Origin of the sequence: Sinorhizobium psoraleae (assembly GCF_013283645.1) — a bacterium.
In the GTDB taxonomy this organism is placed as follows: domain Bacteria; phylum Pseudomonadota; class Alphaproteobacteria; order Rhizobiales; family Rhizobiaceae; genus Sinorhizobium; species Sinorhizobium psoraleae.
In genome coordinates, this window is the sequence record NZ_JABEKV010000001.1 from 1,541,948 (window position 1) to 1,644,145 (window position 102,198).

Annotated in this window: 116 protein-coding genes and 2 pseudogenes (1 of these 118 running past the window's edge); 75 read left to right on the plus strand and 43 right to left on the minus strand. The window is 61.0% G+C overall.

The genetic code is table 11. The features are described from left to right. From ILFOPFJJ_RS07100 to ILFOPFJJ_RS07120, 5 genes are all read right to left on the minus strand, one after another. Positions 1-339, minus strand: the 5' portion of a protein-coding gene (locus tag ILFOPFJJ_RS07100) for a DUF6841 family protein (protein WP_173509820.1). 93 nt of this gene lie to the left of the window's left edge; only the first 339 of its 432 coding nucleotides appear in the window; the start codon lies at positions 337-339; its stop codon lies off the left edge, out of view. Between the two features lie 76 nt (positions 340-415). Next, positions 416-811, minus strand: coding sequence for a VOC family protein (locus tag ILFOPFJJ_RS07105; RefSeq protein ID WP_173509821.1), 396 nt, complete (start codon positions 809-811; stop codon positions 416-418). Positions 812-831: 20 nt separating this feature from the next. After that, positions 832-2,376, minus strand: coding sequence for an MBL fold metallo-hydrolase (locus ILFOPFJJ_RS07110; protein WP_173509822.1), 1,545 nt, complete (start codon positions 2,374-2,376; stop codon positions 832-834). 54 nt (positions 2,377-2,430) lie between these two features. Next, positions 2,431-4,566, minus strand: a complete 2,136-nt coding sequence (locus ILFOPFJJ_RS07115) for a gluzincin family metallopeptidase (protein WP_173509823.1) — start codon at positions 4,564-4,566, stop codon at positions 2,431-2,433. Between the two features lie 239 nt (positions 4,567-4,805). Continuing rightward, positions 4,806-6,881: an ATP-binding protein gene (locus ILFOPFJJ_RS07120; protein ID WP_173509824.1), complete on the minus strand. Its 2,076-nt coding sequence runs from the start codon at positions 6,879-6,881 to the stop codon at positions 4,806-4,808. Between the two features lie 320 nt (positions 6,882-7,201). On the opposite strand from ILFOPFJJ_RS07120, the gene ILFOPFJJ_RS07125 reads away from it, so the two are divergent. Both ILFOPFJJ_RS07125 and ilvN read left to right on the plus strand, forming a co-directional pair. Next, a complete protein-coding gene (locus ILFOPFJJ_RS07125; RefSeq protein WP_173509825.1) occupies positions 7,202-8,980 on the plus strand; it encodes an acetolactate synthase 3 large subunit in 1,779 nt (592 codons plus the stop codon). A gap of 22 nt (positions 8,981-9,002) precedes the next feature. Next, positions 9,003-9,575, plus strand: a complete 573-nt coding sequence (ilvN, locus tag ILFOPFJJ_RS07130; protein WP_173509826.1) for an acetolactate synthase small subunit — start codon at positions 9,003-9,005, stop codon at positions 9,573-9,575. Between the two features lie 164 nt (positions 9,576-9,739). Here the strand turns inward: ilvN and ILFOPFJJ_RS07135 are convergent, their stop codons facing one another. Continuing rightward, positions 9,740-10,585 (minus strand): aldo/keto reductase, encoded by an 846-nt coding sequence (locus ILFOPFJJ_RS07135; RefSeq protein WP_173509827.1) that lies wholly within the window; start codon positions 10,583-10,585, stop codon positions 9,740-9,742. A 177-nt stretch (positions 10,586-10,762) separates the two neighbouring features. Continuing rightward, on the minus strand, positions 10,763-11,026 hold the full coding sequence (locus tag ILFOPFJJ_RS07140) for a BON domain-containing protein (protein WP_173509828.1): 264 nt from the start codon (positions 11,024-11,026) through the stop codon (positions 10,763-10,765). Between the two features lie 559 nt (positions 11,027-11,585). Here ILFOPFJJ_RS07140 and ILFOPFJJ_RS07145 point away from each other — a divergent pair. From ILFOPFJJ_RS07145 to ILFOPFJJ_RS07155, 3 genes are all read left to right on the plus strand, one after another. Next, positions 11,586-11,858 (plus strand): hypothetical protein, encoded by a 273-nt coding sequence (locus ILFOPFJJ_RS07145; protein WP_173509829.1) that lies wholly within the window; start codon positions 11,586-11,588, stop codon positions 11,856-11,858. Between the two features lie 218 nt (positions 11,859-12,076). Continuing rightward, positions 12,077-12,286, plus strand: coding sequence for a cold-shock protein (locus tag ILFOPFJJ_RS07150; protein ID WP_173509830.1), 210 nt, complete (start codon positions 12,077-12,079; stop codon positions 12,284-12,286). A gap of 157 nt (positions 12,287-12,443) precedes the next feature. Next, the gene (locus ILFOPFJJ_RS07155) at positions 12,444-12,674 is read left to right on the plus strand and encodes a hypothetical protein (protein ID WP_173509831.1); all 231 of its coding nucleotides are present in this window, start codon (positions 12,444-12,446) and stop codon (positions 12,672-12,674) included. A 26-nt stretch (positions 12,675-12,700) separates the two neighbouring features. On the opposite strand, the gene ILFOPFJJ_RS07160 is transcribed toward ILFOPFJJ_RS07155, so the two are convergent. After that, positions 12,701-13,429: a class I SAM-dependent methyltransferase gene (locus ILFOPFJJ_RS07160; protein ID WP_173509832.1), complete on the minus strand. Its 729-nt coding sequence runs from the start codon at positions 13,427-13,429 to the stop codon at positions 12,701-12,703. A 374-nt stretch (positions 13,430-13,803) separates the two neighbouring features. Here ILFOPFJJ_RS07160 and ILFOPFJJ_RS07165 point away from each other — a divergent pair, with 374 nt between their 5' ends. After that, positions 13,804-14,397 carry a LysE family translocator gene (locus ILFOPFJJ_RS07165; protein WP_173509833.1) on the plus strand — a complete coding sequence of 198 codons (594 nt, stop codon included), beginning with the start codon at positions 13,804-13,806 and terminating at the stop codon, positions 14,395-14,397. Here the strand turns inward: ILFOPFJJ_RS07165 and ILFOPFJJ_RS07170 are convergent. Together ILFOPFJJ_RS07170 and ILFOPFJJ_RS07175 are read right to left on the minus strand one after the other, a co-directional pair. Beyond that, positions 14,389-14,868 carry a DUF2269 family protein gene (locus ILFOPFJJ_RS07170; protein ID WP_173509834.1) on the minus strand — a complete coding sequence of 160 codons (480 nt, stop codon included), beginning with the start codon at positions 14,866-14,868 and terminating at the stop codon, positions 14,389-14,391. The two genes, ILFOPFJJ_RS07165 and ILFOPFJJ_RS07170, sit on opposite strands and share 9 nt — an antisense overlap. Continuing rightward, on the minus strand, positions 14,868-16,151 hold the full coding sequence (locus tag ILFOPFJJ_RS07175) for an SDR family oxidoreductase (RefSeq protein ID WP_173509835.1): 1,284 nt from the start codon (positions 16,149-16,151) through the stop codon (positions 14,868-14,870). The genes ILFOPFJJ_RS07170 and ILFOPFJJ_RS07175 overlap by 1 nt, the downstream gene beginning before the upstream one ends. Before the next feature lie 206 nt (positions 16,152-16,357). On the opposite strand from ILFOPFJJ_RS07175, the gene ILFOPFJJ_RS07180 reads away from it, so the two are divergent. The 4 genes from ILFOPFJJ_RS07180 (at position 16,358) to ILFOPFJJ_RS07195 (ending at position 18,719) form a co-directional block, all read left to right on the plus strand. Further along, positions 16,358-16,909 carry a GNAT family N-acetyltransferase gene (locus ILFOPFJJ_RS07180; protein ID WP_173509836.1) on the plus strand — a complete coding sequence of 184 codons (552 nt, stop codon included), beginning with the start codon at positions 16,358-16,360 and terminating at the stop codon, positions 16,907-16,909. Positions 16,910-17,012: 103 nt separating this feature from the next. Further along, the gene (nthA, locus tag ILFOPFJJ_RS07185) at positions 17,013-17,657 is read left to right on the plus strand and encodes a nitrile hydratase subunit alpha (RefSeq protein ID WP_173509837.1); all 645 of its coding nucleotides are present in this window, start codon (positions 17,013-17,015) and stop codon (positions 17,655-17,657) included. Continuing rightward, a complete protein-coding gene (nthB, locus tag ILFOPFJJ_RS07190) occupies positions 17,654-18,313 on the plus strand; it encodes a nitrile hydratase subunit beta (protein WP_173509838.1) in 660 nt (219 codons plus the stop codon). Before nthA ends, nthB begins: the two co-directional genes overlap by 4 nt. A gap of 61 nt (positions 18,314-18,374) precedes the next feature. Further along, positions 18,375-18,719 (plus strand): nitrile hydratase accessory protein, encoded by a 345-nt coding sequence (locus ILFOPFJJ_RS07195; RefSeq protein WP_246299549.1) that lies wholly within the window; start codon positions 18,375-18,377, stop codon positions 18,717-18,719. A gap of 69 nt (positions 18,720-18,788) precedes the next feature. Here the strand turns inward: ILFOPFJJ_RS07195 and ILFOPFJJ_RS07200 are convergent, their stop codons facing one another. The 4 genes from ILFOPFJJ_RS07200 to ILFOPFJJ_RS07215 all read right to left on the minus strand — a co-directional run bounded on the left by ILFOPFJJ_RS07200 (position 18,789) and on the right by ILFOPFJJ_RS07215 (position 21,826). Further along, positions 18,789-19,601: an anti-sigma factor family protein gene (locus tag ILFOPFJJ_RS07200; protein ID WP_173509840.1), complete on the minus strand. Its 813-nt coding sequence runs from the start codon at positions 19,599-19,601 to the stop codon at positions 18,789-18,791. After that, positions 19,598-20,152: an RNA polymerase sigma factor gene (locus ILFOPFJJ_RS07205; protein WP_173509841.1), complete on the minus strand. Its 555-nt coding sequence runs from the start codon at positions 20,150-20,152 to the stop codon at positions 19,598-19,600. Before ILFOPFJJ_RS07205 ends, ILFOPFJJ_RS07200 begins: the two co-directional genes overlap by 4 nt. Next, positions 20,136-20,510, minus strand: a complete 375-nt coding sequence (locus ILFOPFJJ_RS07210) for a COG4315 family predicted lipoprotein (RefSeq protein WP_173509842.1) — start codon at positions 20,508-20,510, stop codon at positions 20,136-20,138. Before ILFOPFJJ_RS07210 ends, ILFOPFJJ_RS07205 begins: the two co-directional genes overlap by 17 nt. Positions 20,511-20,737: 227 nt before the next feature. Then, the gene (locus ILFOPFJJ_RS07215; RefSeq protein ID WP_173509843.1) at positions 20,738-21,826 is read right to left on the minus strand and encodes an AbrB family protein; all 1,089 of its coding nucleotides are present in this window, start codon (positions 21,824-21,826) and stop codon (positions 20,738-20,740) included. 319 nt (positions 21,827-22,145) lie between these two features. Between ILFOPFJJ_RS07215 and ILFOPFJJ_RS07220 the strand changes: the two genes are divergently transcribed. The 7 genes and pseudogenes from ILFOPFJJ_RS07220 (at position 22,146) to ILFOPFJJ_RS07250 (ending at position 30,789) form a co-directional block, all read left to right on the plus strand. Further along, positions 22,146-23,273: an ATP-dependent DNA helicase gene (locus ILFOPFJJ_RS07220; RefSeq protein WP_173509844.1), complete on the plus strand. Its 1,128-nt coding sequence runs from the start codon at positions 22,146-22,148 to the stop codon at positions 23,271-23,273. A gap of 106 nt (positions 23,274-23,379) precedes the next feature. Continuing rightward, positions 23,380-23,523 (plus strand): annotated as a pseudogene (locus ILFOPFJJ_RS07225) (pyridoxamine 5'-phosphate oxidase family protein); the annotation flags it as partial. A 216-nt stretch (positions 23,524-23,739) separates the two neighbouring features. Further along, positions 23,740-26,835, plus strand: a complete 3,096-nt coding sequence (locus ILFOPFJJ_RS07230; protein WP_173509845.1) for an ATP-binding protein — start codon at positions 23,740-23,742, stop codon at positions 26,833-26,835. After that, positions 26,825-28,057, plus strand: a complete 1,233-nt coding sequence (locus ILFOPFJJ_RS07235) for a YcaO-like family protein (protein ID WP_376741385.1) — start codon at positions 26,825-26,827, stop codon at positions 28,055-28,057. The genes ILFOPFJJ_RS07230 and ILFOPFJJ_RS07235 overlap by 11 nt, the downstream gene beginning before the upstream one ends. A gap of 8 nt (positions 28,058-28,065) precedes the next feature. Further along, on the plus strand, positions 28,066-28,827 hold the full coding sequence (locus tag ILFOPFJJ_RS07240) for a TfuA-like protein (RefSeq protein WP_173509847.1): 762 nt from the start codon (positions 28,066-28,068) through the stop codon (positions 28,825-28,827). Between the two features lie 35 nt (positions 28,828-28,862). Continuing rightward, complete coding sequence (locus ILFOPFJJ_RS07245; protein WP_173509848.1) at positions 28,863-30,047, plus strand: gluzincin family metallopeptidase; 1,185 nt, start codon at positions 28,863-28,865, stop codon at positions 30,045-30,047. A 19-nt stretch (positions 30,048-30,066) separates the two neighbouring features. Further along, a complete protein-coding gene (locus ILFOPFJJ_RS07250) occupies positions 30,067-30,789 on the plus strand; it encodes a hypothetical protein (protein ID WP_173509849.1) in 723 nt (240 codons plus the stop codon). Between the two features lie 76 nt (positions 30,790-30,865). Here ILFOPFJJ_RS07250 and ILFOPFJJ_RS07255 read toward each other — a convergent pair whose 3' ends face one another. From ILFOPFJJ_RS07255 to ILFOPFJJ_RS07265, 3 genes are all read right to left on the minus strand, one after another. Beyond that, positions 30,866-32,485: a methyl-accepting chemotaxis protein gene (locus ILFOPFJJ_RS07255; protein ID WP_173509850.1), complete on the minus strand. Its 1,620-nt coding sequence runs from the start codon at positions 32,483-32,485 to the stop codon at positions 30,866-30,868. Then, positions 32,482-32,832 (minus strand): hypothetical protein, encoded by a 351-nt coding sequence (locus ILFOPFJJ_RS07260; protein ID WP_173509851.1) that lies wholly within the window; start codon positions 32,830-32,832, stop codon positions 32,482-32,484. Before ILFOPFJJ_RS07260 ends, ILFOPFJJ_RS07255 begins: the two co-directional genes overlap by 4 nt. Positions 32,833-33,244: 412 nt before the next feature. Then, complete coding sequence (locus tag ILFOPFJJ_RS07265) at positions 33,245-33,583, minus strand: hypothetical protein (RefSeq protein WP_246299551.1); 339 nt, start codon at positions 33,581-33,583, stop codon at positions 33,245-33,247. 216 nt (positions 33,584-33,799) lie between these two features. Between ILFOPFJJ_RS07265 and ILFOPFJJ_RS07275 the strand changes: the two genes are divergently transcribed. Further along, positions 33,800-35,491, plus strand: coding sequence for a winged helix-turn-helix domain-containing protein (locus tag ILFOPFJJ_RS07275; RefSeq protein ID WP_210267322.1), 1,692 nt, complete (start codon positions 33,800-33,802; stop codon positions 35,489-35,491). 179 nt (positions 35,492-35,670) lie between these two features. On the opposite strand, the gene ILFOPFJJ_RS07280 is transcribed toward ILFOPFJJ_RS07275, so the two are convergent. The 4 genes from ILFOPFJJ_RS07280 to ILFOPFJJ_RS07295 all read right to left on the minus strand — a co-directional run bounded on the left by ILFOPFJJ_RS07280 (position 35,671) and on the right by ILFOPFJJ_RS07295 (position 38,825). Beyond that, complete coding sequence (locus ILFOPFJJ_RS07280) at positions 35,671-36,024, minus strand: EF-hand domain-containing protein (protein ID WP_173510180.1); 354 nt, start codon at positions 36,022-36,024, stop codon at positions 35,671-35,673. A 17-nt stretch (positions 36,025-36,041) separates the two neighbouring features. Further along, positions 36,042-36,284, minus strand: a complete 243-nt coding sequence (locus ILFOPFJJ_RS07285) for a glycine zipper 2TM domain-containing protein (protein ID WP_173509852.1) — start codon at positions 36,282-36,284, stop codon at positions 36,042-36,044. Positions 36,285-36,579: 295 nt separating this feature from the next. Further along, positions 36,580-37,254 carry a MerR family transcriptional regulator gene (locus tag ILFOPFJJ_RS07290; RefSeq protein ID WP_173509853.1) on the minus strand — a complete coding sequence of 225 codons (675 nt, stop codon included), beginning with the start codon at positions 37,252-37,254 and terminating at the stop codon, positions 36,580-36,582. A 455-nt stretch (positions 37,255-37,709) separates the two neighbouring features. Further along, a complete protein-coding gene (locus tag ILFOPFJJ_RS07295; protein WP_173509854.1) occupies positions 37,710-38,825 on the minus strand; it encodes a hypothetical protein in 1,116 nt (371 codons plus the stop codon). A gap of 415 nt (positions 38,826-39,240) precedes the next feature. Between ILFOPFJJ_RS07295 and ILFOPFJJ_RS07300 the strand changes: the two genes are divergently transcribed. The 31 genes from ILFOPFJJ_RS07300 to ILFOPFJJ_RS07450 all read left to right on the plus strand — a co-directional run bounded on the left by ILFOPFJJ_RS07300 (position 39,241) and on the right by ILFOPFJJ_RS07450 (position 66,448). Then, complete coding sequence (locus ILFOPFJJ_RS07300) at positions 39,241-40,419, plus strand: tyrosine-type recombinase/integrase (RefSeq protein WP_173509855.1); 1,179 nt, start codon at positions 39,241-39,243, stop codon at positions 40,417-40,419. Then, positions 40,419-40,835: a hypothetical protein gene (locus tag ILFOPFJJ_RS07305; protein ID WP_173509856.1), complete on the plus strand. Its 417-nt coding sequence runs from the start codon at positions 40,419-40,421 to the stop codon at positions 40,833-40,835. Before ILFOPFJJ_RS07300 ends, ILFOPFJJ_RS07305 begins: the two co-directional genes overlap by 1 nt. Before the next feature lie 118 nt (positions 40,836-40,953). Further along, positions 40,954-41,127 (plus strand): helix-turn-helix transcriptional regulator, encoded by a 174-nt coding sequence (locus tag ILFOPFJJ_RS07310; RefSeq protein ID WP_282438582.1) that lies wholly within the window; start codon positions 40,954-40,956, stop codon positions 41,125-41,127. Further along, positions 41,124-41,321, plus strand: a complete 198-nt coding sequence (locus ILFOPFJJ_RS07315; protein ID WP_173509858.1) for a hypothetical protein — start codon at positions 41,124-41,126, stop codon at positions 41,319-41,321. Before ILFOPFJJ_RS07310 ends, ILFOPFJJ_RS07315 begins: the two co-directional genes overlap by 4 nt. A 244-nt stretch (positions 41,322-41,565) precedes the next feature. Beyond that, a complete protein-coding gene (locus tag ILFOPFJJ_RS07320; protein WP_173509859.1) occupies positions 41,566-41,847 on the plus strand; it encodes a hypothetical protein in 282 nt (93 codons plus the stop codon). A 256-nt stretch (positions 41,848-42,103) separates the two neighbouring features. Further along, entirely contained in the window at positions 42,104-44,461 is a 2,358-nt protein-coding gene (locus ILFOPFJJ_RS07325; protein ID WP_173509860.1) for a DNA-primase RepB domain-containing protein, read from the plus strand. Positions 44,462-44,695: 234 nt separating this feature from the next. Next, positions 44,696-45,001 (plus strand): hypothetical protein, encoded by a 306-nt coding sequence (locus ILFOPFJJ_RS07330; RefSeq protein WP_173509861.1) that lies wholly within the window; start codon positions 44,696-44,698, stop codon positions 44,999-45,001. Further along, positions 44,998-45,408: a hypothetical protein gene (locus ILFOPFJJ_RS07335; protein ID WP_173509862.1), complete on the plus strand. Its 411-nt coding sequence runs from the start codon at positions 44,998-45,000 to the stop codon at positions 45,406-45,408. The genes ILFOPFJJ_RS07330 and ILFOPFJJ_RS07335 overlap by 4 nt, the downstream gene beginning before the upstream one ends. Then, positions 45,405-45,635: a hypothetical protein gene (locus ILFOPFJJ_RS07340; RefSeq protein WP_173509863.1), complete on the plus strand. Its 231-nt coding sequence runs from the start codon at positions 45,405-45,407 to the stop codon at positions 45,633-45,635. The genes ILFOPFJJ_RS07335 and ILFOPFJJ_RS07340 overlap by 4 nt, the downstream gene beginning before the upstream one ends. Before the next feature lie 2 nt (positions 45,636-45,637). Next, positions 45,638-46,813: a hypothetical protein gene (locus tag ILFOPFJJ_RS07345; protein ID WP_173509864.1), complete on the plus strand. Its 1,176-nt coding sequence runs from the start codon at positions 45,638-45,640 to the stop codon at positions 46,811-46,813. A gap of 367 nt (positions 46,814-47,180) precedes the next feature. After that, positions 47,181-47,396 (plus strand): HNH endonuclease, encoded by a 216-nt coding sequence (locus ILFOPFJJ_RS07350; protein WP_312032689.1) that lies wholly within the window; start codon positions 47,181-47,183, stop codon positions 47,394-47,396. A 109-nt stretch (positions 47,397-47,505) separates the two neighbouring features. Continuing rightward, positions 47,506-47,892 carry a hypothetical protein gene (locus ILFOPFJJ_RS07355; RefSeq protein ID WP_173509865.1) on the plus strand — a complete coding sequence of 129 codons (387 nt, stop codon included), beginning with the start codon at positions 47,506-47,508 and terminating at the stop codon, positions 47,890-47,892. After that, the gene (locus ILFOPFJJ_RS07360) at positions 47,858-49,756 is read left to right on the plus strand and encodes a terminase large subunit (protein ID WP_173509866.1); all 1,899 of its coding nucleotides are present in this window, start codon (positions 47,858-47,860) and stop codon (positions 49,754-49,756) included. Before ILFOPFJJ_RS07355 ends, ILFOPFJJ_RS07360 begins: the two co-directional genes overlap by 35 nt. A 92-nt stretch (positions 49,757-49,848) precedes the next feature. Continuing rightward, the gene (locus ILFOPFJJ_RS07365; protein WP_173509867.1) at positions 49,849-51,021 is read left to right on the plus strand and encodes a phage portal protein; all 1,173 of its coding nucleotides are present in this window, start codon (positions 49,849-49,851) and stop codon (positions 51,019-51,021) included. Beyond that, entirely contained in the window at positions 51,018-51,653 is a 636-nt protein-coding gene (locus ILFOPFJJ_RS07370) for an HK97 family phage prohead protease (RefSeq protein ID WP_173509868.1), read from the plus strand. The genes ILFOPFJJ_RS07365 and ILFOPFJJ_RS07370 overlap by 4 nt, the downstream gene beginning before the upstream one ends. A gap of 63 nt (positions 51,654-51,716) precedes the next feature. Then, positions 51,717-52,955 (plus strand): phage major capsid protein, encoded by a 1,239-nt coding sequence (locus tag ILFOPFJJ_RS07375; protein ID WP_173509869.1) that lies wholly within the window; start codon positions 51,717-51,719, stop codon positions 52,953-52,955. A 33-nt stretch (positions 52,956-52,988) separates the two neighbouring features. Continuing rightward, positions 52,989-53,165, plus strand: a complete 177-nt coding sequence (locus tag ILFOPFJJ_RS07380) for a hypothetical protein (protein ID WP_173509870.1) — start codon at positions 52,989-52,991, stop codon at positions 53,163-53,165. Beyond that, a complete protein-coding gene (locus tag ILFOPFJJ_RS07385) occupies positions 53,162-53,734 on the plus strand; it encodes a head-tail connector protein (RefSeq protein ID WP_173509871.1) in 573 nt (190 codons plus the stop codon). Before ILFOPFJJ_RS07380 ends, ILFOPFJJ_RS07385 begins: the two co-directional genes overlap by 4 nt. 15 nt (positions 53,735-53,749) lie before the next feature. Further along, on the plus strand, positions 53,750-54,160 hold the full coding sequence (locus ILFOPFJJ_RS07390; RefSeq protein WP_173509872.1) for a hypothetical protein: 411 nt from the start codon (positions 53,750-53,752) through the stop codon (positions 54,158-54,160). Next, on the plus strand, positions 54,160-54,501 hold the full coding sequence (locus ILFOPFJJ_RS07395; protein ID WP_173509873.1) for a phage head closure protein: 342 nt from the start codon (positions 54,160-54,162) through the stop codon (positions 54,499-54,501). Before ILFOPFJJ_RS07390 ends, ILFOPFJJ_RS07395 begins: the two co-directional genes overlap by 1 nt. Beyond that, positions 54,501-54,959, plus strand: a complete 459-nt coding sequence (locus ILFOPFJJ_RS07400) for an HK97-gp10 family putative phage morphogenesis protein (protein WP_173509874.1) — start codon at positions 54,501-54,503, stop codon at positions 54,957-54,959. The genes ILFOPFJJ_RS07395 and ILFOPFJJ_RS07400 overlap by 1 nt, the downstream gene beginning before the upstream one ends. Then, the gene (locus tag ILFOPFJJ_RS07405; RefSeq protein WP_173509875.1) at positions 54,960-55,391 is read left to right on the plus strand and encodes a DUF3168 domain-containing protein; all 432 of its coding nucleotides are present in this window, start codon (positions 54,960-54,962) and stop codon (positions 55,389-55,391) included. It begins immediately after the preceding gene. Positions 55,392-55,621: 230 nt separating this feature from the next. Beyond that, a complete protein-coding gene (locus ILFOPFJJ_RS07410; RefSeq protein ID WP_173509876.1) occupies positions 55,622-56,074 on the plus strand; it encodes a phage tail tube protein in 453 nt (150 codons plus the stop codon). A gap of 6 nt (positions 56,075-56,080) precedes the next feature. Beyond that, complete coding sequence (locus ILFOPFJJ_RS07415; protein WP_173509877.1) at positions 56,081-56,428, plus strand: gene transfer agent family protein; 348 nt, start codon at positions 56,081-56,083, stop codon at positions 56,426-56,428. A 282-nt stretch (positions 56,429-56,710) separates the two neighbouring features. Then, positions 56,711-59,350 carry a tape measure protein gene (locus tag ILFOPFJJ_RS07420; RefSeq protein ID WP_173509878.1) on the plus strand — a complete coding sequence of 880 codons (2,640 nt, stop codon included), beginning with the start codon at positions 56,711-56,713 and terminating at the stop codon, positions 59,348-59,350. Beyond that, a complete protein-coding gene (locus tag ILFOPFJJ_RS07425; protein WP_173509879.1) occupies positions 59,350-60,057 on the plus strand; it encodes a hypothetical protein in 708 nt (235 codons plus the stop codon). Before ILFOPFJJ_RS07420 ends, ILFOPFJJ_RS07425 begins: the two co-directional genes overlap by 1 nt. Before the next feature lie 61 nt (positions 60,058-60,118). Further along, on the plus strand, positions 60,119-60,691 hold the full coding sequence (locus tag ILFOPFJJ_RS07430; protein WP_173509880.1) for a hypothetical protein: 573 nt from the start codon (positions 60,119-60,121) through the stop codon (positions 60,689-60,691). Next, entirely contained in the window at positions 60,676-61,101 is a 426-nt protein-coding gene (locus ILFOPFJJ_RS36440) for a DUF6950 family protein (protein ID WP_173509881.1), read from the plus strand. The genes ILFOPFJJ_RS07430 and ILFOPFJJ_RS36440 overlap by 16 nt, the downstream gene beginning before the upstream one ends. Before the next feature lie 172 nt (positions 61,102-61,273). Then, complete coding sequence (locus tag ILFOPFJJ_RS07440; RefSeq protein WP_312032681.1) at positions 61,274-63,226, plus strand: phage tail protein; 1,953 nt, start codon at positions 61,274-61,276, stop codon at positions 63,224-63,226. Between the two features lie 85 nt (positions 63,227-63,311). Next, positions 63,312-66,179 carry a hypothetical protein gene (locus tag ILFOPFJJ_RS07445; protein WP_173509883.1) on the plus strand — a complete coding sequence of 956 codons (2,868 nt, stop codon included), beginning with the start codon at positions 63,312-63,314 and terminating at the stop codon, positions 66,177-66,179. A 50-nt stretch (positions 66,180-66,229) separates the two neighbouring features. Next, a complete protein-coding gene (locus ILFOPFJJ_RS07450; protein ID WP_173509884.1) occupies positions 66,230-66,448 on the plus strand; it encodes a hypothetical protein in 219 nt (72 codons plus the stop codon). A gap of 3 nt (positions 66,449-66,451) precedes the next feature. Here ILFOPFJJ_RS07450 and ILFOPFJJ_RS07455 read toward each other — a convergent pair whose 3' ends face one another. Next, positions 66,452-66,997, minus strand: a complete 546-nt coding sequence (locus tag ILFOPFJJ_RS07455) for a hypothetical protein (protein ID WP_173509885.1) — start codon at positions 66,995-66,997, stop codon at positions 66,452-66,454. 105 nt (positions 66,998-67,102) lie between these two features. Beyond that, the gene (locus ILFOPFJJ_RS07460) at positions 67,103-67,327 is read right to left on the minus strand and encodes a hypothetical protein (protein ID WP_173509886.1); all 225 of its coding nucleotides are present in this window, start codon (positions 67,325-67,327) and stop codon (positions 67,103-67,105) included. 377 nt (positions 67,328-67,704) lie between these two features. Here ILFOPFJJ_RS07460 and ILFOPFJJ_RS07465 point away from each other — a divergent pair, with 377 nt between their 5' ends. Further along, on the plus strand, positions 67,705-69,015 hold the full coding sequence (locus ILFOPFJJ_RS07465) for a calcium-binding protein (RefSeq protein WP_246299486.1): 1,311 nt from the start codon (positions 67,705-67,707) through the stop codon (positions 69,013-69,015). 45 nt (positions 69,016-69,060) lie between these two features. On the opposite strand, the pseudogene ILFOPFJJ_RS34940 reads toward ILFOPFJJ_RS07465, so the two are convergent. Both ILFOPFJJ_RS34940 and ILFOPFJJ_RS07470 read right to left on the minus strand, forming a co-directional pair. Then, positions 69,061-69,268, minus strand: a pseudogene (locus tag ILFOPFJJ_RS34940) (hypothetical protein). Beyond that, entirely contained in the window at positions 69,265-69,435 is a 171-nt protein-coding gene (locus ILFOPFJJ_RS07470; RefSeq protein ID WP_173509887.1) for a hypothetical protein, read from the minus strand. Before ILFOPFJJ_RS07470 ends, ILFOPFJJ_RS34940 begins: the two are co-directional and overlap by 4 nt. 204 nt (positions 69,436-69,639) lie before the next feature. Here ILFOPFJJ_RS07470 and ILFOPFJJ_RS07475 point away from each other — a divergent pair, with 204 nt between their 5' ends. The 5 genes from ILFOPFJJ_RS07475 to ILFOPFJJ_RS07495 all read left to right on the plus strand — a co-directional run bounded on the left by ILFOPFJJ_RS07475 (position 69,640) and on the right by ILFOPFJJ_RS07495 (position 73,484). Beyond that, on the plus strand, positions 69,640-70,566 hold the full coding sequence (locus ILFOPFJJ_RS07475) for a glycoside hydrolase family protein (RefSeq protein WP_173509888.1): 927 nt from the start codon (positions 69,640-69,642) through the stop codon (positions 70,564-70,566). 306 nt (positions 70,567-70,872) lie between these two features. Next, the gene (locus tag ILFOPFJJ_RS07480; protein ID WP_173509889.1) at positions 70,873-71,259 is read left to right on the plus strand and encodes a hypothetical protein; all 387 of its coding nucleotides are present in this window, start codon (positions 70,873-70,875) and stop codon (positions 71,257-71,259) included. Further along, positions 71,256-71,555, plus strand: coding sequence for a hypothetical protein (locus tag ILFOPFJJ_RS07485; protein ID WP_173509890.1), 300 nt, complete (start codon positions 71,256-71,258; stop codon positions 71,553-71,555). The genes ILFOPFJJ_RS07480 and ILFOPFJJ_RS07485 overlap by 4 nt, the downstream gene beginning before the upstream one ends. A 358-nt stretch (positions 71,556-71,913) precedes the next feature. Further along, complete coding sequence (locus ILFOPFJJ_RS07490) at positions 71,914-73,224, plus strand: HEPN domain-containing protein (protein WP_173509891.1); 1,311 nt, start codon at positions 71,914-71,916, stop codon at positions 73,222-73,224. 29 nt (positions 73,225-73,253) lie between these two features. Then, positions 73,254-73,484, plus strand: coding sequence for an ATP dependent DNA ligase (locus tag ILFOPFJJ_RS07495; protein ID WP_282438566.1), 231 nt, complete (start codon positions 73,254-73,256; stop codon positions 73,482-73,484). Here the strand turns inward: ILFOPFJJ_RS07495 and ILFOPFJJ_RS07500 are convergent. The 8 genes from ILFOPFJJ_RS07500 to ILFOPFJJ_RS07535 form a co-directional block, all read right to left on the minus strand. After that, positions 73,470-74,333 carry a hypothetical protein gene (locus ILFOPFJJ_RS07500; protein WP_173509893.1) on the minus strand — a complete coding sequence of 288 codons (864 nt, stop codon included), beginning with the start codon at positions 74,331-74,333 and terminating at the stop codon, positions 73,470-73,472. The genes ILFOPFJJ_RS07495 and ILFOPFJJ_RS07500 overlap by 15 nt on opposite strands. A 389-nt stretch (positions 74,334-74,722) precedes the next feature. Further along, on the minus strand, positions 74,723-75,076 hold the full coding sequence (locus tag ILFOPFJJ_RS07505; RefSeq protein ID WP_210267323.1) for a hypothetical protein: 354 nt from the start codon (positions 75,074-75,076) through the stop codon (positions 74,723-74,725). A 95-nt stretch (positions 75,077-75,171) separates the two neighbouring features. Further along, positions 75,172-75,675 carry a helix-turn-helix transcriptional regulator gene (locus ILFOPFJJ_RS07510; RefSeq protein ID WP_173508539.1) on the minus strand — a complete coding sequence of 168 codons (504 nt, stop codon included), beginning with the start codon at positions 75,673-75,675 and terminating at the stop codon, positions 75,172-75,174. Then, positions 75,668-75,967 (minus strand): hypothetical protein, encoded by a 300-nt coding sequence (locus ILFOPFJJ_RS07515; RefSeq protein ID WP_173509895.1) that lies wholly within the window; start codon positions 75,965-75,967, stop codon positions 75,668-75,670. The genes ILFOPFJJ_RS07510 and ILFOPFJJ_RS07515 overlap by 8 nt, the downstream gene beginning before the upstream one ends. After that, complete coding sequence (locus ILFOPFJJ_RS07520; protein WP_173509896.1) at positions 75,964-76,251, minus strand: helix-turn-helix domain-containing protein; 288 nt, start codon at positions 76,249-76,251, stop codon at positions 75,964-75,966. Before ILFOPFJJ_RS07520 ends, ILFOPFJJ_RS07515 begins: the two co-directional genes overlap by 4 nt. 146 nt (positions 76,252-76,397) lie before the next feature. Beyond that, positions 76,398-76,661 (minus strand): hypothetical protein, encoded by a 264-nt coding sequence (locus tag ILFOPFJJ_RS07525; protein ID WP_173509897.1) that lies wholly within the window; start codon positions 76,659-76,661, stop codon positions 76,398-76,400. A 71-nt stretch (positions 76,662-76,732) separates the two neighbouring features. Continuing rightward, on the minus strand, positions 76,733-77,338 hold the full coding sequence (locus ILFOPFJJ_RS07530) for a BRCT domain-containing protein (RefSeq protein WP_173509898.1): 606 nt from the start codon (positions 77,336-77,338) through the stop codon (positions 76,733-76,735). A gap of 56 nt (positions 77,339-77,394) precedes the next feature. Beyond that, positions 77,395-77,658, minus strand: a complete 264-nt coding sequence (locus tag ILFOPFJJ_RS07535) for a helix-turn-helix domain-containing protein (protein ID WP_173509899.1) — start codon at positions 77,656-77,658, stop codon at positions 77,395-77,397. A gap of 82 nt (positions 77,659-77,740) precedes the next feature. Between ILFOPFJJ_RS07535 and ILFOPFJJ_RS07540 the strand changes: the two genes are divergently transcribed. Beyond that, positions 77,741-78,214 (plus strand): hypothetical protein, encoded by a 474-nt coding sequence (locus ILFOPFJJ_RS07540; RefSeq protein WP_173509900.1) that lies wholly within the window; start codon positions 77,741-77,743, stop codon positions 78,212-78,214. Positions 78,215-78,239: 25 nt separating this feature from the next. After that, positions 78,240-78,509 carry an HNH endonuclease gene (locus tag ILFOPFJJ_RS07545; protein ID WP_173509901.1) on the plus strand — a complete coding sequence of 90 codons (270 nt, stop codon included), beginning with the start codon at positions 78,240-78,242 and terminating at the stop codon, positions 78,507-78,509. Between the two features lie 157 nt (positions 78,510-78,666). Here the strand turns inward: ILFOPFJJ_RS07545 and ILFOPFJJ_RS07550 are convergent, their stop codons facing one another. Then, a complete protein-coding gene (locus ILFOPFJJ_RS07550) occupies positions 78,667-79,224 on the minus strand; it encodes a hypothetical protein (protein WP_173509902.1) in 558 nt (185 codons plus the stop codon). A gap of 272 nt (positions 79,225-79,496) precedes the next feature. Here ILFOPFJJ_RS07550 and ILFOPFJJ_RS07555 point away from each other — a divergent pair, with 272 nt between their 5' ends. Beyond that, the gene (locus tag ILFOPFJJ_RS07555; RefSeq protein WP_173509903.1) at positions 79,497-79,811 is read left to right on the plus strand and encodes a sunset domain-containing protein; all 315 of its coding nucleotides are present in this window, start codon (positions 79,497-79,499) and stop codon (positions 79,809-79,811) included. Beyond that, positions 79,790-80,134: a hypothetical protein gene (locus tag ILFOPFJJ_RS07560; RefSeq protein ID WP_173509904.1), complete on the plus strand. Its 345-nt coding sequence runs from the start codon at positions 79,790-79,792 to the stop codon at positions 80,132-80,134. Before ILFOPFJJ_RS07555 ends, ILFOPFJJ_RS07560 begins: the two co-directional genes overlap by 22 nt. Positions 80,135-80,342: 208 nt before the next feature. Here ILFOPFJJ_RS07560 and ILFOPFJJ_RS07565 read toward each other — a convergent pair whose 3' ends face one another. Then, positions 80,343-81,047: a DUF899 family protein gene (locus ILFOPFJJ_RS07565; RefSeq protein WP_173509905.1), complete on the minus strand. Its 705-nt coding sequence runs from the start codon at positions 81,045-81,047 to the stop codon at positions 80,343-80,345. Positions 81,048-81,257: 210 nt separating this feature from the next. Between ILFOPFJJ_RS07565 and ILFOPFJJ_RS07570 the strand changes: the two genes are divergently transcribed. From ILFOPFJJ_RS07570 to ILFOPFJJ_RS34945, 4 genes are all read left to right on the plus strand, one after another. Then, on the plus strand, positions 81,258-82,010 hold the full coding sequence (locus tag ILFOPFJJ_RS07570) for a pyridoxine 5'-phosphate synthase (protein ID WP_173509906.1): 753 nt from the start codon (positions 81,258-81,260) through the stop codon (positions 82,008-82,010). Between the two features lie 87 nt (positions 82,011-82,097). After that, entirely contained in the window at positions 82,098-83,495 is a 1,398-nt protein-coding gene (locus tag ILFOPFJJ_RS07575; RefSeq protein ID WP_173509907.1) for an aminotransferase-like domain-containing protein, read from the plus strand. A gap of 201 nt (positions 83,496-83,696) precedes the next feature. After that, complete coding sequence (locus tag ILFOPFJJ_RS07580) at positions 83,697-84,113, plus strand: DUF983 domain-containing protein (protein WP_173509908.1); 417 nt, start codon at positions 83,697-83,699, stop codon at positions 84,111-84,113. Positions 84,114-84,179: 66 nt separating this feature from the next. Then, complete coding sequence (locus ILFOPFJJ_RS34945; protein WP_246299488.1) at positions 84,180-84,383, plus strand: GDCCVxC domain-containing (seleno)protein; 204 nt, start codon at positions 84,180-84,182, stop codon at positions 84,381-84,383. A 27-nt stretch (positions 84,384-84,410) separates the two neighbouring features. On the opposite strand, the gene ILFOPFJJ_RS07585 is transcribed toward ILFOPFJJ_RS34945, so the two are convergent. Both ILFOPFJJ_RS07585 and ILFOPFJJ_RS07590 read right to left on the minus strand, forming a co-directional pair. Further along, entirely contained in the window at positions 84,411-85,049 is a 639-nt protein-coding gene (locus tag ILFOPFJJ_RS07585) for an NrsF family protein (protein WP_173509909.1), read from the minus strand. Position 85,050: 1 nt separating this feature from the next. Then, positions 85,051-85,584 (minus strand): sigma-70 family RNA polymerase sigma factor, encoded by a 534-nt coding sequence (locus ILFOPFJJ_RS07590; protein WP_173509910.1) that lies wholly within the window; start codon positions 85,582-85,584, stop codon positions 85,051-85,053. A gap of 254 nt (positions 85,585-85,838) precedes the next feature. Between ILFOPFJJ_RS07590 and ILFOPFJJ_RS07595 the strand changes: the two genes are divergently transcribed. From ILFOPFJJ_RS07595 to ILFOPFJJ_RS07610, 4 genes are read left to right on the plus strand one after another with little or no spacing between them, the layout of a single operon-like run. After that, on the plus strand, positions 85,839-86,162 hold the full coding sequence (locus ILFOPFJJ_RS07595; protein ID WP_173509911.1) for a BufA1 family periplasmic bufferin-type metallophore: 324 nt from the start codon (positions 85,839-85,841) through the stop codon (positions 86,160-86,162). Positions 86,163-86,213: 51 nt separating this feature from the next. Then, complete coding sequence (bufB, locus tag ILFOPFJJ_RS07600) at positions 86,214-87,143, plus strand: MNIO family bufferin maturase (protein ID WP_173509912.1); 930 nt, start codon at positions 86,214-86,216, stop codon at positions 87,141-87,143. Then, a complete protein-coding gene (locus tag ILFOPFJJ_RS07605) occupies positions 87,130-87,930 on the plus strand; it encodes an HvfC/BufC N-terminal domain-containing protein (protein ID WP_173509913.1) in 801 nt (266 codons plus the stop codon). The genes bufB and ILFOPFJJ_RS07605 overlap by 14 nt, the downstream gene beginning before the upstream one ends. A gap of 4 nt (positions 87,931-87,934) precedes the next feature. Continuing rightward, the gene (locus ILFOPFJJ_RS07610) at positions 87,935-88,447 is read left to right on the plus strand and encodes a DoxX family protein (protein ID WP_376741386.1); all 513 of its coding nucleotides are present in this window, start codon (positions 87,935-87,937) and stop codon (positions 88,445-88,447) included. Positions 88,448-88,664: 217 nt separating this feature from the next. Here ILFOPFJJ_RS07610 and ILFOPFJJ_RS07615 read toward each other — a convergent pair whose 3' ends face one another. Both ILFOPFJJ_RS07615 and ILFOPFJJ_RS07620 read right to left on the minus strand, forming a co-directional pair. Continuing rightward, positions 88,665-89,276: a 2-hydroxychromene-2-carboxylate isomerase gene (locus tag ILFOPFJJ_RS07615; protein ID WP_173509914.1), complete on the minus strand. Its 612-nt coding sequence runs from the start codon at positions 89,274-89,276 to the stop codon at positions 88,665-88,667. Positions 89,277-89,446: 170 nt separating this feature from the next. Further along, positions 89,447-90,334 (minus strand): SDR family oxidoreductase, encoded by an 888-nt coding sequence (locus ILFOPFJJ_RS07620; protein WP_173509915.1) that lies wholly within the window; start codon positions 90,332-90,334, stop codon positions 89,447-89,449. A 150-nt stretch (positions 90,335-90,484) separates the two neighbouring features. Here ILFOPFJJ_RS07620 and ILFOPFJJ_RS07625 point away from each other — a divergent pair, with 150 nt between their 5' ends. Next, positions 90,485-90,889 (plus strand): winged helix-turn-helix transcriptional regulator, encoded by a 405-nt coding sequence (locus ILFOPFJJ_RS07625; protein ID WP_173509916.1) that lies wholly within the window; start codon positions 90,485-90,487, stop codon positions 90,887-90,889. A gap of 387 nt (positions 90,890-91,276) precedes the next feature. Here the strand turns inward: ILFOPFJJ_RS07625 and ILFOPFJJ_RS07630 are convergent, their stop codons facing one another. Further along, positions 91,277-91,996 (minus strand): aspartate/glutamate racemase family protein, encoded by a 720-nt coding sequence (locus tag ILFOPFJJ_RS07630; RefSeq protein WP_173509917.1) that lies wholly within the window; start codon positions 91,994-91,996, stop codon positions 91,277-91,279. A gap of 225 nt (positions 91,997-92,221) precedes the next feature. Between ILFOPFJJ_RS07630 and ILFOPFJJ_RS07635 the strand changes: the two genes are divergently transcribed. From ILFOPFJJ_RS07635 to ILFOPFJJ_RS07650, 4 genes are all read left to right on the plus strand, one after another. Next, positions 92,222-92,686 carry an Lrp/AsnC ligand binding domain-containing protein gene (locus ILFOPFJJ_RS07635; protein ID WP_173509918.1) on the plus strand — a complete coding sequence of 155 codons (465 nt, stop codon included), beginning with the start codon at positions 92,222-92,224 and terminating at the stop codon, positions 92,684-92,686. 193 nt (positions 92,687-92,879) lie between these two features. Beyond that, positions 92,880-93,545 (plus strand): SOS response-associated peptidase, encoded by a 666-nt coding sequence (locus ILFOPFJJ_RS07640; protein WP_173509919.1) that lies wholly within the window; start codon positions 92,880-92,882, stop codon positions 93,543-93,545. 105 nt (positions 93,546-93,650) lie between these two features. Continuing rightward, positions 93,651-94,919 carry an NAD(P)/FAD-dependent oxidoreductase gene (locus ILFOPFJJ_RS07645; protein WP_173510184.1) on the plus strand — a complete coding sequence of 423 codons (1,269 nt, stop codon included), beginning with the start codon at positions 93,651-93,653 and terminating at the stop codon, positions 94,917-94,919. A gap of 123 nt (positions 94,920-95,042) precedes the next feature. Next, complete coding sequence (locus tag ILFOPFJJ_RS07650; protein ID WP_173509920.1) at positions 95,043-95,927, plus strand: aminoglycoside phosphotransferase family protein; 885 nt, start codon at positions 95,043-95,045, stop codon at positions 95,925-95,927. A gap of 7 nt (positions 95,928-95,934) precedes the next feature. Here the strand turns inward: ILFOPFJJ_RS07650 and ILFOPFJJ_RS07655 are convergent, their stop codons facing one another. Continuing rightward, on the minus strand, positions 95,935-96,690 hold the full coding sequence (locus ILFOPFJJ_RS07655; RefSeq protein ID WP_173509921.1) for a thermonuclease family protein: 756 nt from the start codon (positions 96,688-96,690) through the stop codon (positions 95,935-95,937). Between the two features lie 318 nt (positions 96,691-97,008). Between ILFOPFJJ_RS07655 and ILFOPFJJ_RS36190 the strand changes: the two genes are divergently transcribed. Beyond that, positions 97,009-97,713 carry a hypothetical protein gene (locus ILFOPFJJ_RS36190; RefSeq protein ID WP_173509922.1) on the plus strand — a complete coding sequence of 235 codons (705 nt, stop codon included), beginning with the start codon at positions 97,009-97,011 and terminating at the stop codon, positions 97,711-97,713. Positions 97,714-98,089: 376 nt separating this feature from the next. After that, entirely contained in the window at positions 98,090-98,647 is a 558-nt protein-coding gene (locus tag ILFOPFJJ_RS07665; protein WP_173509923.1) for a transglutaminase-like cysteine peptidase, read from the plus strand. Between the two features lie 178 nt (positions 98,648-98,825). On the opposite strand, the gene ILFOPFJJ_RS07670 is transcribed toward ILFOPFJJ_RS07665, so the two are convergent. Beyond that, positions 98,826-99,269 carry a TIGR02594 family protein gene (locus ILFOPFJJ_RS07670; RefSeq protein ID WP_173509924.1) on the minus strand — a complete coding sequence of 148 codons (444 nt, stop codon included), beginning with the start codon at positions 99,267-99,269 and terminating at the stop codon, positions 98,826-98,828. A 515-nt stretch (positions 99,270-99,784) separates the two neighbouring features. On the opposite strand from ILFOPFJJ_RS07670, the gene ILFOPFJJ_RS07675 reads away from it, so the two are divergent. Continuing rightward, the gene (locus ILFOPFJJ_RS07675; protein WP_173509925.1) at positions 99,785-100,762 is read left to right on the plus strand and encodes a hypothetical protein; all 978 of its coding nucleotides are present in this window, start codon (positions 99,785-99,787) and stop codon (positions 100,760-100,762) included. Positions 100,763-101,077: 315 nt separating this feature from the next. On the opposite strand, the gene ILFOPFJJ_RS07680 is transcribed toward ILFOPFJJ_RS07675, so the two are convergent. Further along, a partial coding sequence (locus ILFOPFJJ_RS07680; protein ID WP_173509926.1) for an ABC transporter permease occupies positions 101,078-102,198 on the minus strand: 1,121 nt, incomplete at its 5' end.

The following is a 102,198-nucleotide window of genomic DNA, read 5'->3' on the forward strand; positions in this document are numbered from 1 at the left end:
GTGGACCTCGAAATCGATGGTGACGTCCGGCCTGCTCTTCATATCGTAGGTGGAGCGCCAATCGATCCTGACGAGGAAGTGCTGATTGTCGATCGGCGTGATCGTGGTCTTGCGGATCTTCAATGCCTTGGTGCCGATCGCGCGATAGCGGGCATAGCCCTGTGCCATCGATACCTTCAGGCTCTCGTCGTTCTTGCCCGCCAGAACGCCTGCAGGCGAGGCGGCAATGAACTCGGAGGCGAAAGCGAAGGTCGTCTCGCCGACATCCATTTCGTCGGCAAGCACCCGATTGGCCATGGTTTCGTATCGCGCGAAGAAGCGCCGGAGGGTCTCTTCCATCGTCCTGGTCCTGAATTTCTTCTAATAGGCTGGATGAGAACGCTCTGCCGTGCCGCGCGGTTCCTGTAACCAGCGCCTACGGCAGGTTCAACTGCCAGGAGACGCCATATCGGTCGTTGATCCAGGTGAATTGACGACTGAAGCCGTAATTGGCGCGCGGCATCAGCACCCCACCACCTTCCGCAAGCGCCGAAGCAAGATGTTCGAGTTCGTCCTCGCTGTCGCAGTCGACGAACAGCGAGAAGGCTGGCGTAAAACCGAATTCATGTTTCACCGGACTGTCGATGCACATGATGGTTTCACCGGCGATCGACAGTTCCGCCTGCATGATCGAACCCTCCGGGCCAACCTCACCCGGTCCGTAGCGATTGATGCTTACGATCTTCGCGCCGGAGAACAGCGACAGATAGAGGTTCATCGCTGCCTCGGCTTCGCCCTGGAACATCAGGAAAGGTTTCACGCTTCTGACCATGACGGTTCTCCGAATATTGCTCACGCCGGGCTGTCGGCCACGGTATATTCAAAGAAGAGGTCGGTCTCGACCCGTTCGAATTTCTGCCACTCTGCGGTGCTGACGTCAGACGGTTTTGCGACCCGGTCGAGATCGCTGCGGAAGACGCGGCCGCGGGCCTTCTGCTTCAGCCTGTCCTCTATGAAGCCGAGCGGATGTTCCCACGGCCTGTCCTTGTGCGCCGCCCAGGCCGTATTGGCCGGGATCATCGCCACGAATTCGTCCTGGAAGGCCTCGCTTGCCAGCCAGGAAAGGTTGGCATAATCCGCCGCCGCGCTGCCGTCGAGCGTCGCATTGTGGCTGCCGTGATGGCCGACCTTGTAGAGCACCGTGCGACCGAGAAGGTCGCGCGCGGTCACGGTTCTGCCATCGGCCGTCCATTTCAGCGGCGCCCAGGAGATCCAGTTGCCGCGCTGGGCGTCGCCGGTGAAGAGCAGCACCTTGCCGGTCCCCCGGAGCTCGATGGCGATGACCAGGCTGGTGTTGTTCACCTCGTCATTCAATCTGAGGGCCAGCGTTTCCGCGCTCTCGAGCCAGTCATTGTCGATCTGCCTCCAGCCGGTAGGGCCGCTCTTGCCCTTCGCGCCATAGTGGTCGACAAAGAACGCCTTCAGGAACTTGTCGCGGCTCCGTTCAACGTCCCTGCGGGAAATGCCGAAGCGCGGATCGAAAGAGCGCCTGGCGCTTTCCGAGTCGCCCTCGACCGTAGCCGCGAGGAGGCTCAGTGTCGGGCCGTCGGCCGACAGCCTGAACTCTTCCTCGCCCTGCGGCTCCAGCGAAAGCAGCAGTTCGACATCGCGCGGCGGTCCAAGCGCGTAGACGCGCACGCCCTCGACGCCCGGCAACTCGTAGGGGTCATGGTCCGGCCGCAGGAAAACAGGATCACCGGCGATCCGTCCGCGCAGGTATTTGATGGCGCGCTTATTGGTGATCCCCTCGATGGCGAGCGCTCCCTGCCTTCGGGCCGAGAGGGCGGGGTGGCGACGCCTGATCTCTTTCAGCCGTTCGCGAAGTTCGTCGGCCGCATCTTCTCCCGTCTCGAAGGAGAGGAGATCGCGCAGCATCGTACGGTTCGGCGAATGGACGTCGAAGCCCGCGCGATCAAGGCGCTCGTCGGCGCCCATCAGAGCGAGCAACGTATCGTGGAAACGTTCCCGCAGGCTGTTGGCAAACGGATCATCATCGTCCTCGGTCCAGGCAAGCCAGAGTTCGCCGATCTCGATCGCGTCGAAGCACGGTTTTCTTGTCGCGGGGTCTTTCGCCGCGAAGCCGTTGACGTGGTCCATGTGCTCGTGGGTTACCAGCACCAGATCCAGGCGATTGCCAGTGGCTTCGGCGATATCGGCGATCACCTTGTCGATCGTCTGTTCGGGCTTGACCTCGGAATTCGTCCACAGGCCGCAGTCGATCAGCATGTAGAAGGGACTTCCGTCTGCCTTTGGCGTCGCCAGAAGAAAGCAGTCGCCATGGCCCTGCCGATACATGCGTGCCGTGACGCCGGACGCGGGTGCCTGCATTCTGGGCATCGGTTCCTCCTCGAATGCGTTGACGGACGGCAGGCCGCTCAATTCTCTCGTCGGCTAGCTCCGCTGTCGGTGGAGATGAGCGAAAATCTCCGGTCGGACAGGCTTGCTCCCGCCGGCGGTGAAGGCGTTTTCCCGGCTCCGCGCCTGTCTGGTGAGATATGCGCGCATTCGTTCGAGCTCTGCATCGTCGCAAATGTCGCCGGGTGTGCGGATGACCCGCCGGATCTCGAAGGTTTCGGCATCGATGAGTAGCGTGCAGCCACGGCGAAAATAGAAATCGTAAGGGCCTTTCGGCGGCTTGCCCTTGTCCGCCGCCTCCTGCATCTTCGGGTCGAGGTAGCCGTGGCGGGTCTGCGTCAGCTCGACGACATATTCGCGCTCGATCTGGTCGCGATTGCCGCGGCGTGCGGCCATGCGAACGCTGTGCACCTCGATTGCAGGGCCAGCGACGATCTTGCTGCGCCTGACGGTCGCCGGAGCGTCGGCATCCGTCCTGATGCGGATGATGTCGCGAAGCGGCGCGTTCTTGGCTTCCGTGATGAGCCCCCAGAACAGCCGCCCGTAGAGGTCGCGCGCCAGCCATTCGACCTTGCGGTCTGCCTCGAGCCCGAGCTCCAGTAGGTTGCGGCTGAGAATTTCCCGGAGCGACGATTTCGGCCGCTTGGCGGTCTCCGGCAGGCGGTTGCCCATCGCCTTGTTCAGCTCCTCGAAGATTTCCCGTGCGGTGCGGTCCAGACCGTCCAGGAATTTCTGGCCCTCGCTGTCGGTGAAGTCGCCGCGGGTTTTGAGCTCATCGATCATTTCGAGCGGGCGCGAAAGCAGATAGGCGACCTCGCCCTTGAGGTCGGTCAAACGGGAGAACGCGGCTTTGTAGTCGGCGGCCGCTTCGCCCATCGTCGGCCAGAGCAGCGTCTGGACCGAGACGATCGGCATGTCGCGCGGAACGATGCCCCAGGCGATGAAGGCCTCCATCACCGCGACGCGATAATTGTGCTCGTCCTCGGGAAAGAGATCGTGGTCGGCGGTGATGATCGCGCGCAGGTAGTCGCCGAACGTAACGTCGACCGGTGGGCAGTAATCGAGCGCGCGAATGCACATCTGCAGGATGTGCCGGGCCGATTTCGATGCTTCGCGCGCCAGCCGGTTGACGAGGTCGGGATGCAGCGCGCCTGCCGGCAGGATTCCCGTGCCGCTCGACGCGATGCGCAGCAGGTCGGATATGCGCGCGCGGTAGATCGACAGGAATGCCCGGAACACGGCAGCCACCAGGATGGCGCCGCGGTCATGCACTTCCTCCGTCTCGCGCAAAAGCCTCGGATCGGGCTCGTGCGCCCGCCAGACGCCGTCCTTCCAGCCGCCGAGCGCGTCGCGCAGCGCCGTTCCGCGGCCGAGCACCTGACCGAACTCCTGGGCGAGCTGGCCAAGCAGGTTCTGGCTTTCGAGGTCGCCATGCGTGCGGGCGATCTGATCCTTCAACACGTCCGCATAGGAGAAATGCTGGAAGATCGCGACGATATCGGCGAAGGCCTCGTGCAGCGCGAGCACGTCCGGATTGGTCGCCTCGCTGAAGCGGGGATGCATGCCGTCGAGCAGCGCGTGCGACGTTTCATGGGCGATGATGTCGTGGGAGAGGCAGGTGAATATAATGGTGCCGGCGGGTGCTCCCGATTGGCCTTCACCGGCTGCGAAATAGCCGAAGAGCAGGGCCTTCTTCTCGGGGCTGTAATAGGCGTTGGCGTCGCGCAGCGCATGCGGATAGATGCGCAGCCGCTGGACATATTGCGGATTGATCCACCGGCCCTTCTCGTCCCGGTCGCGCGCCGCCCAGAGTGCGACCCGGCCGAGTGCGCTTTCGAAATTGGCGATGGTGTTCATCGCCACCGCATAGGTCATCTGCTGGTGGAATTGAGGGTTCCATTCCGCCGGTCGCAGGCCATTGTCGGCAAGCAGGCCGGGATCGTGCAGGTTGACCGGTGCGTAAACCAGATCGAGCGACGGATCGAAGTCGATCACCTCGATATATTCCCCGACGGGCCCGACGAACGGCATGCCGGGATCGAGCTTGTCCATCTCCCAGGGGATCGAAACGATCACCTCGTTGAGCGGCAGCGTTTCGTGTCGCCGCCCCATGCTCGGGTCGAAGGCGAAGATCCGGAGCTTGCGCGGAGGCATGGTCGACAAAACGGACATTTACTCCTCCCGGGAATTGCCGCCGCTATCTGCTGCCCAGTCGATGCATTCCTTGAAGTTCCGCCGCCTCGATATTGCAACAGAAAGGATTCGTCCGCGTGACAGGAATGTCAACTCACGATTGCAAGACCGGGCCGGCGGGTTTTCCGGAGTCGTTGACGGACGCGGTGGCTGTGCTCGTCGACGAGCACAGGAATAGGTTCACCCCTTCCAGCCCTTCGCAGCCGCGTTCGCGCAGCCTATTTGCGGATAAGACTGCCGAGAGGACGTTTGAGCAGGCTTTCGCGCAGCGAACCCTCGCGGCGAGGCTCGGTTGGCGGGTGCGCGGGGCGCGGATCCGGAGCATGCGACCTGCCGTCTGCTTCCTTCTCGCCGGAAAGGAGCTGCTCGCGGATCTGATTGAAACGCTCGAGTTGTGGATTGACCGGCTCCGGGCGCGGAAGCATGTCCGGCCGGTAGGGCTCGAACGTTGCCTCATTCCAGGGTTCCGCCTCGGATGGCAGGTCGGCGCCGTGGGTGGCCGCCTGACTTGGCTCATCATCCTCAAGGATCGGAGCCTTGCTCTGCGCCGCCATATAGCTCTGCTGGAAGCTCGAAATGTCAGGCCCCGATACTGCCCGCATCCGGCTGACGATCGACCGCAGGTCGACGCTCGGGAACGTGTCCTCGTCGACCTTGTCGGTGATCCCGTGGGCGCGCGGCAGGCGCCGGTCGTCGACACGGGTGAAGCGCATGCGCATCGGCACGGCGACCGCCTCGCCAAACGCGATGGCCTCGCCGTTGCCGATCGACGAAATGAAGCTGGTCGTGGAGATCGAAGAATTCGAAATCGCCGAGCGGATGATCTCCTGGTCGCGATCGTTGGCAAGCCGCATGGCGAAGACGGTGGAGCACTGCGACAGGATCGTCGGATCGAGCTCGCCGGGTCGCTGCGTGATGATGCCGAGCGACACACCGTATTTGCGGCCTTCCTTGGCGATCCGCGCGATCGCCTGGCGGGTCGGCAGGAAGCCGAGGGAGGGGTCGGCGGGCACGTAGCGGTGCGCCTCTTCGCACACGACCAGCATGTGCACGCCGCCATCGCTCCACAGGCCGATTTCGAAGGCCATGCGGCAGAGCACCGAGGCGACCGAATTGACGACTTCCGACGGAATGCCGGCGAGTTCGAAGGTGGCGATCGGCCGGCCTTCGCCGGGAATGCGGAAAATCTTGGCGATCGTGTCCTGGATCGTGTCGGTGATCGTGTTCGACGAGAACATGAAATGGTAGCGCGGGTCGTTGATCGCCGAAACGATCTTGGTCTTGAGCGAGCGCAGGTGCGGCTTGTCCGTGCGGCCTTCCAGCCGGCCGATGCGCTCGTCGATCATCGCCAGAAGATCGGCGATGCGATAGGGCACCGGCGTGTCGGCGGTGATCGAGCTCTTCTCGTTCTGGCGGCGCATCAGCCCGGATTCGCCGCCCTTGAAGGCCTTCTTCGCCTCCGGAATGACGTCGCGCAGGATATCGAGCTCTTCCGCCACCGGCGGCCGCCCGCGAAAGACGACCTCGGCGAATTCTTCCAGCCGGAAAAACCAGAAGGGGAGGTCCAGCGTATCCGTGTCGATGACGACCGCATGTTCCGGAAAGGCCGCGGCAAACTCGTTGTGCGGGTCGAGGATCAGCACGCGCAGCTTCGGATCGGCGGCGATCGCCTTGTTCAAGAGCAGCGTGACGGCGGTCGATTTGCCGACGCCGGTCGTTCCGACGATGGCGAAGTGCTTGGCGAGCATCGACGGCACATGGATCGTGGCGTCGAGACTTTCATCCTGGGTCAGCTTGCCGATGACGCAACTGTCCGCCTGGCTGGACTCGTAGATGCGAGCGAGGTCGGTGGCGCGGATGCGGTGGGCGATCGCGCCGAGATAGGGATATTGGCTGATGCCTGTCGAGAACGACTCGCGTCCGTCCGGACCGATGTGGACCTCGCCCATCAGTTCGACCTCGATGCGGAAGGTGTTGTTCGCCTGCTCGCCCCATTCGCTGGCGACGGTCTGCATGGCATAGACGAGCGCGACGACGCGGTTCGCGCCGACGGAAATGGAAATCAGGCGGCCGACCGACCAGAGCTCCGTCAGCGAGGTTTCGCCGCTTTCAGCGACCGCAGCGATCGTTGCGCGCGAGCCGCTGCAGGCAACGACCCGACCGAGGAAACGGTTGCCCGGCTTCAAGCCGTCACGACGATCCTCTGCTCCCGCAGGATTCGAGGAATGGAGTTCACTGTCGAGCAAAGCTGCACCTCGCGCGAATGGCGCCAAATCTGGCCGAACGGAAACCATCTCCACTTTTCCAGATCACGCTCCAGGGTAACAACCGCGGTTTAACAAGTCGTTTCGCTGAATTGCGCGGGGATGTCCCGTTTGATCCGGTCCGAATGCCGTCCAAAGCCCGTTGACGGGCAGGGCTTTTCTGTTTATCAAATCGCCCCATGAAAAATTTCGCGGTTATTCTTGTGGTGGGACGGCGCATGGGCAGGATGGTGTAACCATCCGGCAGTAGCCACCCATGCGCTGAACGAGGCTCCTGAAGGGGCCTTTTTTTATGCCCTGAGAAACGCTAATCACACCCCCAAACCTTGAAAAGGGACGGAAGCAGGCCAATGAGCGGAACAGAAAACCAGATGACAGGCGCGGAGATTGTTCTCCAGGCTCTGAAGGACAATGGCGTCAAGCATATCTTCGGCTATCCCGGCGGCGCCGTGCTTCCCATCTATGACGAGATCTTCCAGCAGGAAGAGATCGAGCATATTCTCGTTCGCCACGAGCAGGGCGCCGGCCACATGGCCGAGGGCTATGCCCGCTCCACCGGCAAGGTCGGCGTCATGCTGGTCACATCCGGTCCCGGCGCGACCAATGCGGTCACGCCGCTGCAGGATGCGCTGATGGATTCGATCCCGCTCGTCTGCATCTCCGGCCAGGTTCCGACCCCGCTGATCGGCTCGGACGCCTTCCAGGAATGCGACACGGTCGGCATCACGCGGCCCTGCACCAAGCACAACTGGCTGGTCAAGGATGTCAATGACCTCGCCCGCATCATCCACGAGGCCTTCCGCGTCGCGCAGTCCGGCCGCCCGGGCCCGGTCGTCGTCGATATTCCGAAGGACGTCCAGTTCGCGACCGGCACCTACACGCCGCCTTCCGCCGTTCCGACGCAGAAGAGCTACCAGCCGAAGATGCAGGGCGACCTGAAGAAGATCGAGGAAGCGGTCGAGCTGATGAAGAACGCCCGCCGGCCGGTCATCTATTCCGGCGGCGGGGTCATCAATTCCGGCCCGCAGGCGTCGCATTTCCTGCGTGAGCTGGTCGAGCTCACCGGTTTTCCGGTCACATCGACGCTGATGGGCCTCGGCGCCTATCCGGCGTCCGGCAAGAACTGGCTCGGCATGCTCGGCATGCACGGCACCTACGAAGCCAACATGGCTATGCACGACTGTGACGTCATGGTCTGCATCGGCGCGCGCTTCGACGACCGCATCACCGGCCGCCTCAACGCGTTTTCGCCGAACTCGAAGAAGATCCACATCGACATCGACCCGTCCTCGATCAACAAGAACGTCCGCGTCGACGTTCCGATCCTCGGCGATGTCGCAACCGTTCTCGAGGACATGGTCCGCCTGTGGCGCGCCGCGTCGAAGACCGTCGACAAGGCGCGGCTCGAAGACTGGTGGGCCGGAATCGCCAAGTGGCGGGCGCGCAATTCGCTGGCCTATACGCCGAACGACGACGTCATCATGCCGCAATATGCGATCCAGCGGCTCTACGAGCTCAGCAAGGACCGCGATACCTACATCACCACCGAAGTCGGCCAGCACCAGATGTGGGCGGCGCAGTTCTTCGGCTTCGAGCAACCGAACCGCTGGATGACGTCGGGCGGCCTCGGCACCATGGGCTACGGCTTCCCGGCGGCCATCGGCGTCCAGGTCGCGCATCCGGAAAGCCTCGTCATTGACATTGCCGGCGACGCCTCGATCCAGATGTGCATCCAGGAAATGGCCTGCGCGGTGCAGTACGGGTTGCCGGTCAAGATCTTCATCCTCAACAACCAGTACATGGGGATGGTCCGGCAGTGGCAGCAGCTGCTGCACGGCAACCGTCTGTCGCACTCTTACACGGAGGCGATGCCGGACTTCGTCAAACTCGCCGAAGCGTATGGCGGCGTGGGCATCCGTTGCGAGAAGCCCGGCGAGCTGGACGAGGCAATCCGCCGGATGATCGACACGCCGGCGCCGGTCATCTTCGACTGCCGCGTCGCCAACCTCGCCAACTGCTTCCCGATGATCCCGTCGGGCAAGGCGCACAACGAAATGCTGTTGCCCGACGAGGCGACGGACGAGGCGGTCGCCAATGCGATCGACGCCAAGGGCCGCCAGCTCGTCTGATGAAAAGGTAGGAAAGAACAAAATGAGTGCACATCTTCAGCCGACGGGCTCTGCCTATTTCATCGCCAAGGAGACGGAGCTTGCGGAAACGCACACGCTCTCCGTTCTGGTCGACAACGAGCCCGGCGTGCTCGCCCGCGTCATCGGTCTCTTTTCCGGCCGCGGCTACAACATCGAGAGCCTGACGGTATCCGAGACCGAACACGAGGCGCATCTGTCGCGCATCACCATCGTTACCCGCGGCACGCCGCATGTGCTGGAGCAGATCAAGCACCAGCTTGAACGGCTCGTGCCTGTGCACCGGGTCGTGGACCTCACGGTTCGCGCCGCCGACCTCGGCCACGACCGGCCGATCGAGCGGGAACTGGCGCTGGTCAAGGTGCACGGCTCGGGCGAGCACCGGGTGGAGGCCCTGAGACTGGCGGATGCGTTCCGTGCATCGGTCATCGACGCCAATATCGAGCATTTCGTCTTCGAGATCACCGGCAAGCCGTCGAAGATCGAGCAGTTCATCGCCATCATGAAGCCGCTCGGCCTGATCGAGGTCTGCCGCACCGGCATCGCCGCGATGAACCGCGGTCCGCAGGGGATGTGATGGCTGCCTGAAAGTGGCGTCGCTGAATAGCAATTGCCCCTCACCCTAACCCTCTCCCCGCAGGCGGGGAGAGGGGACTTCGGGCGGCGCGGCATATCCCTTCTCCCGCAAGCGGGGAGAAGGTCGCGGCAGCGGGATGAGGGGCCCGAGACTGCAGTCTCTCCTCAAATAACCTCCAGCCGCATCTTCCTCCTCGGCGGCGGAAAGAGTTCATCGAGCTCGGCCAGCTCTTCCGCCGTGAAGTGAATATCCATCGCGTCGCGGTTTTCGCGGGCGCGCTCGGCCGAACCGGTCTTCGGGATCGAGATGACGCCCGGGCGGCTTTTGAGGAAGGCGAGCGCCACCTGCGCCGGCGTCGCCTGATGCGCCTTGGCGATGTGGATCAGGTCGGCGTTGTGAAGCAGCCGGCCCTCGTCGAGCGGCGAATAGGCCATCACCGGCACGCCGCGATCGCGGCACCAGGGCAGGAGGTCGTATTCGATGCCGCGGCGGGCGAGGTTGTAGAGCACCTGGTTGGCGGCGACATTCCTGCCGTTCGGCACGCTTTCCAGTTCCTCCATATCGTCGATGTCGAAATTCGAAACGCCCCAGGCGGCGATCTTGCCGCCCGCCTTCAGCGTCTCGAAGGCAGCAACGGTTTCGGCGAGCGGATAGACACCGCGCCAATGCAGGAGATAGAGATCGATCCGGTCGGTGCCGAGATATTTTAGGCTGCGTTCGCAGGCGGCGATGGTGCCCGAACGGCTCGCATTGGAGGGCAGCACCTTGCTGACGAGAAAAACCTCGTCGCGCCGGCCCTTGATCGCCTCGCCGACGATGCGCTCCGCGCCGCCGTCGCCGTACATCTCGGCCGTGTCGATCAGCGTCATGCCGAGGTCGATGCCGGCTTGCAGGCTGCGGATTTCCGCCGCCGCCTTTATGTGGTTCTCGCCCATGCGCCAGGTGCCCTGGCCAAGCACAGGAACCTTGCGGCCATCGGGAAAGCTCGTTGTCGGGATCGGATCGTGCATCGGAAATCGCCTTGAAGATTGGTTCGACACTCCAAGATTAAAATTCGGTGCAGGAATGTCCATAAGCCGCCGACTCTGCCTCGTTCACGGCGGCCGCACCGCCTGACGATCCAGGCGGTAAAGCGGGCTTCTTCCAACGGTGCGTCCCGCAGGCGAAAGCCGTGTGCTTCTTTTGCCCTAATCCAGCGAAAGCTCGTTGCGGACGGTTCTCACGCCACTCACCGAGCAAGCGATGTCGATCGCGGTGGCAATCTCCCTGCGGGTGTGAACCCAACCTGCGAGGGTAACTTCGGCGCCGTCGGCCGTGACGAAGACATAGCTCGCGTCGAGCGCGCCCGTCGATGACAGTGCTTGGGTGACGGCGGTCTCAATGTCGGGTTCTTCCGATCTTTTCTTCGTTTTCTTCGGAAATACATGGAAGATGTTGGACGTGTCGCTCATGAGGTAACTCCCGTGACGCTTCCGGAATGAAACAGGCCTGTGGGAATGGCAGCGTCGGTGCGCTGTCAGGTGCAGACGAGTATGATGACAAATGTCATCGCAGCCGCGAAACAAATGGCGTCGGATCTCGCCCAGCCGGCCAAAAAGGCGTTCAGAGGAGACATCGACCGCATAGCATCCTCGCGGCCTGCATCGCCTCGCGCAGCAGACCGACAGGCGTCGGCCGACCTTCGATGATGTGGCGGCCAACGCGAAGCAAAATCATCGCACAATCTGTGATAATCTTGTCTTCGGCTGAAAATCATACGCGCGATCACGAAATGCGCAATGAAAAACGGAATAGTCAGAAAGCACGCGAGGCTTAAATGTTTATAAAATATTGTATTTCACGGCACATTTATTTGGCATATTTCGATAGGCTGAAATAGGATATTATCTTCGACATCAGGTTCGCGCGGCAAACGGAAATGCCAGACCTTGCCGTTGAAAACGCCGCCCCAGGGATCGTATCCGCATGCGGCGCGACCATCGTCGTCACTGGCCCGTCGGGAGATGCCGAATGAAATCCGTGCTGGACTCCTTCATTGCTGATCTGGAAGTGGCCGCTCGGGATATCGGGACATTGACGATGGAGCGCAAGGAGAACCTGCTGCACCGAGCCGCCGCGGCGCTCCGGTCAGGGGATCTGGTCCCTGTGGGAGGCCGAACGTCCGGAAGGCTCCCGTGGAAGCTGATGCAGCTTCGACGAATGGGCGGGAATGCCAGCAACCGGCTGATTGCGTTCAATCTCCGTCGTGCCGCCGCCTGGCTTCGACATCAGGAGGAGGAATGAATATGCGGATCGGCAGCGGTAACTTCTGCCAAAGGAAAAAATAAAACCGCGGCCTTGCAAGGGACACAATTGTAATCTACATAAATGAAATCGATATTGATCGACGAGATTTGTTTCTGCGCTGCGGCGCTTCGTCACGAAGATCCTGACAAAATCGGTTTCAATACATCGCGGAAACGCGGTGTTGTTTGTCCATGAGCGATTGAAAGGATATCAACGTGGCTTCTGGAACAGTAAAGTGGTTCAACAGCACCAAGGGCTTTGGGTTCATCCAGCCGGATGATGGCGCTTCCGACGTGTTCGTACACATTTCGGCCGTCGAGCGTGCCGGCCTGTCCACGCTCAAGGACGGTCAGAAGGTGAGCTTCGAGCTCGCCCAGGATCGCCGCACGGGCAAGACGTCCGCGGAAAACCTGCGCGCCCTTTGAGTGTGTGCTTGCGATTGTGCTCTATGATCGCGCTCCATGAAATTGTCATCTCCCGGTCTTTGACCACGGATGTACTGGCACTGGCCGGTTGAGATGATGAAGAGGAAGGTCGGGTTCGCCCGGCCTTTTTTATTGCCTTCGGAAAGGAGGAACATTGATGAAGGAAAGCCAGACCAACAGCGTGTTCAAACCGGCCAAGAAAAACCCGTCCGACCGCGCCGATCAGGCTACGATCGCCTCGCGCGCCATCGTCGAGCAGGAAGCGGCCGCCCGGCACAAGAAGACGGCCCGCCTCAAGCAACTGCGACTGGAAAGGGAAGCCGAAGAGGCGGCGGCAAATCCTGTTGCCCCGACCAAAGAAAAGCGAAAAGCGCAAAAACGCAAATAGGTAGCGCGAAAAGAATCTCTGCCGCTTCAACGCTGGGCGGCGACGAGAAGCATCATCGGCCGGTCGGCCTCTTCCGCGAGATCGGGATTGGCGGCGATCTGCTCGGGCGTCGGCCTCCACTCCTCGACATGGCGGATCGAGAAGCCGGCTTTGATCAGCGTGTTCAAAGTGGTGCCGATGGTGCGGTGGTATTTGACGACTCCCTTGGCCAGCCAGTCGGTAACGCGCTCCCCTTCGACCGAATAGCGGTCGAGCGGCCAGATCCTGCGGCCGTCCGCGTCACTGGACCAGCCCGGATTGGTCGGTGCCATGTAGATCGGATGCTCGATCGTGAAGACGAATTGCGAGCCGGGCAGGAGGCTTGCATGGATGGTTCGCACGAGCCGGTCGAAATTCTCGATGTAATGGAAGGCGAGCGAGCTGTAGGCGAAATCGAAGCTCGCTTCGGGCAGCACAAGATGATCGAGATCTGCAATCCGGTAGTCGATTGCGGCGTCGTCCGTATCCTTTCGCGCCCGCGCGATCATGTTTTCTGAAAGATCCAATCCCAGCACATGGGCCGCGCCGCTTTCGCGCGCCCAACGCGCAAACCAACCGAAACCGCAGCCGAGATCGACCACGCGCAAGCCACTCAGGTCCGGCAGCGCGGCCCGAATCGCCGGCCATTCGGCGGCGCCGTCGAGACCGTGCACGGACCGTGCGAGCTGGCTGTAGCCCGCGAAAAATTCCGGTTTGTCGTAGATATTTTGTGCCATTTACGTCTCCACCGATCGCAGATGGACGGGGCGCGTCGTACCCCGAAATAGAGCCCCGTCCGTTGCCGGCGAGGCTGCGAGTTACGCGTGGCGCGCAATGAGTCGCGCCACCTCGCGTCGCGCCTACGTTTGGCGCCAACTTCCACGAGGCCGGGGCCTTGTCAAGGCGGCCGTTGTCGGCGGGACCCTCCCGCCGACAACGGTCATCAAATCCGGTTTGTCACCATGACAAGAATTGGCTGGTCTCCGACTTTGCGACAGGTAGATTGACGCAAACTACGCTGGGCCTGATTCCGGCTTGGGCGGATTGCCACAACGAATCAGCAATATAGGGCGCGTCGCCGCGGCGGCGCCGCGCTTGCAGGAGGAGATGCATGCAATCGGATACGCTGCTGGCGCTGTTCCTGTTTGCCTTCACGACGTCGATCACGCCGGGTCCGAACAACATGATGCTGTTCGCTTCGGGCGTGAATTTCGGCTTCGTGCGCACCATTCCGCATATGCTCGGCATCGGCGGCGGTTTCTTCGTGCTTCTCATCGCCGTCGGGCTCGGGCTTGGTGCGCTGCTGCACTCGGTGCCGCTCATCTACACCACGCTGAAATTTGCCGGCGGCGCCTATCTCGTCTGGATCGCCTGGAAGATCGGTACCTCGCGTTCGCTCGGCGAGGGCAAGGCGAGTGCCAGGCCGATGACCTTCCTGCAGGCGGCCGCCTTCCAATGGGTCAATCCGAAGGCCTGGGTGATGGCAGTCTCTGCCATGGCCACCTATACCAGCAGCGACAGCTATCTTCTGAGCGTACTCGTCGTCGGCCTCGTTTTTGCGCTCGTCAACGTGCCGAGCGTTTCGACCTGGGCGGGCTTCGGCTCGGCGCTGCGGCAGTGGCTCTCCGAACCGTCGCGGCTCAAATGGTTCAACATCACCATGGCCGTGCTGCTCGTCGTCAGCCTCTGGCCGATGCTAAAATAGGGTGATGTCGGGCTTCGTCAGCATCAGCCAGAAAATCGCAATCACCGAAGAAAAGGCGGGAAACCCGCAGGCGAACCAGATGCGATAGAGCCTATCGAAGTCCGCCGGCAGGGGCGTATCCTCGGCGACCGCCCGCTTTGCCAGATCCCGCAGCCGGAACTGGATCCAGACGACCGGCAGCCAGAAGAGGCCGGTGAGGACGTAAAGTGCAAACGACAGGACGAGCCAACCCTCCTCATACGGCCAGCCAATCATCCGTGCCAGAATGTATCCGGTAAGCGGCTGCAGGAAGGTGGCGGTCGCGGTGAAGACCGTATCCGCGATGACGACGATGCCGGCGACATGGGCGATGATGCGGGGATCGCGTGTGCGTTCGGCCATGACCATGAAAAAGGCGATGCCGATGCCGGTGCCGAAGAGAACCGTGGCGCCGAGCACATGGAGGAGGCGGAGGAGGTCTTCGAAAGCCATCAGCGTTCGTCCAGAATGGCAAGCGCCGCGAGCGTCAGCAAGATCGACGGCAGAACCTTGACGAGAGGGCCGAGCGGATCGAGCCAGAGCGCCGGTTCGGCAAGCGTCGCAGCATGGAGATAGGCGAGCGTCAGCGAAAGCATGCCGAAAAGCGCGCGCCGTGCCCAGGGGCGAACGAGAACCGCAAGCCCGAGCGCGATGTCCGCGAGACTGGTCGCAATGGTCGCCGCGGTTGCGATGGGCCCCGGCAGGAAGGCCGCGAAATGGCTCGTTGCCGCGTCGAAGACGAAGAAAGGCACGAGGCCGGAGAGCAGCCAGAAGAGCGCAAGGGTCGCGACGATCAGCGGCTTCAGCAGATAAAGGCGCGCGAACCAGAGATCCTGGACGCCCGATGGGGCGGCGGCCAGCGTGTCGGCGGCGCATGACAGGCGTGGCCCGAAATCGTGCGACGGTCCGCTCCCGATGCCGCCGGACATAACCGTCATCGCGGTGGAGCGGAGCGGCGAGCGCCAGCCGAGCCTGCCTGCCAGATCCGCGAGCCAGGCTATCGGTCGCGCCATGGCGGGTGAGAGCGCAATCGTCGGAGCGGGAGCGAGGCCGAGCCAGCGGCGATGAACGAGAACGAGTTCCTTCAACGTCAGGCTTTCGCCGCAAGCCAGCGCAAGGTCGGATCCCGCCGGCAGGCGGCCGGCGACAGCCGCGCTGACAGCGTCGACGACATCGTCGAGTGCAACGGTTGCGACCGAGCTTTCGGCATGGATGAGCGGGATCGCGAAAGGCAGGGCGGAAAGGGCCCGCAGCAGCGCGGACCCGCCGTGGGCGTTGCGGCCGATGACCAACGCAGGGCGCAGGATGACAAAGGGCAGGCCGCTTGCAGCAAGTGCCGTGTCTGCCGTCCGCTTGGTCGCCAGAAAGGCGAGATCGCCACCGGCGCCCGCGGTTTCCGCCGAAATCTGCACGACAAGCCGAAGGCGGGCATTACGCCCGGCCTCGTAAAGCGCCAGCATCGCCTTTTCCTGGGTGGCGACGAGATCGTCCGAAAGGCCATCCTGCAGCGCGCCGGCGCAATTGACGAGCACGTCCTGGCCTTCCAGCACGCCCTGCCAATTTCCGCTCGCCGTCATCTCGGCAAGGTCGGCCTTGATCCAGCGAAGCCCGGGCATCTTCGGCGCGGCGCGCGAAGGATCGCGGCCGAGCCCGGTCACCCGGTGGCCGTCATCGACGAGCTTTCTGGCGATAGCGGAGCCGATAAAGCCGGTCGCGCCAAGAATCAGGATGTTCATAGCGGGACCTTAGCCGAAACCGGTAGGCGCGAAAGTGCCGCTTGCAACCTTACCGTTAACGTCCATGTGCGAATTGGCGCTTGCGAAACGAAACTGCCCCAGTGATCGTCAGCGACTGGCGGTTGTCCTTGTCAAGGATATTCTCGTCAGGTGCTCGCGACTCTTTTTGAGCCATGCCAGTCAGAAAGCAACGAATGAGGAGATGAATGGTGCCACCCATTCTCGAAGGACCGAACATCAGGCTCCGGCCGCCTTGTGAAGCGGATATCGAGGCCCGCCTTCTTTTAGGGAGCGATCCGGCGATCGCCGAAATGTTCGGGGTCAGCAGAGAAGACGTGCGGCCGATAACGAGAGAAAGAGCGGCAGCCTGGGTCCGGAATTTGGGTGAGCACCCGCGTGCCTGGATCATTGAGATTCAGGGGATGTGCGCTGGTGAGATCAGGTTGGACCGCGTCGACCAGCATGATCGGCGCGCCTCGATGGCCATCGGAATATACGACAGCGCCTTGCTCGGGCGTGGGTTTGGCAGCGAGGCCATCGACCTTCTTCTAAGGCATGCCTTTGGTCCGCTGGGGCTTCATCGAATCGGAATACGTGTGCTCAGCTACAACGAACGGGCGATCAGGGCGTATGAAAAGTCCGGCTTTGTTGTGGAGGGGAGGGAGCGCGAGGCCGCCCTCGTCAACGGGGCATGGCACGACGACGTGATGATGGGCTTGCTCGACCATGAATTCCTCGGCAAGACTCCCACGGAGTGATTTTTGCCGTGACGACTTTCGGTGCCGATCCGCTCAGAAATCGATTCCGATTCCTGCCCTAATACTTTAAAAAGAACAGCGTTTCCGGCAGAGGAGAGGCGGAATGTCAGAGCACCATCATGGTCATGGCCACGGTCACGATCATCACCAGCACGACAACCATTTCACCGACATGGAAGCGCGGGTAAAAGCGCTCGAAACGGTGCTGACGGAAAAAGGGCTGATCGACCCGGCCGCGATCGATGCGATCGTCGAGACCTACGAGACGAAGGTTGGGCCGAGAAACGGTGCGCGCGTCGTAGCCAGGGCCTGGAGCGATCCGGAGTTTGCCGATTGGCTGAAGCGCGACGCGACGGCGGCGATCGCGAGCCTCGGCTTTACCGGCCGGCAGGGCGAGCACATGCGCGCCGTGTTCAACACGCCCGGCACGCACAATCTCGTCGTTTGCACGCTCTGCTCCTGCTATCCCTGGAGCGTGCTCGGCTTGCCGCCGGTATGGTACAAGGCGCCGCCTTATCGTTCGCGTGCGGTCATCGATCCGCGCGGCGTGCTGGCGGAATTCGGGCTCGAACTCTCGGCGGAGAAGAAGATCCGCGTCTGGGACTCGACGGCGGAACTGCGCTACCTCGTCGTGCCCGAACGACCGGACGGAACAGAAGGCTTCAGCGAGGAGGAACTGGCCGACTTGGTGACGCGGGACTCGATGATCGGCACAGGGGTTGCGCTTTCGCCGGAGGCCGCGCGATGAACGGGCCGCACGACCTCGGTGGCCAGCACGGCCTTGGGCCGATCGCGCCCGAAAAGGACGAGCCCTGTTTCCATGCGGAATGGGAGAAACGGGCGCTCGGTGTGACGCTCTCCTGCGGCGCTTTCGGCGCCTGGACGATCGACGAGAGCCGGCATGCGCGCGAAAGCCTGCCGCCGGCGACCTATCTTGCGGCGAGCTATTACGAGATCTGGACCCGTGCGCTGGAGACCTTGCTCAAGCGCCACGGCTTCGTGACGCAGGCCGAGCTCGATGCCGGCCATATACTCGAGGTGGGGACGGAGCCGAAGAGGGTATTAAAGGCCGAGATGGTAGAGGGCGTGCTCGCCAGGGGCGGCCCCTGCGACAGGCCGGTCGCGACGCCGCCGCTTTTCTTCGCCGGCGAGAGGGTGCGCACCAAGAATTTCAATCCCGAAACCCACACGCGCCTGCCGCGCTATGCCCGCGCCAAGGTCGGTGTGGTGGAGGCGGTACAGGGCAGCTTCGTCTTCCCGGATGACAATGCCCATGGCAAGGGCGAGAACCCGCAATGGGTCTATACGGTCGTGTTCGACGGCGGCGAGATCTGGGGCGAGGGGGCGGACCCGACGCTGACGGTCTCGATCGATGCCTGGGAGAGTTATCTTGAGCGGGTATAAGACCACCTCGTCGGAAGAGGATGCGGACGGCAAACCGGCGTCCGCTTTTCCTCGTTCGCCGCTGCTCGCCTCGGCCGAACTGCCGAAGTCGGCGGACGGCGATCCGGTCTTTGCCGAACCCTGGCAGGCGACCGTTTTCGCCATGACCGTCCGGCTGCACGAGCAGGGCGTGTTTTCCTGGGGCGAGTGGGCGGAAACGCTCTCGGCCGAGCTCTACAAGCCCGGTCGCAAGGCCGACGCGAGTGACTATTACGATTGCTGGGTCGCCGCGCTTTCCCGCCTGGTAACGGAGCTCTCCATCGCTTCCGGGCGTGAACTCGAAGCGCTCACCCGAAGCTGGCAGCGCGCGGCCGAAGCTACGCCGCACGGCAAGCCAATCGTCGTCGAGAACGATCCGCTGAGGTGAACGTGCCGACGCCGGTGAGGTGTCCTTGCCGTCATCCGGCCGCCCGGCAGTGCCGCCACGATGCTCTTCTTACGACGCCGATGAGCCCTCGAATTGCCGATAGCATTCGTCGGCGACCTTCTGCAAAAGGTCGCGCGGCACTTCGCCGGTGACGGCGTAGCCGATCGTGCCGTCGATCCAGTAGAAGGTCTCGACCCCGCCCTGGCTCGCAATACGGAAGCTCGTTTCGCGGTTGTCGGTGTTGCGGCCGAGAAGGACGGTCAGCCGCTGGCCGGTGCCGTCCTCATACATCAGCATCGCGCCCGCCTTGCCGTTGACCGGAACCAGCCGACCGCCGACGAGCGAGAAGCCGAGCGCGGAGAGATCGGGAATCCTCAGCTCGTAATCGAGCCGCTTGCCGAGCCAGGTGGAGAGATGCGCCTGCTCGTCGGCGCCGACCTCAACCGGATGGCGCACCTCGCTCGCATAGATGAGGAAGGCCGACTGCGCCTGCCGCGGCAGCGTATCCGGGCCTTGAGCGATCTCAAGCGGCCGGTCGGGGGCGATGATCGCGGGCGCATAGAGGCCGGTGAGCGCGCCGGCGGCAAAGATCAGGATACCGGCGGCGAGGCGGCCAAGGACATGAAGGCGGGATGTCGCTCCCGTCCTGGCCCTTGCCCGGCCCGTAGCCAAAAGAGAGCGGTCGCGTTCGTCGCTGCGGGCATAGCTGGCGAAATGCGATTTCAGCGCTGCGGCCTGCGCCTGCCATTGACGCACTTCCTCCGCGCGGGCCGGATGCTTTTCGAGCCATGCCTCGATGCGCTTGCGCTCCGGCTGGCTCAGGTGGCCATCGACATAGGCGTGCAGCTCGTCTTCGGAGACAGTGTTGAATTCGTCCGTCATTTCGGTCTCCGCAGGGCAATCACATTGTCGTCCTTCATCGCTTCGGCAAGCTGGCGGCGGGCTCGCGACAGGCGCGACATCACCGTGCCGATCGGGATCGCCATCATGTCCGCCACGTCCTGGTACCGGTAGCCTTCGATCACCACCAGCATCAGCACCGAGCGGTTTTCCGCCGAAAGCCCGTCGAGCGCGCGTTCGAGGCGCAGCTTCTCCAGCGGGTCGGCGTTGTCTGCCTCGGAGGCGAGACCGAGTTCGTCATCGAGCTCCACTTCCGGATGCTGCACCCAATGCCTGTGCCGATTGCGGTAGAGATTGGTCATGATCGTGAAGGCCCAGGCGCGCAGGTTCACCCCCCGCCATTGCGCGCGCCGCGCCAGAACCTTCTCGACGCAGTCCTGCAGCAGGTCCTCGCCGTCCGGATCGGACCGGGTGAGGCTGCGCGAATAGCGCCGGAGAGCCGGCATCAAGGCAAGGATATTTTCTTCGAATGGGTCGGGGACGGAAGGTTCCGTCCCCATGCTCCCCTCCTGACCGTCACGGCCGTGCGACATCCCATTCGCCCTTCACGCCGTCACCGGTAATGTCACCCATCTTCTTGTCCTTCACCCAGAAATAAAGTGGCATCCCGTCCTTCGCCCACTGCTTGGTGCCGTCCTTGCGCTCGACGATCGAATAGGCGCCTTCGGCCGTCGCATTGCCTTCCACCATGAAAGGCGGCCAATTCTTGGCGCAGGCATCATAGCAGTTGGAGACGCCCTTCTGGTCGTCTCTGTATGTATAGAGCGTCATGCCGTTCGCTGCGGCCAGCACATTGCCCTTTTCGGATTCGACGGACTTGACCGGCGGCGCGGCAAAGGCGGAAGCGCTTGCAGCAACGCAAATGGCGATGGCTAATGGAAACGTTCTCATGGGAGCTTTCCTTCCTCGATAGTTTTCTTCGGCGGGGGCGAGGGTTTCATCGTCCCGCTCCCGCCGAAATGGAACCGCGTTTCTGGCCGGTTCGCAGGTGAGACACGGAGGGTGGCGGATTTATTCCCTCGGCGCTCGTGATGGTTGCGGTGAGGTTACCCAGGGGGCATGACTGACGCCCCGTGGGGGAACTCTTCGTCTGTCTGGCGAGGCAATACGCGTGCAGCTTAAGCCCGGTCGGCGACGAAGCGGGCGAGCGTCGGACCGAGCAGGGTGATGATCAGCACCCGCACTGTCTGCAGTGCCATGACGAAGGAGACGTCGACATTGCTCGACGTGGCGATGACGGCGATCGAATCGAGGCCGCCGGGACTGGTGGCGAGGTAGGCCGTCAGCGGATCGATGCCAGCGGCAACGATCAAGAGAACCGCCAGCAATCCGGAAAAAGTCATCAGCACCAGGATGGAAATGACCGTCGGAAGCAGCGCGCGGCGGGCATGTGTCAGGATCGGGCGGGTGAAGCCGAGGCCGATGTTCCACCCCAGCATGATGGAGCAAAGCGCCAGCAGCCATTGCGGCAGCTCGGTCGTCAGCGTGCCGGTGATGTTGAGAACGGAGCCGATGGCGAAGGGCACGAGGAAGGTGCCGGCCGGCACGCGCAGGAACTTGCCGAGAAAGCCACCGGCAATCCCGACGGCCAGCGTTGCCAGAAAGGGGAGGCCGGCAATCGGCGCAAACCAGTCGGTCGCCGTCTGTACCTCGGCTCCGGTGACCCACATGTGCGCGACCAGGGTCGCGGCGCTGGCCACGAAGACGACGCGCAGATATTGCATGAAGGCGACAAGCCTTGCATCGGCACCATAGGCATCCGCCATGAGGAGCATCGTCGAGGCGGCCCCGGCCGAAGAGCCCCAGATCGCGGTCGTGCCCGGCAGGATGCGCATCTTCGTCATGGTCCAGCCGCAAAGCGTGCTGACGCCGATGACGGAGAGAACGACGGCGAGGAAGAGGGGCCAGTTGCCGGAAAATGCGACCAGCAGGTCTGGCCGCATCGAGCCGGCGATCATCATCGCCAGGATGAACTGGACGCAGAAGTAAAACTGGCGGGGCAGGCGGATCGTGCCGCCATTCACGCCGACGAGCGCGGCGGCGAGCATAGGGCCTATCAGCAGGCCGGCCGGAAGGCCGATCGTCTCGAGGACCGCCGCGAAGACGAGCGAGACGGGCACGAGCACGCACCACTGCAGCATAGGCGGCAGGCGTCCGATCCCTGCATTTTCCGGCGGGGAGGGGATTGCGGGGTGTTCCGGTCTCAAGGGCCTTCTCCGGGTGTTCTCCGGCGAGTGCGGCGGACGAACGACATGGCGGCGCGGGATGTGCAACGGTTGGTAGCGCATAACCGGAAAGTCGGAAACCGATTTTCGGAAAAAGCGTATGCGCGATTTCAATGACGCCGCCACTTCCGCACCGCGTTGGAGGCAGCGCAGGGTAGAAGCTTTTGCGACCGGGGTTCAAGGTGTGTGGCAAGAAAGTGCTACAGCCCGAGTGGTGCTTTTTCCCGAAACCGCCTTACAGAGGCCGGTGATCGAGAATTCCGCACTTGCACACGGCCCCCGAATCCTGACACTGCGGGCCATGCAGTTCGCTCCGCAACAGGATGAGGCCCTGAAGGCCGTTTCGCGCTGGCTGAAGGAAGGGCGTTCGCCGCTCTTCCGGCTGTTCGGCTACGCCGGAACCGGCAAGACCACGCTCGCCCGCCATTTCGCCGAGCATGTGGACGGCGAGGTGCTGTTCGCCGCCTTCACCGGCAAGGCCGCGCAGGTGTTGCGCTCCAAGGGCGCGGCCAATGCCAAGACCATCCATTCGCTGATCTACCGGCCGCGCGGCGAGGAGGAGGTGGAGGACGAGGAAACCGGCAAGACCTCGATCGCGCCGATGTTCTCGATCAACCGGCAGAGCCCGGTGGCCAAGGCGGCGCTGATCATCGTCGATGAATGCTCGATGGTCGACGAGGCGCTCGGCAAGGACCTGATGAGCTTCGGCACGCCGATTCTCGTTCTCGGCGATCCGGGACAGTTGCCGCCGGTTTCGGGCGGCGGCTACTTCACCAATCAGGAACCGGATTACCTGCTGACGGATATCCACCGCCAGGCGCGCGACAATCCGATCATCCAGCTGGCCATGCAGGTGCGCGAGGGCAGCGAGATCATGCATGGCGACTACGGCACCGCGCAGGTGATCGGGCGCGGGCAGGTGACGCAGGAACTGGTGCTCGAGGCCGACCAGGTGCTCGTCGGCACCAACCGGACGCGGCGGCGCTACAACCAGCGGCTCCGCGAGCTGAAAGGCTTCACCAGCGAATATCCGCAATCCGGCGACAAGCTCGTCTGCCTTCGGAACGATCCGGCCAAGGGGCTGCTCAACGGATCGCTCTGGCAGGTGATGAGCTCCTCGAAGGAAACGGTGAAGCCGGGCATCAACCTGATGATCCGCCCGGAAGACGACGACATGGATCGCGGCGCGGCGAAGATCAAGCTCCTGAAGGCAGCCTTCGAGGACGTCGAGGGAGAAATCCCCTGGTCCACCCGCAAGCGCTACGACGAGTTCGACTACGGCTACGCGCTGACGGTGCACAAGGCGCAGGGCTCGCAGTGGAACAATGTCGTGCTCTTCGACGAGAGCTTTGCCTTTCGCGACACGCGCGAACGCTGGCTCTACACGGCGATCACCCGCGCGGCGGAACGGTTGACGATCGTTCGGTGATGCCTTCGCAAGCCTCGACCGCTCTTCAGTCCCGCCCTCAGGCGGGGCGCGGCGAAATCGCGGAATGTGTGCAGCTTTAAAGGCGCGCCGGTTGCGCCGTCTCCGCTGGGATTCGAATTGCCTTCAGCACATTCCCCAGCGCTTCGGGGCCGCCGACGTCGCGGCCGCACTTGCCGAGCGCAACCGGCGGATCGAGATGCTGGACGCGGAAATCGAGCGGCGCAGGACGCAACGCGCGACGGTTGATTGACTTTCCACCGCCGACGATCAGTATTTGCTTATGTTATAGCTTCCACGAGCGAATCTGGAAGAGAGCAGCCTCTGCGTTTGAGCAGACGCGGCTCTGCTGTCCGGGATTGCCTCGGTCGGAATCGACACATGGACGAGATCATGCAGCAATTCAGGGCATTGCAGCGACCGTAGCGCGACTGGGCAGTTGCGCTACGGCAGGGGGCGGGAGTGGTGCATGCTTCGCGAGAGCCGGATCAACACACCACGGCAATCGACCAAGCGCTCACGGCGCGGTTCACCCGCGCAGGACAGCGAGCGGCGCATCGTGACCGCGCTTTGCTACGATCTCGTCGGCTCGACCAACCTGATGCAACGCATGGACATCGAAGACTACCAGGAACTGATGACCGCGTTCCAGGTGGCGGCGAGGCGGTCGATCGCTTCCCATTCGGGCATCATCCAGCACGAGGCGGGCGACGGCGGGGTGGCGCTGTTTCCGATCGAGCTCGACGCGAAGGACGCGGCTTCGCTCGCCATCCGCGCCGGGCTGGACATCATCGACGGCTGCAGGCGTGTCGGCCGGGAGGCGGGACGCGACGATCTGCACGTTCGGGTCGGTGTCGCGACTTCGATCGCGCTCGTCAACGAGGCAAAGATGGAGAATTGGACGCAGGAGCCCGTCACCGGCGCGGCGCTGGCGATGGCGACCCGCCTGGAAGGCATCGCGGTGCCGGACAGCGTCCTGGTCTCCGAGGACACGCGCAATCTGGCGGGCCGGTCGCACGCCTTCGTGTTCCAGGGCAGCAAGGTGCTCAAGGGATTCTCCGAGCCCGAGAAGGTTTGGCGCGCGTTCGGACACAAGATCGAGGTCAATCGTTTTTACGCCTATGGAAGGCTCGGCGGCCCGTTCATCGGGCGCGAAAGCGAGTTGGCTGCGATCACCAGCGTCTGGAATGGCGTGCTTGCCGGGCAGGGCGAGGTGGTGCTGATCGAGGGGGAGGCGGGCATCGGGAAGTCCCGGCTGTTGCGGGAGGTCCGCCGAAAAACGCGCGACCGGCGGTCCAAACTGTTTTTCTTCCAGTGCCTGCCCGGCGGATTCCGCTCGACGCTGCATCCGCTGCGAAACAGTCTTCCCGGCGGCATCTCGGAAGCCGGCGGGCAATTGACGGCCGCAGCCGTGGCGAACCTCTTCGCACGGAACGGAATTTACGACGCGGAAGCCACCGATGTCTTCGCCTATTTGCTCGGAGCGCAGGGAGGAAACGGACTTCTGTCCGGCAGCGATCCGAAGGCGATCCGCGGAAAGGCGCATCGGGCCGTGTTCCGCGCGCTGCAGGCGGCTTGCCGGAACGGGCCGGTCGTCGTGATAGTCGAGGACGTGCACTGGATCGATCCCACCTCGCAGGACCTGCTGGCGGAAGCCGCGCAGGCCGTTCACGAGCTCCCGATCCTTCTCGTCATCACCTCGCGCCCGCGGCCTCACCCGGCGGGATCTCGGCTGGCTGGCGGCCAGGCCCATTGGCTCGACGCGGCAAATCCGACGCGACTTTCCCTTCATGCGCTCGATCGCGACGAAACGCGGCTGGCGATCGAGGCGAGATGGCCTGAGCACAGGCTCTCCATGCTTCCCGAGCTCTTCGACGTGACGGAAAGAATATCGGGCGGCGTTCCGCTCTTCATCGAGGAGATCTGCCAATGGGTGTCGGAAAACGTCGGCACCGACACGATGAACCTCTCGGAAAGCGTCAAGCCCAGCCACGTCTCGGCCTTCGAGGGAATCCTCGACGCGCGCCTCCAGCATCTGGGTCCCGCCCGGGACGTCGCGCGAGCGGGGGCAATCGCCGGCACCCAGTTCACGCTGCCGCTGCTGCGCGCGCTCTTGCCGGATTTCAGCAAGAAGTCGCTGGCGAGTGCGGCAGATAGGCTCTGCGAGACGGGATTTCTGATGCGGATGAGAGCGCCGGGGCGCGTCGCCTACGGGTTCCGGCATGTGCTGATCCAGGAGACGATCTACAACGGGCTGTTGCGCAAACAGCGGCAGACATTGCATCGCCGCCTTTTCGGCGCCGTCAGCCAGGAGCGTCATCTCGCCGCCTGGATCGACACCGGCGAACTCGCGGAGCACGCCGAACGGGCGGGGCTGCTCTCAAACGCCGTCGAACTCTTCATCGCAGCGGGAAAAGAAAGCTCGAGCCGGTCGGCGATGATCGAGGCGCGCCAATATCTCGAACATGCGCTGGCGCTTTGCGAGCGACTCGGCGCGGGGCACGCCGTCGAGCCGCTGCAGCTTTCGGCGCTGATCGCGCTTGGCCCGATCCTCACCGGACTGGTGGGCTTGAATTCGCCGCCCGCCCGCAAGCTCTATGAGGACGGTGTGGAGATTGCCCGCCGGCAACCGATGGAAGACCAATACAAGTGGTTCCCCATCTATTGGGGCTGGTGGCTTACGGGAGCCGATTTTCGCGTCATGCATGATCGCGCCTTGCAGGTGCGGATGATGTTGGCCGAGACGGAAGATCCGGAAATCCGGCTGCAGATCAACCATTGTATCTGGGCGATCGATTTCAATCTTGGTCACCATCGCGAAACGCAGGCTGCGATCGAGGCGGGTCTCGCGCTCTACGACGAACAGTCGGCGAAAACAGGCCGAACGCTCTACGGAGGTCACGACGCCAAGGTTTGCGGTCTCGGGCAACTGGCGCTTTCGCTGTGGTTGACCGGCCAGTCGAAGTCATCGGATGCGGCGCTTTCGAAGATGATAACCTTTGTGGACCGTATCGCACATACGCCAAGCAAGGCGCACTCGCTTGATACTGAAGCGGTTTCGGCCTTCTACCGCGACGATTTCGAGCGCCTCATCGATATTTCAGGACGGATGGCGGATTTTGCGAGGAAGCACGAGATGCAATCCCTGACCGGCTTGTCGCTTCTTTTCGAAGGCTGGGCACGTGCGCATCTCGAGAATCTGGCCAGCGGCCACAGGACGTTTCAAAGCGGGCTCTCGCTCCTGAAGCAACTCGGTGCTGTGATAGACCTGCCGATCTACCTCTATATGCATGCGACCATGCTGGGTCTTGCGCAGAAATACGAGGCGGCGATCGACGTCGCGAACGAAGCGATCGAAAAAGCCAAGGAAACCCATCACGCCTATTGGCTCGCCGAACTTTACCGATGCCGCGCCGTCCTTCATGCACGGAACAATGCGACCAAGGATGTTGTCGTTGCGGATTTGCGGTCGGCCCTGGAAATTGCTGAACGCCAGGGGGCGACGGCCCTTCTCAGGCGGGCGCAGCGCTCGATGCGGGAGCTTGGCGTTGCCATTGAGCGTTGAACACGAACCCACGCAGGTGAGGGACCGAGCGCTCTCCGGCGCGGCGCTTTCAGGATTTCGGGACGCGATCCGTTCCGGTCTGAGAAATCCTTTCTCCGCGCCTACAGGGCCAGAAGAAGCGGAACTGTGCCTTCGGACGATTCTACCGCTCTGTCGCCGAGTGCGGATAACGCGGGTGGCGGATTTGACCGGGCTCGACCGCATCGGCCTGCCGGTCGTACAGGCGGTTCGGCCGGCTGCGCTCTCGGAAGTCACGTCGCTCGGGCGCGGCCTTTCCATAGCGGAGGCCGCGGTCGGGGCGATCATGGAATCGCTCGAGCGGTTCTACGCCGAATCGATCGCGCCGGACCGCGTTTTCCTCGCCACCGCCGACGATCTCGGACTGGTGGCGGGCCTGTTTGAAAATCTCCTGGCACCCGGAGTTGAGCCGACCTGGCGGAAAAGGGAAATCCCCTGGATCGTCGGGACAGACCTCGCCACGGGAGGCCTGCAGCCAATACCGTTCGAACTTGTCCACGCCTGCTATACCGAACCGCCGCCTGCCGGCGATGGCCTGTTCACACGCACGACGACCGGTCTTGCCTGTCACATGTCAGCCTATGGTGCATTCCTGCACGGACTGTTCGAGTGTATCGAGCGTGACGCAATCGCGCGCGCCTTCGCCACGCACGGCTTCTTCGACAGGATGCGGATCGCTCCCTCAGGGCTCAGTGAAAAAGTCGATCACATCCTGTCAGTTGCCGCGGAGTGGGGGGTATCGTTCGGGCTGTGGTTGGCTCCCTCACCAACCGGTGTTCCCGTCGTCTGGTGCCAGTCGATCGAAACCGGCCCTGGCGAACCGATCCTGGCGCTGCCGACCGAGGGCTATGCGGCTGGCCCAAGCGTCGCGGCCGCGGCCTTGAGCGCAATGCTGGAAGCCTTGTCGGCACGCGCCGGCGCCATATCGGGCGCGCGCGACGACCAGACCCGAGGGCATTACCGAAGAAGCACGGACGCAGTCGTTTCTGAGGCGCGTCAGTTCATTCTCGATGGCGGTTCCGCAATGAGACATGTTTCGGACGAGGCACCCGTGCCTGCCGATCTCTCTTCGCTGCTGGAGAGGACGCTGGCGGCAGGGCTCGGACCCGTGCTGGCCGTGCCTGTCGGCTCGGACAATGAAACGGGCGTTGAATGCGTAAGGGCCATTCTTCCGGGGGCAACGCCCTTTTCCATTCTGCGGTAACGACGCCGATGAATGAGAACCAAGGTCCAATCCTGGTGTTTCTTGGCCCGACGCTCAGGCTCACGGAAGCGGAGGCGGTGCTCGATGCCATCTATCTGAGACCCGTGGCGCAGGGGGATATTCTGCTTGCCGCCCATGCATTTCGTCCGCGTGCGATGGTTCTGATCGACGGACAGTTCGAGGACAGGCCGGCCGTCCGGCACAAGGAGATCCTGTGGGCAATGGCGCAGGGAATCGTGATCATCGGCGCCGCCAGCATGGGAGCGCTCAGGGCGGCGGAACTCGGCGATTTCGGCATGATCGGCATCGGCCTGGTTTACCGGTGGTATCGGCGCTGGTGGCTGGCGCCCGATGATGCTGTTGCCGTTCATTCAGGCCCCGCAGAGCTTGGCTTTCCACCGCTGACGGACTCGCTCGTCGATCTTCAGCGAACGTTGTCGCGCCTCATGCGCCGCAATTTAATCGGCGCCGGCGAGCGCGACCGGCTCACAACAATCGCGCGAAAGATGAACTTTCGGGGCCGCTCCCTCGACACGGTCCTGCGGGCCGCCGGGTGGCAGGATGACGAAGTGAAAAAGCTGCGAAGCGAAATCGTGGGACAGAAGAAGCGCGACGCGCTCCTTGCGCTGCAGCGCGCTCCGGGCCTTGCTACGCAGCGCGCGGAGGCGCGCGGTCCCGCTGATTGGGTTGCGACGAACACCTTCATCCGCGATCTGGAGGCTGGTGGCATTGACTCAAATTTAGCAAACACTTATAAATTGAATCCGTAATTGCCGGATTTTCCATCGAGGGGGGCAATTGTGCTATGCGTCTGCTTGGGGACGATGCCCTCGAATCGGCAAATGCGCGCCTTGGTACGCGCTTCTGGATATTTCCTCAGCCGCCCTTCATTCCCGGATATGAGCAGCCGGACCGCGTGTGGCTTTCGATACCGCGCGACGAAATCGGCGAGGGGCCGAGCGACCCGACCATGTATGTGGTCGATCCGCTCCTTGACAAGCACCCGTACGCCTCCAATCAACTCCCGCCGTTTGATGGTGCCAGGCGTCCTCCGCCAAGCCCCGGTCCGGACCGCCACTTCGACAATATGCGACCTGACTCGAGAGCATTTCTTGGCGTACACGCCTATGCCTGCGTGCATTTCGTTCTCGACATCTGGCAGAGCTATCTGGGGCACCCGATCCGATGGTTCTTCAGCCAGACCTTTCCGAGGCTTGAGATCGTCGCCTTCGTAAACTGGGACAACGCACAGGCGGGCTACGGTTTCCTGGAACTAGGGTGTTCCGATATCGGTGGCATAAGGCGGCCTTACGCGTTGAATTTCGACGCGATCGCCCATGAGGTCGGCCACCTCATCCTGCTTTCAGAGACAGGAATCCCGACAGCCCCGACACAGGGGGACGACTTCTTTCCATTCTCGGAAGCTTTTTCGGACGCGGTGTCGCTGATCTCGTTCCTGCATTTCGACTCCGCCATCGACCGGCTGCTGCGGCGAACGAGAGGCAATCTGCTGCTTTACAATGAACTCAACCGCTTTGCGGAAACGAGCCCGGAGACGCAGATCCGCCTCGCCACCAATTTCCGCCGCGTGTCCGAGACGACGCAGAACGTGCATGACCGAGCACTTCCGTTCGTCGGCGCCATCTTCGACACCATCGTCGAACTTTATCATCGGGAGCTCGTTGCGCGCGACTGCGCCGACATACGGCTCGTGGATATCGATATACGAGACCTGGCGCAGGATGACTTCGACCGGTTCCGCCAGATGACCGAGGATGCCTTCCAGATCAAACCGATGATCTTCAGATTGGCGCTGACCGCTGCCCGCGATGCCGTTGGCCAGGCTATCGCGGTCGCGCTGTGGTCACTCGATCCGAACACGCTGCGGCTCGATCAGGCGGCATACGCCGTGATTGCCGCTGCTCAGGGTCCGGCGGCTGGCCTGCTGGAGTCGAATTTTGCATGGCGTGAGATCATCAATCGAAGATAGAGCTCGGAAGGAGAGGAACATGAGTGATTGTTGTGGAAATCCAAGCTTGTTCACTGACCGGCACGAAATAACGGGACGCAGGGATCCGTACAATCCCGGAGAAATAAGGCTCTACGGAAGGCCCGGTAATATCTTTAAAAAGTCACAAGATTCAAATGAGGATAATGAGTATTACAAGGAAAAAATGGAAGAACTTCTGAGGGGAAATCCGAAAATTTCACCAGAAAACTATGGCGACATTATTGAAGCAATGGGAATTATGATTAATGAGGTTATTAAGAAGCCGGGTATCATTGCTGCAGAAAACGTCATAATTGCGGTAAAAACATCCCAATATTTCCATTATATATCAGTTGATACCGGGGTGAGCGGTGGCTTTGAGAGTGTTGGGGTAATTTACGGCTATGCCTATGAAGGGCATTGCTACAAACTGCCGAAGCCGCAGATCATGATTCTGCCAGTCTCCCCGCACAAGATCGTCGCAGCGAAATGTAAGTGCGAACGCGAAGACGAAGACGAGCATGAGCGTGAACATGATTGCAACTGCGGATGCGAGTGTGGATATAGCGCGAAGCTTGGCTATGTCGTTTGGTCAGTCGACAAGCTCGAACGGGCGGTGGCTCTCGACGTTCGCTCCGATGACCTCAAGACCCTGGTGCTCGACGAGAATATGCCCGGCAATCGCTCACCATTGGCTTACGCGCAGTCAATGGCTCTAGCGCCGCAGCGGCATCGCGATTGATTGAAATGCAGTTTTGCACCGCGCTGCAGATGGGTTCATGGCGATCCCGACAAAGCATTGCCGGGATCGCCAAGCGTTAGGCGACCTTCTGGAGCCCGGAGACGCGGTGCGCCGCCGCGGTGTTCCGTGCCGTATCCCCCAGTTGGAAATGCGCGATCAGTTCGCGAAGCTGGGCCGCCGCGTCGGCGAGCGCTGCGCCTGAGGCGGTCGCCTCCTCGACCATGGCGGCGTTCCGCTGGGTAACCTGGTCCATCTGGGTGACGGCGGCGTTGACGCCGACGAGCTCCGAGGACTGTTCGCGCGCGGAGAGCGCGATTGCATCCATGTGCTCGTTGACGGTCGCGATATAGGTTTCGATCGCGCTCAGCGTCGCACCGGTCTCGCTGACCAGCTTGACCCCGTTCTGGACCTCGGCGCTTGAATTGCGGATGAGTTCCTTGATCTCCTTGGCAGCCTGGGCGGAGCGCTGCGCCAGTTCGCGCACTTCCTGCGCGACGACGGCAAATCCCTTGCCCGCTTCGCCGGCCCGCGCGGCCTCCACGCCGGCATTCAAGGCCAGCAGATTGGTCTGGAAGGCGATGTCGTCGATCACGCCGATAATGCTGGAAATCTGTGTCGACGATTGTTCGATCCGGCCCATTGCATCGACGGCTTCGGAGACGATCCTGCCGGACTGCAAGGCGCTGGTATTGGCCTGCGCCGCGACGACGCGAGCTTCCTCCGCCCGCTTGGACGCGTGGGTGACGTTGGCGGTGATCTGGCCGAGGGCGGCTGCGGTCTCCTCCAGCGACGCGGCCTGCCGCTCGGTGCGCGTCGAGAGTTCGCCGGAGCTCCGGCTGATATCGCGCGAGTTGCCATCAATGGCGCCGGCAGCCCGCGCCACGCCTTTCAAGGTCGCACTGAGTTGCGAGACCGCGCCGTTCAGGTCGTGGCGAAGCGCCTCGAAATCCGGCGCGAAAGGCTGGGTGAGCTGGAAGGCAAGATCGCCCGCTGCCAGCCGGCGAAGGCCGGCGGCAAGTCCGGACGTGGCCTCTTGCAGACGCATGCGCGCGGCCTCTTCCGCTTCCGCCGTGAGACGAACCCGCTCGGCTTCGGCCTGGAGGTCGGCCGCTCTCGCTCGCTCAGCCATCTCGGCGTTTTGACGATGGGCTTCTTCGGCTTCGTGCGTCGCCTTTTCCGCCGAAACCAACGCGGAAACCAGTGAGAAGACCATCGCGATAAGAACCGCGCTTTCCAGCGTCAGGATGACCGCGTGGAGCAACACGCGCGAAAAATCCGAGCTTTGCGGGAAAACCGCGAAAGGCGAGACAAAATAGAGCAGCAGATGATGAACGCTGACGAGCGCCGCATAGCCGACGATCGCGCGCCAGTCGATCCAGGCGGCGCAGATCGCGAGGCTGGCGAAGAAATACATGTGCATGTCGATCTGCAGCGGCGAGCCGGAAAAGGCAAAAACAAGAAGGGCAACCGTGGCCGCGTGGGCCATTGCAGTGACGATCCGGGTCGTCGGCCCCGTCCTGTCGCGGATCCAGCCGATGGTTGCCGACGCCACGATGACGATGGCGGCGCCGACGGCGAGGCGGTCGAAGCCGTCCGCGCGCATCGCGGTCGTGAGGGCGATCAGTGCGACATTGATCCAAAGAAGCGCGACGATCCCCGGCGACACCTTCTGGCGAATTTTTTCGAGAGCGCTCATTTCAAACCTTCCTGCGAGCAGGCCATCGAGAGGCCAGCATTGAGAACAAGCAGTGCGCCGGCATGCAGCAGCTTCGCCGGGAAATCTTCGGAATCGGCATGCGCCAGTGAAAGCCACGGCAGCCCTCCGCTGGCGACGAAGGAGCCGCCGGCAGCGGCGATCACCGACATGGCTTTTTGCGGCGGCTCGTTCGGGTGCGTAACGACAAGCACAAGGGGGCCGCGGGGCATCGCCCAGACGGAAAGGACAAGAAGAACAAAAAGCAGGAAATGAATGCAAAGCGCTGCTTTATTGACCGGACGTTCCCCGCGCCGCCCGGTATCATCGTGACTCAGGCGCGTTGCCATGAGAGTATTTTTCCGTTTTCCTCAAGAGGCTTGCGCCCGTGATGAAGCGTCTTCCTCGTCCCCCGATCTGCACAACCAGAGTTTGCTAAAAATATTGATTTAACGTTAAACGGATAAAGGTGAGCGCAAGTTGTTTCCGGCGTGTTGCCAGTCATCTTGAGAGATGGTTCTTCGCGCTGGGTTCGCTCTACATGGATAAAGCTATCACGATCGCGCGTATTGAGGGGGGGCGACGTGAGGCGGGCTCAATTGGAACAGTAACGGACTGCTTTCGGGGCCACATTCCTTGCGCGCAGGCAGACGACCGGGAACGCCTCTGGACCGAGACACCCGACCCTTGGCTGCATGCGTCTTGTCGCTGTGCCAATCCTTTTACGAGGACTTCGAGGGTTTCCTTCGCAGGGCAGTGCCTTCAAACACCATCAGGCGGCGCAAAGAAGCAGTTCATGTGCTCCTCCGTGGGATGAAGGCAAATGTGAAAGTCGTTGTCGCCCGATGGAATTTCGTCCCCGTAGGGGATCAGGAAGCGCTGCTTTTTCGTCACCAGGTGGTGGTCGCCTGGATGGAGTACCACCGAAAATCCATGTCGGCCTTTGCTGACATCTCTACCCGGAATGGCCTGGCAGTCACCGGTCGCATGATCGCCCTTGCAGCATGCCGGCGGATAGGTCCAGTCGCTGCCGGTCGGATGCGCTTCGACATGAGTGAGGAGACCAAGAAAGGCTCCGGCTGCGAACAAGGCAGAAGGCATTGTTGGCGTTTGGATCATCTGAGTCCCTCGATCCGGACTGATGTGCTGGATCAATCAATCTGCGTCGACTGCGCGGATAAAGTAACGAAGGGGTGCCGATCAATTGCCGAAATTATCCCGAAGCGCCACATCGGGCGGCATTTCAGGCAGCCCAAGTGTTTGCTAATATTTCGGCGCGGCGTTTCCAAGAATTACCCGGCGGAGGGAGGGCGCGGCATGGATGTCCGGTTACCCGATGCATTCACATTCAACGGCGTAACCGCGGATTTTCGCGTGGGGTTGTTGCATGATGGTCAGGGTCGCGACGTGATGTTGCGGCCGCAGGCTTTCGCCGTCCTGACATATCTCGCCGACCATGCCGGACGGGTCGTGACCAAAGACGAACTGATCGAAGCGGTGTGGGGTCGTGTCGCGGTGACCGACGATAGCCTCGTGCAATGTATCGCCGACATTCGCAGGGCTTTCGGCGACAACGCGCACGCAGTCATCCGTACAGTGCCGAAACGGGGCTATATGCTGTCGGTGTCGCAGGCCGAGGCCGCTGGGGTTCCGCCGAAACGGTGGAGGTGGAAGGCGGCCGTTGCTGCGATTTGCTTGGCGATGATCGCTGCTGTTGCAGGCTGGCCGCTCCTCAGGCCCGATCGCTATGACGCGCAGCGCAGCCGTGTACCGTCGGTCGCCGTCTTGCCATTCAATAGCATCGGCGACGAAGCCGCCCAGCGCCTTGCCGATGGACTCACCGAGGACATCATCACCGATCTGGCGCGCTTTCCCGAATACGCCGTCATCGGCAGCAACTCGACCGCCATCTACAAAGGGAAAGCCGTCGATCCGCGGGAAGTCGCAGCTGCATTGCATGTTGGCTATGTCATCGAAGGCTCGATCCAGCGGGAGGCAGGTCGAACCCGCATTGCCGCACGCCTGATCGACGCGGCCAGCGGCGAGGACATCTGGTCCAATCGGTGGGATCAGCCGGACAGGGATATCTTCGCCGTCCAGAACGAAATCGCCGAACAAATTGCAAACCGCCTCGGAGGCGGCGCGGGGCTCATACAAGAGGCGGGGCGGAACGCCGCCCGCCGCAAGCCGCCGGAAAATCTATCCGCATACGAGCTCTACCTGCTAGGTACGGAGAAGCTGGAACTCTTCACCAAATCCGACGTGGAAGAAGCCATCCGGCTCCTCACGCGCGCCGTTGAAATCGATCCCGGGCTGGCGCGCGCCTGGGCGGAGCTCTTCCACTCCTATTGCGTATGGCGGAGCTTTGGCGCCGACTGGGACACGGCAACGCGCAAGGCCGACGAAGCCGCAGAAATGGCGGTCCGACTAGACCCCGGCGACCCCGAAGCGCACGCGGTTCTAGGGATGAGTCTGGGAGGGAGAGGCGACTTTGTGCGCGCGAAGGCTGAATTCGACACTGCACTTCGCCTGGCGCCGGGGGCGGCGGAAATCCTGATTTTCTATATCGGCTTAGCATCGACGCTTGGCGAAGCCGAGCGCGGCGCTGAACTGATCGAACAGGCGATAAGACTCGATCCGAACTACCCGATGTGGGCCTCGGGCCCGTTTGCCTATGCCTATTTCATGGCAGGCCGTTACGAAGACAGCCTCCGCATGCTCGACCGTGTGACGACCGCCAACTACAACCGCGACAAATGGGTCTTCAAGGCGGGATCTCTAGCCGCTCTCGGGCGAACCGCCGAGGCGAAGTCCTGGGTCGAGCAGGCGCTGAAGGTCTTTCCAGACCTCAACGCCGAGCTGATGAACAACGATCCGGGCTACAACGAGGCCGAACATCGGCGCCTTGTGGAGACAATGCGGCTGGCGGGCTTTCCGCTTTGCCTTACAAAGGAGCAACTGGACAAATTCGAAAAGCCGCGGCGCCTGCCTGAATGCCAGAAGTCGTGAGGCGGGTAGCGCTACAGCGCCGCGCGTCTTGTCAGACGCACAAAGAACGCTATAGCACCTTGAATCGCTGCATGTTTTCCTTAAAGCGGCTTCGTCAAGGAAGCATGCAGCAGGCGCGCAACCGCCGATAGCGTTGGCTGATCGGGCTCACGTGCTCGCTGGATGCGCCGGCATGTCTTCTACTGAAGATTACCGTCGCCGCTGCGGTCGGCTGTCTTGAAGTCGGCCATGACCCGGTTCAGGAACTCGTTTTGGCTGAGCCTGCCGTCGCGGTTGGCGTCAGTAGCGGCAAACTGCTGCGTGTTCAGAACCTGCGCCACTTCTTCGGAGCGCAGGCTGCCGTCCTTGTTCTTGTCCAGACTCGTGAAGGCCGACGTCATGAAGGCCTGGTATTCGGATTGGTCGACCGCGCCATTCCTGTCACGGTCGAGCCGATCCATCTGGCCCTGATTCATAGCCGCCGGTTGATTTTGCGCCCCGGCCGTAATGGCCGTAGAGAATGCGAATGCCGTCAGCAGGACTAGTCTTTTCATCATCTCGACCCTTCGCATCAATAGCAGGTCAAGGCATTGCCGCCCGCAGCACCCAGCGCAGCGCCGCTGCCAACAGCCCAGAGCTGACCGGTTCCCGAACCGATCGCCGCGCCGGCAAAGCCGCCAACGACCGCGCCGCCGACCGTGCCGGCGATACAACCGAACTCGCCAGCGCGTCCGGTCGATCCTGTCGTCGCAGATTGGCAGCCGGACAGGGCGAGGCCGCCTGCGAGAATGAGAATTGTCGTGAGCTTGCTCATTTTTTCCTCCAAGTATATCCGGCCGAATTCAATAAAGATCGGCGGACACGCCATTTACTGGCGCCGGATGGAAATAAGCTTCTGAATAGGGCTCTCGAATTTCGAGAGGCTCTTCTGCTCTATCAGAAGCATATCGCTGACAAGACATGCAGTCCGCGGATAAAGACGTACACGGCTGTGGGCAAAATACTACTGCTGCGCAGGGGCGATGACAACTGCGCGGGGCCGCTCTGCTCGTCAAATATTGCGACAGGCCGTATCGGTCTGTGGTCGGCGTTATCGTTTCGTTCGATCTCTATTCCGACGCGATCACTCCGGCGAGAACCGCCTTGGCGACAGCCTGGAAGCGATTGTGGGCGCCGAATTTGCGGATGATCCCGGATTCAAGCGTGAGCGCCGCGGTCAGGTCCATGTCCATCAGCCGGGCGATGCGCGAAGCCGAATAACCTTCGGCCATGAAGCCCAGGCAGTCGGACTCGATCGGCGACAGGTGCACATGCTCCGCTGCCGTCGGATCGTCTTCGCCCTCCACCGATCTCGCTTCGAGCAACTCGGCGATCTTCTGCATCTGGCGGCGCAGGATCGATTGCTGGGCGGCGAGCTCGCGGCGACGCGCCTGCAGGGCAGCGTCGAACAGTTCGTCGGCCCGCTCCTGGTTTTCCGCCCGGTCGAGTGCCGCCATCAGTTCCTGGATCGCGGCGATCGGCATGTCGATTTCCCGGCAGGCGTTGATCACCGCCATGCGGCGGATATGGTCCTCGCCATAGACGCGCATCGGCCCCATGCGCGCGGCGGTCAGCAAGCCTTTTTCTTCGTAGAAATGCAACGTCCGGTGCGTCACCCCGAAAACCTCCGCCATCTCGGCGATGGCGAGCCGGTCGTCCGGGCCACGGTATGGAACGGGCAGTTGCGGCAGGAAGCCGACAGGATCGTCCTTGGCGCCCGCCTGTTTCCAGGAATCTTGCGGCATGTCCAATGTCCCCCACTCGAGCGTCCGGAAGGCGTTGCAACCCGCCGACCAAGACCTTCTCCTCCAGCCAAGCGTCCGGCCGGTCGCCGACCTCGACACCTGCTGCTCGTGGGACACATCCGCGCAAGGCGCGGTTACTGCTGACCAATGTGCATGCCTGCGACCAAAACCCAGGACGCCGCAGGTCCGACTAGCTGGAACCCCGTTACGCGTTCGCCGAACGCGCGGTGCTCCAGTGAGCAACCCGGCATGAAATCCAACGCACGCACACACGGTAAGTGCGAATCACGCAAATGAACAGTCTTAATATTGCAGGGAAAAATGCGCTTTCACGCGTCGCACCAGCAGAGCCAAAAGCGTCGCGTGTGCAGCCGGACGCGCAGAGGGGTGCTCTAGAACTTCGAATGTAGAGCATCTTTTCTGCTTTCAGTGATACCACCTGACAGCGGAATGCCTTAGTGGCCGATAATCTTGAGCGGGCTGTTGGCGGAAATGATGAAGAACGGCTCGTCGCCCTTGAGCGGACCGAGCTTCTGCTGGCAGTCCCAGGCCTTCTGGAAGCTGTCGCGCGTGAGCAGCCGGCGGTAGCGCGCCGTCGCGGTCATGCATTCCATGAGCGTGCTCTGGACCTTCTCCGCGGCGGTGTGGGCGTAGATCTCGCCGTCGAGCGCGAAGAGCTTTGCGGCAAGCGAGGTGCTCTCGTAGAGAATGTCCGGCTCGCTCGCCAGCCGTTCCGCGGTGATGAAATCGTGCCGCAGCGGGATGCCTTCGCCGTCATGCGAGAGCGTGATGCGGATGCCCGCTGCAGGCGCGTCGTACCAGGTGAGATTGATCGAGAAGGCCAGAGCCTGATTGCTGGAGGCTGGCGCGCCTTCGCCCTCGACCGCGCTCGCCCTGGCAAGCGTTTTGTGGCGAAGTGCGGCCTCGCGCAGCGCCTTTGCGAAATGTCTGGTGCCCTTGTGTTCGGGGCCGGTTACGCCGACGCGGACGGACGGCAAGCCGCGGATGGCGGCCATCGGCCCGTCGACGAGCTTGGCCTCCGCGTCGATGTCCAGCGTCATCTCGGGGGAGGGCAGGGGCGCGAAGAGCAGAAGCGGCAGGACGCTCAGCACCGCCCAGGGAGAAGAAAATGGCGCCGGCTGCCAGGGAGCGCGGCGTCCGGACGAGGGTTGGCGGGTGCTCTTTTCCTGCCGGACCGAAACCGCGACCGTCTCGGCAGCGGCGCCGTGCATGCGGCGGTACTCCGGGACATAGGTTCCCTTCGGAATGGTGATCTGCCACTTTTCGTCGGCGCCGTCGGTGTCGTAGAAGGTCTTGAGCAGCTTGCGCAACTTGCCGGCATGGACGCGGACAAGCGGGTCGCCGTCTGCATCGAAGGTCTGATCGCGGCCGAAGACGTCGACGCCGATCGAATATCCCTTTAGTTGCGCGCCTTCGCCGATCATTTCCTTCTCGACGACATAGGCAAGGAAAGCGCGCAGCCTTTCGCTTCGCCGAAAGCCGCGGCTGTCGAGGATCCGGCGCAGCGCCAGCCGAATCGTCTCGTCGCAGGGCCTTTCGGCTGGCGTCATCGATGTTGCTCCAAGGGATGCGGCGGAATGCCGGGACAGAGATCGCCGGGAAAAAACAACTTAAATCTGATTCGGAGCTTAAGCCCAAAAATGGCGGTTGTCAGGTTCGATGGCGATAAGTCGCACTTTTCTTAAATGCGACTCACTTGCGTGCTGCGGGAGCGGCAGGTCGCACGCCCGCGCCCGTCCCGAGAGCGCGGCTCACGATCTTGAACGCAATGCCTGGGCGCGCGGAATGCGCGGCTCCGCATTCACCCGCCGTTGCGGTAGTCGAGCTCCGGATACAACTACTTGAAATAGTTGACTTTATTGCACACTGGAACTTGATTTTCCTAACGATACTCCCAATATGGCTGCATGTGTTGTCACTACTGACTTTGCTATGCAGCGACTAGAATTGGGAGAACCGTTAGGAATGGCCAGGAACCTGCTTACCGCCTTGGAGATCAAGACGAGCACGAAGGCTAAGTTGCGCGACGGCGAAGGATTGTGGCTGCATACAGGCAAGGCCGGCACACGCTATTGGGTGTTCATATACATCCGCCACGGCAGGCGTCGCGAAATGGGTCTCGGCTCTTACGGGACAGGCACCGGCCATGTGTCGCTCGCCGCAGCACGCGTCAAGGCAGATGAGGTCCGAACGATCCTAGGTCGCGGAGGCGACCCATTCAAGGACATGGCCGAGCGTCAGGCGAGGATCAAGCCGAAGACCTTTGGCGAGGTCGCCGACGAGTATATAGAAGCGATGACGCCGAAGTGGACAGGCGCAAAAACGGTAGTCGGCTGGAAGCAATTTGCCCGCGAATTCGCCAAGCCGATCCGCAAGGTGCCGGTAGCCGAGGTGTCAACAGACGACGTGCTGCGGGTGCTTAAACCGCTCTGGCACGAAAAGCCTGCGGCGGCAGAAAAGACGCTGACGCGCGTCCGGCTCGTGCTCGACGCTGCCAAGGCGCGAAAGCTGCGTGACGGCGACAATCCTGCCCAGTGGAAGGGCCTGCTCGACAAGCTCCTAGCACCACAGGACGCATTGAATCGCGGACATCATGCCGCAATGCCATATGCCGACGTTCCGGCCTTCATGACGAAGTTGCGCGCGGTTGACGCTATGGGCGCACTGGCGCTGGAATTCACCATCTTGACGGCCGTTCGAACCAGCGAAACGAGGCTGGCCACGTGGTCGGAATTCGATCTGGACGCGAAGGTCTGGACGATCCCGGCGAAGCGCATGGGGAAGGGGAAGCGTCAGCATCGCGTGCCGCTCTGCGACCGTGCCGTCGAGATCGTGCGGGAGATGCAGGAAAAAAGCCTCAACGACTATGTATTTCCCGGCATCAAGGCGAAGAAGCCGATATCCCACCAGACAATGGATTACGCGCTCAAGGCAGTTGTCGAGGGCTACACCGTCCACGGTATGCGCTCGACTTTCCGCGATTGGGCGGCAGAGGAAACCGACCATCAGAGCGAGATCGCCGAGGCTGCATTGGCGCACGTGGTTGGCGATGAAACCGAACGCGCCTATCGGCGTGGCGACGTGCTGGCGAAGCGAAGGGCGCTCATGGCCGATTGGGCTGCGTATTGCTTGGGCGGTGTGTGATGGCGAAGATCGGCCACATTTACTGCCCGAAGACCGCGGACCTTCGCGCCAAGATGCACGACGGCCGCGATCTTGAGGCATTGCGCGAGACACGAGCGCTGCTGCGGGAGGGTTTCGCCTCGCGCCCGTTCCTGAGGTTCGTGGCCGACCTTCTTGCGCCAAAGCCTAAGGATCGAGGGCAGCCGAAACGGCCGCCTGCGCGGTGGCTGGATATCGGGGAACGCTATGATCAGGTTTACGGCGACAAGCGCGAGCGGGAGCACGACCCCACGAAGTTGTCTCACCAAGAGGCGCTGGCCGCACTGGCCAAGGAATTCGGCGTGCACGAAAATACGATAGCGCGGGCGGTAAAAATCTACAAAGCTGCCCGAGACGAGCACGGCGAGTTGGTAGGGGAAGCCCTCACCACAAAGTAATCCGATTATCTCGTTGTGACTTTCCAGGGGTAAACGCCTAGTTAGTTGTCACCTTCAACAAAGACACAGAGGTGATAACATGCAACACAGCAACGACAACACGCCGCGCCTTATCTCGATGAATGAGGCGTGCCGGATGACTTCACTTTCACGAACAGCAATCAACGCAAAGCGCGCGGCCGGGACTTTCCCCAAGGCAGTTTCGCTCGGTGGTCCCAAGCGCTTTGCTTTCGTCGCGAGCGAGGTCGCCGAATGGATCGATGCGCGCATCACTGGGAGGGCTGCAGCATGACCGAGAAAATCGTGGAGCTCTGGAATGAGCTTGGCGTGCTAATCAAGGGTGCTCGCCTATTGTCCGAAGAAGTGGCGGCTAGAAGTGCCGTGTGCTCACCGCAAGAAGACTTGGCAGACACAGTTGAAGACGCAGCAGTAGTTATGGATAGGCTGCGCCCGCTCCTGATGGGAGCCCTTGCATGCGCGAAATAACGAACGCCGGAACTCCGGCCATCCCTTGACGCTCCGCGACGTTCGCCGGTTATTTACTACCAATCACACATTTCCGCCAACCAACTGACCGGCCGCGCGCCGGAGAGGAGGATCCTTGCGCCCTGAAATCACCACTAGCGATGCTGTCACTTTCTGCGTAACGGCACCCACTCGCCAGGTCGAGCGAGTTGCCGAGGCTGCCCAGCAGCGTCTCAAGCAATCGGCCGAATGGAGAGCATGGAGAGTGTTCGCCGTCGACATCAAGGAAGAATCCGACGAGCTCGTCCGGATCAACGTTTTCGCCGACCCGGCCGATGGACGCCCAAGCCAGACGATCCAAGTGTTCTCGTTCTTGGTGAGCGCGGACGGGAAGCGCCGTTCGCCGCGATTTGAAGCATTCCTCGTCGCCTGCGGCATCCGCGAACGCTGCGACGACACGCGCGAGATCGAAGGTCGGTACTTCGCCACGCGAAACGGTGGTCGCGGCGCCGACGACTTTGGGTCGCTCGCGCTGGCGATTGGGTGAACCGTGAGGATCCTCGACATCAAACCTGCTGCCAATCCGGGTGGCGGGCAGGTGAGGCTCATCGCGAATTTCGATCTCGAACTGAACGATAGTGTTCGGATGTATGACCTCAAACTAATGGAGACCTTCGACGGCAGGCGTTTGGTCTACGCCCCGAACGGTAACGGCGGAAGGCGCCTTGCGACATTCTCACCTGCACTGGCCACAGTGATCACGCAAGCAGCAATAGCGAAACTCAGGGGGCACGTTACGGCCGATGGCACCACTTCCCAAAATTAAAACTCCACCCGTCGCCGCATTCGATGAAGCGGCCATCCGCGCGCACTGCGCGATGCTGCATTCACTTGCTGACGGAATCAACGGCGTCCTAGTCTCCTCCGTGTTCTTCGCGAATACAACGGGTGGCGCTGACGTCGACGGAGCAGTGTCCCATCATGCGATCGGCGATGTAGATGGCACCGTCGAGGCGATAATGGCGCATGCGTCGACGGCCGGCGCCAATTGCTACATTGGCCTCCAAGTAATGCGACGCGGTCTCGGGCGAGGCAAGCGTGGCACCGAAGCCGATATCGTAGCTGTGCTTGGCCTCGTTGCCGACATGGATAGCGATAAGCGTATGTCGGGTTCTCTGCCCTTGGACGCCAATCTGGTCTTGGAAACATCGCCAGGCAATCAACAGCCCTTCATTCTATTCGACCGTCCAATTCCGCCAGCCGAAGCAAAGCCACTTGCCGCTGCATTGAAGCGCGCAACCGGAAGCGACCACGGCACGGCGGACATCGCTCACGTCTGGCGAATACCCGGCTGCCTCAACTGGCCAAACAAAAAGAAACTTGAGCGCGGCCGTTCCATCGAACCGGTAACGGTCATCGTGCAGGATCATTGGGACGGCACGCTGACGTCCGTCGAGGAACTTCGCGGGGCATTGGAGCCTTGGTCTGGGCCTGCGGCGGCGGCAGCGAGCGTCACGCTTGGTGAACTTCCGTCGGTCAATGGGATTGCTGTCACCGAAAATGCCAGCGTGCTTCTCGCCGCCTGTGATGTTGGTGACCGCTCGGAGCACGCCGCCCGCGTCGTAGAGCAACTTGCCTTCGACGGTTATACCGCTGAGCAGGCGGCCTCTCTCTTCTTATCTTCGGAGGGCGACTGGTTTCACCGCTACACAACGGAACAGCGGGCACAGAAGGATTTCGCGCGGCTGTGGGGTAAATTCGGCGTGCCGTTGATTGAGGAGCGCGAGGCTCAAGCGGAGAGGGGCAAGCAGTTCGCGGCAGCGATGCTATCTAAAAGGTCGGTTCCCGCGCCCGCAAACGACAACATCAAGCCGAATCTTTCCGACACGCCCAATATGCACCCGAGCCCCTTCACGCCTGAAGCAGCTGGCGGGCTGCTGGCCGAGATTGCCACGTGGGTCAACAGTACGGCAATCGTGCCGGTGCCGGAGCTATCACTGGCCGCTGCCATTGCACTCCTCGGCGGGTGCTTCGGTAAGAAGGCGATCGGCCCAACGAATGCCGGTGTGAATATCTATTTTTGTACCCTTCTGGCGACGGCCGGCGGCAAGGGTCACCCACCGAAGGCAATCCGCGCGCTGGGCGATCTCTGCGGGGCGCAAGGGGCGGTCAGCAACGGCGACCCGACCAGTTATGCCGCCATTGAACGGATGCTGCGGAAGAGCATCTCGACCGTGGCTGTTCTCGATGAGTTCGGGATCCTGCTCCAGGACATCAACGGCCGGAATCAAAACTCCGCGTCGGCGTCCATCCGTAAGATGCTGCTGGCCATTTTTGATCAATCAAACTCCGTGTTCGACGGTCGCATATACGCCAGCAGCGAAACCAAAAAAGACGACGGGCCGTTGATTGGGCCTGCACTTACAGTGCTGGCTATGACGACGCCGTCGACGTTGTACGCGGGCCTGAGCGCCGCATCGGTGTCCGACGGCTTCATCAATAGGTTCGTATTTGTCACCGGGTCACGCGATGAGGACGGGGTACGCGTTCCCAGCCTAGATGTTGACTTGAAGCCACCCGCAAGCCTCGTGGCCGCCCTGCATCGCGCCATTACACAGTTCCCGAAGCCGCCGGCCGGTGCGACTAAGGCCAAGATACCTTTCGAGGGCGGAGAGCATGGAGAGGCCTACAAGCGTTGGGGCGAGATATTTCTGTGGCAGCACCGGCGCGGGTGGGATGAAGTGTACAACGACATCAATGGCCGCGCCGCCGAGAACACCGTTCGCCTTGCCGCGATCAGGGCTATCGGTAGAGATGCCGGCAAACCATCGATCTCGCTCGATGACGTCGAATGGGCATGGGCGGTCGTCTACCGCTCAATCGAACTGATAGCCAGTGGCGTGTCCCGCCACATGTCATCCAGCCCCGCTGAGGCGCTTCGCAAATGCATAGTCGAGATCCTGCGCGAGGCTCCCGACCACACGATAGCTTACTCGGCTTTGCTGCGAAGGAAGGGCGTCCGTGGAAGTGATCTGCGCGAAGTCGACGGTGCGCTCCAGTACCTAATTGAGAGCGACGAAATCCGCATTCTGGGAAAGCCTAAGCCGGGTGCAGGAAGCAAATTCCAATTGCTGGATTTGGCAACAGAAACGGCAACGTAGCAACGGCGTCCCACCCCAATATCACAATCGTGGCAACGGTTGCAGTCCGTTGCCACGCTACAGCAACGAGAAAACATATATATATCAATGATATATATAAAAAATATCTCTCCATTGCCATATTGCCAAGATGGTTTTCACTCCGATTTTTGGTCCCTTTATCTGGGTGCCAAAAGCATGTTGGCAACGTGGCAACGTGGCAATGGCCAACTCATCCAACCCAAGGAGGACAGCATGACCGCATCAGCATTCGCAGAAAAACACAACCTCTGCGCCGTCCCAGCGGACGTCGCTCGAATCAAACGTCAACTTCGGGATTTCTACAGTGCCGTCGAGAAGATTGACCGACCTGGCCATCATTACATCCAACTGCACAATGGTGACGCTGTTCGCGCTGCTCTTGCACGCCAGGGCGATCTGTGGGGAGGCTTCGGCGCTGGAATCGCCTTGGCGGAGATGCCCGCAAATTGGCCGACCAAATATCGGGCCAGTGTCAGCTATCATCTGGCGCCATTGCTGGAGGAGGTTGTCAACTCGTGACCGTCTTTGAGCGCCACCTGAAAAACATTCCCCACCTCGTCGAACAAGAGCGGGACGTCGATCGATATCTCCGAGCATTATCCTCGATGGTCGATGCGCTCGACGCCGAGGCCGACGGTGCATGCGACGTCGACACCGCACTAGAAGCCGCCAGGGAGGCCATCCGATTCATCGCGGACGATGCTTTTCGTCGCGGCTTCGAGGCCTGCCACGAAAATGTCGTTACTCCACTAAGGGAGAGCACAATCCCCCGCGTAGCAGCCATAAGCGAAATGCGCCGGCACGGTGAGCGGGTTCGCCAGACAATCGTCGCGAAGTTCGAAGAAGCGCCAGGCGTGCCCAACCAGCTCACCGTCGACATCGATGAGGTGGAGTTGCCGAAGCCCACTTTGAGGATCCAGCAATGAACTGGTCGCCCAAAGAACTCCGGCTCACGAAGGCGCAGGCCGACTTCCTCAGGACCGGCGAGAGTAGCGCGCACCGGCGAGTCAACGAGCGAACCCAGCTTATATTGGAAGCCAGAAAAATGTTCGGGCCGTGGAAGCAAAACGACGACCTGACATACAGCCTGCCGCTTTCGGCAAAAGGGCAAGCGGTCTTGTCACGCTACCAAAATCGGAAAACGAGGGGATAATCATGGAACGCACCACCGCCGAACATCGTGCAGCTGTTGACGCCTGGCGCGCCACAGCGCCCAAGGATGACAGCGACATTTTCGAAAAGCCGCGAAAGTCGACAAAGCCCAGGCACCGTGACCTGTCAGAATTGTCGGCGCTGCTGGCCATACGCAATAGACCAGTGGGCGCGATCGAGGATGGACCTAAGCAGCCCTTGCCCATCGTGCAGACGAACTGGCGATTGACGCCGGCCAACGACAACAAGAAGCCGGAAGACTTCGGAACCGAGCGCGCCGTTGAGTACATTCCGTCGCCCGAGGCGATCAAAGAATCGCTGACCGATGTGGTGATGAAATATCGCCAAGAGCCGATGATGCTGCCGGGGATGATCTGGGATGAAGATCATGCGGACGCGATGTCGAAGCGCGAGATCCACGCCATTCCGGTTGACGGTGATTTCGAATGCGGCACGCACATCGACGAAGATGGTAAGCCGCATAAGGTAATTGTCCGGATTGGCAAACTCCGATTCAGCGACGGCACACAAACCGAGCCCGGCCACAAGCTTGTTGAGGGCAAAGTCGTGAACTCGCCGATCAAAATGCCAGTGGGCGCCATGTTGGGAACGCGCGAGAAGTCGACAAGGGACAAGGGATCAGCTCCCGATCCCTTGGAGGAGGCGCTGACGTTTGATTACTTTGCAGGACGCAATGACCCGCCTGGGCTGTTCAAGAATGTCCAGACGGCGCGCCCTGTGAAGAAAACCGATCGCCGACCCAAGGAGCCGCCGACTACCAAGGCCCAAGATCGGCAAACGCTGGCCGATGCTATGGCCAAAACAAATGTGCCAATCACGAAATGCCACGATGGCTTCCCGGCCGGCCCGCGCAACCTAGCACAGCTATTCCCAGGCCTCGTCAAGGTCGCGACGGGCGACAGCGGATTTCACACCTGGCAGGACGTTGTGTCTGAACGAATTGACCGCGACCTGTGGTCTGAAACGCTCCAGGCGATGAAGGATGAAGACATCTCGATTTTGACCCAGGCCACGGAGGCGAAGAGCCTGAAGCAGATCGGCGAGGCGCGCGGCTACACGGGCAAATACGCGATTGCGGCGGGTCGGCGACTGCTTGTGGCGGCCAACGACAATTTCGAGCGCGCCATGGAGATCGCAAAAGAAGCGCGCCAAGTCTGACCTTTCGGCAGGCTCATACCCCTATAACTATGAAGGGATGAAATCCCGCGCCCGCCATTGTGCAATCCACAGGCTACCAGGCGCATTTGGACGACTGCGGCATTCGTCTATTGCCTGCACTTAGGTTGATTCGCGGAGGATCGCCGACGTTGGCCCATCGTCGTCGGCGTGCCGATGTGCCGACGACAATCGTCGCGACGATAAATCAGCGCCGATATCGGCGGTGGCGACGATCATCATCAACAGACCTGGCGGCATGACTCCTATCGAGAATAGTTTCGGTTCGAATCCGGCCCGGGGAGCCAGGGCAGCATGGCACCACCTCTACGACACAGCACGATGGAGGCGCCTGCGTGAAACGCAGCTGATGTCAGAGCCGCTTTGTCGCTTCTGTCTTGAGGTCGAAGACGTAACCGCGGCAGACACGGTCGACCACATAACCCCACATCGCGGCCAGTTGGATCTGTTCTTCGATCCTTCGAATCTCCAGTCACTTTGCAAAAGCTGCCACGACACCCATAAGCGGCGCATGGAGCTCGGCAAGGATGTCATACGGTTCTCTCCAGACGGCTGGCCCATCTAGTGGGAGGGGTGGGTCAGATCGCTCCGGCAGTGCCGAAAGCCCGACCTGCGGGCCACCACAACGCACGCACCTGCAATTCAGAATATGACCCCATCGGAGGCTCGCTCATATGCCAAGACCGAGGAGCCCGCTCGGCAAGGCAAAGACCGAGGGGCGTGAGAAGATAAACGCTGGTCGTTTCAACGGTCGCAAGGAGCCGAAGGCCAACGGACCTCTCGGCGCTCCGCCCTCGTGGATTAAAGACAGCGAGGGCTGCAAGGCCAAGGCCGCCTGGCTGCTGTTTCAAAAAGAATTGCCTTGGCTCAACCAGTCGCACCGTACCCTCGTGGGTATGGCTGCAAGTATTCAGGGCCGCATCATGGCCAACCAGGATGTTGGCGTACAGGCAATGAATCTGCTTCGCCAGATGCTTGGGCAAATGGGCGCTACGCCGGCTGATGCGACGAAAATCGTGGTGACGGATGACGAAGAGGAGAAGGACGACCTCCTCGATTGAGGGTGGCCCGGCGCTTGAGCGCGTGAATGAATATGCGCAAGCGGTCATCGACGGTCGAGAGATTGCCGGCCCCCATGTTAGAAATGCCTGTCGCCGTCATTTCGACGATCTCGCGAGCGGCCACAGTCGGGGGCTGTGGTGGGATGACGAGGCCGCTACGCGCGTTTTTCGTTTCTTTGAAGAGCGCCTAAAGCTCAGCGAAGGGCAGTTCGAAGGTACGCCGTTCCGATTGCATCAGTCGCAAGCATTTAAGCTCGGTTCGCTATTTGGCTGGAAGAACGCGCACGGCAATCGCCGCTTTCGGCGCGCCTATATCGAAGAAGGCAAGGGAAACGGAAAGTCGCCATTTGCCGGTGGTGTTGGTCTCTACGGGATGATGTCCGACCAAGAGGCTGGCGCACAGATCTACGCCGCCGCGGCGACGAAAGACCAAGCGAACATCTTGTTCCGCGACGCGATCAAGATGAGGAATCAATCTCCGAAGTTGTTGGAGCGCACAAAGACCAGTGGTGGGCCAGGCAAGGAATTCAATCTTGCCTACCACGCCAAGAGCTCCTTCTTCCGCCCTCTTTCGAAAGAAGCTGGGAAGACTGGTTCGGGCCTTCGTCCGCATTTTGCGTTGTGCGATGAGGTGCATGAGCATCCTGACCGATCGGTCATGGAGATGCTCGAGCGCGGCTTCAAGTTTCGTCGGCAGCCGCTGCTGCTGATGATCACCAACAGCGGCAGCGATCGCAATTCGGTTTGCTGGGAAGAGCACGAGCACGCAGTACGCGTTGCCGCTGGTACCCGCGAGCCTGACGACGATTTCACCTATGTCGGTGAAGTCATCGACGACACGACGTTTGCTTACGTGTGCGCCCTCGACAAGGACGACGACCCGCTCGAGGATCCAACTTGCTGGAAGAAGGCTAACCCACTCCTCGGCACGATCCTCACGGACGATTACCTCGCAGGCGTGGTCGCCCAGGCCAAGCAGATTCCCGGCAAGCTGAACGGCATTCTTCGGTTGCACTTTTGCCGTTGGACGGATGCTGACAAGGCGTGGATGCCACGCTCCACTGTCGAAGGTGTGATGGTCGATTTCGAGCCCGAGGAAGAGCACGCCGGAAAGCCGCTCTTTATTGGGTGCGACCTATCTGCGTCCAAAGATATGACCGTTCTGGCCTGCGCCGTTCCGACCGGCTTCAAAGAGATGGAGCGCCCCGACGGCTCGTTGGTCAAGCTGCCAACGTTTGACGCATGGGTGGAGGCTTGGACTCCTGGTGATACGGTCAAGGCACGCGCGGCAGCCGACAAGGCACCATACGAGCAATGGGTCGAAGCTGGTTGGCTCAATGCGCCGCAAGGTCCACGCATTCGATATGATTTTGTCGCGGCACGCGTTCAAAAGCTTTACGAGCACTTTGATCTTCGCGGTATCGCTTACGACCGATACGCCTACGACAAATTCCGCGAGGAGGTCGAGGCGTTGGGTGTTGTCGTCGAGCATGTGGCGCATCCACAAGGTGGGAAGGTGAGGGCACGTCCCGAGCCTTCCAAGATCGATGCGGCCAAGGCTGCTGGATTACCTGCACCACAGGGCTTGTGGATGCCTGGCTCGGTCACTGAGATCGAGAACATGATTATCGACGGGCGAATTCGGCTCCGTCGGAATCCTGTGCTCATGACAGCCCTTATGGGCGCGACCTTCGATCGAGACCCACAGGACAATAGATGGTTCGTGAAAGCCAAGGCATCGGTTCGTATCGACGCCGCAGTGGCGCTCGCAATCGTAATAGGTTTCGCCACAGACGGCATGCCTGAGCCTGTTTCGCAGGTATCTCCGTGGGAAAATCCTAACTTCAAGATAGCGGTGGTTTGATGTGGCCATTTAGAAAAGCCGCCGCGGAAACGCGAGCGAGTCTGGAAAACCCGAGTGTTCCGCTTTCTGACGTGAACGCCTGGCGTACTCTGATGGGCGAATGGCACGGGGTGGCCGGAGTTGTCGTGACGCACGAAACGGCGCTTGAAGTGCCGGCAGTGTGGTGTGCGGTGAATTTCATTGCCAACACGATCGCCAGCCTTCCACTGCAGGTGTTCAAGAAGAGCGGAGAGGGACGTGACACCGTCGAGTCTGACCCGCTCTACAGCATCCTGCATGACGCGCCGAACGACGAGCTCACGTCGTTCATGTGGCGAAAGGGCATGATGATCAACGTCCTACTGCGTGGCCGCGGTGTTTCGTTCATCGAACAAAACAAGGCCGGCAGGGTGATGAGCATCTGGCCCCTCGACACCGACAAGTTGACGATCGAGCGCAAGAGCGGTCGGAAGCTTTACCACTACGATGATGGTGGACGGAAAGTTACCTATGCCGCCAACGAAGTTCTCGACCTGACTTTCATGCTGAAGCCCGATGGCGTGTCTCACGTCGATCCGATTAGCAAGCTGAAAGGTGCGGTTGGCCTAGCGCTTGCGCTGGACGAGTACGCCCGCAAGTTCTTTGCAAACGGTGGCGTGCCTCCTTTGGCGCTTTACGGTCCGATGCCGTCTCCGGCAGCTGCATCGAGGGCGTCGCAAGACGTTGAGAAGGCGGTTCGAGACGCCAACGCCGAGCGTCGAAACGTCATGATCATGCCGACCGGGCATGAGTTGAAGGCCGTAGGCGTCGATCCGGAAAAATCGCAGATGGTGGAGTCCCGCCGTCTCGGGATCGAGGAAATCGCGCGCATTTACGGCATCCCGCCCGTCTTCCTGCAGGATCTAACTCACGGCACGTTCAGCAACACCGAGCAGCAAGACCTCGCGTTGACCAAGCACCTGATCTCTCAGTGGGTTAAGGCGTGGGAACAAGAGTTGAACCTTAAGTTATTCTCGGCGCGAAATCGCACAAAATTCTGCGAATTTAACCTCGATTCGCTGATGAGAGGGGACTTCCGCACTCGCATGGAAGGCTACGCAAAGGGCATCCAAAACGCGATTTACACACCCGATGAGGTACGCGCGATGGAGAACTGGCCTAGCAAGGGCGGCGATGCCGAACTGTTGCACATTCAGGGCGCGACTGTGCCGCTGGGCATGCAAAGCACCGCGGCCCGCCAGCCAGCCAACGACAACAAACCGGACGACGAGGCACAAGCCGCATGACGAAGATCGAGAAACGTGGCGGCACGCTTGGCGTTGAAACCCGCGCCGAAGACGAAAAGCGGACCCTTGTAGGGTATGCGGCCGTCTTTAATTCGAGTGCCGATATTGGCGGCTGGTGGACGGAGAGCATCGCGCCTGGTGCCTTTGCGGGCACCATTGGCGGAGACGTGCGAGCCCTCGTCGATCACGACATGGGGCGCGTTATCGGGCGCACCGCCAGCGGGACGTTGCGTCTGTCCGAAGACAGCAAAGGCCTACTCTGTGAAATCGACATCCCGAACACCACTGACGGTAATGACCTTTGGGAGCTTGTCGAGCGGGGCGATATTTCTGGGATGAGCTTTGGTTTCCATGTGACCAAGCAAGAGTGGGACGAGACTGTCGACCCACCCGTCCGCACCATCCAGGCTGTCGACCTCATAGAGGTCAGCGCGGTCGCGTGGCCGGCATATGACGACACGACGATCGGCAAGCGAGCACTGCAAGAATGGCGGGATACTCACTCTGCCACCAACAAGCCCGTCGAGGGCAACGAAGATCCGGCGGCGACTGACTTGCCGGTGCGGAGCGCCGCCTCGGTGAGAGCGCGGCTTTCCATGAGCCTGGACCTGAAGGTCCGAAAACGCGGCTAGTCGCCGCACAAAATCATCGAAACAACAGGCGCTTCGGCGCCTTTTTTAATGAGGTTAGTCAATATGACTATTGCAGAACTTCGCGCCAAGCAGGAACAGCTTGTTGCGGAAGCCCGCTCCGCCCTTGCTGAGATCAACAACGACACCAAGGAAGAGCGCGTTGCCGAACTCGAGCAGCAGCATGACCGCGCCATGGCCGAATATGACCGCATCGAGGCGCGCGTCGCACGTGAGCAGAAGCTTGCCGAGCGCGAGCGCGACCTGAATGCCGCTGACGATCGCCGCCCGAACGGTGAGGACCGATCGGTGCACGGCGGTCAGCAGGAGAGCGTAGACGAAGCTCGCGCCGCAGCCTTCCGCAGTTACCTGCGTCACGGCCTGGAAGACATGCCGGCGGAGCAGCGCAAGATCGTTCGCGAGATGCGCGCCCAGGCGGTCGGGACGGATTCCAAGGGCGGATATCTTGTGCCGGAAGGCTTCATGGCCGAATTGGTCAAGTCGCTCAAAGCGTGGGGTCCGATGTTGGATCCGGGCATTACACGTGTGCTGACCACGACCGCCGGCAATTCGATTCCGTGGCCGACGATGGACGACACCTCCAATGAGGGCGCGCTCATCGGCGAAAATACGCAGGTCACCGAGAGCGAAGTGGCGTTCGGCACAAAGACGCTCGAGGCCTACAAGTACACCTCCGGTGTTGTGCTGGTCTCCGCCGAGCTCCTGCAGGATTCGGCCATCGATGTCGAGGGGACCGTACGTTCCGCGATGGCCGAGCGCATCGGCCGTATCGGCAACCGCCACCTGACCGTCGGTACCGGCTCGAGCCAGCCGAACGGCATCGTTACTGCCGCGACCGCTGTTACCGGCGTTGCCGCTGCGGCTGCGATCACCTTCGGCAACCTGATCGATCTCTTCCACGCCGTCGACCCCGCATACCGCGACGACCCGTCCGCTCGCTGGATGTTTAACGACGGAACGCTGAAAGCGCTTCGGAAGATCAAGGATGCGGAAGATCGGTACGTTTGGCAGCCGGCCGACGTGAGAACTGGCGCACCCGCCACCATTCTCGAGAAGCCGTACAGCATCAACCAGGCGGTGGCCGCCATCGGCGCCTCCAACAAGTCGGTCGTTTTCGGCGCCTTCAACCGCTACGTCGTCCGCATGGTCCGCGAGTTTGCGATCCGTCGTCTTGTCGAGCGCTACGCGGATTACGATCAGACCGGCTTCATCGGCTTCACGCGCCTGGACGGTGAGTTGCTCGACGCAGCCGCGGTCAAGTCGCTCCAGCACGCAGCGTCCTAACGAGAGGAGGGGGGCTTCGGCCTCCCTATTCCCATGAAAATCAAAGTTTTGTCGAGCCTGGCTGGCGATACATTTTCATACCGCCGCGGCGAGGTCGTTGACCTCGATGTTTTCAAGGAGCAGGTGGGCGGTGGTTGGGAGGATCTTGGCGAGATCCTCGATGACGCTGCTTCGCCGACAATTGCACCGCAGAAAGTTCGGAAGAAATGAACGAGTGGTCGCGGCTGGTTAGAACGGTTGCGCCGGAAGGACCGGCCGTGACCCTTGCAGAGGCCAAGCGCAATCTGCGTGTTTTTCACGACGATGACGATGCGGACATAACGTCCATGGTCGCTGCCGCAGAGGCTGCCATCGAGGGGCCGAATGGTATCGGAATTGCGCTGCTGCAGCAGACGTGGCGGCTGTCACTGGACTATTTCCCCTGCGAGATCATCGTGCCGCTCGGGCCGGTGATCGGCGTCACGTCCGTTACATATCGGGACGGTGCCGGCGTCGAGCAGACTGTCAGCGGTCTGCGATACGATTTAGATCAGCAGCCACTGCGGATATGGCCGGCTCGCGATACTGCGTGGCCGTCAGTCACCTGCGAGCCAGGTGCGGTGAAAGTCACCTTCCAGTGTGGCCATCAAACGCTGCCGCAGGATCTGCGCTGGGCGATTCTGCTGCTCGTCGGTCACTTCTACGAAAATCGAGAGGCGGCGGCAGACGGTGGCTTGGCTGAGTTGCCGCTGGGTGTCTCTGCGATCATCGAACGATATCGAGTTGGCCGGATGGCCTAGCAAAGGATTTTTCCATTGGCAGATATTTCGATTACCGCCGCGAACGTTGCGGTGAGCAACAACGCCGTCGTGGAACACGGCACGGCCGGAACCACTGTGACGGCGGGTCAGGTGGTCTACAAGAACACAGCCACGGGCAAGTATGAACTGGCTGATGCCGACAGCGCCACCGCCGCAGTGAAGCGCCCCATCGGGGTGGCGCTCAACGGCGCCAGCAACGGCCAACCGCTTGCGATTCAGAAGTCAGGTGACATCACCATCGGCGGAACGCTGGTGGCGGGCACCGCCTATTACCTGTCGCCAAATCCTGGCGGCATCGCTCCGCTTTCTGATGTTCTTTCAGGCGACGATGTCGTTCTGCTTGGCCTCGCTAAGTCGACGACGATCCTTTCGCTCGACATCCAAATTCCCGGTGTGACGCTCTGATGATCGGCGGAGGCAAACTAGACCGGCGCCTCCGCTTCGAGAAACGCGAAGGGCAAGAGGATCAGTACGGCAACACCGTATCGACGTGGGTGCTGCAATTCACCGAAGCCGCCCATCGCGTGTGGCTGCGTGGAGGTGAGACGGTCATGGCTGCCCGCCTTGAGAGTAGGCAGCCAGTGATAATCACAATCCGCAATAGCGCGCGGGCGCGGACTGTGACCGCGGATTGGCGTGCTGTCGATACAAGAGACGGTCGTGTCTACAACCTTCGGGAAAATCCGAAGGAAAGTGACAATCGCGGCTATCTCGAAATGCTTGCGGAAGGCGGAGTGGCGACCTAATGGCGATTATCGGCTTGTCACGGTTGACCAAGAAACTGAGGCGCATTCCGCAGGCGGCGAAAGACGCAGCCAAGGCTGCTGTCGTCCAAGGCGCGAACGAGATTGCGGCTGTGCAGCGCGCTCTCGCACCTGTCGATGATGGCGAACTCAAGGATAGCATCCACGTGACGCCGCCTGGCGGGACGACTCCGCCGTATTCCCAGCCGGGCGGATCGCGCACGGCGGGACCTGAAGAGGCAATCGTCACGGCCGGCAACACTCGCGTGCGTTACGCGCATCTGGTGGAATTCGGCACGGCGCCGCATACCAACGGCGGAATGTTCGCCGGGAGTGAGCATCCAGGCACTGCGGCACAGCCGTTCTTCTGGCCTGGCTACAGGGCCGTCCGCAAGAGAGTTCGCGGTCGCGTCACGCGCACCATCAACAAGGCGATCAAAGACGCCGCGACGGGTGGATAAATGAGCAGTGCCGCGGAACTCCAAAAGCTTTATTACGACACGCTCAAGGCTGACAGCGCGATAATGGCGCTAGCTTATGGCGTCTATGACCGTGTGCCGGAGAAGCCATTTGGCCCTGTCGATGCCGCCGGCAATACAGAGAAAACGGCCTACATCGTTCTCGGCGAAACTGATGACGTTGAGGACGATGCCGAATGCATCACCGGCCTGGAGAAGAACACCACTATCCATGTGTGGTCGCGCGCTGTCGGTAAGGTCGAGTGCAAGCGTCTGGTAGACCTTGTCCGGAAGGCGCTGCATCGGCGGCCTCTCGCACTCACGGAGAATGCGCTGGTGGACATTTGGGTCGACACGACTCGCGTCTTTTCTGACCCGGATGGACTCAGCACGCATGGCGTCGTCCAAGTGCGCGCAGTGGTCGAGGAGCCGTGATGGCATGGGCCGTCTTCCATGAACCATTCGAATACGACCGCCGTCCGCTGCAAGCTGTGGCGTTCTCAATAAGCACAGGCGGCCCGCAGCAATGGCCGCGTGATGTCGTCGACGCCGCAGTCGTGGCTGGCAAGGCGACAGAAGTTAGGCCGCCTCCCAAGCGGCAACCAAAATCAACCAAAACACCAGCCGCCTAGCGCGGCTTTTTCTTTGCCGAAAGGAACGGCCGCATGGCTAATGCTGTAACTGAGAAATTCGAAGAACTGATCCTCGACGTCGAGTTCGATCCTGTCGGCGCTGCCGGCGTTTACACCGCTGTTTGCGGCCTCATTGACGTGACCATTTCGAGGCAGGCAAACGTCGATACCGCAGAAATCCCGGACTGCGACGACGAATCCAAACCTCTCAGCATCGAGAAGCAGGTTCGCTCGATTGAAGTTTCCGTGTCGGGCACTGGCGTGTGGGCTCAGTCTTCGCAATCCAAACTGAAGGAATGGTTTTATTCCTCGGCAACGAAGAACATTCGGTTGCGCGACACCAAGGCAGCGACCGGCGATATCGAGGTCGAGGCTGGGCCGGCACTTCTGACGCAGCTTACCAATACCCGCACCAAGGGGCAGAAGGTATCGGCTGAGGTCGAGATCCAGTTCGACGGCACGCCGCAGCGCACGAACAAGGCGTAGTGGTGCATGGCCAGAGGGGTTGACCTAACGTGGGCAGGCGGCGAGCACGCTTTCCTGCTCACGATCGATCTACTGCGCGCTCTTGAGGACAAGTGCGACGCAGGACCCGCTTGGGTGTTGGCTCGTCTCGGATCCAATCAATGGCGAGTTGACGACGTGATCCAGCCAATCAGATTGGGCCTGGAGGGGGGCGGACTGGAAAAAGAAGCCGCCCGCAAGCTGGTTAAGCGGCACGTCGAAGATCGTCCGCTCACCGAATCCGTCCTCACTGCGCAGGCCATTCTTATGGCTGCGCTTTACGGCGGCGAGGATGATACCGATCAGGGGGAGCCGAGCGCGGTAGCGGCCGAATAAAGTCGCTGCCGCGGGGGAAGATCGATTGGGCCGCGCTCTATAAATGGGCCGGTGTCCTGCACCTCGATATCGGCGCCATGACGATGTTTGAATTCGCGTGCGCGACACAGGGATTTGCTGAAGCCAACGGCGCAAAGCCGAAGGGCGGATCCATCAGCGAAGACCGGCTCTCCGAGATGGGCATCGAGGGCTTTTAGCGGCTACCGCCATAGTGGCTGCCGGCTGAGTTTGTCGGCAGGTGTCTCCCAAAGCATAACAGCACATTAGCGAAGGTCGGTGACGATGGCCACTGATGACATGCAGCGTCTTATCGTCTCGCTCGAGGCGCGCACGAAGGCATTTGAGAACGCGCTCAATAGGGCGAACAACGTAGCCAACCAACGAGCCAGGGCGATCGACAAGCGCTTCAAGGATCTGAATAAAAGCGTCACTGCATCATTCGCAAATATGCTCAAGGGCGGCGTAGCCATTGGCGGCGTTGGCCTCGGCACGCGCGAAATCACGCAATACGTTGATGCGTGGACGGAAGCCGGCAACAAGGTCAGGGCAGCAGCCCAATCGGCAGGTGTGCAAGCACGATCGCTTGATGCCCTGAAGGACGGAGCGAACGAAGCTCGCGTTGCACTTGGCGATTATGTCGACTTGTATGCCAGCCTCATCAGGTCTGCATCTGGCGTCGCCAAGTCGGAAGAGGAAATCGCACGCGCCACGACCATTGTGTCCAAGGCGTTCAAGGCGGGCGGTGCATCTGCGAGTGAGCAGGCGGCCGGCATTCTGCAGTTGGGTCAGGCGCTCGGCTCCGGAGTTCTGCAGGGCGACGAACTGCGGTCGCTGCGCGAGAATGCGCCGCTAATCGCAAAGGCGATCGCCGACGAATTCGGTGTTACCATCTCCGGCCTTAAGGATTTGGGCGCGGAGGGTGCCCTCACTTCGGATCGCGTGTTCAAGGCTATCCTGAATGCGCAGAAGCCGATTGAGGCTCAGTTCGCGGCAACCAATGCCACCATTGGCGACAGCTTCACCCAACTGCGCAACAATCTGACGCAGTACATCGGTACTCAAGCCGAGGCTTACGGCGTCACGCAGACGATCGCCAACATTCTTGGTGCGCTCGCCAGCAACATCGATTCAGTCGCTAACGCGGCAGCCGCGGCGGGCCTCGTTTTGGCTGCGACGTTCGGCAGGGGAGCGGTCATTGCCGGCGTGGCGGCACTTGCAAATCCATTTGTTGCCATCGCCGCAGCAATCGGAGCTGCAGCTTTTGCACTATCGGCATTTGGCGATGGCATCCAGCCGATACAGGGCGATCTTGCCAATCTGCAAGACTACGCGGCTGTAGTTTGGGACGGCATTAAAAACGGCGTTGTCGAGGTCTCGGCCGTCATTTCTGACACGTTCCTAGCAATCGCAAATATTATCTCCGATGCGCTCGGCGGGGCAGAGGTTTCCTGGTCTGATCTCGCTGATTTCGCCGTCACTGCTGCGGACCAGATAATCAACTCCTTTGTGCTGGTCTACGACACGCTCGTGACGACATTCACGAAGTTGCCAGGCGCGATTGCCGAGGCGGTCGTGAACGCAATGAACTCGATGATCGGCCTTGTCGAGTCCGCCATCAACAAAGTCGTCGCTGGCGTAAACCAAGCGATTGGCGCCATAAACGGAGCAGCCAGTGCTGCAGCGACGCTGATTGGTACGGGTGGCGCGGTCGGCTCTGGCATGGACCCGAACACGCGTCCTGCAGACGTCAAAGTCATCGGCGAAGTCGGCGCGGTAGAACTGGGCCGCATCGAAAATAGCTATGCAGGCGCTGGGAAGGCTGCCGGCGCAGCATATGCCGATGCAATGGCGAACACGGCAAGGACGAGAGTTCGCGATGCTCTCGGCTCAATTAGGGACCAGGCAAATGCACGAGCGGCCACTCGCGAAATAAATCAGCAGCCATTTAATCCGCTGCCTCCTGTTGGCGGAGATGATCGAAACACTGCTGGGTTTGGTGGCGGAATCGGCGGCGCGGGTGGCGGAAGTGGCGGTCGCAGGGGCAGTGGCGGTGGACGAGGCGGGGGCGACGATTTCCAGCGCGAAATAGAGCAGATCAAGGAACGCACTGCTGCGCTGCAGGCCGAGACGGCTGCGCAGGCAGCCGTCAATCCGCTTATCGATGACTACGATTACGCGATCACAAAAGCCAGCGCTACGCAGGAACTGCTCAATGCGGCGCAGCAGGCTGGACTTGAAATCACGCCGGAACTGCGGACCAAGATAGACGAGCTCGCCGAAGGCTACGCACAGGCAACTGTTGCATCTAACAGGCTGGCAGAAAGCCAGGAATTTGCCAGGCAGACATCCGACGACATGAAGTCGCTCGGCAAGGATGTCATGGGGGGCTTCATCAAGGACTTGCAGTCTGGAAAGTCCGCGAGCGACGCCCTTGCTAACGCACTCGGAAAAATCGCAGACAAGCTACTCGACATTGCCCTCAACAGCATATTCGAGGGCGCTGGTGGTGGCATCTTTGGTGGTCTGTTCAGTGGCCTCGGCAGCATTTTTGGCTTTGCTAAAGGCGGCGTAGCTGCTCACGGCAGACCGCAACCGTTGAAGACCTTTGCGCGGGGCGGGGTGTCGAACACCGCTGCAATATTTGGTGAGGCAGGTCCGGAGGCAGCAGTTCCTCTCCCTGATGGGCGAAACATTCCCGTCAAGATCATGGAGCCGCGAATTCCGCAAGCAACTGCGAAGTCGAATGATGTGGTGACCGTCGTCCTGCAGGATGACTCGGGTCGCATGGCTGATATCGCAGATCAGAGAATCCAGACTGCAAGCGGCACGATTGTGAATGTGGCTGTCGCGGAATCAAACAAACGCGTCGTGCCCACGATGGCGAAATATCAGTCCGAAAAGGCGGGTGGGGAGTGGCGCTGATGGCTCAGATTCTACAATGGCCGCTCTGCACCTTAAGGCCACAACAGGCTTCCGCCAACCTCGTGCCTTTCTCGAGGAGCGGCGGCAGAACGCTCGGCGGCATCGAACCAAGTACCCGCACGGATTTGGGATTCTGGAGCCTAGAATACTCAAATATTGTCATGCGCAACAACCGGCGCGAAGCCTGGCAAACCTGGCAAGCCATCCGCCAAAAACTCGGCGGCAGATCCGGCTTAATCGCGGTTCGCGTTCGCTCCAGCCTGTCGGCGCCGTACGTCTCCGGCAGGTTTGAGCCTGTCATCGAGGCAGAGCACAGCGACGACTCGCCGTTTGACGACGATACGCCGTACACGCAGGGCGCCATTTCGGTCGTGACCGACGGCGTTACTGCGGTTGGCGCAACGTCCATCCGACTGCGCATCATCAATGCCGACGCCAATCTTGTTGGTGTCAGATTCAGCTACAACCACGCCCTCTATGAGACCGGACCAGTCACCAGCATAGACGGCGATATCTGGACCGTGCCGATCTCGCCTTCGGTGCGCGAGCTAATTCCTGCCGGCGCCGATATCGAGTTCGACCAACCGACGTGCCTTTGCCACCTAGCCGAAGACCGCGGCATGGACATCGACCAGAACGCGATCGGGAAGTTTTCGCTGCCATCTGTCTCGTTTGTGGAGGCGGTGGATTACTGGTCGAGCTTATGAACGGCTGCCGTAAACAAGAGTGGCGGGCAGGTCGCATATTAACGGCTGGCATAGGTAACACATGGCCATAAAGTCATTGCGCATCCTCTGCGACGTCGAGTTGCCGGAGGAGACAATCCGCGTCTGGGACGGCTCAGGCGGCACGTTCGTCGACGGCGATGGTAACTTCTATCGGCCGGCGCAGTTCACGGAGGACGCGCTGCAGTCGATCGAGGCGGCGATCAACGGCGAGGCGTTCACGCTCGCGCTGTCGCTCATCTCTGTGAGCCAGTCGGCTGCCGATAGCATCTGGGATTATGACGAGGCGACGAGCGTGCAAGGCTCCCCGTTCGTTGTGAAGTTGCAGATCCTTGACGCGGACGAACAGCCCGACGGCGACCCGATCGTGGTGTTTACCGGCGAGATCGACAACCTCGATGTTGCCGACGAATCCACTGCAGACGGCATCAAGTCAGTCGTAAACCTTGAGGTCACGAACCGATTCACGCTGCGCACAGTCACTAACGGTGCGGTGCTTTCGGACGTCGACCAGCGAGCACGGTCTGCGTTGCTGAATCCATCGGCAGCCGACGACGAGTTCTGCAAGCGCGTGCCGCTGATGCGGGATCAGACGATTAAATGGCCGAACTGGTAGCAGCCGACGATCCGCAAATTGCGGACACGCTGGCTGCCTTCCTCGCCAACAATAACACCCGCCAATGGCAACCAGGCCACGTCGACTGCTGCATGGTGCTCGCTGACTGGGCTATTTGGCTTGGTCATCCGGACCCAGCGACGCACCTGCGCGGCGCCTACGACAGCGACGAAGGCTTTCGCGCGATCATAGCTGCGGCGGGCAGTGTTCCCTCTCTGGTCGCTACGTGCATCCCACGAGGCGGCAAGCGCATACAACACCCGCAGCGCGGCGCAATCGGCGTCATCGGCAGCCCAACCAATATCCATCGCCAATTCGGCGCCATCCATGACGGCAGCGGCTGGCTCGTGCGCATGCACGGCGGATTCGGCCGGATGACGGCGCGCACTTTGGCTGCGTGGCATATCTAGCAAGGGGGCGAGATTGCCTGGAATTATCGACAGCATCGCGTTGATCGTGTCGTCGCTTGCGACCACGACTTTTGCGGCGAACGCTCTTTATCTCGGCACGTATGCAGCAATTACGGCCGGCCTGACGCTCGGTGCCAGCTTCATTCAAGGCGCGTTTGCCTCCAAGCCGGAAGTGCCGAAGCCCGACGATGGCAGCTACAATCTGAAGCAAAGCGTGCCGTCTCTTCCGTACGTGCTTGGGCGCACAAAGAAGGGCAGCGACTACGTCTTTCTAGAAGAGGTCGGCGGCGTTGCCTACCACATCATGGTTTGGGCTGGTCACCGCATACAAGGTTACGTGCAGCACTATCTGCACGATGACAAAGTCACGCTGAATGTAGACGGCGGCGTCACCGACCCCGGCCACTACGACAAGGACGGGGTAAGTTTCGTCCACATCAAGACGAAGCTCGGCCTGAACGCCGAGACGGCTCATTCCGAAGTAGTCACAGCCTTCCCGACGATCTGGAACAACAACTGCCGCGGCGACGGACTCGCGTCCGTTATGATGAAGGTCGCGACCGTCGACAAGAAAGAATTTCTCGACGTCTTCCCGAACCAGATGCCGGAGCACTCCGCAGTCGGCGACGGCGCTCGGCTATACGACCCGCGAAAAGATTCGACACAAGCGGGCGGATCGGGATCGCATCGCTACACCAACCAGAATACGTGGGAGTTCTCGAAGAACCTTTCGCTAATGCGGCTCTGGCACCTATGCCATCCGGTTGGCGGCAAGATGTCTTACGAGAACATGCACCTGCCAGACTGGGCCAACGCAGCAAACGTTTGCGACCAGAACGTAACCAATCGCACTGGCGGCACGGAGAAGCGCTATCACGGCGGTTTCTGGTTCCGCGCCAGCAACGACCCAATTGAAGTTGGCCGCATCATGGACGAGGCGGCCGAAATGGTCGTCTACGAGCGCGCCGACGGTAAGATTGGTGTGCATGCCGGCGAGTTCGTCACGCCAGACGTGCGGCTAACGGCGAATAGCATTTTCAGCATCCGCGTCGACAAGAACAAGCGCCGCGCCAACACGGTTCTCGGTGTACGCGGGCGGTATGTGAACACCGCCAAGGACTACATCACCGAGGACGCGGCTATTTATGGCGATCCCTATGCCGTTGTTGACGACAACACGGAGCGCACGCGGACATTCGAGAATGCGGCAATCCAGAGCCACAACCACTGTCAGCGGAAGCAAAAGCTGACGTTCGTTCGTGCCAATGCTCGCAAGGTGTCGGTGGTTGCCGATTATACCGCCGATGGCGTGCGCGACATTCCTTACCGGCGCTTTGTGACGGTGCATTACCCGTCGCGAGGACTTGCTGAGGCGACGGTTGAAATAACATCGAGCGTGACGATCGATCTGCGCAACATGCGGATTTCGTTCTCGGGGATTCTCGTGTCTCCGTCGTTGTACGATTTCAACGCCGCGACGGAGGAGGGCGAGCCTGGCGAATCAGTCGAGCCGTTGCCAGACTCTGGCGTGCCGGTTCCGGTTGACTTCGCGGCGTCCATCCAGACGGAAGTTGTCTCGGGCGGCGCCACGGCGGCATACATCAATGCGACGTGGGACTTTGTTGCGAGCACCCTGACGTACGAACTCGAATACGACCGCACGAGCGGCTCGACGGGCGTGCAATCGGTGTTTTCGGTCGCTGGTGCGACGCAAGTGCGCTCCGGCTATCTCGTCGATGGCGAGGAATACCGAGTCAGGTTGCGGGCGTGGGGCGGCGGGTCTAAGTCCGAATGGACCGACTATGTGCTGCTGACCGCTACGGCGGATCCTGTGGCACCTGGTCCGGTTACGGGCGTGTCTGTAACGCCGTCGGCGGGGCAGGCTGAGTTCCAGTGGACCGCACCAAACAGCGCCAACTACTTCGCTTGCCGCATCTACATCAACACCGTGAACGACTTGGGCACGGCGACGCTTGCTGCGACAGAATACGGGCCGCCAAGCGCTACCGACCTGCGCGTCGTTACCAGTTTGACGGCCGGCACTTATTACGCCTGGCTGCGGTCGATCAATCCGTCTGGCGTTGAAGGCACGGCGGTCGCGACGGGCTCGTTTGTCGTGACCTGACGCGCCGCTGTAGCGCCAAGCCAACCACCAAAAACCGATCTTCCGGCCCGCCTTCGCGCGGGCCTTTTCTTTACATGGAGAACGCATGGCTATCACCGCAGCCGAAGTCTGGCGCGACTATGAAACTGATGGCGTGCCGTCGTCTGGGTCGCACAAAGTCAAGAAGAACAATGCCCGTTCGTGGGGTGCATGGGTCGAGGGCGTAGTCAACGCCTTCACGGCAAGCGACGGTCGACTTTTCACGTCTCTTGCTAGCATCAACGTGTCGCTGGGCTATACGGCTTCAACGATGGCGTGGGTGATCGGTGATCCGGTTGCTGCCAACAATGGCGTCTATCAGAAACTTGGGGATTCTGGAACGGGTTCGTGGGTACGGCGCGCCGACTTGCCGTTCTCGTTCATTATCGCGAGCGACGCAGGCGCCGGTACGGCTAACGCCATTCAGGCGACGACGAGCATTCCGGTCAGCGGCTCTGCGTTGGTCTGGATGAATATCTTTGAGGCCAACACTGGCGCAGTAACGGTTTCCTTCAACGGCGAAACGCCGCTGACCATCAAGACGAACAGTGGCAACGATGTTGCTGCGGGCGGCCTGACTGCCGGCATGATTGTGCTTGGCATTGTATCCGGGTCGACATTCCGTCTTGTGAGCGATCAGGCGAGCTCGGCTGTTTTGGCTGCTTGCGAAGCGGCGAAGACAGCTGCGGAAGCGGCGGCAGCCGGGGTCAACTTCAAGAATGTTGCAAGCAGGAGTGCGCTAAAGGCCTTAAACACGGCCGTGACAACCCTCGCATTTCTCGGCGAGCCAGCCCGCGAGGGCGTGTTCAAGTGGACGACTGGTGATTTCTCGTCGCAGATCACCGCTGACACCTCCGAGGGTGTCTACATCAAGGCCGACGCCATTGCGTCCACCGTTGGCGCTTGGGTTCGGCAGTTTGACGGGCGTGTCTTCCCCGAGTGGTTCGGGGCTTTAGGCGACGGCACCACCTCGGATCAAACGGCTGCTGCAGCGACGGTTGCCTCCGCATTCGCTTCTGGCGATGAGGTGTATTGGACCAATACCTATCTCACCACGGCGAGCGTTTCCAACTTCCACAGTGTGCGGCACTTCGGCCCGGGTATCATTAAGCGAAGCGGGCTTGGCGAAGAGTTGATTATAGGCGGCGGCTTTGCAAGTAGCACTAATTGGGTGGTGGGGGCTGGTTGGTCAATCGGAAGCGGCGTTGCGTCTGTCTCTGGCGCAGGCACCTTCAAAACCTTATATCAGAATTTGCCCGGCCCGTTTGTGGTTGGGGAAACCTATGAGATCACGTATACGGTCACTGCTTACACCAGCGGTGATATACGCGTACGCTTGGCTGTCGGAGCGACCGCCTACCACAGCACGACACTTCGGACTGCGATCGGAACTTACACGGAACAGATAACCGTTACCCAACCAATTGACAGGGTTTATTTTGCTACCGTCATCGACGGCAGTACCCTGTCTGTGGACAACCTCTCCATCCGAAAGGTCGGAACGCAATTCGCCGTTGCTCCGAAGGAGGGACAGGCAAACATTCTCTATGTCGCCGCCTCCGGTGGCTCGGCGTCAAACGACGGCCTATCGTCTTCTCAGCCGTTCTCCACGCTGCAAGGCGCGTTCGACGCGTTCAAGCACTATTGGCCTCTGGATGGCAAGTGGGTGATCAAGCTCGCAGCAGGCACGTATTCTGCCGCTTCGCAGAGGTCAGCTCGGCTTGGGCCTGCAAACGAGACCGAGACTGATCCTGACGCCGACAATTACACGGCCAACGGCATGTCCATGCGCAACATGCTGACCATCCAAGGCCCCGATGTCGGCTATGATCCGGCAACCAACCCCGAGCCTGATCCCACGGCGATATTTGATGCAGCCGGGGCGGCAGCAGTGGGAATTCAGCTGGAACGCCAACTCAAGGTTCTGGCCAAGGATATCAAATTCCAGAACTACAACGGCAGCTCATCGAGCGGCGGCATTGCCGCTGACGGGCATTGCTGGCTGCGCACGGAGAACGTTCACACGAATGCCTGCAACATTGGCCTTGCCGTCTACAACCACTCTCAGATTGAGGTGAAGGGCGGGGCTGTAGAGGCTTGCGCGGTCGGTATACGCACTCTGTTCAATTGCAAGCAGGAAATCGGCAACCAGATCGCCGGCGCTGTAGGCCAAGGGCCGTTCATTCGCAACTGCACGACGGCTGGCCTGCAGGTTCAAGAGGGCAGTACAGGGCACAGCGATTTCGTCACTTATGAGGACAACGCAGTTGGCGTCGACGTACTCATTAATTCGCGCGTCAACCTGAACGGCTCTAACTTCAAGAGGAACACGGTTGCAGTCCGCGCCGCCAGCGCAAACGTGTTCCCGTCTGGCGTAGTCTGGAATACCGGTACGGCGGATGCGAACACGGAAAACCTCCGCATCGTGGATAGTGGTTCCATCGCGGGGCAGAACGCCAACAATTGGCGCACGATCGAACGCAGCACGACGACCTTCACGACAGCGGCGAGCACGGCCGTTCAAACCGCGTTCACAGCAACGCTTGATGCGGGCCTCTACACAAGCGTGCCGAGTTCGATCTACCGCGGAAAGGCGATCAGGTTCAGGTGCGCCGGAACGATCACCGGAACTGCCGGCACCAAGTCTTTCCAAATGCGGATAGGCGGCACCCTTCTGACCGGTGCAGCGCTAGAAGCGGATGCCAACGGGGGCTTTGATGTTGAAGGTACTGTCTATCTGACCGGCAACGCGACGCAGAAAAGCACAATTCGGGCGCTTGCCGGCATCGGTACAAACAGGACCAAAGTCGGATATACGGCTACCGCGGTGAACACAGCCAGCGCTTCGGACCTGTCATTTACGGGGACTGTTGTGCTGGGCAACTCGGCCGACCAGATCGTTGTCGAAGTGGCTGAGCTCGAGGTGCAGGGGTGATGTCTCACGTCTCAGGGCATAACAATTAGTTTTTTAACGGAGAGCGCCACATGATTGAAAAGCAGAGTGTCGAATTTGATGCTGGCAGCTGGGGCAGGCGCGCGGCCCAGGAAATTGTTGACGAATACTCCAACGCTGCGGCTATCGACACGGCCTGTTACCGAGTATGTAGCTTCGTGGATGCGGCCGCAAAGCTTGCGTTGGCAGACAGTTCGGTAGCACTGCGAATTGGAGAGATGATGGATCCGCCCAGGTCCTTCGATCGCTAGAGATTACCGTGGCCTTGGCGGTTTAATGCGATCAGCGGCGGCCTTGATGGCTTGAACCTCGACAATGACGTGCTCGACGCAAAGACGGTTCCCAAGCCAATGCTTACCATCTTTGATAATCGTCGACGTAGCGTCTGCGGCTATGCCGGCATCTTCCCGAATGAATCTTTCCGGATGATGCCCGCCACCCGTGAGGTAGCCACCCTTTCCATACGCGTGTTCTACCATGTCACGAAGTTCTTTGCCCTCCTTCAGAAGATGACTGGCGCGACTGAAGGGGGGCTGGACTTCTGGAAATAGGTTCTGAGCGAGTTTCAAAACTCGGATGAGAACGCCCATAGATGTGACAAAGTGGTGCGCCGCCAACGTTGACTCGCGCATCAGGAACTCATGCTTCCGGACGCTCGCCTGCCAATCGACAGCCTCACTTGAGAACTCTTGGTCGAGCGCTGCGCTCGACAACAGATAGGCGTCCGCATTCCGCATGAACGCCCATAGCCAAAAGTTAAGTTCGTGCCAGTGCCGTCTTCTTGAATCTCCGAGATCCATTCGATTCCCCATGTGTGCGCCCCATATTCCCCCAATGCAAAGAAAGGACATCGGCGCACGGTCCATGGCGTTAGTACGTAGGCCCATCCTCTCCAGGCACATGTCCTAATTTGTTTCTGTGCCCTTCACACATTGTTCGCCCAGCTGAAGCACAGCATGATGGAGATCCAGCATCTCTGCTGGCTCGGCGCCTTCTGTCAGGAATTCTGTTGTCAACAGATCAGCCAATGTCTCGCCCATTGCCAAGTTGGTCACGGGCCCGTCGATCGTCAGGAAGTAGCGCCTGATGGCAGAATACTCGTCCATGGTCGTGTCGCGATGAACGGTCATTTCCATTCCGTCCTATAGGCAGGGCGGCTTAGTATTCGAATTCTTTGTCAGCTGGATGATAGTCGCGCCGGAAGTGGTCCTCCCAGGGGTCGAAACTCTTCTGCTCATCCGAGGAGTTCGGCTGGCGTTCATCATCGCCCTGCTTGTGCTCAAAATCCATCTTAAGAAGCCTCTAATAACCCGTGGCCTGCTCCTAGCTGGTTCGGAGTGCAGAGGCCACCCCGAAATTGGTGGCGGCTGCACGACATCCCTAATAAGTTGTGGAATTGCTACAGTGGGGCATGCCACTCAGGCGGCAAACGGACACACCCACGGAAGCCTCGTTGCCTGCAACCTAAAACTGTTCTATTCCTGCTGCACAGGGCAAGGGGGCATACATGGCAAAAATTACAGTGGCGTCGAACTACTCGCTCAATATGAGCGACTTCGATTTCAGCGCGATCTATTACGGGTCTTCGTATGTGCAGTCAGGAACGCTGTTCCGCGTCAACTACGGCGACGGAACGGTTGAGGAGTTTCGTGGCACTGGGTTCGCTTATAATGCCTATGGGGAGCCAATTGCGGGCACGGTGACGAGCTACGCTGCCTTTTATGGGGGCCAGCGGCTGTTTTACGTGGAAGGCGGAAGCGTCGCGGCGACTAAGATTGTTGCGGCGGCTAACACTTACAGCACGAGCGATGACCTTGGAGTAATCACCGAGGTCCTGAAGGGCAATGACTCAATCAGCGGCGGCAATCTCGCTGATGTGCTCTTGGCCTTTGACGGCAATGACATCATCAACGGGAACGGCGGAAACGACATCCTCTGGGGCTACGCCGGCAACGACACGATCATCGGTGGGACCGGAGGTGACGAGGTCAACGGCGGCACTGGAGTCGACACCGCCTCCTACGCGACCTCTACGAGAAACGTCGTCGCAAGCCTGGCGAACTCGGCAATCAACTCGAACGATGCCTTGGGCGACAAATACATCTCGATCGAGAACCTGACGGGTACCAATTACAACGATACACTGTATGGCAATGCCGGCGCCAACACACTGAGCGGCGGGGTAGGGAATGATGTCCTTGTCGGTGGTGCAGGCGCCGACGCACTCTACGGTAGCAGCGGCACGGACACCGTCTCCTACGCGACAGCGACGATCGGCGTGGTCGCCAATCTCACCAGCGTTGCGGCGAACACCAACGACGCCAAGGGCGATGTCTACTCTCTGGTCGAGAACCTCATCGGCACGAACTATACTGACAAGCTCTACGGTAACGCGAGTTCCAACGCGCTGACCGGCGGCTCGGGCAATGATGTGCTTGGCGGGTATAGCGGCAACGACCTCCTTTATGGCGGCGCGGGTCGTGATCTTCTCACCGGCGGCGTCGGCGCCGATCGGTTCGTCTTCAAGGCACTCTCCGAATCGGCCGGAGCATCGTTCGACTCGATCTACGACTTCATGCCTTCTGAACTGGACAAGATCGACCTATCGGCGATCGATGCCAGTACGAAATTAACGGGTAACCAAGCGTTCAGCTTTGTCGGCACGGCGGCGTTCAAGGGCGTTGCCGGGGAACTGCGTTACGACAAGCTCGCTTCTGATACCTACATCTACGCTGATGTGAATGGCGATAAGGTTGCCGATCTCAAGATCCACTTGGATGACGCTGTTACCCTGACGAAGGACTATTTCGTCCTCTGAGGCGACGAAAATGAAAAGCCCCGCTTCGGCGGGGTTTGCAGGAGCTCATTCTGGCCGCTGATATTGCGGCACCCATCCACGCGTTATACCGCGGCTCATGGCGGCCTCGGCGAGCGACATGCTCGCGCAAATGCCTGCAATCCAAAAGCAGCGTAGCGATGGTCGCGCGCGGATCTTCGTCATGCCAGGCGAGGGCGGCTTCCACTTCCCAGTCTAGATCCGTCGCCTGTTCTTTCTTCGCAGTCATAGTCATTGCAGGTTCAAACTCAGTTGCACGCCTCGGCTCGGCACTGGCAGCGGCTTGCTGGTGTCGATGCGGCCGAAGATCTCTTTTCTTCGCCGGGCCTCGCGTTCCCTTTTTGCACGCAATGATGCCAGGACAGACTGGGCGCGCTTAATAACCTCTTCGCTGCGATTCATGAGAACCTCCGTTGCGATGTTCTTATTTTGTTCTCATTTCGGAGCGCAGTCAAGAGTGGCGAGGCCCAGCGCGCGCGTGATCGGCGGGACTGCTAGGCCTCTAACCGCCGCGCCCCTGCGCGAGGCGGCTAAGTAAACTAACCACGGCCGACGTGAGGGGCCATTCGGCTCTTCGATCTAGCTCGAACACGGGAACCCCAAAACATGACCATCACGACCACGTCGCAGCGTGGGCGCGCTTTTTTGAGCGGCCACGAAGGAAACCCGCTGACTTGTTATCTCGATGCGGTTAGCGAGCCTACAATTGGGCGCGGCTTCACGATGCGCAGCGCCGCGGTGCGCGCGGCTTTGAAGAAAATTGGCATCACGAAGCTCGTGCCTGGAAAGACGAAGATTACGGCCGAGCAATCTGACCAAATCTTCGCCGCAGTGCTTGCCGACGAATTCGAGCCTGCCGTTGTCGCCGCGTCGCCAAAGAACCGCAGCCAAAACCAGATGGATGCCGCGGTCAGTGCAATCTACAACCTCGGCACTGGCGCGATGGATTGGACGTGGGCCGACCTTTGGCGCGCAGGCGACGTCAAAGGCGCCGCGGCCTATCTCGGCAGCCACTACAACAGGGCAGGCGGCAAGAAGTTGGCGGGTCTCGTGCGGCGCCGCAAGGAAGAGGCCGGACTGTTCCTGAATGGGCGGTACGCGTCAGTAGGCGGAGCAGTCAAGGAATCGACGGCCAAGCCGCCGAAGAAAGCTGACCCAGTCGTCAAGGAAGCGCAGGAAATTCTGTCCGCCAAGGGGTTCAATCCCGGCGCTATCGACGGCTGGATGGGCGAGAAAACGCGCGACGCTATCATCGCCTACCAGAAAGCCCATCCGCATCTCGAGGCCGACGGCATTCTCGGGCCAGCTACTTTGAGCCAGCTACGGCGCGACGCTGCAGCGCTGAAAGACGCGGCCACGAAGGGTGCCGGCTCCGCAGTAGGCAGCGGCATGCTGGCGTTCGCTGCCGGCTTGCCGTGGGGCTGGATTGCGGCGGGTTCGCTGGTTCTGGCGCTTGGCTACGTGGCTTGGAGAAACCGCGACATCATTCAACGCTGGTGGAACACCAGGCGCGGCAAGGAGGCGAAGGTCTAGTGCGGCGGACAGAGCTCACCGCCGCCTCCGAGAGCCTCGAGCGTCCTTCCGAAACTTGGCGAGCGATCGTCTGAGTTTCGTGATGCTCTGGGTCACATGCTCAACAATGAGCAAATGTTTCTCGTTCTCCAACTCAATGACACTCCCGCATCTTTTGCACGCGAGTTCATCGTTTGTCTTTACCCATTCGACCGTTTTGCTGATCTCGTGTCCACACTCGGGGCAGGGGATGTCGATCTCTTCATTTTCGAACATAGCAGCACTCAGGTTGAGTGCAGATAGCAACACAACCTAAATCGAGGCGCAATGCTTAGTCTCTTACTCAAATGGGTTACACACGGCCCGCTCGACCGTATCCTCACGTCCCTCGATAGGTCGATTGACAACGAAACTGAACGACAAAAGGTCGCTGGAGAGGCAATCGCCAAGTACATAGCGACTGAGGCCGAGACGCGCGCCACCGCGATGCAGTCGCGCGTGTTCTGGTACGTGTGGGCGCTATTCGCGGCACCTGTCGGCTTCTGGCTTGGCGCTATCTGCCTTGATAGCGTCTTCCTGTTCTACGGCCAGATCGCCGACCTGCCGCCGAGCGTGAAGCCTTACGCCACACAGATCATTGCGGCGGTGTTCGGCTCCGGCGCGGGCGTCGCAGGCGTTCAGTCGATCGCCGCGGCCATTCGGGGGCGTCGATGACCATCACCGCCGAGCTCGTAGGATTCATTATCATGGTGTTTGGCGCGGTTTCTGGCGTCTGGTGGCGGGTAGAAAGCAAGGTGAAAGTTGCGGAAGACAAGGCCGACAAGGCCGCTGCTGACCTAGCGCAACATCGCGTGCACTCCGCCGAAACGTTCGCCACCAAAGCAGGACTTCAAGAGAGCACGGCGCAATTGCTCCGCGCGATTGAAGGCGTTGGCAACAGAATCGACGGCGTTCACGAGCGGCTTGATCGTGTGTTTGAGAGCCGCGCTGGCCGCAGAACATCAACATAGAATGCCGCACAAGCGACGCCGGGTAACTTGTCAAAGTTGATCGCTTATCGCGTCGTACTCTTGCTGCGCCTTCCTGAGATCCCGATTAGCGGCGTCAACCAGCCCGCTATCTCCCTTTTGGACCTCGCGTTTGACGCGCTCATGTGCGTCTTGCAGTTTCCGAAACGCGCGATCCCACTCCTCGAACCGCGGATGATCCTCTATCGCCATATTTTTCTCTTTGCAGAATCGGTACGTTGCTCAGTCTCACGGCTAACGCTTTGCACGCACAGCTGGCGCCTGGCAAGGCGGCTGAAAGTTGGATCGTGCTATTTAATGGACCAACGTGATTCGGGATTTCGTTGCCTAGAGGGGAACAATGACGGAGCTAACGCAAAAACAATCGAGAGTTCTTCTTTCATATGCGGCTGCGATCTTCAAACCGAAATCCCTTATCGTCCCGCGTTCAATCGGGGATATTCCGAAAGATAAAACGTTATTGCGGGAACTGAGAACTGGAGCGGGGGAGACTATCTACCTGACTGACCACGGTCTTTCCAATTTCGAGAGAACAGTCGAGTTGATAGACAAATGCGATTATTTCGAGGGAAAGGCTGAATACTCTGACATCTGGGGTGCATGGAGGAAAGTAGTTGAGGGCTGGCTGGGCCGTCGGGAGATGCCTGAGAGCGCCAATGAAGTTCTGGATGCCGTCTCATCCTGTCTGAACCTCGAAATGCGATCCCATAATTTCCTGGTTCCGGTGTCTGGAGCCGTGTTGAACAAGGAGAGTTCATACCAAGTTGGGTCTATGACGATATTGCGTGACCCGGTTAGCTGGCTGGAGTCGGCCGGAGTTTCTTGCAACTCTTCAGAGATCACTTCGCTGCTCAAGGCAAGTGGCGGCAGGCTTTGGCTCCTGGGCTCCGCATATGGCACCGCCAAAGTGGCGCGACGTATGTTCTCCGAGTATGCTGCATTAACCATTGGTCTGCTGGCGATTGCGGCCGCCTCAAAATACGAACACGGCGCTGCGGGGTTCCGGATAAGTACTGGTATGACAGCCGAAGACGCTCTCGGGAGATCCGCATGGATGTCTTGGGACGAAACCGAAAAAGTTCTCACTACAAACTATACATTCCCTAGAGGTCAGCCCTTTGCGGTAGATGCTGAATTATCGCAAGACTCGGACGGGATGCAGATGATTCAACTTGCATTCTCAATCTTGGACAAAGCCGAAAAAACTGAAGTCGAAGTGGCGATAGGAAGGGCGGTATACTGGTTCTACGATGCGCATCGCGATTCCGCACTGGTCATGAGAATGGTAAAATACTGGAGCTGCGTAGAAGCGTTCTTCTCTCTCGAAAGAGAACGTATAACACACAGCGTTTCGTCTGGACTTGCAAGCATTCTGACATTTGGTGGGTTTAGATTTGTTGATGTAGATAAGTATAGCGAGACGAAGAAAAATATTAGCCAATTGTATGACTTGAGGTCGCAAGCTGTTCATCGAGGTGACCATCGGCATGTTACGGAAGAGAATGTCGCTCAGTTTAGCCAGTGGGTTGCTTGGATGATTATTGAAATAACTTCTTTGTCAGCCTGCGGATACACGACACTTCAGCAACTCAAGAGAGAGGTGGATCGCCTAGATAGCATCGCCCTGCCCACCCAAGATGGCAGAGCTTAGGCACCGAACGGCGGGCTGCCTGTGCGTTTATGGCGCATGGCCAGAGCATGTTCGAAAAGGCCACCTCCAGAGCCGCCAGATCCGATGCCAGCGCGCGTCGACCCCTTCGGAAGAATGCCGTCTTCACCGAGCCACTGCTCATCGCCGATGTCGAGTATCGTGCCTGGACCGATGATTGGAAGCTGCGGCACGCGTCATTCAAAAGGGGGAGGGAGGATGATGCCGCGGTATTTGAATTGTTACTATCAGGACGGAGGTAAAACGCGGAATAACAAAGTCAATCTATCGTCTATACCTGCAGAGCGGTGCCAGTCTCTATCGGAAACTACCTCGAAAGTGAGCTCCAGTTGCTCACCGACGTGTACATTCTCGATCGGCACGACCGCTTTGGTGCCACTGTGCTTGTCGTACCCGTAAAGCGTCCAAGAAACCTCATACCCACTGCGATCGAATGTCTGATCGACCTCGACCTCGGCGACGAGGGTTTCTCCCGGATACAAATCTCCCCGACCGTGGCGTCGCCAATCGATGTTGCGCGTTGATATGTCTGTAGGGACGCCCTCAAGTCTGCTTTCGTTACCCAGGCTGTCGATGTATCTGACGAACATCGGAACGTCATATTGGCGAGCCATACTCTGCTCCCGAAAGAAGGCTTTGACGGCGTCTGAAAGATCGTTTGTGTAGCATATGGCCTGCTCGAGTTGTCGAACACTACACGGCCTGCCATGCTGAAGATCATTTCTAATCGCAATCAGACGATCCAGGAATAATTCGCACTGCTCTCTGCCCAATGGATATGCACTGTGCAGTGCCGGCCTAAAATGCTGCCCCCAACGATCGACGTGGCAGATAATTTTCTTCGTCTGTTCGAAAGATGTGGCGTCGACTTCACGAGCATACCTTGCTGGATCGGACGCTATTTTCACCTTAAGCTTTTCGGTTTCAGGCTTTTTGAGAATGCCGCCGGTTGTCAAATAACTGGCGCCGCGTGCAGCGTGCAATTGATGGTGAATCAGCTTCCTGAGCCAGCTCTCGGCCGCGTCAACGTATCTACGCGCGACGGTTGTTCGTCCAGCATCATCAAGGCTATTGGCTGCGACTATATCCATTAGGGCAGCTCCGTGATGCCGCATCGGACCGCCTGTGGTTGAGCGGCCCTGCCCCCCAACAAGACCTTGCTGCGATTATCCTCTCCAGCCCAAGGCGCGGCAGCGAGCTTCTGCAGCCTTCTGTGCATCGCCGAGGCCGGCATATTTCCCGGGAAGGTCATACTTCTGCCCACGGAACACGAATGAGGCGTTTCCGGTAATCCGATCAAGAGTGACAGCGGGCGTTTCATTGCGGGGGTCAATTTCGCGATTCATCATGGTCAGCTTTCCAAAACGGTCTCGCAAGATTAAGCATGCCGAGATCCGCCGCTCAAGCGGCTTAGGCGAGCCAAAACGAAACTGTACTCGCCGGTTGGCCGCGACTGCGCCGACAGTATCGTTAGAAGCCGCTACACCTTCGGCTCCAACGCAGGGCACTCAAACCAGAACTCGAAAAGCGGCTTCTGAAGGAGATAACCGCGCGTGATCTTACAGCCGCCGCGGCCGGTATTCGCCAGGTGCTGCTGCGCGGCTGCTTCGAGCCGTTTTTCCGGCGTCATTGTGTCGGCCAATCCAAGCGTTGCGCCTTGGGCGGCGCCGATAGCCATTGTTGTGCCGAGGCTCGGTGCGACCATCAGGGAATTGTCAGTTTTGTGCTCGTAAACGCGGTAGGTGTCGTCGGCCATCTTCACGTGATGGACGGGAAATTTATACGTGTTCATGCGCGACAGGCTTTCGGTCGTGGCGCACGAAGACACGCTCACGGCTACGGCTACCGCTCCTAGAATTTTGAAATACATGAATCGCCCCTAGATTGTTGCCGAAGTGAATGTTGATCGACTTTGGGTGGTGGTCAAGATCAGGTGACATGTGGCGCCAACCACTGCTCGAGCCTGGCGGATTCTTCCTGGCCAAGCCTTGTCACGGCGTATCGTTGTTGGGCCGCGCCGTCGGTTCCGACGCACTCGACAACGCCGACCCTCACCAGCTTGTCGATCGTCCGCTGTCCTGCGCCGCGGATCTGATCGATTGTGTCAGATTCCGGGTGTGCAGCCATAAACATTAGAACGCGGCGAGGTGCTTCACGCAGGCTTACTTGAGGGGCGAACGCCTCGCGAGCTTCGCGCTTCTTGTCACGCTCCCGACGCCATCTTTGCAAGCCAGTTTCAGCCTGCTTCTCGCGAACATCGAGCCCGCTGATCTCGTCGAGCTTCGCATCGATCGCGCGCTTGTCCCATTTTCGCGTGCCGGGAATAGGTGGCGGCATCTTGTGGCTGGCCACCCACATGGAGAAGCAGGTGGGGGAGATGCCGCAGTATTCGGCCGCTTCCTTGCGGCCGATGAGGCGAGGGGAGTCATTCATCGGCAGGCCTCCTGGTGCGACGCCGAGACTTCCAGAGGCCCATGTTCTCCTTCCCGTCGGGCGCGGCGGCTGCAAAGCCAGCAGTGATGCCAAAGTATCCGTCGTAGAATTTTCGCACGAGCGGCACTGGTCGGCCGTCGTGCAGTGGATCGATTCGCGGAAATCCCTTCTTCTCAAGCTGCGGAATAACCGCCTTCACCCACATGGAAGCGCGATCTTTGCCAACGATAGCCACAGCCAATTGCTGGTCGGTGGCGAACAGCGGAAGTTGGGAGAGGAGATCGGAGCTCATTGCCGGCGCCGCTTCTTTGTGGTGAGCCGCAGTAGGCTTTCGTAGCTTCTATCGGACAGAAACCCCTTCACGTTCACCGCGCGCCCTTGGGAACTAGTCGGCATTGCTCGCTGAGCCTGCCAGATGTCGAGCAGATCGCGCTCGCTGAAGAAATAGTCGCGACCGATCACCGAGCACGATCCCAGATCGCGCCCAAGCTTGATCATCGTGCGCCGGGTCACGCGCAGACGTTCTGCGGCTTCATCAGTCGTGTAGATTTTGTCGAGTGGAATCGTTGGCGCCATAGCCACCCCTCTCACAAGCTTCAACTTTGCCGCCAACAAAATGCCGTTGGCAGGTTCGCCCTTTTTGTGGTGAGAGGCCGGGTCGCCTATGCGGATTGGTGGGCCGCAAACTGGAAGCTATGGGGGTGAGATTGCGCGGTCAAGCGTCAATGCAACTTTTGCACCGGCTCGTCTAGGAAGCTTCGGATGCCGTCACGCTGAACGGTGGCCAGGAATTCTTCGAAGGCGTCTCGGTCAGTATCGAACGAGTCATTCCAAACCGTCGTATTTCCTTCCGCGTCCAACACTTCGAGCGTCCAGTCGAGGTTTGTGCCGGCAGGCCGGTAAATTCGCAGAAAGACGGTTACGTCATCATCAACGAACTCGCCGGAAAGTTCTGAGAATTCAAATTGCTGATCGCTGTCCGTCATTGTGCCTTATACCACGCCCCGCAGTGAGGGAGGAGCAGCACTGGGACAATATTTTCCACTGCTACTGACACTCAGAGATGCTTGACCCAATGCTCTTCGGAAACGATCGAGATCGACAGCCCCTTGGACCTAAACTCGCACGCATTCATGATCTTGTGACCGAACGACGAGTGCTTCCACGAATCTGTCGCGTAGACACCAATCACCAATACGTCAGTCTTCCGATTGAGACCGCCAACACTGGCCCCTCGATCGACCACGGCCTTCTCGCAGTGCTTTCGTTGGCCGTAATTGAACGTGCCAGTGAAGCAGTATTGCTTGCCTTCGAATGTGAGCGTCGGCGCTGGGCTGCACAGCGGCAGCGTGGTCGCCTTGAGTGTTTCGCCGAGCTCGAAGTCGCGGTTTGAGAAGCGATTCAGCGTATCCAGCAGTTCCGCTTTCTCATCTTCATCGGCGACACCGTCGGCAAGAATCTCGTTCACTCGTCGATAGAGAGTGCGAAGAATAGGCTGGTCGCTGATGTCACTGTTCGCGACAAGCCATTTCTGAAGAAACTCTACTTCGGCCTGATTTATGTTGCCGTCTGCCGCCAAGCCGCGCGCGATGCCAATCAGTTCGTCGACCTGCCGGCTCGTAATCCTATCGCCACCAAGAATGTTGTGGTGTTGATTCGTCATCTCTGCCCCTCCTGCTGCGCCCCGTGCAGGAAATCAGAAACTCAACTCAAAGTCGACTAGCTCTTCTTTTGTAGCCTGACGCCAGGGCCGCCGTCGCCGGAATAGGGGCCGTCAAGGAATAAGACGCCGTGCTCATAAAGCACGCGTACGACCGCAGCGATATTGTTGGCCATGCCAGTGAGCGGCCCTTCACTCGCCTCCATGCGACGAAGAGTCGGTGCGGAAATGTTGGCCAAGGCGGCCAAATCGGCTTGTCCCAATCCGGTCAGAGCACGCGCAGCAGCTAGTTGTCGGCCAGTGATTTGATTAATTTCGCTCATTGTGATTATTTCCGCTTGACAAAGGGCTCATTGTGATCGATTTTTACATCATTGAGCGATTTTAATCAACGAGGAGCCCACCATGAACGTTCATCTGCGTACCGAAGAGTTCAAACCCAACAGAACGGCCTTGCCGCGCCGGTTGGTCGGCAGAAGACCGGTTATCGACATGCAGGTCGTAGCGAATGATTACGACGGCGAGGAATTCGTCGATTTTGATTACGTGGACATCGACGGCATTAAGGGGTTCAACACACCTGCGGCGATCGCCGAGCACATGAAGAACGTAGCGACGCCGCATCGCTTTGAAGTCGGCGATCTGATTGACCTGCATTTCACACGGCGCGGCCATTTCGAAGCCATTGTTTTGGAGCGCCACCTTTTGTCGCCTGGCCCGAACGGAGGGCGCGCGGTGACTTTGCTGTTCGTTGATGACGGGCCACTCACCATCACGGTCTCGGAAGGAAACAAGAAACTGCTTCAGCGCGGGTATTGGACCGCGGAAGAGGTGGCGTTGTATCTCGCGGCTCGCGCCCGCCGCCGCGCCAACCTGTGAAGGCGGCGACCAATCGGAGGCGGTGATGGACACGCGCGCAGGAAGGTACTTCAAGTGGCTTCTATTCTGGCAGCAGCAAGGGCGCTGCTGCTACTGCGGCGAGCACGTCGTACTGACGTACCGGCCATATGAGGGCGCGCGGCCATATGCGGCCACACTGGAACACCTGCGCCGCCGTGCAGATGGGGGTACTGACCATCCATCGAATTTAGCTATGTCGTGCAAGCGCTGCAATAATACGCGCGGCCAGCGTGACTGGCTTAGCTACGCGTCCTGGCGACGTGATGAGTTTTAGAATTCTAGAGTCACCTATGGCCGGCGCGGTCACCACCTGCGCCCACACCAGCAGCGCGCCGGCCGGTTGTTCCAAACACCAAGCCCACCACAGTGCACCGCCGGTCCCAGCAGCCGGCGGGGCCCGTCCATCATCGTGGCGGACCTTTTGGACAACCTCAAATTCGGCGAATGATGCGCGCTATCTGGTCTTCTTCCTCGTAACCTGTGACGAGGTTCCAACCAGCCATTATGCTCCAAAACAAACGAAGCAGCATTTTGTCGTCGTCGTAGTCTTCCGACCTTGGGTCATGGGAGGCGATCGCTTTGGTCAAACGGTGGAGAAAGTCGAATGATTTCTGATCGGCTACATCGGTGTTGTTAAGAACGTAGAGCATGTCGTCCCGTAACATCGACATTATTGCAAATAGTTCACGGCGATGATGCGGCTCTAATCCATTCGCGACGTCGTGCCATAAGTCGCCGTGAACTTTCGAGCTCGGCTGTCTAAAATGCTCACGAAAAGCCTTTTGTGGAAGTAGCTCCTCCACCATGTCGGGATCAACCGAACGCTGGCCTGATGCAAACAGGAATTGGTATGTCGCATCTCGGCGGAACGCTTCGTAGCTTGCGAGGAGATAATTGCGCAGCCTTTTACGCTTCGCGATCTCAGGCACCTTCACCAACAACCAGTAGAAGCCGACGCTGACGGCCGCTCCAAGGCCGATCTCGTACATGAGGTTATTCCAGAACGCGGCGTTTGGTGAGTAAGAGCACGCTGATAAACGGGTGCACAGCGCCTCTCTCGCAAGAGGGTCCGGATTAGCAAGCACAATGGCCGCCACCCCAGTTGCGAAAACAAGCGGAAGCGTCCAGTCGATAAGCCTTGGCACCACAAACCCTCACGAATCGGCAGACTAAATACTAACGCACTAGCCCAAATGTGCAGCTTTAGCGAATAGAACGTCTGGATTACGATCACAGCGCGAAACCTGCGTGGAGAGCGGGAATGCGCTATCGTTCGAGCTATCAGCGTCCAAAGCGGCTGTCGATCCTATCGTTCCCAGGCCTGTTGATCGGCGCGGTAGCCGTTGGTGCGGCCGGTGGCATGACAGCATCGGACTTGATCGCCTCATTGGGCGGCGGCACAGGCGGAACCTGCAACATCAAGGGCAACGTAAGCATCAACACCGGAGAGCGGATATTCCACGTTCCTGGCCAGCGGTATTACTCGCAGACGAAAATCAGCCCGCAATACGGGGAGCGCTGGTTCTGTTCGGAGTTCGAAGCCTGGGCGGCTGGTTGGCGCAAGTCGAAAGTGTGAAAAGCATGGTAGCGGCCGAAACGCCTGACCCAAATGCGCCAATGCGTCTCAAGGACATCATACCGATTGCATTCCCGCACGGCGGCATTTCCCCCGCAGGACTTCGCCGAGAGGCTAGGCGTGGCCGACTCAAGCTTATGCGCATCGCTGGCAAGGACTTCACAACCCTGGCAGCGATCGAAGAAATGCAACGGCTGTGTGTTGTGGAACCGGAAAGCAATGCAGCCCCGGTGCATCCCGATGATCAATCGAAAGCGGCATTGGCGGCGGCGCTTGCGATGGCAAAGGAACTGAGGGAAACCGGAAAGATATCCAAACGCTGAGTCTGGCCGAATTTTTAGCGGCGAGGCCCAAGCAGGAGCTCTGCGGCAGGCAATCTGGAGGGAGATTGACGGGACCGTTGGTGGAACAAATTGTTCCACCAACGACCTAAGGTCAGACGGTCGCTCGCAAGGGCGGCGTCTTTTTGTTTAGGAGCGCTATTAGGGATTAACCCAACGCTTTCAATAATTACTATGTAATTTCAATATGTTACGGCCTCGAATGGTAGTCGAGCTCCGGATACCAGTCCTTGCCGCGGCCTTCCGGCGTGGTATCGAGAAGGGTCCAAAGCGGGTCGAGGTCCGGCGCCCCGCGCGGGTCCTGGCCGGGATCGGCCATCTTTCCATTCATTTCGCCGCTCCAGAAATGCCGGATGGTGCCGTCGCGGCGGGTGAAGACCGTGTAGCCCGGGACATCAGCGTCGTCGGCGCTGACATAGTCGCGGGTGAAGGCCCCGTCTCCGTCGGAATAGACCTTCAGTTGAGTCCAGCCGCGCGCCTTCTTGGCCTCCGCCAGCCGCTCGATCGGCGAGCGGGCGACCAGGGCGAGCGCCACGCGCTGCTCGATATCAGGCACCTTGCCTTCCCATGCTCCCATCAAAGAGGTGCACATGGGGCAGGGTTTTTCGCGCTTCGGACCGAACATGTAGCTGTAGATGACGAGCGTGTCCTTGTCGCCGAAAAGGTCGGCGAGGGTGACGGGCCCGTTCTCGCCCACGAAACGATATTCCCTGGTGACTTCGCCGCCGGACGGCAACTGCCGGCGCAAGTCGGCCACGCGCTCGATATGGCGCCTGAGTTCGATTTCCTCCGCAAGAAGCGCGTTGCGCGCCCGCCGATACTCCGCGCTTTCGTTGGGAAAACTGGCGTGATTCCGTGCCGCCAGTTCCTGCGCCGGGATGAGTGTGGTCGTCATGATCGCTCTCCTCTCGCTCTCTGCGATTTATCTTCATCCTGCCTCGAGTAGACTAAAAACGTTGATATCAACATAAACCACCCATGTCAAAACGCCTTGCGCTTGTCGAAACGCGCGGACGAAACCTGCAAAACGGCGATTCCGGTTTTTTAAAATCTGCGGTAGAACAGGGCACCGATGATGTTGCCCCGCCTCTCTGAAAGTTTCGACATGCCCGCAAAACTGTCCGTGAATCTCAATGCCGTCGCGATGTTGCGCAACCGGCGCGATCTTCCGTGGCCGTCCGTCACCGGCCTCGGCCGCATCGCACTTCAGGCGGGGGCGAGCGGGTTGACCGTGCACCCGCGCCCGGACCAGCGCCACATCCGGTTCTCCGACCTGCAGCCGATCCGCAACCTGATCGACGACGAGTTTCCGCAGGCGGAATTCAACATGGAAGGCTTTCCGAACGAGGACTTTCTTCAGTTGGTCGAGCGGCACGAGCCGGAGCAGGTCACGTTGGTGCCGGACGATCCGGCGCAGGCGACCTCCGATCACGGCTGGGATTTTCGCAAGAACCACAACCTGCTCGGACATGTGGTCGGGCGGCTGAAGAAAAAGGGCTTCCGCGTCTCGCTGTTCGCTGATGGCGATCCGGATCCGGAGGCGCTGAAGATCGCCAAGGAGACCGGGGCGGACCGGATCGAGCTTTACACCGGTCCGTATGGCGGCTGCTACGATGATCCCGAGAAGGCCGAACGGATCGCCGGCGAACTCGGCCGCACGGCGGAGATCGCGTTCGGCCTCGGCCTCGCCGTCAATGCCGGCCACGACCTGACCGTCGCCAACCTGCCGCTCTTGGCAAAGCACATCCCCGCGCTCGCGGAGGTCTCGATCGGCCATGCGCTGACGGCGGATGCGCTGGAATACGGCATGGCCGAAACCGTGCGCCGCTTCCGCCGCGCCTGCGGCGAGGCGGTCTAGGCCCTAAGAACGAAACTCGTTCGGCCGTGCTTGCACGCATGCTTGATCCATGCAATATCCATACATTATCGAAGTGGGATGTTGTCGATGGGCAAGGATCGTGCCGGTCTTTCGTGGGTGCCGACGCTTAGCAAGGCGGACGGACCGCTCTATCTTGCGATCGCGGAAGCATTGGCCGCGGATATCGCGACCGGCGCTCTCAGGGACGGAACACGCCTGCCTCCGCAGCGGGCGCTTGCGAGCGCGCTCGGCATCGACTTCACCACAGTCAGCCGTGCCTATAACGAGGCGCGGGCGCGTGGGCTGATCGAGGGCCGCGTCGGGCAGGGCACTTATGTCAAAGTGCGGCGGAGGAACGCCGATCGCCCATCCGGCGGTGGGCTCGTCGACATGAGCATGAACCTGCCGCCGCTCTTCGACGATCCGGAACTTGTCGCCCGGATGTGGGGCGGTATCGATGCACTTGAGCGCGAGCAGGGCCTGGATCTCCTGATGCGCTACCAGGCGATCGGCGGCGCCTTGCCGAACAGGGCGGCAGGCGCGGCCTGGCTGCGGCCGCGGCTTGGCGAAGTGGCAGCGGAGCGGGTGCTCGTCTGCCCGGGGGCGCAAGGGGCACTGCTTGCAACCGTCAGCATGCTTGCCGGGCGCGGCGATGTGATCTGCGCCGAGGCGCTCACCTATCCGGGGCTGCGATCGCTTGCTGCCCATCTTGGCATTGGCCTTACCGGTGTGGCGATGGACGAGCACGGGCTTCTGCCCGAGGCGTTCGAGGCCGCCTGCGTCAAGCACCGGCCGAAGGCGCTTTATTGCAATCCGACGCTTCACAATCCGACGACGGCGACGTTGCCGCTCGACCGCCGGGAGGCGGTCGTCGCGATTGCCCGCAGGCATGGCGTCGCAATTGTCGAGGACGACGCCTACGGTGCGCTGCCAACCAAACCGGTGCCGCCGCTCGCGGCGATTGCGCCCGAGCTTGTCTATCACGTGGCGGGGCTTGCCAAGTGCCTGTCGCCGGCGCTCCGCGTCGCCTATCTCATCGTACCGGATGCCGTGAACTCCGTCCGTGTCGAGGGCGCGATCCGCGCGACCGCCGGCATGGCCTCGCCGCTTTCGGCGGCAATCGCCACGCGCTGGATCGAGGATGGAACGGCGGACGCTGTGCTTGCCGACATTCGCGCCGAGACCGGACGGCGCCAGCGGATCGCAACCGGCATCCTGCCGGCCGATCGCGTCGTGACCGATCCCGAAGCGTTCCACCTCTGGCTCAGGCTGCCCTCCGCCTGGACACGCGGCGCGTTCGGTGACCGGCTGCGCACGGCGGGTATCAGCATCGTCGCAAGCGATGCCTTTGCGCTTGCTGCCCCGCCGGAAGCCGTGAGGCTGGGGCTCGGCGCGGCGGAAACCTCCGTCGAGCTCGAGCGCAGCCTCGCCGTCATCGCCGATCTTCTCGCGCAATCGCCTGCCGTCCTGAACTTCGTCGTCTGAGGGCGCACAGCCGCAACCCGGCGCAATTGTCGCAGGTACAGATGCATACAATTGATTGACGATGTATGTTTTGTATGGCTTCCTTTTCCATGTGCCGGCGAGGACGTGGAGCACCGGGCATCTCGGAACCGTAACATCGCTTGCGCGTTCGAATTATGTGCCCCGCGCCTGCTGCCGACTAGATTTTGGAAAGGAAAGACAGTGTCTTCACACAAGGATTGGCCGGCACTTTCGCCGTTGCAGACGGGTCTGCGTGGCCGCTGCCCGCGCTGCGGCCAAGGGCATCTGTTCGAGGGTTTCCTGAAGCTCCGTCCGGAATGCGAGGTCTGCGGGCTTGATTATTCTTTCGCCGACCCGGCCGACGGCCCGGCGTTTTTCGTCATCTGTTTCGCCTGCGTGCCGAGCGTGCTGCTTGGCGTCTGGCTAGAGGTGCAGTACGGCGCGCCGCTCTGGGTGCATCTGCTGACGACCGGTCCCTTCATGCTGCTCACCTGCATTCCGCCACTGAGGCCGCTGAAGGGCTGGCTGGTCGCAAGCCAGTTCTTCTACAAGGCCGAAGAGGGCAAGGTCGTGCGCCGGGCCGTGGCGCAAGCGCCTGATGCGAGCGTCAGACGGTGATTTGATGTAAGATCATCGGGTAGGCCGGGGCGTCGGAGTCGCGAGCGCCATGGAGGCACGGGCCGCATGACGAATCTGATCTCGATCGTGACCTGTCCCGCCTGCCGGCATCAGTCGGTCGAAACCATGCCGACGGATGCCTGCCTGCATCTTTATGAGTGCAAGAGTTGCGGCATGCTCCTCAAACCGAAGGAGGGGGATTGCTGCGTGTTTTGTTCCTACGGCTCCCAGCCGTGTCCGCCCATTCAGGAGGCGCGAGCCCGCCGATAACTGCGTGAAGCAATTGCTCGGCGCGCTCTACCAACGGGCGACGCGGTGGCCGGCGAGGGTCCCGAGAAGCGCCAGGATCGCGATCGCGATCGTGTACCAGGTAACGACGAACAGGGGCGAATCGTCGGTGCAATGGGAGGCATAAAGCGTCGCGGCGATGCCGCCGGCCACAAGGCCCGCCATTGCGCCGGCCAGTGCCGGATGGGACGGGGCGCCGTGGCGTAGCGCGAGCAAAAGAAGCGCGAGCGGGCCGATCCCGATCAGCGGAATGAAGGTCAGGCAAACCAGGCTGTTCGTCCCGACAAGCCTGCTCGACCAGGTTTCGGCGGGCACGACGGCGAGTTCGATCGCGACGCCTGCGAGGATGAGCGCAGGAGCGATGGCAAGAAAGCGCAGCGGGCCGCGCGGATCCGTCTCCGGACGCGACAGCATCCGCAGAAGAGCAAACGCGCTTGCGGCAAGGGTGATCGTCACCACGAACTTGAAGAGAAAACGGAGCGTCTGCGCGGCGCTGGCAATATCCGCCCGGGGGCCGAGCAGGACGACGAAGACGGTTGCGGCGATGACGACGGCAGCGAAGACCGCGCCCCACCAAGCCGCGTTCATCGGCACGCCGGTTCGCCGGTTGTCCGCGGCAAGAGCCTTGATGAGTTCATGCGTCTCCATGTCAGTCTCGTCCAAATCGCCGCGCGATGGCAGCAAGGCCGCGATGAAGCGCGACGCGAACTGCGGTTTCATTCATGTCCAGGCTCCGGGCCGTCTCCGCGATCGTGCGCCCCTCGACCGATATTGCCGTCACCACCGAACGCTGCCCGGGGGTGAGCGTTTCGAGCGCTCGGCCGATTTCCCAGTCCCTGACCGTTTCCGGTTCCTCGGCAGCGAGCCGGTCTTCCAGCTCGCCGATCTCGATCCGGGAATGGCGGCCCTGCCGTCGCAAAGCATCGACCAGCTTGTGCTTCGCGATCGCGTAGACCCATGGCGTCACCGGCCCGTCGCACCGCCAGGTGTGGCGCTTCACATGGATGGCCAGCAGCGTTTCCTGGACGATGTCTTCCGGATCCGGACCGCCGAACGCCCTGCGCCGCGCCCAAGCGCGAACGAGGCGCGCGGTCTCGTGCAGGAAGTCGCCATAGGCCCGCTCGTCACCGTCGAGCGCCGCACGGAAAAGTCTGGCGAGGCTCCCTTCATCCACGCCGTCCACCTGTGCTTCCTCCCAATTCGCTCGTCCTTGTCGCTTGTTACATCTCCGCCGCAATCGTTTCGCTAAAATGGGACGACGAAGAGTGTAAAGCGGTATTCCGCCCGTATCCTCGGCCTCTCTTCATCGTGATCCGGCAGGGGACGCGGGCTCACGAAAGCGTGTAGACGCCGAATGTAACATATCTCCCGTTGGTGCGAACGAGGCTCTGTGTGCCTGAAGAGAGCACACCAGGAAACCAACACGGAGACGAAATCATGTCTACGAAATCCACGATAAGTGCGGCCATGCTGGCGAGTGCGGTGGCAGCCGCGGTGTCGTCGTTCGCGATCGCCGCGCCGCTTTCGGAAGCCGAGGTCAAGGCCGCGATGGACGCCGGCAAGGAGAAGTGCTTCGGCGTCGCGCTCAAGGGCCAGAATGATTGCGCGGCCGGCCCGGGCACCACCTGCCAGGCGACCTCGACGGTCGACTATCAGGGCAATGCCTGGAAGTTCGTCGATGGCGGCACCTGCACGACGATGCAACTGCCGGACGGCCGCAAGGGCTCGCCGGAACCGCTGACGCGCGATCTTCCCTCATAAGCAATCTGTCCTGAGCCACCTGTAGACAAGCGCCGGAAAGCGGAGGCAACGATGGCCAAATTGGCAATTCACGCGGATCGTGGCGCGTCGGAAGGCTCCCGGTTTCCGGCGCATCGGATCGACGGACTGGCAGGCACCAGTTTCAAGCACCAGCATCTCACATCCATTCTCGAGGATGAGACAAGCAATCGCGGTTTCTTCGAGGTTCATGCGGAAAACTACATGGGCGAGGGCGGGCCGCCGCACGCGGCACTCACCCGGATACGCCAGGATTACCCGGTTTCGCTTCATGGCGTCTGCATGTCGATCGGCGGACCGCAGCCGCTGGACAAGGCGCATCTTGGCCGTTTCGCGCGGCTGATCGAGCGATACGAGCCGGCGCTCGTCTCGGAGCATCTGGCCTGGTCGACGCATGACACGACCTATTACAACGACCTTCTGCCGCTGCCCTATACCGAAGCCACCCTGCAGCGCGTCGCCGACCACCTCGATGAGGTCCAGGAGACGATCCGGCGATCGATACTGCTCGAGAACCCCTCGACTTATGTGCTGTTTAGGGAATCGACGATGAGCGAGACCGCATTCATCCGGGAATTGGTCCGGCGCACCGGCTGCGGTCTGCTGCTCGACGTCAACAATGTCTTCGTTTCGGCAACCAATCACGGCTTTTCCGCTCTCGAATATCTGGCGGATTATCCGCTCGAACATGTCGGCGAGATCCATCTGGCGGGCCATGCGGAGCAAGAGGACGACGAAGGCGATCTCCTCCTGATCGATAGCCACGACGCGCCGGTCGCCGATCCGGTCTGGACGCTCTTCGACATCGTGATCAGCCGGTGCGGACCGATCCCGACGCTCGTCGAATGGGACAGCGCCATTCCGGATTGGCCGGTGCTGAAGGCCGAAGCGACAGCGGCGCAAGCGATCCTCGACCGGCACGCAGGCGCATTCCTGCGGGAGAAGAGCCATGCGCATTGCTGAAAGCCTTTCCGACGACCTTGCCAGCAAGCTGGATTATCCGGCCGGCTTCGTGCCGGCGCTGCTCGATCCCGGCTGCGCAACGCCTGCCCTCGTCGCCGGACCAAGGGGCAAAGCCGCCGACAAGCGCTTCAACGTCTACCGCAACAACGTGACCGTCAGCCTGATCGAAGCACTTGCGGCGGCATTTCCCGCGACGCTGCGCATCACCGGCGAGACCTTCTTCCGCGCCATGGCCCGGTTTCATGTGCGTGAAACGCCGCCTGTATCGCCGCTTCTCTTCGAATACGGCCGGGACTTTCCCGCCTTTATCGAGCGCTACGAATATGCGCGATCGATGCCGTGGCTCGCCGACGTCGCCCGCATCGAGCGGGCCTGGCTCGACGCCTATCACGCGGCGGATGCGCCCGTCCTGCCGCCACATGCGCTGACGTCACTCCCACCGGAGGCCCTTGGCGACGTCGTCTTAGAGGCGCACCCGTCAACGCGCATGGTCCGCTCGGCCTATCCGGCGGTGACGATCTTTGCCGCGAACCGGGCGAGCGGACCGGTCGGTCGCATCAATGTCACCGAGCCGGAAAACGCGCTGGTCACACGGCCGGCGCTGGAGGTGGAGGTTCGCCATCTTCCGCCAGGCGCCGATGTCTTCCTCGGCAGCCTCCTGTCAGGCGAGTCACTCGGAAGCGCTGCCGGGACGGCAAGTGCGCGCTGTCCGGAATTCGATCTCGCAACTGCCATTGTCGTCATGCTTGAGGCCGGTGCCTTTGCCGCGGTTCGCCAGGGAGGATGAGAAGGTGACCCTTGTACCGAAGTTCTTCGAAAGACATGAAAATTGGGGCAGCGGAGGCTGGCTCGGCCGGATCGACGGCCTGATTGCCGCCATCGCACCGACCTCTCTCGCCCAGTTCGCCTTGCGCGTGGGACTTGCCGTCCCCTTCTGGCGTTCGGGCATAAGCAAGTGGGACGGATTTCTGCAGCTCAACGATGTCGCCGTCCTGCTCTTCACATCGGAATTCCAGTTGCATCTGCCCGGCGGGCCATATCCCTTCCCGGCGCCGGCGGTGACGGCCTTCGTGGTCGCGTGCGCGGAGGTGCTGCTGTCGACGCTCCTTGTCCTGGGACTGGCGACACGCCTTGTGGCGCTCGGACTTCTCGCAATGACAATCGTCATACAGCTCACCGTTCCGGACGGATGGCCGATTCATCTGACCTGGGCGGCGATGGCGCTCGGCATCATTACGTGGGGTGCGGGCAGGTTGTCGGTGGATTGGTGGATCGCGTCGGGCGCGCGCGGAGGAAAAGTGTAAGCAGATTGCCCCTCATCCGCCTTCCGGCACCTTCTCCCCGCGAGCGGGGAGAAGGGACTTGAGGCGGCCGCTCACTCCCTTCGCTCCGCCTGCACGAAAGTGGGAGCGAGAGGGCGCGGCATACTCCCTTCTCCCCGTCAAAACGGGGAGAAGGTGCCGGCAGGCGGATGAGGGGCAAGCAACTCAACATGCACCCCATGCATCGCAGCAGCATTTCTCACCCCGGATTCCCCTGGTCCAGATTGTGCTGCCATTCGATCGCGTCCTCCAGGCGATCGTGGCCCCAGAACAGTTCGCCGTCGGCGACGAAGGAGGGCGAGCCGAAGATGCCGATCTCCTTCGCCTCTCTGGTCGCGGCGTCAAGCGCATCGGCCACGGCGCCGGAGTTTGCCTGCTTCAGCACGCGGGCGGGGTCCTGTCCCACTTCCCTGATGCTCGACGAGAGGTTGGGCTCGCTGCCGGCGGGGTCGCGGTCGACGAACCAGCGGCGGTAGGTGGCGATCGCATAGGCCGGGCACCAGCCTTCATCGGCGGCGAGTACGGCAATGCGGTTGGCCTGTTCCAACTCCGGCAGCGGGTAGGGGATAGGCAGCCTCAGGGGCAGGCCGAACTTCGCGGCGCGCCGCTCGATATCGCGCCACATATAGGCGGCCTTGAGCGGCTTGTCGGCGAAGGGAACGTCGTTTGCGTCAAGCTGGACCGCGCGAGCGTCGAAGGGTCTCCACCGAACGTCGACGCCCGCCTTCTCGGCGACCTCCGGCAGCCGCATGACAGCGAGAAAGGTGTAAGGGCTTCCTATCGAAAACCAGAAGTCGATCGGTACCGTCATTGCTCTTCCTCTTCCTCCCCCATGCTGCAGATGTTCGCGATTGCCTTCGGAGGGCAACCCCCAACCATCCACGCAGGAGAGGTAGATAGGGCTAGGACGCTGCGCGCCAATGCGGGCCTTCGACAAAAAGCCCCGGCCGGTTGCGACCGGGGCTTTGATGTGCGGATGATCTATTGAACGAGCGCGGCCTTGCTCGCTTTGAGGAATGCGGGAAGGCTGACGGGGGTCTTGCCGGTCAGCGCGGCAAAATCGCCGGTAACCATGCCGATATGGCCTTCGCGGGTGTTGCTGTCGAAGGAGACGACGATCGGGATCAGGAAGTCGGGCAGGCCCGCGCCCTTGAGGCCGCCGGCGCGCGCTTCGTCGGAAATGTGGACGACCTCGAGCTTCTTGCCTGTGGTGCTGGCGACGAGCGCGGCGATCTCGTCGGTCGAGTGCAGTCCGGCGCCGGTCAGCGTGTAGGTGCGGCTTTCCGTGGAGCCGGAGAGGAGTGCCGCTGCCGCGGCTTCCGCCGCGTCGCTGCGGGCGATATGGGCGAGACGGCCGGCACCGGCGGAGGAGAACCACTGCCCGGTTTCAAGCGCGTGCGGCAGAGCCATGAAGAGGTTTTCCATGTACCAGCCGTTCCTGAGGATGGTGTAGGGAATGCCGGTCGCCTTGATGGCGTTCTCGGTGCCGAGGTGATCGGAGGCGAAGGGAATGACCGAGGTTTCGGGGTTCGGCATCGAGGTGTAGAGGATATGCTTGGCGCCGGCCTTCCTGGCGGCGGCGACGGCGTTCAGATGCTGCTGCAGCCGCTTGCCCGGCTGGTTCAGCGTGTCGGTCGAGATGATGAGGATGCGGTCGGCGCCGGCGAAAGCCTCTTCGAGCGATGCCGGGTCGTCGAAGTCGGCGGCGCGGGTCTGGACGCCCTTGGCGGCGTAATCGGCGAGCTTCGAGGTATCACGGCTGGTCGCGATGATATCGGCGGGCTTCGCCTTGCCGGAGGCGAGCAGCGCATCGAGCACGAGCTTGCCGAGTTGGCCTGCCGCGCCGGTCACGAGCAATGTTGCGGACATGTTCTTCCTTTCCTTTCGCTTCCAGCTCGCCTGAGACGTTTCGGCTCACGGGATGCTGGTCTCTTTTTGAGAGTTGCTCTTATGTCGTAATCTGCTAAGAGCTGTAAAGGAGGCAGTTTTTTCTGCTGTGGTTACGGAAAGGGTACCGCCATGAACAGAGCGACGGGCGCGGTGAAGGGCAAGCGGGTGGTGATGGTGTGCGGCGTGCCGATGGATATGGCCAACTGTCCCGTGCGCGACGTGATGGACAATATCGGCGGCAAGTGGAATTCGCTGATGATCCTGTCGCTCGCCGATGGCCCCTTGCGCTTCTCGGAACTCCGGCGGCTGATCCCGGACATTTCGCAGCGCATGCTGACGCAGACGCTGCGCGACCTGCAGCGCGACGGCTATCTGAGCCGCACGGTCTATCCGACGCAGCCGCCGAGCGTGGAATATGCTCTGACGGAGCTCGGCCGGTCGTTTCTCGTACCGCTCAAACTGTTCGTCGACTGGTCGCTCCAGAATCACGACGCGATCCGCAAGGCGCGGGCGGAGTATGACGCGGTGGCGTAGGCGGTGAGGACGATCTTGTTTTGCTCAGCGTTGCCTCGGCCGCGCCGCGTTCGCTGAAAGCCGCGTTAATCACGGCGCGGACGCGCCGTGGCTGGATTCCTGTGACGAGCACAGGAATGAGGGGTGCATGGTTAGCCGCTGGTGGGCTGACAGCAACCCAGAGCTCGCTGCCATCGTTGGGCGTCGCCGGACAACACGCGCGCATCAAGTCAATTGACTTTGCCGTGCACAGCTCAAACGACAGCCTCATTCCTGTGCTTGTCACAGGAATCCAATGCGCCCAAGTCCTTGGACGCGGGAGACTGCCGCTCTGTTCAGGCGTAGCAATTCTACTCTGCCTTTAGCCGACTGAGGACCGCATGCAGCCAGCAGCCGAGTGCTGCAACCTTACGCCGCGCAGCTCACCGCCTCACCGCCGAGGGCGAATTCGACCGCCGCGTCGGCATGGATGGCGGTGGAATCGAAGCCGGGAAGCGGCAGGTTGGCGGGGTCGAGGATGAGGCAGATCTCGGTGCAGCCGAGAATGACCGCGTCGGCGCCTTCGGCCTTGGCCTTCTCGATGAGCGCGACCAGCGCCGTGCGCGACGGCTCCAGCACCTTGCCGGCGCAAAGCTCGTCGAAGATGACGTTGTGGGTCAAGGTGCGTCCGTCCGCGTCCGGCACCATCAAGTCGATGCCGTGCCTTTTCATGCGCTCGGCATAGAAGCCGTGCTCCATCGTGTAGCGGGTGGCAAGCAGCAGCGGCCTGCGGCTGCCGGCGGCCTTCAGCCGCGCCGCGGTCTCGTCGATTATGTTGATCAGCGGCACGTCGACCGAGGCCTGCACCTGATCGGCAATCAAATGCATGGTGTTGGTGCAGATCAGCACGCATTGCGCACCGCCGGCCTTGAGCCCGCGTGCGACCTCGGACAGGCGCTCTGCTGCGTCCTCCCAACGGCCTGCCTTCTGCAAGTCGACGATCTTCTGGAAATCCACGGAGTGAAGCAGCACTTCGGCCGAATGCATGGCGCCCAAGCGCTCGCGCACGGCCTCGTTGACCATGCGGTAGTAAACCGCCGAGCTCTCGAAGCTCATGCCGCCGATAAGGCCGATCTTGCGCATTTCCATGGAGAGGTTCCCTTGTTCTTGAACAGACATCAATTCCGGAACGCCGAAGATGCCGCGTTGCCACCTTCTGATCCCGTTCCATTGTTAAAAGTATGGCGCGGCTTTGACCGGATGTGTTTGCTTTGATGAAGAGATTTGGGGAAACAGGCGCAAAAAATTTGTGCCAACGTCGCATTTTCTGCAAATTATTGGCGTCAACTGGATCAGCAGCGAGGAGTCACTGGCGTGTTGGATGAGAGAGACCGGAAGCTGCTGGCGCTTCTGCAAGAGGATGGCAGTGCGGCGATGAGCGACCTCGCGGAGCGCGTGAACCTGTCGCTTTCCGCCTGCTCGCGCCGCATCCAGCGACTGGAGGAGGCGGGTTACATCGCACGACGCATCGTCGTGCTCGACCGGGAAAGGATGGGCGTGCCGACCACGGTCTTCGCGCTCATCAAGACCGCGCATCATTCCGATGAATGGATCGAAATATTCCGGCGCGCAATCAGCGATATTCCCGAGATCGTCGAGGCGCACCGGCTGACCGGCAATTACGACTACATCGTCAAGATCGTGCTGCCGCGCGTCGAGCATTACGACGTCGTCTACAAGCAGATCGTGCGCAAGGTGGAACTCTTCGACGTTTCCGCGTCCATTTCCATGGAAGTCTTGAAAAGCGGCACGGCAGTGCCGGTCGGTTATGCGGAGTAGGCGGTCCCTATTGCCGGACGCGGCGTTCGCGCGTGGAGCGGTTGACGCAGCCTCGTGCCGGGCTGCATGCAGCGCCGCGCGTCCTTTGAGCAGCGCAAAGGTCGCTGTAGCACTTTGAAGTGCTGCATGTTTTATCCTTAAATCGCGTGACGATTTAAGGAAACGAGCAGTTTGTCGACGCGGAGGAAGGTCGATGTGCGGACGCTTCACCAATATGATGACATGGCCCGAACTGATCGCGCTCTACCGTCTCACGCTTGAGGAATATTACGGCCGCAACACTGAGCCGCGCTACAACATCGCCCCGACCGATACCGTGCCCTTCGTCCACAATGACAGGGAAGGCAAGCAGGTCTTGGAGGACGGCCGCTGGTGGCTGGTGCCGTTCTGGGCGAAGGAAATACCGAAGGCGGCGATGTTCAACGCTCGCACGGAGGAGGCGGATACGAAACCCGCCTTCCGCGACGCCTTCAAAGTGAAGCGCTGCCTGATCCCGGCGGACGGCTTTTACGAATGGACCGCGGGCGACGACGGCGGAAGGGATCCTTGGTTTATTCATCTGCCGGATCGTGCGCCATTTTCCTTCGCCGGCGTATGGGCGCGGAACAAGACGCTCGACATCACCAGCTTTACGATCCTGACAATGCCCGCAACTGATCCGGTCAAGACGCTGCATGACCGGCAACCGGTCATTCTCGATCCGGCGGTCTATGATGAATGGCTCTCGGCCGACACCGCCGTCGCCGACGCCAAGGCGCTTATCAGCCGCAATCTTGGCGACGCCCTGCAATTTCACCGCGTCTCGCGCGAGATCAATTCGTCAAAGTTTGAGGGCGACCCAGGAATCGATGTGCGCTGACCGCTGCGCCAAGTTTGCAACGGAGCCATGCCGAACGTGTGGTTGCGTCGGGCCGGACAAAGGTGGAGGGTTTGTCGAGTGTCTTGAGAGAGCGGTGTGAAAGTCATGCACGACAACCATCATCTCGTCGTCGTCGGCGGAGGTTTCGGCGGGCTGCAGCTCGTCAACGACCTTCGCGGCGCGCCGGTCCGGATAACGCTGATCGACAAGCGCAACCACCATCTCTTCCAGCCGTTGCTCTACCAGGTGGCAACGACGTTGCTGGCGACGTCGGAGATCGCGTGGCCCATCCGCAACCTTTATCGCGACCGGCCGGAAGTGACGACGCTGCTCGGGGAGGTCGTGGGCGTCGATCCGGCTAACAAGGAGGTGACGCTGACGAGCGGCAGGTCGGTCCCTTACGACACGCTGGTGCTCGCGACCGGCGCGACGCATGCCTATTTCGGCCATGACGAATGGGCTTCGGTGGCGCCGGGACTGAAGACGCTGGAGGACGCGACGACCATCCGCCGCCGCGTGCTTCTCGCTTTCGAACGAGCGGAGGTCGAGGAGGATCCTGAGAAACGCAATGCGCTGCTGACCTTCACGGTGATCGGCGCAGGACCAACCGGGGTGGAACTCGCCGGCATCATCGCCGAAATGGCGCACCGGACGCTGCCCGGCGAATTCCGCCGCATAGACACGCGCAAGGCACGCGTCGTGCTCGCCGAGGCGGGGCCGCGCATTCTTCCCGCCTTCACCGAAGAACTGTCCGCCTATGCGGGCGGTGAACTCGCAAAGCTCGGCGTCGAGGTGCGCACGGGCGTTCCCGTTACCGACTGCACGCATGAGGGTGTGATGATCGGCGAGAGCTTCGTGCCGAGTCGCACGCTCGTCTGGGCCGCCGGCGTCCAGGCCTCACCTGCTGCCCGGTGGCTCGGCATCGAGGCGGACCGCGCCGGCCGCGCCGTCGTGGAAAGGGATCTCACCGCACCGGGACTGCCCGATGTTTTCGTCATCGGCGACACGGCCTCCGTCGTGTGGGAGGCGGGCAAGCCGGTGCCGGGCATCGCGCCCGCCGCCAAGCAGCAGGGCGCCTTCGTTGCCCGGATGATCCGCGCCCGGCTCGAAGGCAAGCCGGCACCGGGTCCGTTCCGCTACCGCCATCAGGGGAGTCTCGCCACGATCGGCAAGCGCGCCGCCATCATCGACTTCGGCAGGATCAAGCTCAAGGGAGCGCTCGCTTGGTGGATTTGGGGCATTGCCCACATTTACTTCCTGATCGGCACGCGAAGCCGCTTTGTCGTCGCCTGGAGCTGGCTGTGGATCTATCTCAGCGGCCAGCATAGCGCCCGGCTCATCACCCAGAAGGAGACGCTGCGCGAGGAGGGATAGCGGCCGGTGAGGCCATAACGGATCGGCACGCGGCAGCGGTGTGCTGACGGAAAGCCGTTTTGCACTTTTCCCTCCCATGCTCTAGAAGGTTGCTGTCTTTCGATTTCGAATGCAACTTTTTGTATGCTAAACATCGACGCATCTCTCGTCGGCCGACTGATCGCCGCGCAATTTCCCGAGTGGGCGGATCTTCCGATCAGGCCAGTCGAGTTCGACGGATGGGACAATCGGACCTTTCATCTGGGCAGGCACATGACGGTGCGGCTGCCGAGTGCCGCGCCCTATGCACTTCAAGTCGAAAAAGAGCAGCGCTGGCTGCCGATCCTGGCGCCGCGCCTGCCGCTGCCCATTCCCGTGCCCTTGGCAGTGGGACGGGCGGGCGAGGGTTATCCCTGGCCCTGGTCGGTTTACGAGTGGCGCGAAGGCGAGATCGCGACCCATGCACCTGTCGCGGATCTCAGCGCTTTCGCGGCGACGCTGGCACGTTTCCTCGTGGCGCTCGAGGAGATCGACGCAACCGACGGGCCGGCGCCGGGACAGCACAATTTTTTCCGGGGCGGTCCGCTGACCGTCTATGACGCGGAAACGCGCCGGGCGCTCGTTGCCCTCGAGGGAAGAATCGATACGGACGCGGCACGCGCGGTGTGGGAAGCAGCGCTTGCCGCGACGTGGCACGGCGCGCCGGTCTGGTTTCACGGCGACGTCAGTTCCGGCAATCTTCTGGTCGAGAATGGGCGGTTGAGCGCGGTGATCGACTTCGGCACCTCCGGCGTCGGCGATCCTTCATGCGACCTCTCGGTCGCCTGGACCTTTTTCCACGGAGAAAGCCGGGAGGCGTTCCGCGCCGCGCTGCCGCTCGACAAGGCGACTTGGGCACGCGGCCGCGGCTGGACGCTCTGGAAGGCGCTTATCGTCCTTGCCGAACTTCCGGGCACTGATCGCCTTGAAGTGGAAAAGTCGCGGCGCGTGATCGAGGCGGTGCTCGCGGATCACGAACGCCACGGCTAATAGGTTCTCAGCCGGAGACGCGAGCGACGGAGCGGCCGCACCAGGAGGAAGCTTGTCCGGCCCGTTTGCGCACGAGCCCCTCGGAGACCAGGACATCGCCAAGCGAGGTTCCGTTGCGCATCACCAGATGCGGGCTTCCACCTTCGCTGCCGCCGCCCTTCGACGCGACGAGCGTGAATTTGCCGGCATTCAGCAACTCGCGCAGCCGCTGCTTGGCATAGAAGCCGCGCGCGCGTTCCGCCTCGCATTTGGCCTCCTTCGTCTCCGGAGCATCGATATCGGCGATCACGATCTTCTCGCCCTTGAAGAGGAAAGTATCGCCGTCGACAACGCAGTTGTCGTTGCGAATACCGCAAAAATAGAACGTGTTGGAATCCGCAAACCGGGGCGTCGGCTGTTCCATCGGCCGCCCGATCGTAGCCGGTGGAGCAAGCGCCGGTGTTCTGCCGACCGGGGCCGGGGGGACGAGTTCCTGCTTCCTGGCGATCGGGGCGGGGCGCGCAAGCGCCGGGTTCCTGCCGATCGAGCCGGTATGCTCTTTCGGCCGCGCCTGTGCACTTACCGGCTTCGTCTTCGTCTCCCGCGGCGAAAGCATGGCGACCACTTCGGAGGCGCCGGGCAGGTCCGGGAGTTTCGCCCGGTGGTCATAGGCTGCGATGCCGCCGATCATCAGGACGGCCGCGATGTACCAGGGCGCCATGCCGCCGCGATTACCCTTCCGGCTTGCGCCGCGCTTGCGCCTCTTTGAACTCGTTTTGGCCATCCGATTCGGTCCTCGATTACCGGGGCATTATCGGCGCGAGGGGTTGCTGAAAGGTTGCCATCAGGGCCACTGGAAACGGGTCAAAGACGGGGGGGCGGGCCGCTGCGCGGCCTTCCGCCGGTATCGAAGCTATCATCCGAGATGGAGGCCGGAAAAGGAAGACGGGCCCTTGCAGCCGTGCGTCTTTGCAGTCGCATGATGGCCACGAGAACCCGCCAATGGCGGCAGAAATCCCTGCCGCGCGCGCTTTTTTAATGTGCAGGCTGTATGGCGCGTTCCTTCAAACGCGCCACGCACGCGTCAACGGTTGCGGTCGGTATGCCTGGATCTGCCGGGAATTCCGTCACCGCCACCGTCGCCTTTGCCATTATTGGCTTTTCGGAGGTCGCCAGCCTTCTTGCCGCCAGCTTTCTTGCCACCGGCCTTCTTGCCGCCAGCTTTCTTGCCATCGGCCTTCTTGCCGTCAGCCTTTTTGCCGTCAGCCTTCTTGCCGCCAGCCTTCTTGCCGTCGACCTTGTCACCGGCCTTACCGCTACCCTTTTCGCCGGCATTCTTGCCGCCAGACTTCTTGCCACCAGGTTTGTCGCCGCCTTTTCCGGGGGCCTTGTCGCCGCCGCCTTTTCCGCCGCCGTTGTCGCCGCCTTTGCCGCCGCCGTTGTCGCCACCGCCGCCGCCGTTATCGCCGCCGCCGCCTTTGCCGCCGCCGTTGTCGCCGCCGCCATTGTCGCCGCCGCCGCCGTTGTCGCCGCCGCCGCCGTTGTCACCGCCGCCGCCGTTGTCGCCACCGCCGCCACCGTTGTCGCCACCGCCGCCGTTGTTACCGCCGCCACCACCGCCAGGAGGGGGAGCGCTACCGCCGCCGCTGCCACCGCCGCCACCGCCGCCGCCTCCACCGGTTCCGCCACCACCATTACCGTTGGGCGAACGGGCATCGCTGCGATCGTTCCCCGTGGCGGCACTCTTTATGGTTGCCGTCGAGAGGGGAGGGCACATCTTGATCTGTGCGGGCGTCAGGATTTTTGAGCGGTTGAGGGCTACGCAGCAGGCCGCAAAGTTACCTTCCGTCAGTGGACTGCATTGTTTTGCAGTCATGCGCTGTCGCTGTACTGCGTTCGCGTCTGGCGTGATAACTACTGATGCTATTGAAGCCGTCGAAAGGATAAAGAAGAGTTTTAATACGGATCTGTTAAACTTATCCATTACTCAACTCCTACAAAATAAATATTTAAAAAAGTAATGAATAATTCGCGTAAAGCGTTAGGCGGTCAAGTTACGAATTATTAGTAGTACGGGCCACAACATCGCCCAATTTCGGGTTAATCAACCTTGAGTTAATCCCCTTTGGTTATCTGTAAATCGGACGCGGGAGCGTTGCGCCCGCCGTTGGAGGTCGATCTTTATGAAATTTTTCGTCGCACAGGCCGTGTCTCTGTCTCTGTTGCTGTTCGTGATCCCGCAGGTGGCCGAGGCGGGTACGACGATGAGGACCGGTGGCAAGGCCTTCGCGCCACCGGCTTTCGCCTCGTTCTGCGCACGCGAGCCCCGCTTGTGCCGCACCGGTGGCGGGAGCAAGCTCGTCGTTCTCCAGCCGGAAAAGGCGAGTGAGCTGCAGCAGGTGAACCGCGCGGTCAACGCGCGTATCCGGGAACGGAGCGAAGGGGCAGACGACTGGCGCGTGCCTACGGCCTATGGCGACTGCGAGGATTTCGCCATCCTGAAGAAGCAGGAATTGCTCAAGCGCGGCTGGCCCGCCTCGGCATTGCTGCTGACAGTCGCCCGCTATCGCGGTGAGGGGCACACGGTGCTGACCGTGCGCACCAGCGAGGGCGATCTCGTGCTCGACAACATGACCAATTCCGTCCGCGACTGGTCGAGGACCCCTTACAATTACTTCGCGCGCCAGTCTCAATCGAACGGCAGGCGCTGGGAGCGGATCGACGGCGCGCGCCAGATCTGAGGCGATAGCCGCCGTCGCGGTCAAGCCACAATCGTCATTTCCGGTCAGACGCGCGAACTGTCCCTCACGGCGCGTCCGCCGCGATCGACTTCCTGGCCGAGACACATCGGCCAGCGCCGCGCGCCTGATCGGGCGCGCAGCGGTCGTGCGACACTTGAAAGCCGAGCTTTCGCGGCGGTTAACGTCTTACCGCCACAACCTGCCTCCGGCTGAACTGCGACAGCTGAACGCGCCCCGATTGGTTGCCGCCGATCAGTTGTGCAGTCGACTTGGACAGGGCCGACAGGATGCCGACGTGATAGCCACGGCCGGTGCGCACGACGATGACGTCGCCTGGACGCGCAAAGGAGAGGCGCACGGGCGCACCGAACTGCCGCCAGGAACTTGCGAAACTGTAGGATTTGGGCGGCTGTCGGCCGGCTTTCCGTGCAATCATCCCCATGAAATGCCCGCACCAGGGCGTGCGAGCGGGATTGATGCCGAGAGCGGCGCGCAGCCGCCTATTGTGTTTGACTTCGTGCATTCCGGTAAATTGCTGGGCGTAGGCCAGCATGCCGGCGGTGGCCGTGTCCGGGGCGATGAGGGCGACGGATATTGCGGCGAGAAACGCTAAAACCTTCATGGCTGGGTCTCCTTGCCAGTTTTCGGTGTGCGTTCACTGCTAGGAGCCATCCGCCTCTATGCGGAGACGCTGAAAGCGAGTAAAATGCTTTGGAATCAAAGCACTAGAACGCCATTGCGCGCTCGCTCGAACGCGCAGCGAACCACCCTCGGGCTCGGCCATGCCGAGTCCGCTCTTGATTTGTTTCTCTATCCAGCGCGCAGACCCGTGGCGTTCCCGTATTGCGTCGAACGCTGCAACACGGCACCGACGGGGCGGGCGAACCGCGAGGGTTCTGGCCCAACTCAAACGAAACAAAAATTCGGTATTCCCCTGCCATCCGCTGGATAGCGGGCGGAGTTTGCCGCCTGCGTGAAGCAAAATTGTGGCAACAACTTTATCCGCGCCATTTCTCCGCGTTCCGAATGTGGCGGCGCGCCGGATTCGACGCTCGGTCCGGCCATAGAGATCTAGCAGGAGTTGCACTGCCTGTTCCGTTGCCCCAGGATGTGCCAGGGGGATCGGGGAGGCCGGCAATGGAACGCGCGAAGGAGAAAACGGCCCGAAAGACCGGTGGCGAGGCTGGCGGCAAGGCGGCCGCTACGGACGTGGGCCGAGGCAGGCGGAAGGGCGGGAACGAGGGGGCCGGTCCCGCCTCCGTGTTCCTCGAGAAGGACCCCGCTATCTGCCTCGTCTACCACGTCAAGGATGCGCAAGGCCGCTACCTGACCGACGAACAGGCGGTGCGTGCGCTGCAGTCGTCGGCTGTGCCCGCGGACACGATGATCGCGCGCAAGGCGGCCGGCCTCCGCGTCTGCGCGGATGGCGATTCCTGGATCAACATCCTCTGGCCGCTCTCGGCACTGGCGGGTTACGCGCCGACATTCTTCGATATCCTGGAGGGGCGCTACTACGCCCAGAATGTCGCCTATCCGGGTGATACCTTCGAGCAAATGCGCCACAAGAAGGATTACCGCCAGCTGGTGAAATCCGCCTCGTTCGACTTCTTCATCTTTTCGGGCGGCGGCAACGACATTCTCGGCGGCGGCGCCCTGACGGAGCTGCTGCGGCCCAGGACCTCCGGCACGTCGTCCAATCCGAGCAGCTTTCTTCGCCTCGACATCCTCGACCGCAAGGTGCGCTCGCTCGAGGACGGGTATAGCGAGATTGCGCGCGATGTCGCGATCCAGTCGGCCCCGAAGCGGACGCGGATGCTGGTCCATGGCTACGACGTTCCGAAGCCGGTGGTGAACGGCCCGTGGCTCGGCCAGCCCTTCACCCGCCGGGGCTTCAACCTGTCTCAGGATGGCGCGCTGATCGAAGGCATTCTCACCCATCTGGTCGACCGCCTCTACGACATGCTCGACCGCATCGAGCGCGCCCACGACAATATCACCGTCGTTCGCCTGAAGAACGTCGTGCAGGGGCGGTGGAACGACGAGCTTCACCCGAAGAAGGCGGCCTCGCAGGACCTGGCGCAGAAATTCGTGACGGTGATGGAGCCATCGGTGTGAATTGACAGATATCCTCGTGGCTCCGGTCTCCTGCGCCGCAGACGCGGCGCTGCTGGTTTCCTGTGACGAGCACAGGAATGACGGGAGCAAGTGGCAATCACCCCGGACAACACTGACGCCCCGGTCAGCGTTGCTCTTTTTGCATCTTACCGCATCAAATGTTTCGCGACGTCGTCCGCTCCAACTGCCTCATTCCTGTGCTCGTCACAGGAATCAAGCCACGGCGCGTCTGCGCCGTGTTGCCGTGCTGACTCGTCGCCCGGACGCAGATACAAAGCGCGATGCGGGCGGACGCGCCAGCTTTCCTCATGCGGATTAATCCGCGCTGAGCGCCACCGCAGGCTGGAGGCTGGAGGCGTTACGGGCTGGCAGGAAGCCGAAGAGCAGCCCTGTCAGGAACGAGCAGGCGAAGGCGAGCGCCACCGGGCCGATGGTGAAGCTGACCGGCATGCCGAAAGTTTTTGCGAGGGCGCCGGTGCCGAGGCCCGCGAGGACGCCGATCGCGCCGCCGATAGCGGAAACGACCAGCGCCTCGACGATGAACTGCACGAGGATGTCGCGCTCGCGCGCCCCGGTCGCCATGCGCACGCCGATTTCGCGCGTCCGCTCGCTGACGCTGACGAGCATGATGTTCATGACGCCGATGCCGCCGACGAGCAGCGAAATCGCCGCGACCGAACCCAGGAAGAGCTTCATCGTATTCGACGTCTCGGTGAAGGCTTCGCGCACCGACGACATGTTGGTGATCTGCGTATCCTCCTTCTTGTGCCGCTCGTTGAGCAGCGCCTGGATGCGCTCCTGCGTCAGGTCGATCGCGGAGGCGTCCTTCACCTCAACGGTGATGGTGCGGATGTTGCGCTGGCCGAAGATGCGCATGCTGCCCGTCGTCAGCGGCACGAGGACGACGTCGTCCTGGTCGTTGCCGCCGGCGCTGGCACCCTTTTCGCTCATCACGCCGATCACCTGGAAGGGGATCTTGTTGACGAGCACATATTGGCCGATCGGGTCGGAGCCGTCTGCAAACAGCATCTTCACCACGGTCTCGCCAAGGACGGCGACGGGTGCGTAGCTTTCCATGTCATCGCGGTTGATGAACTCGCCGTGGCCGACGCTCCAGGATTTCGCCGCCGTGAACTGCGGCACCGTGCCGTTCGCCGTCGTCTGGTAGTCGACGTTGCCGCGCCTCAGCGTCACCGTGCTCGTCATTTCCGGCACGGCGAAGGCGACGTTCGGCAACTCCTGGATCGCGTCGGCATCGGCCGGCACGAGCGTGACGTTGCTTCCGCCGGCGCTGCCGCGGAAATTGGCCATGCTCGGGCGGACGAGGAGAAGATCGGACCCCATCGAGGAGATGCGGCTCAAGACGGAGTCCTGGGCACCCGTGCCGATCGCGAGCATGGCGACCACCGAGCCGACGCCGATGACGATGCCGAGCA

Bases quoted from the DNA above. Each gene is read 5' to 3' on its own strand.
- ILFOPFJJ_RS07105 (WP_173509821.1), bottom strand. From the start codon at position 811: ATGGTCAGAAGCGTGAAACCTTTCCTGATGTTCCAGGGCGAAGCCGAG.
- ILFOPFJJ_RS07110 (WP_173509822.1), bottom strand. From the start codon at position 2,376: ATGCCCAGAATGCAGGCACCCGCGTCCGGCGTCACGGCACGCATGTAT.
- ILFOPFJJ_RS07115 (WP_173509823.1), bottom strand. From the start codon at position 4,566: ATGTCCGTTTTGTCGACCATGCCTCCGCGCAAGCTCCGGATCTTCGCC.
- ILFOPFJJ_RS07120 (WP_173509824.1), bottom strand. From the start codon at position 6,881: ATGGTTTCCGTTCGGCCAGATTTGGCGCCATTCGCGCGAGGTGCAGCT.
- ILFOPFJJ_RS07125 (WP_173509825.1), top strand. From the start codon at position 7,202: ATGAGCGGAACAGAAAACCAGATGACAGGCGCGGAGATTGTTCTCCAG.
- ilvN (WP_173509826.1), top strand. From the start codon at position 9,003: ATGAGTGCACATCTTCAGCCGACGGGCTCTGCCTATTTCATCGCCAAG.
- ILFOPFJJ_RS07135 (WP_173509827.1), bottom strand. From the start codon at position 10,585: ATGCACGATCCGATCCCGACAACGAGCTTTCCCGATGGCCGCAAGGTT.
- ILFOPFJJ_RS07140 (WP_173509828.1), bottom strand. From the start codon at position 11,026: ATGAGCGACACGTCCAACATCTTCCATGTATTTCCGAAGAAAACGAAG.
- ILFOPFJJ_RS07145 (WP_173509829.1), top strand. From the start codon at position 11,586: ATGAAATCCGTGCTGGACTCCTTCATTGCTGATCTGGAAGTGGCCGCT.
- ILFOPFJJ_RS07155 (WP_173509831.1), top strand. From the start codon at position 12,444: ATGAAGGAAAGCCAGACCAACAGCGTGTTCAAACCGGCCAAGAAAAAC.
- ILFOPFJJ_RS07160 (WP_173509832.1), bottom strand. From the start codon at position 13,429: ATGGCACAAAATATCTACGACAAACCGGAATTTTTCGCGGGCTACAGC.
- ILFOPFJJ_RS07165 (WP_173509833.1), top strand. From the start codon at position 13,804: ATGCAATCGGATACGCTGCTGGCGCTGTTCCTGTTTGCCTTCACGACG.
- ILFOPFJJ_RS07170 (WP_173509834.1), bottom strand. From the start codon at position 14,868: ATGGCTTTCGAAGACCTCCTCCGCCTCCTCCATGTGCTCGGCGCCACG.
- ILFOPFJJ_RS07175 (WP_173509835.1), bottom strand. From the start codon at position 16,151: ATGAACATCCTGATTCTTGGCGCGACCGGCTTTATCGGCTCCGCTATC.
- ILFOPFJJ_RS07180 (WP_173509836.1), top strand. From the start codon at position 16,358: ATGGTGCCACCCATTCTCGAAGGACCGAACATCAGGCTCCGGCCGCCT.
- nthA (WP_173509837.1), top strand. From the start codon at position 17,013: ATGTCAGAGCACCATCATGGTCATGGCCACGGTCACGATCATCACCAG.
- nthB (WP_173509838.1), top strand. From the start codon at position 17,654: ATGAACGGGCCGCACGACCTCGGTGGCCAGCACGGCCTTGGGCCGATC.
- ILFOPFJJ_RS07200 (WP_173509840.1), bottom strand. From the start codon at position 19,601: ATGACGGACGAATTCAACACTGTCTCCGAAGACGAGCTGCACGCCTAT.
- ILFOPFJJ_RS07205 (WP_173509841.1), bottom strand. From the start codon at position 20,152: ATGTCGCACGGCCGTGACGGTCAGGAGGGGAGCATGGGGACGGAACCT.
- ILFOPFJJ_RS07210 (WP_173509842.1), bottom strand. From the start codon at position 20,510: ATGAGAACGTTTCCATTAGCCATCGCCATTTGCGTTGCTGCAAGCGCT.
- ILFOPFJJ_RS07220 (WP_173509844.1), top strand. From the start codon at position 22,146: ATGCAGTTCGCTCCGCAACAGGATGAGGCCCTGAAGGCCGTTTCGCGC.
- ILFOPFJJ_RS07230 (WP_173509845.1), top strand. From the start codon at position 23,740: ATGCTTCGCGAGAGCCGGATCAACACACCACGGCAATCGACCAAGCGC.
- ILFOPFJJ_RS07240 (WP_173509847.1), top strand. From the start codon at position 28,066: ATGAATGAGAACCAAGGTCCAATCCTGGTGTTTCTTGGCCCGACGCTC.
- ILFOPFJJ_RS07245 (WP_173509848.1), top strand. From the start codon at position 28,863: ATGCGTCTGCTTGGGGACGATGCCCTCGAATCGGCAAATGCGCGCCTT.
- ILFOPFJJ_RS07250 (WP_173509849.1), top strand. From the start codon at position 30,067: ATGAGTGATTGTTGTGGAAATCCAAGCTTGTTCACTGACCGGCACGAA.
- ILFOPFJJ_RS07255 (WP_173509850.1), bottom strand. From the start codon at position 32,485: ATGAGCGCTCTCGAAAAAATTCGCCAGAAGGTGTCGCCGGGGATCGTC.
- ILFOPFJJ_RS07260 (WP_173509851.1), bottom strand. From the start codon at position 32,832: ATGGCAACGCGCCTGAGTCACGATGATACCGGGCGGCGCGGGGAACGT.
- ILFOPFJJ_RS07265 (WP_246299551.1), bottom strand. From the start codon at position 33,583: ATGCCTTCTGCCTTGTTCGCAGCCGGAGCCTTTCTTGGTCTCCTCACT.
- ILFOPFJJ_RS07275 (WP_210267322.1), top strand. From the start codon at position 33,800: ATGGATGTCCGGTTACCCGATGCATTCACATTCAACGGCGTAACCGCG.
- ILFOPFJJ_RS07280 (WP_173510180.1), bottom strand. From the start codon at position 36,024: ATGAAAAGACTAGTCCTGCTGACGGCATTCGCATTCTCTACGGCCATT.
- ILFOPFJJ_RS07285 (WP_173509852.1), bottom strand. From the start codon at position 36,284: ATGAGCAAGCTCACGACAATTCTCATTCTCGCAGGCGGCCTCGCCCTG.
- ILFOPFJJ_RS07290 (WP_173509853.1), bottom strand. From the start codon at position 37,254: ATGCCGCAAGATTCCTGGAAACAGGCGGGCGCCAAGGACGATCCTGTC.
- ILFOPFJJ_RS07295 (WP_173509854.1), bottom strand. From the start codon at position 38,825: ATGACGCCAGCCGAAAGGCCCTGCGACGAGACGATTCGGCTGGCGCTG.
- ILFOPFJJ_RS07300 (WP_173509855.1), top strand. From the start codon at position 39,241: ATGGCCAGGAACCTGCTTACCGCCTTGGAGATCAAGACGAGCACGAAG.
- ILFOPFJJ_RS07305 (WP_173509856.1), top strand. From the start codon at position 40,419: ATGGCGAAGATCGGCCACATTTACTGCCCGAAGACCGCGGACCTTCGC.
- ILFOPFJJ_RS07310 (WP_282438582.1), top strand. From the start codon at position 40,954: ATGAATGAGGCGTGCCGGATGACTTCACTTTCACGAACAGCAATCAAC.
- ILFOPFJJ_RS07315 (WP_173509858.1), top strand. From the start codon at position 41,124: ATGACCGAGAAAATCGTGGAGCTCTGGAATGAGCTTGGCGTGCTAATC.
- ILFOPFJJ_RS07325 (WP_173509860.1), top strand. From the start codon at position 42,104: ATGGCACCACTTCCCAAAATTAAAACTCCACCCGTCGCCGCATTCGAT.
- ILFOPFJJ_RS07330 (WP_173509861.1), top strand. From the start codon at position 44,696: ATGACCGCATCAGCATTCGCAGAAAAACACAACCTCTGCGCCGTCCCA.
- ILFOPFJJ_RS07340 (WP_173509863.1), top strand. From the start codon at position 45,405: ATGAACTGGTCGCCCAAAGAACTCCGGCTCACGAAGGCGCAGGCCGAC.
- ILFOPFJJ_RS07345 (WP_173509864.1), top strand. From the start codon at position 45,638: ATGGAACGCACCACCGCCGAACATCGTGCAGCTGTTGACGCCTGGCGC.
- ILFOPFJJ_RS07350 (WP_312032689.1), top strand. From the start codon at position 47,181: ATGTCAGAGCCGCTTTGTCGCTTCTGTCTTGAGGTCGAAGACGTAACC.
- ILFOPFJJ_RS07355 (WP_173509865.1), top strand. From the start codon at position 47,506: ATGCCAAGACCGAGGAGCCCGCTCGGCAAGGCAAAGACCGAGGGGCGT.
- ILFOPFJJ_RS07360 (WP_173509866.1), top strand. From the start codon at position 47,858: ATGACGAAGAGGAGAAGGACGACCTCCTCGATTGAGGGTGGCCCGGCG.
- ILFOPFJJ_RS07365 (WP_173509867.1), top strand. From the start codon at position 49,849: ATGGGCGAATGGCACGGGGTGGCCGGAGTTGTCGTGACGCACGAAACG.
- ILFOPFJJ_RS07370 (WP_173509868.1), top strand. From the start codon at position 51,018: ATGACGAAGATCGAGAAACGTGGCGGCACGCTTGGCGTTGAAACCCGC.
- ILFOPFJJ_RS07375 (WP_173509869.1), top strand. From the start codon at position 51,717: ATGACTATTGCAGAACTTCGCGCCAAGCAGGAACAGCTTGTTGCGGAA.
- ILFOPFJJ_RS07380 (WP_173509870.1), top strand. From the start codon at position 52,989: ATGAAAATCAAAGTTTTGTCGAGCCTGGCTGGCGATACATTTTCATAC.
- ILFOPFJJ_RS07385 (WP_173509871.1), top strand. From the start codon at position 53,162: ATGAACGAGTGGTCGCGGCTGGTTAGAACGGTTGCGCCGGAAGGACCG.
- ILFOPFJJ_RS07395 (WP_173509873.1), top strand. From the start codon at position 54,160: ATGATCGGCGGAGGCAAACTAGACCGGCGCCTCCGCTTCGAGAAACGC.
- ILFOPFJJ_RS07400 (WP_173509874.1), top strand. From the start codon at position 54,501: ATGGCGATTATCGGCTTGTCACGGTTGACCAAGAAACTGAGGCGCATT.
- ILFOPFJJ_RS07405 (WP_173509875.1), top strand. From the start codon at position 54,960: ATGAGCAGTGCCGCGGAACTCCAAAAGCTTTATTACGACACGCTCAAG.
- ILFOPFJJ_RS07410 (WP_173509876.1), top strand. From the start codon at position 55,622: ATGGCTAATGCTGTAACTGAGAAATTCGAAGAACTGATCCTCGACGTC.
- ILFOPFJJ_RS07415 (WP_173509877.1), top strand. From the start codon at position 56,081: ATGGCCAGAGGGGTTGACCTAACGTGGGCAGGCGGCGAGCACGCTTTC.
- ILFOPFJJ_RS07420 (WP_173509878.1), top strand. From the start codon at position 56,711: ATGGCCACTGATGACATGCAGCGTCTTATCGTCTCGCTCGAGGCGCGC.
- ILFOPFJJ_RS07425 (WP_173509879.1), top strand. From the start codon at position 59,350: ATGGCTCAGATTCTACAATGGCCGCTCTGCACCTTAAGGCCACAACAG.
- ILFOPFJJ_RS07430 (WP_173509880.1), top strand. From the start codon at position 60,119: ATGGCCATAAAGTCATTGCGCATCCTCTGCGACGTCGAGTTGCCGGAG.
- ILFOPFJJ_RS36440 (WP_173509881.1), top strand. From the start codon at position 60,676: ATGGCCGAACTGGTAGCAGCCGACGATCCGCAAATTGCGGACACGCTG.
- ILFOPFJJ_RS07445 (WP_173509883.1), top strand. From the start codon at position 63,312: ATGGCTATCACCGCAGCCGAAGTCTGGCGCGACTATGAAACTGATGGC.
- ILFOPFJJ_RS07450 (WP_173509884.1), top strand. From the start codon at position 66,230: ATGATTGAAAAGCAGAGTGTCGAATTTGATGCTGGCAGCTGGGGCAGG.
- ILFOPFJJ_RS07455 (WP_173509885.1), bottom strand. From the start codon at position 66,997: ATGGATCTCGGAGATTCAAGAAGACGGCACTGGCACGAACTTAACTTT.
- ILFOPFJJ_RS07460 (WP_173509886.1), bottom strand. From the start codon at position 67,327: ATGACCGTTCATCGCGACACGACCATGGACGAGTATTCTGCCATCAGG.
- ILFOPFJJ_RS07465 (WP_246299486.1), top strand. From the start codon at position 67,705: ATGGCAAAAATTACAGTGGCGTCGAACTACTCGCTCAATATGAGCGAC.
- ILFOPFJJ_RS07470 (WP_173509887.1), bottom strand. From the start codon at position 69,435: ATGAATCGCAGCGAAGAGGTTATTAAGCGCGCCCAGTCTGTCCTGGCA.
- ILFOPFJJ_RS07475 (WP_173509888.1), top strand. From the start codon at position 69,640: ATGACCATCACGACCACGTCGCAGCGTGGGCGCGCTTTTTTGAGCGGC.
- ILFOPFJJ_RS07480 (WP_173509889.1), top strand. From the start codon at position 70,873: ATGCTTAGTCTCTTACTCAAATGGGTTACACACGGCCCGCTCGACCGT.
- ILFOPFJJ_RS07485 (WP_173509890.1), top strand. From the start codon at position 71,256: ATGACCATCACCGCCGAGCTCGTAGGATTCATTATCATGGTGTTTGGC.
- ILFOPFJJ_RS07490 (WP_173509891.1), top strand. From the start codon at position 71,914: ATGACGGAGCTAACGCAAAAACAATCGAGAGTTCTTCTTTCATATGCG.
- ILFOPFJJ_RS07495 (WP_282438566.1), top strand. From the start codon at position 73,254: ATGGCGCATGGCCAGAGCATGTTCGAAAAGGCCACCTCCAGAGCCGCC.
- ILFOPFJJ_RS07500 (WP_173509893.1), bottom strand. From the start codon at position 74,333: ATGGATATAGTCGCAGCCAATAGCCTTGATGATGCTGGACGAACAACC.
- ILFOPFJJ_RS07510 (WP_173508539.1), bottom strand. From the start codon at position 75,675: ATGAATGACTCCCCTCGCCTCATCGGCCGCAAGGAAGCGGCCGAATAC.
- ILFOPFJJ_RS07515 (WP_173509895.1), bottom strand. From the start codon at position 75,967: ATGAGCTCCGATCTCCTCTCCCAACTTCCGCTGTTCGCCACCGACCAG.
- ILFOPFJJ_RS07520 (WP_173509896.1), bottom strand. From the start codon at position 76,251: ATGGCGCCAACGATTCCACTCGACAAAATCTACACGACTGATGAAGCC.
- ILFOPFJJ_RS07525 (WP_173509897.1), bottom strand. From the start codon at position 76,661: ATGACGGACAGCGATCAGCAATTTGAATTCTCAGAACTTTCCGGCGAG.
- ILFOPFJJ_RS07530 (WP_173509898.1), bottom strand. From the start codon at position 77,338: ATGACGAATCAACACCACAACATTCTTGGTGGCGATAGGATTACGAGC.
- ILFOPFJJ_RS07535 (WP_173509899.1), bottom strand. From the start codon at position 77,658: ATGAGCGAAATTAATCAAATCACTGGCCGACAACTAGCTGCTGCGCGT.
- ILFOPFJJ_RS07540 (WP_173509900.1), top strand. From the start codon at position 77,741: ATGAACGTTCATCTGCGTACCGAAGAGTTCAAACCCAACAGAACGGCC.
- ILFOPFJJ_RS07545 (WP_173509901.1), top strand. From the start codon at position 78,240: ATGGACACGCGCGCAGGAAGGTACTTCAAGTGGCTTCTATTCTGGCAG.
- ILFOPFJJ_RS07550 (WP_173509902.1), bottom strand. From the start codon at position 79,224: ATGTACGAGATCGGCCTTGGAGCGGCCGTCAGCGTCGGCTTCTACTGG.
- ILFOPFJJ_RS07555 (WP_173509903.1), top strand. From the start codon at position 79,497: ATGCGCTATCGTTCGAGCTATCAGCGTCCAAAGCGGCTGTCGATCCTA.
- ILFOPFJJ_RS07565 (WP_173509905.1), bottom strand. From the start codon at position 81,047: ATGACGACCACACTCATCCCGGCGCAGGAACTGGCGGCACGGAATCAC.
- ILFOPFJJ_RS07570 (WP_173509906.1), top strand. From the start codon at position 81,258: ATGCCCGCAAAACTGTCCGTGAATCTCAATGCCGTCGCGATGTTGCGC.
- ILFOPFJJ_RS07575 (WP_173509907.1), top strand. From the start codon at position 82,098: ATGGGCAAGGATCGTGCCGGTCTTTCGTGGGTGCCGACGCTTAGCAAG.
- ILFOPFJJ_RS34945 (WP_246299488.1), top strand. From the start codon at position 84,180: ATGACGAATCTGATCTCGATCGTGACCTGTCCCGCCTGCCGGCATCAG.
- ILFOPFJJ_RS07585 (WP_173509909.1), bottom strand. From the start codon at position 85,049: ATGGAGACGCATGAACTCATCAAGGCTCTTGCCGCGGACAACCGGCGA.
- ILFOPFJJ_RS07595 (WP_173509911.1), top strand. From the start codon at position 85,839: ATGTCTACGAAATCCACGATAAGTGCGGCCATGCTGGCGAGTGCGGTG.
- bufB (WP_173509912.1), top strand. From the start codon at position 86,214: ATGGCCAAATTGGCAATTCACGCGGATCGTGGCGCGTCGGAAGGCTCC.
- ILFOPFJJ_RS07605 (WP_173509913.1), top strand. From the start codon at position 87,130: ATGCGCATTGCTGAAAGCCTTTCCGACGACCTTGCCAGCAAGCTGGAT.
- ILFOPFJJ_RS07615 (WP_173509914.1), bottom strand. From the start codon at position 89,276: ATGACGGTACCGATCGACTTCTGGTTTTCGATAGGAAGCCCTTACACC.
- ILFOPFJJ_RS07620 (WP_173509915.1), bottom strand. From the start codon at position 90,334: ATGTCCGCAACATTGCTCGTGACCGGCGCGGCAGGCCAACTCGGCAAG.
- ILFOPFJJ_RS07625 (WP_173509916.1), top strand. From the start codon at position 90,485: ATGAACAGAGCGACGGGCGCGGTGAAGGGCAAGCGGGTGGTGATGGTG.
- ILFOPFJJ_RS07630 (WP_173509917.1), bottom strand. From the start codon at position 91,996: ATGGAAATGCGCAAGATCGGCCTTATCGGCGGCATGAGCTTCGAGAGC.
- ILFOPFJJ_RS07640 (WP_173509919.1), top strand. From the start codon at position 92,880: ATGTGCGGACGCTTCACCAATATGATGACATGGCCCGAACTGATCGCG.
- ILFOPFJJ_RS07645 (WP_173510184.1), top strand. From the start codon at position 93,651: ATGCACGACAACCATCATCTCGTCGTCGTCGGCGGAGGTTTCGGCGGG.
- ILFOPFJJ_RS07650 (WP_173509920.1), top strand. From the start codon at position 95,043: ATGCTAAACATCGACGCATCTCTCGTCGGCCGACTGATCGCCGCGCAA.
- ILFOPFJJ_RS07655 (WP_173509921.1), bottom strand. From the start codon at position 96,690: ATGGCCAAAACGAGTTCAAAGAGGCGCAAGCGCGGCGCAAGCCGGAAG.
- ILFOPFJJ_RS36190 (WP_173509922.1), top strand. From the start codon at position 97,009: ATGCCTGGATCTGCCGGGAATTCCGTCACCGCCACCGTCGCCTTTGCC.
- ILFOPFJJ_RS07665 (WP_173509923.1), top strand. From the start codon at position 98,090: ATGAAATTTTTCGTCGCACAGGCCGTGTCTCTGTCTCTGTTGCTGTTC.
- ILFOPFJJ_RS07670 (WP_173509924.1), bottom strand. From the start codon at position 99,269: ATGAAGGTTTTAGCGTTTCTCGCCGCAATATCCGTCGCCCTCATCGCC.
- ILFOPFJJ_RS07675 (WP_173509925.1), top strand. From the start codon at position 99,785: ATGGAACGCGCGAAGGAGAAAACGGCCCGAAAGACCGGTGGCGAGGCT.